The organism is Candidatus Pedobacter colombiensis (assembly GCA_029202485.1).
Classification (GTDB): domain Bacteria; phylum Bacteroidota; class Bacteroidia; order Sphingobacteriales; family Sphingobacteriaceae; genus Pedobacter; species Pedobacter colombiensis.
Genome location: CP119313.1, coordinates 3,806,317 through 3,921,659, shown reverse-complemented (window position 1 = coordinate 3,921,659; position 115,343 = coordinate 3,806,317). Strand labels below are relative to the sequence as shown.

The window sequence follows — 115,343 nt, the reverse complement described above, 5'->3', positions numbered from 1 at the left end:
CACCTTAGGAATAGGCGTAGATGCTTTACCTAAAGGAGTGCGAAACTCGAAAGTGCTTACGGGAAATGACCTTGGAATGCTTGGTAATATCGAACAGCTACCCACTGATGAGGAAATTGATGCGATAAAAAACAATGCTGAAGTAAAGGATATATTAGATGCAACTATTGGAGATGCAACTAATCGGGAACGCGAGCTGCATGAGCTGGCTAAACAATGGTTAAGTAAAGGGAATGTAAATGATGCTTTAAGGCTGGTATTGTTATAAGATGCTAACCACCTTTAGAAAACGTTTTTTGTAAAAGCCTTCATCTAAACTGGAAATGGTAACACCTTTAGCGTTTCCGGAAGAGGAATGGATGAATTTAACCTCGTCGCCCTTTATAGAATAAATAATTCCAACATGCCCCGGAGTTCGGGATCTGCTGTTTGTTCCGGTAAACAAGATCACATCTCCGATTTTGGCATCCTCTAACTTTTTGGACTCCCCGCTTGTAGCAAATTCTCTGGACGAGCGGGGTACCTTAAATCCGAAATTACTAAACACATAGTTTACAAAACCTGAGCAATCAAACCCCCTGTTGGGATTGCTGGAGGCAGACCGGTAACGGATGCCAAGCATCGATTTTGCAAAATCAAGCAAACGGTTTGGTGACTCTGTTTTTTTGATCTCAGTTTCAGGATTCTGTACAGCTAATTTGTTGACCAGTTGTTGATATTGCACAGGGACCGTGGTTTGCGATTTAGCTGCAAACACAGTAATAAATAGAAAATAGAAAACAATAGGAAGTCTCTTCATATCAATGGGGATAAAGATATTAAAATTATACTTTAGCCCCAGATTTGTTGATAACTTGTTGGTTATGGCGTTGTTACTGCCACAGGAAGGATTTTTCCGTTGAAAAACTTATGACCGGTACGTGCAAAATCAGCGACATACTTACCCATTTCGAAGGCCAGAACAGGAGATTGATAACCCGGAAATGCTTGTTCCAGCATTTCTGTTTGTGCCGAACCAAGAGCCAGACAATTGATCTTAATTCCTGTTTCCTGCAATTCGAAAGCCAGGCATTCTGTTAAGGTATGTAAGGCCGCTTTACTGGCCGAATAGGCCGATAGTCCGGGGAATTTTATACTGCCCTGAAAGCCACCCATACTGCCAATGTTTACAATATGGCTGCCACTGCCCATTAATGGAAGTAAATTCTGGATCATGTTAAAATGTCCAAGAACATTGCTTTCAAACATATTCGCCATATCCGCAGCACTGGTTTCGGAAAATGGCTTGTTGATCAATGCCCCTGCATTGTTGATCAGGATATCTATATTACCCAATTTTTCTTTAAGAAAGGGAACTAATGCTGCATAATCATCATTTACAATATCAAATTCTACCGGAAGTAAAGTGCAGTCGGGGGTAATGCCTTTAGCAATTTCAAGCAACTTTCGTAGTTTGTCTGCCGATCTGGCAATACAAACTACTTTATTATCTTTATTAAGGGTAAATTCCAGAGCGGTTTCAAAGCCAATTCCACTGCTGGCGCCAGTCAATACAATATTCATTTAGTACTTATTCTTTGTTGATCAATTGGGTAACCGGATTTTCGATAACATGTAAGCCATCGTTAATTAATTTGGTATGATCCGCTTCATTTGCTGATTTAAGTTCCAGGTAATTGCGGACTTCTTTTTCCAGTTCAGGGTAAAGTTGTTTATGGTACAAGATTTCCAGAATTTCCATAGCCGAAAGCCAGTCATGACGGTGTTCCGTTTTCAGTTCTTCAAATAAAGCAGGTAATTGTTCCTGATTTTTCCCGTTTTCCCTGATCAGGCGTACCGCTCTGTAGATGGCATGCAGCTTCCGGGTTTTCTCATCGTAAACTACTTTATGCGTTTGTTTATCACTGATGTGTGTGATTTCTTCGTAAGCTTCTTTATCTGCCGCTCCATTAAATACAGAAATGATAGACTCACCTACAGCCATATCATAGATTCCCCATTCCGGCTGGAAAAGCACATTTCCATTACCTTCTTTAACTGTGCAATCCTCAAAGGTGATTAATATGATCTTTTCTCCATGATGTAGGATTTTTTTAACCAATCCAGTGATATGGATGCCACTTTCAAAAGTTAAATCTGCACGTTTACCGCTAACAATTCCAAGTTCTTTTAATTGCCCAAGGCTCAAATCTTCAAGGGCAGTAGTCTGATCTTTCAATCTTCCTACTGGTGAGGAGAAGCCATCTTTATGGTAAAACTTACCATGTCCGTCTAGCTGTTTGTTGTTGATGGCAATGGCCGATGGGCCTGTCGTTTTTATAAAAGTAAGGGCGTCGTTACCATCAATGCCCATATCTGTAAATACTCCGGTTACCTGTAGGCCAGAGCTATATACTGCTGTTGCCGGATTTTTACATTCAATGGCTTTGATGATACTTTCTGTTCCCCCTTTTCTAAAGGCCATTGTATCTGCAAATTGTTCTAAAACATTAATCAGGTTTTGGAAGTTCTCCGTTACAAATAACTGCGGCTGCGGTTTAGTAATGTCGTAACTGTAATTGAGGGTATCTATATTGTACCACAGTTTTTTTACATTTTCACTCATGCAACTGGCGCTTTCGCCAATTGAAGAGAGTAATCCGGCACCATAAATTTTAGGGTCTTCCAGTGTGCCTATTAAACCGTATTCTACCGTCCACCAATGCAATCTGCTCAACAAAGCCATTTCGGATGGCTCGCCCATGTTTTCAGAAATATGTTGCAGCTGTTTTTCAGCCCTTGCAATGTCTTCAGGAGGGGCATCAACGGCCTCTTTTAAAATAGAAAGGTTGCGGATGCACTCATACAATTCAAAATCTTTTGAAGAGAACATAGCTTTAGCACCTATAGAACCAAAATAGCTGAGGTAGTGGTTATAGTCTATATCTGCAATGATTGGTGCATGACCGGCCGACTCATGAATAATATCGGGTGCTGGTGTGTATTCAATATGATTGATCTGACGAATATCCGCAGCAATCACCAGCACACGGTAAGCCTGGTATTCCATAAATGCAGCAGGAGGGATGAAACCATCCACAGTAACTGCACCCCAACCTATTTTGCCGAGGTTGTCGTTCATGGTTTGCAGATCAGGAATATGCTCGATGCTTAAACCTGCACGTTGCAGACCTTTGATATAAGGATAAAATGCGACGTGTTTTAAATAACTATAATTCTGGCGCATTACATAACGCCAAACCGCCTGATCTACCGGCGTATATTTTTCGTAGTGCTGCTCAACAATAAACTGCCTTAAATGCCTTGGTAGTTTAGCTACCTGCGAATTATTGAAGTCATTAAAATCACTCATCTTAAACCTTTGTTTTAATTTGATAAAGATAGGGCTATCGGGAACGTTAAACAAATAAAAAGCATTGCAATGACCCTGATATGAAATTTGCTAGGGATGTTTTTTTACGCTGAAGGTGAAATGTTTTTGCAGAAAATAACTACACAGTGATAAGGTAAAGGTAATGAAGGCTTGTGATAAGGATGGATAGAAATGCAATCCTTCGACCATATATTTTAGCATAGCAAGATTAAGTCCAAAATTGACAGCCAACACAGCAGCATATCTAAACATCTGTATTCTTCCTTTTAAGTTGGACTTGGTGAAGACCAGGTATTTATTTAAGGTAAAACCAATTAAAAAACTGATGAAAGTACTAATGATTAGGGCCGCAGAGTGCGCAGTAACCAGTTTCGGTAGAAATGGAAAATCAACATGAATATTCTCCTGATGCAAAACCCAGTTGTACGCAATATAATAGCTCACAATTCCGGAGGCAGCAGTAGTACCTCCTGATACCAGATACCTGAATGTATGTAAAGGCAGCCAGGTAGAAAAAGGAGGGTAAAAGAAGTCAATAATTTTTAACAGAAATTTACGCATGTAACTATTTTGCTGTTAGTTTATTTTCAATCATCCTGTTGTTGTATTGCTGTATAAAAGCTTTCAGGTATTTCTCCATCTTTTGGGCAACTAAAGGTTCTTTTTCCAGTATGTTGTTTTTAGTGAGCCTGTCGGTTTTTAAATTATATAATGAAAGGTTCACCTTTCCATCATTGATCAGGAGATAATCTCCCTGATAAAAGCTAAAAGTGCCATCATTGTTGTTTACCGCAAAGTTATCCGGGTTCTTATCGAAAGCATCAAAACCCAGGGCAAAATAAGGTTTATTATAATTCAGATAATTTAAAACAGTAGGCATAATGTCGATTTGCTGCACTATTTTGTCTGCTTTTCCTTTTAAATTTCCACCAGGATAATATAGGAGGATGGGAATAGAGAAATAGCCAGGCGTGGTTTGATACTCCGGAAAATAAGATACAGTGGCATGGTCTGCACACAATACAAATAAAGTGTTTTTATACCATGGCATGGTCGACGCCGTTTTAAAGAAATTGCGTAGGGCCATATCTGTATAACCTAATACTTCTTGTACTGGAAGCGGTCCTTTAGGGAATTTACCCACATATTTTTCCGGTACCTTGAAAGGGTGGTGGGAGGATACAGAGAAAAAAGCCGAGAAGAAAGGCTGTTTAAACGTATTCATTGTATGCGCCATATATTGCATGAATGGATCGTCCCAAATTCCCCAGGTACCATCAAAGTCCCCACGATTTTTGTACTCATTTAGTCCGAAATAATGCTTAATTCCGGCTAAGTGCGTGTAAGATGAAAAGCCCATCGAGCCATTAGGTGCACCATGGAAAAAAGCAGTCTCATATCCTTCATCGCCCAAAAGCTTGGCAATACTCGTTGTTTTATTTCCCGAGTAGACCGAAAGGACAAAAGGCTCGCGTATAGACGGTATTCCTGAAATTACTGATGGCAAGGCATCAATAGATTTTCGCCCATTAGCATAAGTATGGGTAAAGGTAAAACTCTGGGTAACCAGCGAATCAATAAAAGGGGTGTATCCTTTATATTTTCCGTCCATTAAATCTTTATTTAAACCACCAATATGCTCTTTTCCCAAACTTTCGATGATGAGAAAAACAACATTTAGCTTTTTAAAAGCAGCTGTATCAGCGGGCTGATGAATTGGATTGTAAATGGAGTTTAAAGTCTTTTCGTCGTAATAATCTACGGGCTTCAGTTTTGATGATTTAAGGGTTCTGAATATGCAAAACGGTGTGTTCAGGACCAGGCTCATTTGATCCGGTGTTTCTACAAATTCGCCGGCATTACTTAAGGTAATTGGCCTGGTTTCAGATCCCCAGCCACCGCGTACACCCACAATACAGAACACCGCAACGACTGCCATAATAACGGTTTGTAAAAGGTAAGCTGGCCATTTAAAACGACTTTCTTTTTTAACGCTAACCATATCGTAAAGCCTGATGAAGAACCAGATAAAGGCAGCATACAGTATGATCAGATACCAGTAATCACTTAAAAAATCTACCAATAGTTTAAACTTATTTTGCTCATTGCTAAACTGGGTAAAAACGGTAGCTGTAGTTCTTTTTAGGGTATATTTATAATAAGCAAAGTCGGCAAAGTTGGCCATAATGCCAATGCTGTTGCTAATGATGAAAAGCCATTTGCAAAACCGTTGATAACCATTGTTATATTTATAAGGAATGGGAAGCAGATGTAAAAAAATAAATATGGCATTGATATAGATCAGTGCCGCTACATCAAACTTTAGTCCGCCCCATAATATATACAGGTATTTGGACAGCGTGATGTGCTGGAACAGTGTATGGTTAAAGGCGTAAAATGCGATGCGACACAGGGTATAGAGCTCCATGATGATCAGGAAGCGATAGGCCAGAGCCATGTACAGGTTTACTGCAATAGGATTCTTTCTTTTCAAACGATTGTAAGTTGAGGCCGCCAATTTAAGAATTTTGCAGCTATAAATTACTTTATCGCTTGCATTACATAGTTAACTACAGCATCACAGCGGACAAGGTTGAATTCGTACAGCTGATGATAATTGTTTAGCTCGGAGCGGAGCATCTCTTTGGCCCTCGTTAAGCGGATTTTTACATTGGATTCGCCAAGCTCAAGTGCTTCCATGGTTTCATTGGTGCTCATTCCCTGTACTTCACGCATGACAAATACCAGCCTGTACTTCTCAGGAAGCGTAGCAACTGCTTTTTCCAGGATTGTTTTTAATTCCTTGTTCACGAGGTTTTTTAGTGGGGTTTCATTGTTCAGGTCATTATACTTGTTTTCCATTAGTCTTTTTTCCTGTTTCAATTTCCTTTTTTTATGCAATAAGCTTTCATTGATCAATATCCTGGTGATCCATGTGCCAAAACTCGATTGGTGCTTAAAATTTACCAATTGGCGGTATGCATTCACATAGGTAATCTGCATGATGTCTTCAGCTTCCTTATCATCATTAATGATAGACATACTGATCCTATATAATTGCGGGTTAAATTTTCGCATCAATAGTTCATATAAGTTCTTTTCTCCATCTAACACCCTTTGCACTATGGTTTCATCGGTTAAAGTTTCGATCATGGCTACTTCAGATTCGTAAATAATGGTAAACAAATTATACTAAGATAGCCCTATTAAAACTTAGGCTTATCTATATCCTTTTTATCCGTTAAATAAGTTATGTCACTCTGTTTTTTAATAGACTTCATTAAATCCAACTTGTTTAAGTTTTTTAATTGCTCTTGAGCCATTTTTCGTAAAATATTTAGCCTATTTTGTTTATCAACTCCTTGCTGAATTAGCATTGAATGGATGCTTTCTAAGCTTGACAATACGGCTAACTCATTTATACTTGCGTAGTCTCTAGGATTTGCATTAGTTAATGCTAAAGATGGATTGGCTTCTTTCCATGCCTTTGCAGTATAACTTTGTTCTTTCAATCCATTGTGTAGGAGAGATAATAAATCTTTCTGACATAGTATCTAATCTAACATGGTGTAAACCCACCATGTTAAAATCTGGATTATTTATAGCTTCCCATGTTCCTAAAAATTCTATAGTTTGTCGAGTTCTTATCCAGTTTTTAATTTGATCATTGCCTCCAAAATTTTTAGCCATTTCAGTTAAGCTGAAATAATCTTCCTCATTAATTTTAGTTATTGTAATCTTATGGCCTTGAAATTCTAACACTTTATTTTTACTCATGCTATTAAGTCTTTATATTTTAGTCTACACTCCATACGGTCTAAGATAACGCCTATTTTAGAATGGATGTCTAAACTCATCCAGATATTTTTGCAAATGTTTTTACTTACCTGAATATAAATACCGTGTAAAGCTCTTTTAGGGTGCATATTGATCTTTTCCATGATTACAGATCACATGCTAATCCTATCGGAAAATACATAATAGTCATGATGATTAAAATGAGGACATTTAATTTCTCCATCTTTCCAACGCCAAGCAGCTAAGTATTGATTGGCATCTTTCTCATTTTCGAACTTCTCATGAATGTTTGATCTTAAATTCAGACACAGCAATAATATTTTGTAACCCTTTTTTAATAGCCTGTCTCTAATCTATAAAAACCAAAATCATGGAAGCTGAAATAAAAGAAATCAAAAACATTCAAACACTCTTAAAATTCACCTACGGTTTAATACCAATAGTTGCCGGTGCTGATAAGTTTACGAATCTTTTAACCGATTGGACGAAGTATCTTAACCCAGGCTTAAATTCCATGCTGCCTTTTAGTGATCATGTATTTATGATGATTGTTGGCGTAATTGAAATTGCAGCTGGTATATGGGTATTCCTAAATCCTCAAAAGGGAGCTTACCTGGTTAGTGCCTGGTTGGTGTTGATTGCTTTAACTTTATTAGCAAGTGGTAGCTATCTGGATGTAGCAGTCCGCGATCTGGCTATGGCTATTGGTGCTTATACGCTGGCGAAAATTTCCGGATTGATCATCACTAAATCTTAGCAATTGTAAAATGCATGTCGTTAAAATATTAAGTGTTGAAGATGTAACACACAATGTCAGACGTTTTGTAATAGAAAAGCCCCTCGGGTTTACTTTTATACCGGGACAAGCTACTGATGTATCGATTAACAAAGCTGAACTAAGGGATGAGCTGAGACCATTTACCTTCACTTCGCTCAATGAATGGGGTTACCTGGAATTTACAATCAAAATTTATAAAGGTCATCATGGAATAACGGAACAACTTGCCAAATTAAAGACCGGGGATGAATTGATCATTCATGAGGTTTTTGGAACAATCCATTATAAAGGATCGGGTGTATTTATTGCTGGTGGGGCAGGTATAACGCCTTTTATTGCCATCCTCCGCCAGCTTAGACACGATGGTTTATTGGAAGGAAATACCTTACTGTTTGCCAATTATAACGAAAGTGATATTATACTCAAAACAGAGTTGAAATATATACTTGGTGATAAGGATATCAATGTTTTGAAAGACCCGCTAGATAAAGCGCTAACTGGAAAAACGATAGATCGTGAATTGCTTAAGGCTTATATAGGGAAGAAGGGAACTTATTATTATGTATGTGGTCCCGATGCTTTTACTGCCGCAATGGTTGGCTTTTTGGAAGAGCTTGGTGTAGAGAAAAGGTATGTTGTGATCGAAGAATGAAAAAATACCGTTCTCTTCAAAGACTGGAACCTTTTGCCTGAAGAAGGCAAAATTTCCGAGGTCTTTTCTGAGAAGGAATTTTTTCTCTAAACTGGGTGGCTCAACTGAGCGACTAAACTGGGTGGCTAAGTAGGGGTAAGGTGTAATTGCAAGATTTTGTAAACAAAACGGATGAAACTTTGTTTTATCAGTAGTACAAACGACCGCAAATTAACTATTCTATGAAACAGCTCTTATCCTGCATGAAGAAAATCTATCTGCAGGTTTTTTTGTTGTGCTTTCCCTTTTTTTTAAATGCTCAAGGTGTTGATATAGCTGTAACAGCTAAAAGCAAGATCAATTTTTCCGGAATGCTGCAAACCCAGTTCAATTATTCTCTTGATGAGGATGTAGATATTACGGGTAAGCACCACTCGGGCCCAGAGCGGTTTTCTCATAACTCTTTTTCCGTAAAACGGGCACGGATACAGGTTAATGCGGCCATTACCGACCGTATCAATGCGGTGATGCTGGTTAATTTTGGAGATTTTACCGGTAATCCGCAAAATAAGGTGCTGGAAAATGCTTATATCAAATACAGTGTTAATGATTATGTGAATTTTCAGTTTGGGCAGTTCAGGCCGCAGTTTGGTCAGGAAGACAATTACCCGGTCGACTTTGTACGTTCTATAGATTACTCTAATCAATATTACCTTTTTGGGGCCAACAGCTGGCAAAGTTTCCAGATCGGAGCGAGTTACTTTGGCGAAATAAAGGACAGCAGCGTTCCAATAAAATATTATATCGGTGTTTTTAATGGCAATAATCGTAATCAGTTAACGGATAATGATGATGGCAAGATCTTTCCTGCCAGGTTGGTTTTTGGATTGGGAAAAAGTACCCTTTTTGGCGTAAGTGCAGGAGCAGGTAGCAACATGGGACAAAAGCTATGGGCTTATGGAGCTGATATTGATTATAATAAGCAGCTGAATGAAAAGTGGAATATAGAGTTTGTTTCGGAGTATAAACAGGGGATCAATAGTGTAGCTTATTTTGCACAGGCAGATCCGGTTATTCCAATAAGCAGCTTTGTCATGCGCGGGATTTATATACAACCAAATATTGGTTATAGCTTTAAAAATGTGAGGCTTAAAAATCTGGAATTTGCTTTCCGATACGAATATCTGGACTCCGATTTTAAGCTGGAAGGAAATTCAAGACAAAGCTATATACCGATGGTGAGCGCATCATTTGCAGAAGCTTATGCGGTTAGGGTGCAATTGGGTTTTCTGATGGACAGATATGAACGCAATATTCCAAATACAACGCAATACGACACCAATCGAATCATTTGCCAGGTTCAGGCCCGGTTTTAACTCATAAGATGATGCAGGAAATTAATTACAAGATGATTTTAGTGACCCTGGCCTTTGGCTTGTTAATTTGGTTTTTGCCCATTCCGGGAGGGGTAAAACCCGAAGCTTGGCATTTACTGGCTATTTTTTTAGCAACCATTTTAGGAATTATCCTCAAAGCTGCCTCGATGGGTACCATGTCGATGATTGCAATTGCGCTCGTTGCTTTAACAGGAGTTTTGGCGCCTGGCAATCCGGGGAAGTCAATTTCCCTGGCTTTAAGCAGCTTTGGCGATAAGGTAATCTGGTTGATTGGGATTTCTTTTTTCATTGCCCGGGGCTTTATAAAAACAGGTTTGGGCAGCAGAATAGCTTATCTTTTTATCAGGGTTTTTGGGAGAAGTTCATTGGGCTTGGGCTACGGACTTGGTTTAGCCGACCTGGTATTGGCACCGGCTATTCCCAGCAATACGGCTCGGGGTGGTGGGATCATTTATCCGATTATGAAATCAATGGCTCTCAATTTTGATTCAGTACCCGAAAAGCCGGAAACGCATCGTAAACTGGGTGCTTACCTAAGTTTAAACTGCTATAATGTTAACCTGATTACCTCTTCCATGTTTTTAACAGGTACTGCCAGTAACCCTATGTGTCAGAAATTTGCTGCAGATCTTGGGATAAACATTACATGGATGTCGTGGATGTGGGCAGCTCTGATACCCGGAATTATTTCCTTGATCGCTATACCCTATATTTTATATAAGATCTATCCACCAGAACTTAAAAGGACTCATGGTGCTACTAAAATGGCTGCAGAGAAATTAAAGGAAATGGGAGCCGTAACACTTAATGAATGGCTAATGCTGATCGCCTTTTTTGTGTTGTTGTTTCTATGGATAACAGGCGACATCTTTAAAATTGATGCAACTACTACGGCATTTATAGGTTTGGTGTTTTTGTTATTGTCGAGGGTACTTACCTGGGAGGATGTTAAAAGTGAAAAAGGGGCATGGGACACAATAGTTTGGTTTTCGGCATTGGTAATGATGGGCAGCGCACTGAACCAGTTGGGATTAATACCATGGTTTAGTGAGCAGGTAAGAGGCAAAATAGGAAGCTTAGACTGGACGATGGCTTTTCCAATCATCATTCTGGTTTATTTTTATAGTCATTATATGTTTGCCAGCGCTACTGCGCATGTAGCCTCTATGTATGCCGCTTTGCTAGGGGTAGGAATCTCAGTAGGGATCCCGCCAATGTTACTTGCGCTTTCACTAGGTTTTTGTGGTGGCATTTACGGAACGCTTACCCATTATGGTCATGGCCCCGCACCGGTATTTTTTGGAAGCACCTATGTAGAAGTGAAAGAGTGGTGGTCGCGGGGATTTATTTTAAGCATCATATTTCTGGTGATATGGATGGGCATAGGCGGTATATGGTGGAAAGCAATTGGAATTTATTAATCAAGTACTATGGATCATAACAACACAACATCAACCTTGATGCGAAAAATACTGATGGCGCTGACAGGATTGTTTCTCTGTTTTTTTCTGGTCATCCACCTGTTGGGGAACCTTCAACTGTTCTTACCCGCAGAACAAGCCCGGGAAAGGTTTAATAGCTATTCGGAGCTCTTATCAGGAAATGTTTTTATCAAAATCATTTCTTATGTGCTGTATGCATCCATCATTATTCACTGTCTGGATGCACTTGTGATCACGCTTAAAAATAAGAAAACAGCAGGTAAATATGTGTACGACCAGAGAGCGACATCCAGTAAATGGTATTCGCGAAGTATGGGGATATTAGGCACCATCATTCTTGTTTTTCTGGTATTTCATTTTAAGGACTTCTGGTATCGATATAAGTTTGGCACTTTGCCGGTGGATAAGGCCGGATATAAAGATCTTTATACCATTGTTGTTGGTGTTTATGGGGATTTGTGGTATGTGCTGTTTTATGTGCTTTGCATGTTTGCATTAGGTTTTCACTTGTTACATGGTTTTTTCAGTGCCGCTAGAAGTTTAGGTGTTTATCACCCAAAATATGTGGTATGGATAAGGACTTTTGGGATCTGGTACAGCTATGTCATTACTATAGGTTTTGCGGTAATACCTGTTTATATCTACTTAACTCAACATGTTCTATGAAACTGAATGCTAAAATACCACCGGGACCATTAAAGGATAAATGGACCTATTATAAAGATCATGCAAAATTGGTTAATCCAGCCAATAGGAAAAAACTGGATGTTATTGTTGTGGGTACGGGGCTGGCAGGAAGTTCAATTGCTGCATCTTTAGCAGAAATGGGATACCATGTTACCTCATTCTGTTTTCAGGATTCGGCACGACGCGCACATTCTGTAGCAGCTCAGGGAGGTGTAAATGCTGCGAAGAACTATAAGAATGATGGCGATAGTACTTATCGGATGTTTTACGATACCATTAAAGGCGGTGATTTCCGTTCGCGGGAAGCGAATGTATATCGGTTGGCCGAATGTTCTGCTCAATTGATAGATCAGGCAGTTGCGCAAGGGGTGCCTTTTGGAAGGGAATACGGGGGGTATTTAAATAACCGATCATTTGGTGGGGTACAGGTAAGCCGGACTTTTTATGCACGCGGACAAACCGGACAACAATTGCTATTGGGTGCTTATCAGGCTTTAATGCGACAGGTAGCAGCTAAGACGGTATCACTTTTTACACGTCATGAAATGCTGGATGTGGTGCTGGTTGATGGAAAAGCCCGGGGAATAATTGTACGAAATCTGGATACCGGCGAAATAGAACGGCACACTGCACATGCGGTGATCCTGGCTTCGGGAGGCTTCGGAAAGATTTATTATTTGTCTACACTGGCTATGGGCTGTAATGCCTCAGCGATTTGGCGTGCCCATAAAAAAGGTGCGTTTATGGCTTGCCCAAGCTGGACGCAGGTGCATCCAACATCTTTGCCGCAGTCCGGAAGTTATCAAAGCAAGCTTACACTAATGTCGGAATCTTTAAGAAATGATGGACGGATATGGGTACCGTTAAAGGCTAATGAAAGTAGGAAGCCGAATGATATTCCGGAAGAGGAGCGCGATTATTATCTGGAAAGACGCTATCCGGCTTTCGGAAACCTTGCCCCCCGCGATATTTCTTCACGTGCAGCGAAAGAACGGATAGATGCAGGATTTGGCGTTGGGCCACAGCAAAATGCAGTGTACCTCGACTTCTCGAAAGCCATTCAGGAACAAGGAAAGCAAAAGATTAAAGAAAAGTATGGGAACCTGTTTGATATGTACCATAAGATTACGGCAACTGATGCCTATACAGAACCCATGATGATCTCGCCGGCTGCACATTTTTCAATGGGTGGTTTATGGGTAGATTATGAATTAATGACGACTATCCCGGGCTTGTTTGCATTGGGTGAAGCAAATTTTGCAGATCATGGCGCAAATCGACTCGGAGCTAATTCTTTGCTGCAAGCCTGTGTAGATGGTTATTTTGTGGCTCCTTATACGGTGTCGAACTATCTTTCAGGAGAAATTAAAGAACCCCGGCTGAGTGTTGAAAGACAGGAATTTGTAGATGCTGAAGTGGTTGTTCGTGCGCATCTTTCTAAATTGGTTTCTATTAAGGGGAGTAAAACGGCTGATCATTACCATAAAACACTAGGTAAATTGTTATATGATTATTGTGGCTTGTCGAGAAGTAAAGAGGGGCTGTTAAAGGCCATAAAGGGAATCAGGGAATTGCGCTCAGATTTTTATCAAAATCTTAAAGTGAGTGGAGATGAGGACGAGATGAATGGAGAGCTGGAAAAAGCAGGTCGGGTGAGCGATTATCTGGAAGTTGCAGAGTTGATGTGTCAGGACGCACTGACCCGAGAAGAGTCTTGCGGGGCACATTTCAGGGAAGAATATCAAACGCCGGAAGGAGAAGCGTTAAGAAACGATGAAAAGTTTTGTTTTGTATCGGTCTGGCAATATCAAGGTGAGGGCAAGGACGAAATCCTAATTCCGGAGCCCTTGAAGTTTGAAAACGTAGAGCTGGCAGTAAGAAGTTATAAATAAGAGGAGTGACTTATGAAGATTTATCTGAAAATTTGGAGGCAAAATGATGCTGGTAGTCCCGGTAAAATGGTGGATTATACCCTGGATAATGTAATTCTTAACATGTCTTTTTTAGAGATGATGGATACCTTAAATGAACAATTGGTGCTTGCAGGTGACAGGCCGGTAGAATTTGATCACGATTGCAGAGAAGGGATTTGTGGGCAGTGCGGAATGATGATCAATGGCAGGGCGCATGGACCTGTTGCTCATTTAACGACCTGCCAGTTGCACATGCGTGAGTTTAAAGATGGAGATACGATTTATATAGAACCGTTTAGGGGGAAGGGCTTTCCGATAAAACGAGATTTGAGGGTAGATCGGTCGGCATTCGACAGAATCATTATGGCTGGTGGTTTTGTGTCCGTAAATACCGGTCAGGCTCCTGAAGCCAATGGGATTCCCATTAGTCATGAAGATGCCGAATCGGCTTTTGATTCTGCTGCTTGTATTGGCTGCGGGGCTTGTGTAGCTACCTGCAAAAATTCGAGTGCGGCATTGTTTACTTCCGCTAAAATAGCGCATTTGGCTAAATTACCGCAAGGAGAAATAGAATCGAGGAAGCGGGCACTAGCTATGGTTCAGCAAATGGATGATGAGCAGTTTGGGCATTGTACCAATACAGAAGCCTGCGAAGTAGAATGCCCTCAAAGCATTTCGGTGCTAAATATTGCCAGAATGAACTGGGAATACACGCTTAGTAAAGTGTTGAGAAACACATAAGATACTCCATTTTTTAATCTTTACGAAGCAATGTCTTCCAGCTTGTCTTACTTGCAATCAATTCATCCAGATGCTTAATCTCAATGCGTTGTTGCTCCATAGTATCACGGTGACGGATAGTTACGGTATCATCCTCTAATGTCTGGTGATCTATTGTTACACAGAAAGGAGTACCAATGGCATCCTGGCGACGATAACGTTTACCAATCGCATCTTTCTCTTCATAAATACAGTTGAAGTCAAGCTTCAGATTATTCATAATCTCTCTTGCTTTTTCAGGCAGACCATCTTTCTTGGTTAAAGGGAAGATCGCTACTTTGTAAGGTGCTAAACAAGGGTGTAAACGCAACAATGTTCTGCTGTCTTGTTTTTCGCCATCACTAAGATCTTGCTCTTCATATGCATTGATCATGGTTAAAAGGAACATACGGTCTAAACCAATTGAAGTCTCAATTACATAAGGAATATAGTTTCCATAAGGCTTACCTTCCTCATTTAAATCATTATCAAAGTACTGCATTTTCTTGCCGGAGAATTCCTGATGCTGCTTTAAATCGAAATCTGTACGACTATGGATACCTTCTACTTCTTTAAATCCAAATGGGAATTCGAACTCAATGTCTGTAGCCGCATTGGCATAATGCGCTAACTTAACATGGTCGTGGTAACGGTATTTTTCGGCTGGAGTGCCCAATGCGGTATGCCATCTTAGACGAGCTTCTTTCCAGTAGGCAAACCATTTCTGGTCTTCACCCGGACGAACGAAGAATTGCATTTCCATTTGTTCAAATTCACGCATACGCATGATGAACTGTCTGGCAATTACCTCATTTCTAAATGCTTTGCCGATTTGTGCAATTCCAAAAGGGATTTTCATACGTCCTGATTTTTGTACATTCAGGAAGTTTACGAAGATACCCTGAGCTGTTTCCGGACGTAGGTAAACCTCTTCAGAACCCTCTGCCATTGCACCAAACTGCGTACTGAACATCAAATTGAACTGACGAACTTCTGTCCAGTTTTTTGTACCACTTACAGGACAGGCGATCTCATGTTGCTCAATTAATGCTTTTAATTCTTGCAGGTTTTCGCTTTTTAAAGCTTCATCCATATCAGCTTGTAACTTAGCTGCTTTATCTGTTTTTCCGTCTTTTTCATAACGGGCAATTTTATCTTCTAAAAGCTGATCGGCACGGTAACGTTTTTTTGAATCCTTATTGTCAATCATAGGATCATTAAAGCCATCAACGTGTCCACTTGCTTTCCATACTTTAGGATGCATAAATATAGCAGAGTCAATCCCTACGATATTTTCATGCATTTGCACCATGGCTTTCCACCAATAAGTTTTGATGTTATTTTTTAATTCGGCACCCAGTTGTCCGTAATCATATACGGCACTCAGGCCATCATAAATTTCGCTGCTTTGAAATACAAAACCATATTCCTTCGCGTGTGATATTACATTTTTAAATTGCTCGTCGTTAGTATTCTTTGCCATAATGATGCAAACTTAGATAAAATTGTAAACAATTATTCATACCTCAATTCATTTGTTCTTTTTTCCTACTTTTGAAGTTGATCAGACTGTTGGAAACAAAAAAATAAAATAATACAAATTGAGCATTAAGGTAACGACGCTATCCAAGCATTTCGATAAACAAAAAGCAGTAGATGGGATTAGTTTTGAAGCTAAGCCGGGTAGGATATTAGGATTTTTAGGGCCAAATGGTGCAGGAAAATCAACCACAATGCGTATGCTTACCGGTTATTTAAAGCCTACATCGGGATCCGCAAGTTTGTGTGGCTATGACAGTCAGACTCAAAATCTCGAGATGAGGAAAATCATGGGTTACCTTCCTGAAAATACACCATTATATATGGATATGTATGTGAAGGAGTTTCTGTTGTTTGTAGCGAATACTTATAAATTGCAGAATGCTGCGCTAAGGGTAGAAGAAACCATTAAGAAGGTTGGACTAACTGCAGAGCAACATAAAAAGATTGCTATGCTATCAAAAGGATACAAGCAACGGGTAGGATTGGCACAGGCGATAATTCATAATCCCGAAGTGTTGATCCTGGATGAGCCAACGTCAGGACTTGATCCAAATCAGCTGTCCGAAATCCGGGATCTTATAAAAGGTCTGGGAAAGGATAAGACAGTTATTCTTTCTACGCATATTATGCAGGAGGTTGAAGCCATTTGTGATGATGTAATTATCATCAGTATGGGAAATATTGTAGCAAATGCTCCGATAGCTGATCTTAAAAAGCAATATGGTGTTTCTTTAGAGGAGATATTCAAGAAGCTGACCAAATAATAATTTTAAGTTTTTCTTTCTAACCAATAAATTGCTGTTAGGAAAGTGCCTGCCGGTTTGGTAGGCGCTTTTTTTGTTTTTAGCAAGTCGATTTTGTTGATTTCGCCGTAACTATGGCAAAGTTTTTGTTTCTAAGGTGTAATCAAATTAAATTTAAACAAGTAAAAAAATGAAAAAATTATTACTACTAACAGCAGTTGCAGGTTTATTCGCATTTACTAGTGTTAATGCACAAACTAAAACACCAACATTAGGTATAGGTGCTGAGTTTGGATTCCCGGTGGGAACTTTTGGTGATGCTTTTAATTTAGGTTATGGAGGTGCATTGATGTATCAACATCCTGTTGCTCCAAGTTTAAACTTAACAGGTAGCGCAGGTTACACAGTTTTTAAATTAAAAAGTGATTTTGGTGGCGGTACTACTGGAGCTATTCCAGTTAAAGCTGGTGCAAGGTATTTCTTTGGTGAAAACTTTTTTGTCGGTGCTGAGTTAGGTGCTGCATTCTCTACTGAGACTGGTGGATCTACTGCTTTTGTTTATTCTCCAGGTATTGGTGTGAACTTCCCTGTGTCTGACAAAAGTTCTATTGAACTGGGTGGTCGTTATGAAGGATGGTCAGCTAATTCAACCACTAGTGGTTTTATCGGTTTAAGATTAGCTTATAACTTCGGCTTATAATCGAAAAACAAATTTCTTTTAATAGAATTTGGGCTGTTTGAGATGATCAAACAGCCCTTTTTTATTGCCTTGGGCTTGTCAGTACAATAATTGAGAATTTGTTTTTTTGTTGGGTTATTTTTTTTTCTACTATTTACTAGTTTATGAAGCTATTAATAGATGAAAATATAAGTCTATTTTGAAATTACATAACTTCTATTTTGAAATTACATAAGATTTATTTTGAAATTACATAGATTTTGCCCCCTTTTGACTAGTTACGCCTGAAGGTAAGTTGTTCACAAGGTTAAGGTTTCTTCACGCCTGGTTCACACATCCTTCACACCAAACCCACAAGCAGATACTTTTTTGTGAAGGATGTGTGTCGAATGTGTGGATCATGTGAGGACTATTCCTTATGCGTAACTAGTTTTCGAATTCGACTGATGTAGGGTTTATTTCTCTCCATAGAGGATGCTGGTGGCCATAATCATGGGGTGAAGATGCTCGTAGAAAGCGATTAAATTAGCTCGTTCTACGTTATTTAAAAATTCTTTTTTTGTGTAAAAACTTTGTTTGATCATTTGACGAAGGTAATCAAGGCTATCGTCAAGAGGATAATCAGCAAAAAAAGATTTTAAGACTTCGTTAGCAACTGCTTGTTGCTCTGCTTTGGTGCCGGATGGTCTTTTGTGAAGATACTGTTCGTGATTCATATGCTCATTTTTAATTTTAAAAAAAATGAGTCTCTGGGGATTTAGGAGCTGTTTGTGCTAACCTTCGTTTAAATGAAACGAAGGTGCACCATAGCAGGCTCAATGTAAAACCGCAATACTTCGGGCATCTGACAGCCTTCCCCCTACGGATTACAATAGAGCCCGTAACGCTATAGTGCACCTTTTCAAAAGTACAACAATATTTGTTACGGGCATTAATCTATTGTCTCGGGGTTCAGTTGTCAGATTTTAGAAGTATGAGACTCTAATTAATACCTCATTCAAGAAGTAAGGATATGTTGTGCTGTTTCTTTATTTCATTGGCTCGGGTTTTTAGTTGTCCTTATTTATGGTATGTTTTTGTTTGTTTAAAGATAAATATAATAATTTTAATAAACATAATTTTCTAATAAATTAACCAATGGTATATTTATAGTGATGTGAAATAGTGCTTATCGAAATATCTCTTTAGTATCATTTTTATAATTGGAGAGGTAGTAAAACGCGTTTTCGTGCTTATATTGCTTTTAATTAAATAATTAACAATCTAAATTAACTTAAAATGGCTCGAATTAAAAAAGGAATACTCGGTGGATTTTCAGGGAAAGTGGGCACTGTGATAGGCGCAAGTTGGAAAGGTGTGGATTATATGCGGGCTGTACCTAAGCCAAGTAATAAGCCCGCTACAACCAAGCAATTGGCTCAACAAAACAAAATGGCATTATTGAGAGGTTTTTTACTTGGCTTAAGCGATATTATTGAACTCTGTTTTCAAAATATTTCGAAGCATACTGCGATGAATGATGCTTTATCGTATAACTTGCTGAATACTATTGAAGAAATTTATCCAGAGCAAAGTGTGAATTTTAAGCAGTTGATATTCAGTAAAGGAGAATTATTAGGATCCTGGTCACCAAAAATTGTTTCAACAAAAAGTAATTCAGTTGATTTCAGTTGGAAAAATGGAAATTTTACGCCTTTGTGTGCTGCTGATGATCAGGTGACTTTGGTTGTTTATGATCAGGTAGAGAAAGAGTTTTGTATATTGGAAAAGGCGGCGCTAAGGGAAGATAAGGCTGCAAGGTTACTTCTTCCTGAAAATTTCAGAGGGCATACCTTGCATTGTTACATCAGTTTTTATTCTGAAAATAGAAAACTGGCCTCTACTAATGAGTACCTGGGTGAAGTATAAGCGGTTTTAAATTTGAGATCACGGTCATATTTTATAATATTTCGTGATCTTAAACAATAACTACGTGAAGAAAATAATATTAGCGAAAAGCAGGTTACGGTATGGATGAAGGCTGCATCTGGATGTCAATGGTAGGTTTATAGTGGTAGATTTATCTTATAATAGTAATGTTTCCAGATATTGGCTTGCCATATTCTTTTAAATCTAATATATAATAATACACCCCAACTGGGAGCGGACTTCCTTTATATGTTCCATCCCAATCCAGGTCTCTTGCATTTGCTTCAAATAATTTTGTTCCATATCTATTAAAAACTTTGATGATGGCACCTCGATAATTATCAATGTTTTTAATAGACCAGGTGTCGTTTATACCATCTCCATTTGGCGAAAAAGCATTCGGAATTTGTATGGGTTTTAATACCTTCACAAAGAATTCATCAACTGCTATACATCCCGTGGTACCTGTAACTGTCAACGTGTATTTGGTATCTTTAGTGCCTGTAAATAGGGGGCTTTTCAGTGTATTGTCATTCAATCCTATATTCGGCGTCCATAAATACTTAAGATTATCACCTGTAACATTCAGAGGATCTAATACTTTACTTTCTCCTTGAAACACATATACATCTGGACCCAATTCGACTGTTGGTGGTGGTATTATCTTTACATTTATCTTATCACTTACCAGAATGCAATTTGAATTCTCGGCGCTGCTAAGGGTTATATCTACACTTCCTATTGTTTTATCATTATTGCTAGGTACATAGGTGACATTCAAGGAAGAATTGTTGGGTAGGAATATACCTGTTCCTGTGCTTGTCCACTTAACAGCGGGACTTGTTGACTGACCTCTTAAAACTAAACGTTCATACCTGCATATTGCCTTGTTGCCACCCGCCGAAACTATTGGTACTGGTGTAATTGTTAGATGGAATGAGGATGTAGCGGGTATGCATGAATTGGTATTGGTAGCAGTTAACGTTAAAACCACATCTCCGGCAGCTTTATCTGCATCAGATGGAACATAAGTTCCTGTCAATGAGTTGACACCGGAAGGAAAAATACCGCTGCCACTCGTAGTCCAGATTCCTGTAGTACTCCCGCCACTAACTGTGCCATAAATTTCTATGACTGAATTGTTTGCACATACTGTTTGATCATTTTTAGATGTAACAATCGCCGGTTTATTCACGATCACAGTGGTGGTTGCTGGAGCCGAACATTGTCCAACTGTTATTTTGACTGAGTAGACTCCCTCATTATTTAGTGTAACGTTATTAATTATAGGATTTTGTAGATTAGAAGTAAAACCATCTGGACCAGTCCAGGCATAAGTAGCCCCATTAACATTTTGTGCAGATAGTATTAATGAGTTTCCAACGCAAATTGGACTGTTATTGGTAACAAGTGGTGTTACAGGTACTTGATTGAGTACAGTCATGACATAGTTAACCGCGACCCCATTACAACCAGCAAAGGAAGGTTTGATGGTATAAGTGATTGTTCCGTTGCTTGGTAAAGAATTATATAAGGTTTGCGCGGGGATGTCCCCTGTACCAGAAGCAAGGAAGCCAGTAATACCAGTTGAGGCTGTAGCTGTCCAGGTGAAGGTTGTTCCAGTCACATTTGATTGCAGTAAAACTGCGCTGGAACTTGACGTAGAACATATAGTTTGACTTAAAGGGGTATTGATTACTCTGGAAGTAGGATTAACTGTAACGGTATACCTAAATATTGGTCCGTTACACCCGTTTATAGTAGGTGTAATATCATACGATACTAATATTGGAAGGTCGGTCGTATTAACTAAAGATTCTGTAATAGCATTTCCATTCTGTGCAATTACTGCGGCATTATTTATGCCTACAACTGTGGCCCTGCTCCACGTGTAAGTCATACCGCTAACATTGCTTGTGATTAAATAATTTTGAGCAGTATTATTACAGATAGTAGAAGTGGTTGCACTGGTAATATTTGAAGTTGGATAAACGACTAAAGTGTAAGTAAAAGCTTCGCCATTACAACCATAGGCTGAAGGAATAATTTTGTACGTTACTGAAATAGGCACCAAAGTAGTATTAATTAATGCTTCTGTGATAGGGCTTTCAGTCTGGTCGCTTACTGTTAAATTGCTGATGCCGGCAACAGCCGCTCTACTCCAGGTAAAGGTAACATTGGCCACATTACTGGTAATGGTATAATTTTGAGTTGTATTGTTGCAAATATTTGCAGTTGCAGGACTGGTAACAGTTGGTGTCGGATTTACTTTTACGGTATAAGTGAAAGAAGGTCCGCTGCAGCCATTTATAGATGGCACAATATTATAAATTACATTTATGGGTAGGTTGGTTGTATTTACTAGCGTCTCTGTAATTGTGCTGCCATTTTGTGCATTTACGGCAGTATTGCTGATGCCTGTAATTGCTGCCCTGCTCCATGTAAAAGTTGCTCCGCTGGCATCACTGCTGATAGTATAGTTTTGAGCTGTATTGTTGCAAATATTTGCAGTCGCAGGACTTGTAACAGTAGGTGTTGGGTTTACCGTTAGTGTATATGTAAACATTGGCCCGTTACATCCGTTAGCAGATGGGGTAATTTCATATGCTACAACTATTGGAGCCGAAGTTGTATTCACCAGTGTCTCTGTAATTGTGTTGCCATTTTGTGCATTTACGGCAGTATTGCTGATACCTATAACTGTTGCTCTGCTCCATGTAAAAGTTGTTCCACTTACATCACTTGTAATAGTGTAGTTTTGAGCTGTATTGTTGCAAATATTTGCAATTGCCGCACTGGTAACAGTTGGAGTTGGATTCACTGTTACTGTATAATTAAAAGTTGTTCCACTACAGCCATTAGCAGCTGGGATAATCTCATATGTTACAACTATTGGAGCTGAAGTTGTATTCATCAGCGTCTCTGTAATTGTGTTGCTATTTTGTGCATTTACGGCGGTATTGCTGATGCCTGTAATTGTTGCTCTGCTCCATGTAAAAGTGGTTCCACTTACATCACTTGTGATGGTATAATTTTGAGCTGTATTGTTGCAAATAGCTGTCGAAGCGGGGCTTATTACAGTTGGAGTTGGGTTTACTGTTAGCATATAAGTAAACATTGGTCCGTTACATCCATTTAATGAAGGGATGATTTCATACACAACATTTATCGAAGCCGCAGTTGAATTCACCAAAGTTTCTGTGATTGAATTCCCTAGCTTAGCAGTAATCATCGGATTGCTAATACCTGTAATTGCGGCTCTACTCCATGTAAAAGTTGCTCCGCTGGCATCACTGGTGATGGTATAGTTTTGAGCTGTATTGTTGCAAATATTTGCAGTCGCAGGACTTGTAACAGTAGGTGTTGGGTTTACCGTTAGCGTATAAGTAAACATTGGCCCGTTACATCCGTTAGCAGATGGGGTAATTTCATATGCTACAACTATTGGAGCCGAAGTCGTATTCACCAACGTCTCTGTAATTGTACTGCCATTTTGTGCATTTACGGCAGTATTGCTAATGCCTGTAACTGTTGCTCTGCTCCATGTAAAAGTTGTTCCACTTACATCACTTGTAATAGTGTAGTTTTGAGCTGTATTGTTGCAGATAGTTGACGAAGCTAGGCTGGTTACAGTTGGTGTTGGGTTTACCGTTAGCGTATAAGTAAACATTGGCCCGTTACATCCGTTAGCAGAGGGAGTAATTTCATACACTACATTTATTGGAGTTGAAGTTGTATTCACCAACGTCTCTGTAATTGTGCTGCCATTTTGTGCATTTACGGCTGTATTGCTAATGCCTGTAACTGTTGCTCTGCTCCAAGTAAAAGTGGTTCCACTTACATCACTTGTGATGGTATAATTTTGAGTTGTATTATTACAAATATTTGCAGTTGCAGGACTGGTAACAGTTGGAGTTGGGTTAACTGCTAGCGTATAAGTAAACATTGGCCCGTTACATCCGTTAGCAGATGGGGTAATCTCATACACTACATTTATTGGAGCTGAAGTTGTATTCATCAGCGTCTCTGTAATTATGTTGCTATTTTGTGCATTTACGGCAGTATTGCTGATACCTGTAACTGTAGCTCTGCTCCATGTAAAAGTGGTTTCACTTACATCACTTGCGATGGTATAATTTTGAGCTGTATTGTTGCAAATATTTGCAGTAGAAGGACTAGTTACAGTTGGTGTTGGATTAACTGTTACCGTATAATTAAAAGTTGGTCCACTACAGCCATTAGCAGATGGGGTAATCTCATACACAACATTTATTGGAGCTGAAGTTGTATTCACCAACGTTTCTGTAATGTTATCCCCGGTTTGTGCGGTAACGAGCGTATTATCAATGCCTGGAACGACTGCTCTGCTCCAAGTATAGGTACTGCCATTTACGCTTCCGGTAATCTGATAGTTTTGGGCTGTATTGTTGCAAATAGTTGCCGAGGTTAGGCTGGTAACATTTGGTGTTGGGTTTACTGTTAGTGTATAGGTAACCATTGGCCCATTACATCCATTTAATGAAGGGGTGATCTCATATACAACAGAAATTGGTGCAGAGGTTGTATTCATCAAGGTCTCTGTAATTGAATTCCCTAACTGAGCAGTAATCATCGGATTGTCAATTCCAATAATGGCTGCTCTGCTCCATGTAAAAGTTGTTCCGCTGACATCACTTGTGATGGTGTAGTTTTGAGCTGTATTGTTGCAAATATTTGCAGTCGCAGGACTTGTAACAGTAGGTGTTGGGTTTACCGTTAGTGTATAAGTAAACATTGGCCCGTTACATCCGTTAGCAGATGGGGTAATTTCATATGTTACAACTATTGGGACCGAAGTTGTATTCACCAACGTTTCTGTAATGTTATCCGTGGTTTGTGCATTAGCCAGTGGATTATCAATGCCAATAACAGCCGCTCTGCTCCAGGTATAGGTGCCGCCATTTACGCTTCCGGTAATTTGATAGTTTTGAGCTGTATTGTTGCAAATATTTGCAGTCGCAGGACTTGTAACAGTAGGTGTTGGGTTTACCGTTAGTGTATAAGTAAACATTGGCCCGTTACATCCGTTAGCAGATGGGGTAATTTCATATACTACAACTATTGGAGCCGAAGTCGTATTCACCAACGTCTCTGTAATTGTGCTGCCATTTTGTGCATTTACGGCAGTATTGCTGATGCCTGTAACTGTTGGTCTGCTCCATGTAAAAGTGGTTCCACTGACATCACTTGTGATGGTATAATTTTGAGCTGTATTGTTACAAATATTAGCACTTGTCGCACTGGTAACAGTTGAAGTTGGGTTAACTGTTAGCGTATAAGTAAATATTGGCCCGCTACATCCGTTAGCAGATGGGGTAATCTCATACACTACATTTATTGGAGCTGAAGTTGTATTCATCAGCGTCTCTGTAATCATGTCGCCATTTTGTGCATTTACGGCAGTATTGCTGATGCCTGTAACTGTTGCTCTGCTCCATATAAAAGTTGTTCCATTTACATCACTTGTGATGGTATAATTTTGAGCTGTATTGTTACAAATATCAGCACTTGCCGCACTGGTAACAGTTGGAGTTGGGTTAACTGTTACTGTATAAATAAAAGTTGGTCCACTGCAGTTGTTCGCAGATGGGATAATTTCATATGTTACAACTATTGGAGCTGAAGTTGTATTCATCAGCGTCTCTGTAATCGAGTTACCATTTTGTGTATTTACGGCAGTATTGCTGATACCTGTAATTGTTGCTCTGCTCCATGTAAAAGTAGTTCCACTTACATCACTTGTGATGGTATAATTTTGCGCAGTGTTGTTGCAAAGTGTAATACTTGGATCACTGGTAATTGTTGGTGTTGGGTTTACCGTTAGCGTATAAGTAAATATTGGTCCGTTACATCCATTTAATGAAGGGATGATTTCATACACAACATTTATCGGAGCAGCAGTTGAGTTCAGCAGCGTCTCTGTAATGCTATTTCCCGATTGTGGCACTGCTGCTAAATTATCAATTCCAGCAACAGCTGCTCTGCTCCATGTAAAAGTGGTTCCGCTGACATCACTTGTGATGGTGTAGTTTTGAGCTGTATTGTTGCAAATATTTGCAGTCGCAGGACTTGTAACAGTCGGAGTTGGGTTTACCGTTAGTGTATAAGTAAACATTGGCCCGTTACATCCGTTAGCAGAGGGAGTAATCTCATACACAACATTTATTGGAGCTGAAGTTGTATTCACCAACGTTTCTGTAATGTTATCTCCGGTTTGTGCATTTACGGCAGCATTGCTAATTCCTGTAACTGTTGCTCTGCTCCATGTAAAAGTTGTCCCGCTGACATCACTTGTGATGGTGTAGTTTTGAGCGGTATTGTTGCAAATAGTTGTCGAAATTGGGCTGGTTATGGTTGGTGTTGGGTTTACCGTTAGTGTATAGGTAAACATTGGCCCATTACATCCATTTAATGAAGGGGTGATCTCATATACAACATTTATTGGAGCTGAGGTTGTATTCACCAATATTTCTGTAATGTTATCCCCGGTTTGTGCATTTACGGCAATATTGCTAATGCCTGTAACGGCTGCTCTGCTCCATGTAAAAGTGGTTCCACTGACATCACTTGTGATGGTGTAGTTTTGAGCTGTATTGTTGCAAATATCAGTACTTGCTGCACTGCTAACGATGGGAGTTGGATTAACTGTGACTTCATAAGTAAACATTGGTCCGTTACATCCGTCAAAAGATGGGATAATCTCATATATTACAACAATTGGAGCTGAAGTCGTATTCATAAGAGACTCTGTAATCGTGTTGTCGTTTTGGTCATTCACGGCAGTATTACTGATTCCAGCAACAGCTGCTCTGCTCCAGGTAAAAGCTGTTCCATTGACATCCCCGGTTATGGTATAGTTTTGCAGAGTGTTGTTACAGATTGTCGAGGTTGCTTCGTTCGTAACTCTTGGTGTAGGGTTTACAGTTACCCGATATGTGAACAACGGTCCATCGCATTGATTGGCTGTTGGTAAAATTTCATAAACTACTTCTATCGGAGCTGAAGTAGTATTCTCCAGTGTTTCTGTAATCGTGCTACTGTTTTGTGCAGTTACTGCTAAGTTGCTGATACCTGTAACTGCCGCTCTGCTCCATTTAAAGGTGGAGTTGCTTACATTGCTGGTAATAGGATAATTTTGGGCGATGTTATTGCAAATGATAGCATCAGAAGCACTGGTTACAATCGGAGTTGGATTAACGGTTAATTTATAGGTGAAAACTGGTCCGTCACAGCCGTTTAATGAAGCTGAAATTTTGTATAGTACATCAATCGGAGCTGAGGTATTATTTACCAGTGCCTCGGTAATTGAATTGCTGGCTTGTGCAACAACAGCAGGGTTATTGATTCCGGCAACTGCAGCCCGGCTCCAGGTAAATGTTGATTCTGAAACATTACTGGTGATGGTGTAATTCTGAGTAGTGTTGTTGCATATTTCTGCCATAGGAGCACTGGTAATCTCAGCTGTAGGAATTACAGTTACCTTATATGTAAATACAGGACCGGTACAACCATTAGCAGAAGGAGTAATTTCATAAATGACTTCTACAGGAGCTGGCGTTGTATTTACTAATGTTTCTGTAATGTTATCTCCGGTTTGTGCAGTAACCAGCGGATTATCAATGCCCGGAACAACTGCTCTGCTCCAGGTGTAGGTACTGCCACTTACATTTCCGGTAATCTGATAGTCCTGGGCTGTATTGTTGCAGATAGTTGCCGAAGCGGGGCTGGTTACGGTTGGAGTTGGGTTTACTGTTAGCGTATAAGTAAACTTTGGTCCGTTACACCCATTTAATGAAGGGATGATTTCATACACAACATTTATCGGAGCTGCAGTTGAATTGACCAGTGTCTCTGTAATGATATTTCCCGATTGTGCTGTTGTTGCTAAATTATCAATCCCGGCAACTGCAGTTCTGCCCCATGTAAAAGCTGTTCCGTCTACATCACTTGTAATGATGTAATTTTGAGCGGTATTGTTGCAAATCGTTGCAGCAGCAGGGCTGGTTACCTTTGGAGTTGGGTTTACGGTTACAGTATAAGTAAATGCAGGGCCATTACAGCCGTTGGCTGATGGATAAATGGTATATTTAACGTCGACAGGGGCATTTGTCGTATTGGTTAATGTTTCCGAAATAGATCCGGTTTGGTTGTTTACGGCTATATTACTGATGCCTGCAACAGTTGCTCTGCTCCAGATAAAAGTTGTTCCATTGACATCCCCGCTTATGGTATAGTTTTGCGGAGAGCTGTTACAGCTTGTTGAGCTTGGTTCGCTCGTAACTCTTGGTGTAGGGTTTACAGTTACCCGATAGGTGAATAACGGTCCATCGCATTGATTGGCTATTGGTAAAATTTCATAAACTACTTCTATCGGAGCTGAAGTAGTATTCTCCAGTGTTTCTGTAATCGTGCTACTGTTTTGTGCAGTTACTGCTAAGTTGCTGATACCTGTAACTGCCGCTCTGCTCCATTTAAAGGTGGAGTTGCTTACATTGCTGGTAATAGGATAATTTTGGGCGATGTTATTGCAAATGATAGCATCAGAAGCACTGGTTACAATCGGAGTTGGATTAACGGTTAATTTATAGGTGAAAACTGGTTCGTCACAGCCGTTTAATGAAGCTGAAATTTTGTATAGTACATCAATCGGAGCTGAGGTATTATTTACCAGTGCCTCGGTAATTGAATTGCTGGTTTGTGCAACAACAGCAGGGTTATTGATTCCGGCAACTGCAGCCCGGCTCCAGGTAAATGTTGATTCTGAAACATTACTGGTGATGGTGTAATTCTGAGTAGTGTTGTTGCATATTTCTGCCATAGGAGCACTGGTAATCTCAGCTGTAGGAATTACAGTTACCTTATATGTAAATACAGGACCGGTACAACCATTAGCAGAAGGAGTAATTTCATAAATGACTTCTACAGGAGCTGGCGTTGTATTTACTAATGTTTCTGTAATGTTATCTCCGGTTTGTGCAGTAACCAGCGGATTATCAATGCCCGGAACAACTGCTCTGCTCCAGGTGTAGGTACTGCCACTTACGTTTCCGGTAATCTGATAGTCCTGGGCTGTATTGTTGCAGATAGTTGCCGAAGCGGGGCTGGTTACGGTTGGAGTTGGGTTTACTGTTAGCGTATAAGTAAACTTTGGTCCGTTACACCCATTTAATGAAGGGATGATTTCATACACAACATTTATCGGAGCTGCAGTTGAATTGACCAGTGTCTCTGTAATGATATTTCTCGATTGTGCTGTTGTTGCTAAATTATCAATCCCGGCAACTGCAGTTCTGCCCCATGTAAAAGCTGTTCCGTCTACATCACTTGTAATGATGTAATTTTGAGCGGTATTGTTGCAAATCGTTGCAGCAGCAGGGCTGGTTACCTTTGGCGTCGGATTTATTGTTAAGGAGAAAGAAGCAGATGCCGCAGGGCAACTACCAAAAGGGGCAATTGTATTTGTAATCAGATAGGTTCCGGGAGTACTCAGTTGAAGATCAATTTCACCAGTAGTTGGGTTCGAAAATACCAATCCGGCAGTTGAACTAAAGATTCCTGCACTACTACCTACAGGGAAGTCAGGAAGTGCCTGACCAGTTTGATTCTGGCAATAAGGGCTTGTATAGGTAAATGATGCATCTGGAGCCTCTGTAATAGTTATTTCAGAACTGCTGGTATAAATACAAGTTGTATTTGTTGAAAAGGTAATGGTATAGGTACCAGCTGCGCTGGTGCTTAGGTTAATTTTACCGGTTGAAGAATCCATTGTGAGTCCCGCTGGAGCACTGGAAAAAGTTCCTCCCGCAGGATTTACAACTGTTGGCGTTGGATTGGAGCCCGTTTTACAGAAAGTACCGGATGCATAATGAAAACCTGCATCTTCTTCAGGGGTAACGGTTACTCTAACAGACGTATATGGGCCTGGACATCCTTCAGGAGATATTGCTTGAACACGATAAGTCGTGGTTGCAGTTAAGACTGGCGTGGTGTAAGATGGTGTAGAAGTCAGTAACACTCCAGCCATTGTATACCATCGGTATAAACCTCCGGGGGCTGTCGCCGTTAAAGTTGTAGCCTTGCCACTGCATATTGTTGCTTCTGAAACAGTTGGTGCAGCTGGAAGGGGCGGTACTGTTACTGTTACAGCTGTGCGGGCGCTTGTACAATTATTAATGGTTGTTTCAACATAGTAGGTGGTAGTTGTGGTTAATATAGGCGTGGTATAATTTGCATTCGATGCAAGGAGACTTCCTGCGACTGGAGCATCATACCATTTGTAATTTCCTCCGGGGGGCGTTGCGGTTAAAGTAGTTGATGTACCACTGCAGATTGTTGGATTTATAGCGGTTGGAGCAACGGGGGTAGGATTTACCGTAACGGTGACAGGGTTGCGGGGACTAATACAGCCATTTACAGTGGTCTGAACGTAATAAGTCGTTGTAGCTAATAATGCAGGTGTTGTAAAAGTATCATTGCTACTTAAAAGTGTTCCGCCGGATATGGCAGTATACCATTCGTAATTTCCGCCCGGGGCCGTTGCAGTCAGCACTCCGGCATTACCGCTACATATCGTAATACCTGTCGCAGTTGGCGCTGCCGGTATAGGGTTAACCACAACATTAACAGCTGTTCTGGTACTTGTGCACCCGTTAACTGTAGTCTGTACATAATAAGTTGTGCTTCCGGTTAATGTTGGTGTGGTATAGGTGGGGCCTGTTCCCAGAAATGTTCCGCCTATAGAGGCACTATACCATTGGTAAGTTCCCCCTGGGGCAGTTGCAGTTAGGGTGGTGGAGGTACCACTACAGATGGCCGCTCCTAATACAGATGGAGGAACCGGAATTGCATTTACGGTCACAGTAACTGGTGTACGTGCGCTGGGACAACCATTAACTGTAGTTTGGACATAATAGATAGTTGTTGCTGTTAAGGCAGGAGTGGTAAATGTACTGCTGCTGATTAAGGGAATTCCACCCGATGCAACATCAAACCACTCATAGTTTCCGCCTGGTGCTGTTGCAGTTAATGTGGTAGATGTACCATTGCAAATTATTGCATTTGATGCTGTTGGAGCAACTGGGGTAGGATTAACCGTTACGGTTATAGCTGTTCGGGCACTGGTACAGCCATTTACAGTAGTCTGAACGTAATAGGTTGTTGTAGTTGTTAATGCTGGTGTAGTAAAGGTGCTGTTGCTACCTAAAAGTGTTCCGCCAGATGGGGCATTATACCATTCGTAATTTCCACCAGGAGCTGTTGCAGTGAGTACTCCGGCATTACCACTACATATCGTAATACCTGTTGCAGTTGGTGCAGGCGGTATAGGGTTAACCTGAACGGTAACTGCTGTCCGTTGGCTTGTGCAGCCATTCATAATGGTTTGCACATAATATGTTTTATTTGAAGTCAGCGTAGGGGTAGTGTAGTTCGCATTATTACTTAATAAGTTGCCGTTAGTTGCCGCGTCATACCATTGATAAGTACCGCCAGGAGCTGTAGCACTGAGAATTGCCGAACTGCCGCTGCAAATTGTGCTGCTGGTTGCTGTAGGTGCGGCAGGAGTTGCTGCTGCTGATACGACGATAGATTGAGGTATTGATGCACAATTGGTATTGTCAGAAACAGTCACAACATAAGTTCCAACATTTGTTGCGCTTATAGAAGAAGTGGTATTAGGTAAAGGGGCTCCATCTCTGGTCCATGAATAGTTGTATGGGGGATTACCGCCTGTTACGGAGGTTGATAGCGTTGTGGCTGTTCCGCTACATATTACCGTGTTTCCGGGATTGAAAGAAACCTGCATGCCGGGTACAACGTAAACCCTTACAATAGCCGATCGTTGGTTTGGACATGTAGATACTGTTCCGCTAACCTTGTAATCTATATAGGGAGGTGCTGTTGAGCCTGCAGTAAATGCTGTGGTTGCACAACCAGATTGGCAACTTAAGAAGGAATTGTATGCGCCTGGTGCGCCAGGATACACCGATGTCCAGACGGTTGAGGAAGGATCTATACCAATAACACTTAGCGGCATGGAACATCCAGTTCTAACTGTCATATCGCCTGATGTTGATACTGCGGTTGAAGCGGTTATCGTATAATCTATGACATCATTTCCATTTTTACAAAAGGATAAACGGACTTGTGTTTTCCCACTGATGCAGGCCGGAGTACCAATAGGGATTTGAGGACCACAATCAATTGTATAAAAAGCTGATGCAAGTTTACTGGAACTAAAACTGACCAGATCGGTAGCCGGATTCAGTGTGATGTTAAAAACGATACAACTACTACCGCCACAATCAGTTCCTGATCTACGGTATCCATTATAGGTTTTAGTGATGTTAGGAGAAGCTGTTAAATCAACATCAATTGTGTTTGTGGTTTGTGCAGATCCAGATGTGTTAAATAGGAAAATAAATAGGAATAAAGGGAGCCACCTTAAAATAATTGACATGATAAAAGGGTGATATAGAGGTAACATGATTAACTTTATTCCCTGTTTAATATAGGACCAAGTTAATATTTTTCTTGAGGTGAACAATGAAATTTTTTTTAACTAAAAAACATAAATATGAATCCGAAAAAGATATGGTCAAATTTAACAATCTGGAACGAACAACGAAGTTTTATACTGCTCTGGGATTTAAATTCAAAGGGAGGTCTGAAGACCTGACAAGCTTTTTGGTAGGCGAGAATAGCGGTTTAGATTTGTGATCACAGCTATATTTTATAATATTGTGGTTCTTAAATAAGGACTAGTGAAAAAAATAATATTAATTGCCGCTGCAAGTTTTTTAATGCTCCATCATGCTAACGCACAAACGAAAAGAAATGAATCCAAGATCGGTTTGGGTATTGATTTTGCTTTTCCTGTTGGAAATTATAAAAATATAGCTGACTACGGAGCTGGTGCTTCCTTGCTTTATCAGAAGCCTGTTGCAGAAAATTTAAACATCACCGGGAATATCGGTTATTTAAGATTTCATGGCCCGGCAATTTTATCAAATATTAAATATAAAGAAGGTTTTGTACCTATAAAAGCAGGAGCAAGATATTTTATTCTACCATATATTTATGGTGCAGGTGAACTTGGTGTGGTTTTATCGACGGCCACAGGAGCCGGGGCCGGAACAGCATTCGCTTATGCTCCAAGATTGGGTACAGAATTTCCGGTAGGTACAACCGGAACTGTAGACATAGGGGTAAGTTATGAAAGCTGGTCGAGAAGTAGTGGTACACTTTCATCTGTTGGACTAAGGGCGGGATATAATTTTTAGAAACGTTGTTAGCTTGGGTAAGGCAAACAATCAAGATGATAGATCTGTCAAATAATCTGTATATTTCCTGCGTAAATCTTTCGTTTATAGGATGAAGTGTCGTGTTTTTCTATTTTTTTATTTCGCTTTTTGCATTACGGTTTCGGGGCAGATCAATATCAATGGAAGTAGTTCTAATGCAATTACTACTGCTGTTCCATTTTTAACGGTTATCCCGGATGCCCGATCAGGTGCGCTTGGTGATGCAGGGGTGGCAATTTCGGCAGATGCCAATGCTGTTTATGCTAATCCTGCAAAACTTGCATTTTCAGAGTTGAATACCGCTTTTTCTTTATCCTATAGTCCATGGCTGCGTAATTTTGGTAAGGATATGAACCTGGCTTATGCCAGTTTTACACATAAAATAAATGATAGAAATGCTTTCGGAGTAGCGTTAAACTATTTTAATATGGGAAGTGTTGATTTGTTTGATGCCAACGCAAATGCATTGGGAAAATATACACCAAGTGATTTTTCTTTTGAAACGGCCTTCTCCAGAAGACTGGGCGAAAAATTTGCATTGGGTATATCCTTAAAATATATTCATTCCGGACTTGCACCTTCCTTTGTTGACGGACAGCAACTACAATCTGTAAATGCTATTGCTACAGGTGTCTCTTTATATCACACGAGTAAGGTGACTCAGTTTGGGAAGGATGCGATCTTTTCATTTGGTGCGAATTTATCAAATATAGGAACTAAAATTAGCTATTCGGAAACCGGTAAAACCAGTTTTATGCCAACAAATCTTAAAGTTGGTGCAGCCAATAGTTGGCTTTTAGATGATAAAAGCATGCTTACTTTAACCTTAGACCTGAACAAACTTTTGGTTCCCACTCCGCCCTTAAGGGATGTAGATGGTACAATTATTTCGGGTAAGGATGATGATGTTTCAATGGTTTCAGGAATGTTTCGATCGTTTAATGATGCTCCTGGTGGGTTTAAAGAAGAATTGAAAGAGATCAGTTATTCGACAGGTTTGGAATTTTGGTACGACAAGCAATTTGCCTTAAGAGCAGGTTATTTTTATGAAAGCCCGGACAAGGGAAATCGTCAGTACGCTACCTTGGGTGCCGGTTTTAAGTACAGTATGGTCGAATTTAACTTTGCTTACATTGCTGCAAACCAAAATAAAAGTCCTTTAGCGAACACACTTCGTTTTTCCCTTTTGTTTAATCTGGACGTGAGTAAAAATTAAGTGACATCCTGGTTGACAAAAATTCCTCCTAATTTTCTAACTTCGGCGTCATTAATCTGAATGCATGTACGCAGTTTTTAAACGGGAATTATTTAGTTTGTTAAATTCACTGATGGCTTATATCACCATCGGCGTTTTTCTATTGGCTTCGGGCTTATTGCTTTGGTTTTTTCCTGATACCTCTATACTGGATTATGGTTATGCCGAACTAACTGGTTTTTTTAGTTTAGCACCCTTTTTATTTATGTTTTTAATTCCCGCGATTACCATGCGCTCTTTTGCTGAGGAGCGAAGAGAAGGGACTTATATTTTATTGGCCACAAGGCCACTTACCGATTGGCAAATTATATTGGCCAAATATTTAGCCTGTTTAGTGCTGGTGCTTTTTGCGCTAATTCCTACATTGATCTACTATTATTCCATATCACAATTGGGCTTGCCCAAGGGGAATATAGACACAGGCGCTGTAATTGGTTCTTACATAGGTTTGTTGTTATTGGGCTCGGCATTTACAGCTGTGGGTATTTTTGCATCTTCAATTACAAAAAATCAGGTTATTGCTTTTGCTGTTGCCGTGTTCATTTGCTTTATTGTTTATAATGGTTTTGATGCCATGAGCCGGATATTTGCTTTACAATATTTTGAATCATTGTTGATTGGTTTAAGTGTAAATGAGCATTACCAGTCTATAAGTCGCGGGGTGCTGGATACGAGAGACCTCGTTTATTTTATCAGTTTTGTCATGCTGTTTTTAGGGTTCACCAAGTTTGTGATCGGGGGTAGAAAATGGTAAAGAACAAATATTTTAAGGCGGCTATTTTTGTATTGGCAATTGTATTGATAAATATTGCTGCTCAATATTTTTATACAAGAATAGATTTTACAAAAGAGCGGCGTTTTACGCTTAATGATAAGTCTAAAGAGATTTTAAAAGCTGCAAAGCATCCTATAAGCATTACCGTTTTTTTAGATGGAGATTTGCCTGCGGCATTTAAAAGACTTAAAAATGCTACGAATGATTTGCTGACCGACTATAAGGCTTATGCAGGGACAGATATTAAAGTGATATTTGCTGATCCTATTGCCGGTTTATCCGCTGCCGAACAGGATACCGCGATTAACAACTTGTACCATGCCGGCATTGAAGCTACTACATTGAACATTAAAAATGATAATGGCTTTGCACAAAAGACCATTTTTCCGATGGCTATGATTGTAGCTGATGGTAAAAGATATCCTGTAAAGCTCTTGCAAAATCTGGATGTAACTGGTAATTACGAAGAGAATATCAACAACTCGATCCAAAACCTTGAATATGTGTTTACTTCAGGGATACAAAAAGTGCTGACCGGGCAACATCCACGTATTGGCTTTACTGAAGGAAATGGAGAGTTGTCTGATCACTTTTTAAGTGATGCGATTAAAAGTCTTTCCGAAAGTTATGAGGTAGGGCGAGTAGACCTGAATCTAATTGATAAAAGTGGATTGGATAAATTGAAATTATTGGTAGTTGCCAAGCCACAAAAAGAGTATACCGAGGCAGAGAAATTCAAAATTAATTATTTTGTAATGAATGGGGGGCGGGTGCTTTGGTGTATTGATCAGGTAAGTGCAGATTTAGATAGCTTAAAGGGGAGGCCGGAAGAATTGGCTTTTAACAAAAAGCTAAATTTAGACGATATGTTGTTCATGTATGGTGCACGGGTAAATTACAATCTGCTTGCCGATGCCAACTGTGCCGAGATACCTTTAACAATGGGTGGTCCGCAGGGACAGATCCAGATGGCTCCCTGGGTGTTTTATCCACTGTTGATGCCTGATACCGCTAGTTATCTTGTGAAAAACATTGATAACATTAAAGGTGAATTTGTAAATACCGTAGATACGATAGGTGTAAAGGGCGTAAGCAAGAAGGTTATTTTGCACAGTTCGGCGTTTAACAAGGTTTTTAATACACCTAAGATGCTTTCTTTACAGATGGTGGCCGAGCAGCCTGATCCGAGGGATTATGCCAGTGTGCCGCAGTCGGTAGGGGTATTACTGGAAGGTACCTTCTCTTCCGTGTTTTTGAATAGATCTGTTCCTGCTAGAATTGAAGAACAGTATACTGTGCCAGCATTGAGTAAACCGACTAAAATGATTGTCATAGGCGACGGGGATATTTTTAAAAATCAGGTAAGCAGTAAGGATGGATCGGTCTTCCCATTGGGATTTGACCGCTATACACAAAGAAATTTTGGGAATAAGGCCTTATTGTTAAACATTGCCGATTATTTAGCAAATGATGATAATTTAATCGTCTTGCGCAATAAGGAAGTTAAAATAAGGTTATTAGATAAGGCAAAGTTGCGTACTGAAAAGTTGCAATGGCAGCTGATAAATGTGCTTGCGCCTTTATTATTGTTAATATCATTTGCAATTTTTCAACATTATTACCGTAAACACAAGTATGCGAGGTAATTTTTATATTTTTGAGAACTGACTAGATCATAACTATGAGATTTATTGTATCCACATCAACGCTTTTAAAACATTTGCAAACAGTTAACGGTGCATCAAGCAGCAGCACTGTGTTGCCTATATTGGAAAATTTCCTGTTTGAGATTAAGGACGGAAATTTAACAATATCTGCTACGGATTTGCAAACCAGCATGACGACTTCTTTACCTGTAGAATCTAAAGAGGGTGGGAAGGTTGCTGTGCCGGCAAGAATATTATTAGACACTTTAAAAACACTACCTGATCAACCGATCTCTTTTAATATTGATGATAGTACTTTCTCAATTGAGATTAGTGCAGGTGATGGTAAGTATAAATTAAGTGGTGAAAACGGTGACGATTTCCCGAAAATACCGGTTGTTGAAAATGCTTCTTCGGTAAATTTACCGGCTTCTGTTTTAACTGAAGCGATTACGAAAACTATTTTTGCAGTAAGTAACGACGAACTTCGTCCGGCTATGACGGGTGTTTTTTGTCAGCTTTCTGATCAACACATTACTTTTGTAGCTACCGATGCTCACAAATTGGTAAGATACAGGCGTATGGATAGCAAAGCAGATAAGAGCTCTTCATTTATCTTACCTAAAAAGGCATTGACTTTATTAAAAGCAGCGTTGCCATCTACAGATATCAATGTATCGGTTGATTACAATGCAACGAGTGCCTTTTTTAAATTTGAAAATATTAACCTGGTTTGTCGTTTAATCGATGAGCGTTATCCTGATTATGAAGCGGTAATTCCTGCTAATAATCCTAATAAATTGGTTATAGACAGAGCTTTGTTTTTAAATACTTTGCGCAGGGTGGTTATTTTCGCAAATAAAACCACGCACCAGGTAAGATTAAAAATCAATGGTAGTGAGTTAAATATCTCTTCCGAGGATCTTGATTTTGCAAATGAAGCACATGAGCGCTTAAGCTGCCAGTATGAAGGTGAAGATCTGGAAATTGGTTTTAATGCTCGTTTCTTAATTGAGATGTTGAATAATTTAAGTGGCGAAGAAGTAACATTAGAACTTTCTACTCCGAACAGAGCGGGTTTATTGATCCCTCAAACTAACGATGAGAACGAAGATGTATTGATGTTGGTGATGCCGGTTATGCTAAATAATTACAATTAACATATGAAAAGACTTTTTTTATTGTCATCAAAGACCAGGATGGCCTTTATGATTGCTTGCTCGAGCATTATGCTGTTAGCTTCATGTGGTAAAAAAACTGAATATGAACCTGAACCAGTTGGGGAGTTAGATATTAAAGCTGTAAATACAGTTTTTGGTGGTCCAAATCAGGATTTTCTGGTAAACGGTGCCGTAAAAGTGACTGGCTTAGCATATGGTGATGCTTCTGCCTATGTTAAAATTACCTCAGGAGTAAGTACGCTTGGTTTTTATGATAGCGGGAATACGACTAAAATGAATGCCGGGGGATCAATCCAACTTTCGATAGGTAACAAGGTAAGCGTTTGGTATTTTAAAACTCAGTCAGGTGAATTAGCTGCAATTCCGTATAACGATGCGGTAACCATTCCTACAGTTGGAAAGGCAAAGGTGAGATTTATTAATTTCAACAATATGTCGAGTAGCAGTAACTCCATTTCTGTGGCGGTTGTGGGCGGTTCGGGTACACTTGTACCGGCTATTGCATTCACCGAAGGGTCTGCTTTTTTTGAAGTAGATCCGGGAGCTAAATTTAATTTTACAGGTACGGGCGGTGTTGCCGGACCTGCTTTTGATGGTGCTCTGGCTGCCAATAAGATTTATACCATTTGGATTGATGGCACTTCTGCTACAAACCTTACAGGTCATATTGTTGCAAATAACTAATTCTTCCGGAAGGCACTTCCTGAAGAATTATTATGACAATTCTATTCTTAAAAATATCATGGTTATTGCCATGATATTTTTATTTTTGGGCTTAATTTATAGGATTTGGAATTTTTCACTTTTTTAATAGACTTCCTGCTGCATATTGATAAGCACCTGGAAGAGATCATCAGAGACTACAGTACCTGGACGTACGCAATTCTTTTTCTTATCATTTTTGCTGAAACCGGCTTTGTTGTTACCCCTTTTTTACCGGGAGATTCACTGCTATTCGCAATGGGAGCCTTAATTGCAGGTGAAAATACAGGCTTAAGCATTTGGATAATGATGGTCTTGCTAATGGCAGCCGCAATTCTGGGGAATTCTTTAAATTATAAATTAGGAAGCTTCTTTGGTGTAAAGGTATTTAAACCGGAGAATAAGATTCTTAAACTCGATTATTATAACCAGTCGCATGAATTTTTTGAAAAACATGGCGGTAAGGCAATTATATTCAGTAGGTTCTTACCTATTTTTAGAACAATTGCGCCTTTTGTGGCCGGTGTTGCAAAAATGCCTTTCGGTAGGTTTACCTTTTTCAATATCATTGGCGGAGTGGCCTGGATTACAAGTTTACTGATGGCCGGATATTTACTGGGACAAATTCCTGTAGTGAAAAAGAACTTCGACGTAGTAATTATTGTTATTGCCGTAGTAACTTTCTTCCCTGCTATATTTGCTGCCATTAAATCAAAATTTAAGAAAAAAGAGCCGGTAGCTTAATCTTCCAAATCTATAATTGGTTGCCCGGCATCAATCCATGCCGAGTACCAATAAGAACCTATATATAATATTGACGAACGCATTTGGCGCTCGACCATGTTTTCCATTCCATCATGATAGGCTTTTGAATAGGCAAAGGAATATTGTTTAGTAACCTGGTCTTTCCTTTTCGAATAACTGTATTTTTTATAAGCCGGAAAACGGGCACTAAGTTTTGCTTCGAAACTTAGTACGGTATCTACCATGGTATGTGTATTTTTTACAATTTTCCAGGCTGTTCTTAAGGGGCTTTCAATGTATTGCGCAGTACCTACCACATAATTGTAACGTTTAGCAAATAATTCTGGTAATCTGCTTTCCCAAAAAGCGTGGATGCCTGGTTGATTTGTCAGCTGGCCATTGTGGTTTTGTGTAGTATGAAGCGGTACATGGGCATCAGCAATATAATGTCCGATATAAGCCGAATAGATCTGTATCTTGTGCGAATCTTTGTCTTTAAAGGCATTTACCAATTGGCCGTAGGTTTTTTGGATTTGCCAGGGGAGTATGCCGTTTTGATTTAATTTAACCAATCCGTATTTTTTTACGGCATCCTCCCATTTGTATGGAATGCTGTCAATATGATCCTCATACAATTCTACATCCAGATAATGTCTTGGAGCTTCCGCTGTGTCTGCATACCTCCGTTTATCCGGATCTACAGCATGATCTGTAATGTATTTGATATGCTGCTTGTAAAATGGATTAATGTCGGCAGGAAGGGTAAAAACAGCCAATTTATTGATTTGCATATGGGCATAGAAGCCCCATGAGCTGCATAGGATAAAAACAAAAAAAAGGCTTACAGTAATAAATGCATGTTTCATTACTGTAAACCTATATCAACAAGGCTATTGCCTGGTTATTTATTCGATACTTTTTCCCTTCATAGCCGAAGAAACGGCTACATCCATTACTCTTTCTGCAAATGGCCGGGTAAACTCATTTAATTCATCAGCCTTTTTAAGGATCTCGTCTTTCTCTGCTTTAGTTAAGGCAGTTTTTAAGGCTTCTATATATGTTTTTGTATTTGTAATCTCGGTTTCAGTAAGGTATACCGCGTGCTTTTCAATAAAGCGTTCGGCAGTATATACGAGTTGCTCCCCCTCACTACGGGCTTCAATCAGCATTCGCTGTTCAACATCACTTTTGGCATGGGTAATGCTGTCGACTAGCATTTTCTCAACTGTATCATCGGTTAAACCGTAACTTGGTTTGATGTCTATTTCTTGCTTTACGCCTGAGCGTAGTTCGATGGCCTGAACGGTAAGTATACCATCAGCATTGAGGATAAAGTTGATGTCGACCTTTGGTAATCCTGCAGGCATAGCAGGGATTCCTTTCAGGTCAAACTCTGCCAGTTTCCTGTTTTCCTTCACCAGGTCGCGCTCTCCCTGAAAAACAGAGATTTTCATGTTTACCTGCCCATCTAATGAGGTAGTATATTGACGACCTGCTTTGGTTGGTACCTTGGCATTTCTGGGAATGATCACATCCATTAATCCACCCATGGTTTCGATACCCAGCGAAAGGGGAGTTACATCTAATAATAAGATGTCGGAACGATTTCCTGCAAGGATATCAGCTTGTATTGCTGCACCAAGCGCTACCACCTCATCCGGATTGATCTGGTCATGAGGTTGACGGCCAAAGAAATCTGCTACCTGTTTTTTAACATAAGGGGTACGCGTAGATCCGCCAACCAATACCACCTCGTCAATTTCCGCTATAGTTAATTTTGCATCACTCAATGCCTGTTTGCAGGAGTTGATGGTTTCATTAACCTTAGCAGCAATCAATTGCTCAAATGTTTGTTTGTCAATCGTACACCAGATATCGCCCATTTTTTCGTTAAATAGGTTTTGGGTAGTCAATGCTTTTTTCGCAGCTTCTGCTTTTAATCTTAATGTTTGCATTAAAGCTGGATTTTCGGCCAGTTGAGCGGTATTTATGTTGTTTTTTTCTATCCAGTAATGTACAATGGCGCGGTCAAAATCATCGCCACCTAAAAAGGTATTTCCATTGGTTGACAGGACTTCGAATATGCCGTTTTGAATGGATAAAATGGATACGTCAAATGTTCCACCACCTAAATCGTATACCGCTATGGTTTTTTGCTGGGTAGGATCGAGGCCTAAGCCATAAGCCAGACTAGCAGCAGTAGGTTCGTTAACGATCCTTAAAACATCTAATCCGGCCAGGCGACCCGCATCACGGGTAGCTTGACGCTGACTATCGTTAAAATATGCAGGAACAGTAATCACAGCACGATTTACAGGTGTTTTTAAAGCATGCTCGGCTCGCGCTTTTAATTCTTTTAAAATCTCGGCCGACAATTCAATCGGGGTATAGAATTTATCTGCGGCCTTGATTTTTACCAGAGAATCGTTTTCGTCATCTATGATTTTATATGAAAATGTATCCTGATGACCGGCTACATCTTTATAAGAACGGCCCAATAACCGTTTTACAGAAAATATGGTGTTCTCCGGATCTGTTGTCAAAAATTCTTTGGCTTCATTGCCTACAAGTGTATCGCCCAGTTTGTTAAAATGAACCACCGAAGGCACTAATAAGCCTTTTCCGGTATCATTAATTACCTGGGGGTTTTTATCAGGATTGATGAAAGCGACTAAGCTATTGGTCGTTCCTAAATCAATTCCAACGATGATCTCTTCTTTTTGTAGTGAACCTGTTGCCAGGTTAATGGATATCTTTGCCATAGTTTGGCAAATTTAGGAATGTTTCGGGTTTATTTTGTTTTAAGGTTGTAATGTTTTGCCCTTCTGTCTAATTTCTAATCTGCTTTAATAATGTCTCTCATTGAAAAGTAAACGGGATTATATTTTAGATTGTGGTATTCCTTGATAAAGGAACCGTGTTTTATTTCGTTATTATTAGCTGAAACTGCTAATTGCGCTGAATTTCATTTGAATAGGGTTTATATATGATGATCATGGTACTTTTGGTCGTGGCCTTAATCAGCAATAGATGTCCGAAGAAACAAGTGCGTTTGTACAGCGAAAACCAAAACAAAAAGCCAAACGAAAACCCGCCAGGAGGGATGATGAACTCTGGAAGGGGATTTTAGCTGACGTTTTTGAAGATTTTCTTCGGTTTTTTTTCCTGGATGCAGATGAGCTATTTGATTTTAAAAAGAAATTCGTTTTTCTTGACAAAGAATTCAATAGACTATTTCCACCAGAAGAAAATGCCGTTGGAGTACGATTTGTAGATAAGTTGGTAAAAGTTCATTTAAAAGATGGAGGTTCTAATTTTATATTGATACATGTAGAAATACAGGGCAGTAAAGGACACGAAGAGCTAAGTTCGAGGATGTTCCGCTACTTTTATAGAGCCAAGGATAAACATAATGTCTCCGTTACAGCATTCGCTATTTTAATAGATGATATCAAAAGTTATCATCCCCAAATATATAAAGAGGAGTATTTGGGTACCAAGCTAAGCTACGAGTTCAATACCTATAAACTTTTACATCAGGATGAAGCAAAACTAAGGGCAGACCCTAACCCTTTTGCTATAGTGGCGCTCACAGTTTTAATGGCATTAAAAAACAAGAAAATTAGTGACGAAGGTTTAAAGTACATCAAGATTGATTTGGCGCATGAATTAATTAAAAGAAAGCTGAATAAAGTAAAACATGAAAAAATTATGGCTTTCCTTGCTTATTACGTGAATTTTGAAAACCCCGAAATGATGATTAAATTTGAAGAAGAAGTTCAAAAACTAACTGGAGAGACTACACCTATGGGAGTCAAAGAGATATTATTGGAAAGACGTTTAAGAGAAGGAATTGAAAAAGGTCGTCAGGTAGAGCGAGCCAAAGCGTTAGAGGAAAAGAAGGCCATAGCCCATAATCTCAAGAATAAAGCTGTCGATCTTAAGATTATCGCTGAAGCCACTGGTCTATCTATAAAAGAAATCAAATCCCTTTAGACAGCTATATTAGTTATTGAGTTCTTTTTTGTGGATATTATACAGCCATAATACAATATCCTGATAGCTTTCGGTCCCTTTGGGTTGATTATTAAGCTTTAAAAACCTGTCGAAAGCTACATCCATGTATGCAAACATATCGCTGTTGTACTTTTGCCAGAAATTTCTGTCGGCTTTTAAGTCATTTATAGTTATAGGGTTAATTGTTGTATAAAGCCTTTCATAGTCCTCTGGTGATTTAATCCTGATTTCAAATAGGATATTCTTCAGCATTTCATAAGTTGCAGAATATCGAAAATAAGGTTCCTTGCTATTACTAGCTACCAGGTAGCCAACAAGGTTAGCTTCATCTTCTCTTGCAACACCCAGCTGATGGGCAATTTCGTGACAGGTTACAAATGGTAGGGAGGTGCCAGGTAAGCACATATTAACATTCGCTTCGCCAGATAGGGGACTGTAATAGCCTTCAATACCTATCTTTGTAATGATCCAACTGTTTAATACCGGTTTTACCGCTTGTGATTTGTAAGTGAAGAAAGCATTTTTTTGCTGCATACCATTATATGCTTCTTTGGCTTTTTCCCGTAGCTGTTGAATGTTATAACTTTCTTTTTTAATTTGTTGAAGGCTGTTTAACCGATTGATGAAATATTCGCCCAAGGAGACTAGTTGTGGAGTGGTGTATTTTTCATCGCTAATATCCAGTTGCCTGGCAATGGGTAACCGTGAATAATTAAGTCCCCATAATATTTTAAAGACCAGATAAAGAATCATTAAAAAATTAAGTGCCTGCAAGGTGATATTGCGCCAATCTATTTTCTTTAATCTATTTTGCGCTAGTTTTTTATAAAAGAGATACAGACTTCTGATGACGTAAAGAATCAGAAGGAGATAAAGGAAATCGCCCAATGCAAAAGGCAAAAAACTGCTGATATAGCGTTGTATAACCGATGTAACCGGGTATGTTCCTTGAGCATATAAATGTTCTACCCATTGGTATTTGAAGCCAAAAGCATATACCATCGCCGAAAGGATAAGCAGCAATATAAATTGCTTCAATTTTGGCGGATATGCAGTGTTCATCAGCGGTTAAAGGCCAGACGTTTTCCGGTTTCCTGTGTGGTGAATCTACCTTTTTGATAAGCCAGATTTCCTGATACAAAAGTATGTGAGATTTCGGCCTGGAAAGTTTGACCTTCAAAAGGCGACCAACCACATTTGTACAGTACATTTGTTCTGGTTACTTTAAAAGGATCGTTTAGGTTTACCAGTACCAAATCGGCCCAGTAGCCTTCCCTAATAAAACCTCTTTTATCAATATTAAAGCAGGTAGCTACGTTATGCGCAGTTTTTTCGGCTATTTGTGTTAAGGATATTTTATTTTGGTGATACATCTCGAAAAGTGCAGGCAGAGCATGTTGAACCAGTGGTCCACCTGAAGGAGCCTGTAGATAAGGTTGTTCCTTCTCTGCTATCGTATGTGGGGCGTGGTCGGTAGCGATAACATCGATATACCCATCCAATAAACCCTTTAGGATACCTGCTTTATCTGTTGCGGTTTTAACTGCAGGATTCCATTTTATCCAGTTGCCTTTGGTTGCATAATCCTGATCGTCAAACCACAGATGATGTATACAAGCTTCAGCAGTTATTTTTTTATCGGCAAGTGGTGTCTTATTGTCGAACAAGGCCACTTCTCTTGCAGTAGAAATGTGTAGGATATGCAGACGTGTCTGGTATTTTTTTGCCAGTTCTACAGCTAATGAGGATGATTTGTAACAAGCCTCGGCACTGCGGATCAACGGATGCATATCTATAGTGATATTTTCTCCGTATTTCTCCTTGTATTCGGCAAGGTTACGTTGTATGGTGTGTTCATCTTCGCAATGCGTAGCCACCAGCATTGGTGCTTCTTTAAAGATGTTTTCTAATACTTTCTCATTGTCGACCAACATATTCCCAGTAGATGAGCCCATGAATACCTTGATGCCGCAGACATTTTTAGGGTCTGTTTTGAGTACTTCATCGAGGTTGTTGTTGGAGGCACCCATAAAAAATGAGTAGTTGGCCAGCGACATTTCTGATGCGATGGCATATTTATCGGCCAGTAAATCTTGAGTTAGTGTGTTAGGTACAGTGTTGGGCATCTCCATAAAAGAGGTGATCCCTCCGGCCACTGCAGCCATACTTTCCGAAAAAATATCAGCCTTGTGGGTTAACCCCGGTTCTCTGAAGTGTACCTGATCATCAATCATTCCCGGAAAAAGGTGTAATCCTTCCGCATTGATCTCCTGATCGGCAGGAGTATCAATATTTGGAGCGATCTTTTCAATAAAACCGTTTTTGATGAGGAGGTCGGCGACAACAATTTGCCCTTCATTTACAATTGAAGCTGCTTTTATCAGAATGGTGTTCATACTTCAAAGTTATGTTTTTATGGAATAAGGAGCAAGGATAAAAGATAAAGGAGTTTAAAGGAATTACTTACCTTTGCGGGATATGGCGAAAAGCTTCGAAGATTTTAATTTAAACAGGCAGATATTAAATGCTGTAGCGGATGCTGGGTTTACTACTGCTACTCCAATACAGGAAAAAGCAATTGCTCCGGTTTTGTCCGGACAGGATATTTTTGGGATTGCGGAAACAGGTACCGGTAAAACTGCTGCTTATGTTTTGCCGATTTTAATGCAGTTAAAATATGCTCAGGGTGATTCGGCCCGGGCATTGATACTAGCCCCAACAAGAGAACTGGCAATGCAGATTGCTGAGCATGTAAAAATGTTTTCTACTTATACAGATTTACGTTCGGTTGTGGTGTTTGGTGGTATTGGCCCTAAAAACCAAATTGAACAGATTAAAGCGGGGGTAGATATCATCATTGCTACGCCTGGACGGTTCCTCGATATTTATTTAGCCGGACACATCAACACGCAATACTTAAAATTCTTAGTATTGGATGAAGCCGATAAGATGATGGATATGGGCTTTATTGGCTCTATTCATCGAATTTTGGAAGTTGTTCCGCGTAAACGGCAAAACTTGCTTTTTTCGGCTACGATGAGCGATCTGGTACAGAAAATAGCTGGAGACTTCTTGAAAAATCCAACTATTATTGAGGTTGCTGCCCAAGCTACACCTGCCGCAACGGTTACACAGGTTTTATTTGAGGTGCCAAATTTTAAAACAAAGATCAATTTACTACAACACTTATTGAAAAATGATGAGGAGTTTAAAAGACTGATCATTTTCTGTAAGACTAAAACTGTTGCAGATAATATACATAGCTTTATTAGCCGTCGTTTTGGTGAAGATGCTGTAAGGGTGATTCATGCGAACAAAGGACAAAATACAAGGATCAATTCTATCAATGCTTTTAAAGAAGGCAATTTGAGGGTGCTGGTTGCAACGGATGTGGCTTCGAGAGGTATTGATGTTAGTGAGGTAAGTCATGTGATCAACTTTGATGTACCCATCATTATTGAAGATTATGTGCACAGGATTGGTAGAACAGGCAGGGCTTATGCTAAGGGTGATGCGTTAACTTTCTGCACTCCGGCGGAAAAATATTACATTGAGAAAATAGAGAAATTGATCAGACAACAGATTCCTGTTGTACCTTTGCCTGCCGAAGTTTTTGTGGAGGAAACTCCTTACGAAGAGAAACAGGCTATTGCGCGTGCTATTGATGATCAGAAAAGAAGGGAAGATCCTGATTTTAAAGGAGCTTTCCACGAGAAAAAGCACGCAGCGGCAATAGCTGCTGCTGCAAGGAATAAGACCAACAAGCAGCCGGCATGGAAGACAAAGAAGTTCAAAAATAAGAAGTAAAGAAGATTGAAAGTCAAACTTACCCCGCTTAATATCGTTTCGGCTTTATGCCTGGTCATAGCTGTGATGGTGCTGTTGAGTAAAAAAGACAGTCGCCCACAGCACATAGATGTTACCGGCTTACTTTCGGGGTTTTGTTTTTTGACAGCTATTATTGCTTTTGTATCTGATCAGATTTTCAGAAAAATTATTCCCAGTCTTAAAAAGCTTTGGATAATTGAAGGCGTATTAATCGTTTTCATCGTCACTTTAATATTTATAATAAAAGTTAGTATAATTTAATGGACCCAAAATGATTAAAATTAATCATCAAAGGCTTCATCTTATAATAGAAAAAACAATAAATAAATGAAACAAGCAGAAATTAAAATCACAGTTCAACTGGATGACAATAATGTGCCGGACAATATCCTTTGGGAATCTACAGATGCCGAAACTAAAGAACAAGTGCCTGTAAAATCAATGATGCTGGCCCTTTGGGATCACAACTATAAAAACTCAATGCGTATTGATCTGTGGACTAAAGATATGCCTGTTGATGAGATGAAGCGTTTTTTTTATGAGACCTTACAAACTATGGGTGATAGCTTTTTAAAGGCTACCGGCGAGAACCTGATTGTGGAAGATTTGCGTGATTATTGTGCGCATTTTGCTGATAAAATGGGAATCAACACAAGAGGGTAATGGTAAAAAGTCAAGGAATTGCAGGTGCTGTGGTTATGGCTATTGGTGGCATGTGCCCATTGGTACGTGTGCCTATTTTAGGAAACTGGAATTATTTTCAGGTTGACCTAACACTGGCCATTACTTTTTATGTATTGGTGGTAATTGGTTTGATAGGTGCATTTACCGAAAAAGCAGGTTTAGTTAAATTTGCGGGTTGGGCAGTTATTGCATTGGTGGTGCTTTCGCTTGCAGGTATTCAATTTAAAACGCAGGCGTCATTTGGTTTCCTTCATTTTAAAAAGTTGGTCAACCTTGCCTCAGGTTTAGTGAAATTTAAATGGGGATGGTTTGTGATACTTGCCGGAGCATTGGTTATGATTACTGTTAGAAAACCAAAAATGATTAGTTTAGATCGCTAAGGGATTTATGTCTTCTTTTTCGTTTATACTGAGTTTGTTTTAAGCTCCCGTCTCCGCTAATGATGCTGATGTTTCCATCGGCTTCCATGATAGCGAGCTTAACATCCTTATATTTTTCAATACCATGCTCCCTTATTGCTTCCTGAAGTTCTTCATTGGTGATACCAAGTTTACTGAGTTTTGCAAAATCGAGGTTGCCATTGTGAATCAGGATTTCGGGTTTTTCAGTGATCATATTCCTGAATTTTTCATTCTTAAACATCAGCTTTTTTAGCAGATAATTAAGCGCAAATAATACTGCAGCGGCAACCAGTCCACCTAAAAGGCTGGTGTCGCTGCCTACCATAGCATTCTGTACCGCATTACTGATCAGCAAGATTAAAACTACATCGGTAGTATTTAGCTGCGAAAGTTCTTTTTTACCCGTTAAGCGGATTGCTACAAGCATAAAAACATATACCGAAAGACTTCTAAATATAATATCGAGGTATCCGTTCATTTGTTCTGAAAATTTATCTATTAAAATCTTAAAGTCATTTGCCCTTGCTTACTGATCTCACGTTCATGATCGAGCAGCCATTGTTTGCGCCATAGTTCGCCGGCATAGCCAACAAGTTTACCATTACTACCTATTACACGGTGGCAGGGGATGACTATTGCCAGCTCATTTTTTCCATTTGCTGCAGCTATAGCCCGTATGGCGAGTGGATTGTTTAGCTGGGTGGAAAACTGTAGGTAGGAAATCGTTGTTCCATATTTTATGGTGGTAAGCTCCTTCCATACATTTTGTTGAAAATCTGTTCCGCTTTGGCTCATGGGTAGGTCGAACGATTGGAGTTTTCCTTCGAAATAATCGCTCAATTGCGAAGCAGCAAGTTTTGAAATTTTGTTTTCAGTTAAATGCGAGGTATCTGTCTTTTTAAAAGTAATCTTGTTTACAAAGTCATCATCCGCAAAAATGCTCAGTTCACCTATGGGGCTATCTACGATTGTACAATATTGATTTGCCATTTTGATACAATAATATGAATATTTAGCTTACTATATGTAAACAAAGAAAACCTAACTTGATCACCTTATTGGAAAGACCAAATTATGATATTAACCATTACAAATCAACTGAAAAAGCAGGTTTTAGGGGCTTGTGCCTTTCTGCTAATTTTAATGCTTGCTCATCCTGCAGCCAGTTTTGCAAAGACGATTACTGTTGCTTCGTTACCTGAATTACAAAAGGCAATTGATAATGCAGTGGCCGGAGATGTGATTTTGCTGAAGAATGGGGTTTATACAACTACAGATAATATTGTGGTGAAGAGTAAAGGAACCGCTGCTAAACCAATTACGATTGCTGCCGAAACGATTGGTGGAGCAGAAATAAATGGAACAGGTGGATTGAGTATTCAAAGTCCTGCTACTTATGTGATTATTCGTGGTTTTAAGTTCGCTAATGCATCAAATAAAAATGAAATAGCAGCTGGAAGCAGTTTTTGCCAGTGGACAAGAAATATTTTTGAAGGGTTTGGTGAGGGGAATTATTTATCTATAATTGGAAATGATCATCAGGTGGATTACAATACTTTTCAGAATAAAAATGCTTTAGGCAAGTTTATTGGGGTTAGGGGAGTAGGCAAGCAAATTGCTGAACGTTTGTGGATACACCATAATTATTTTCACAATTTTGCTCAACAAAGTGGAAATGGAGCAGAGTCCGTACAGTTTGGTTTAAGTGGTTTTAGCCTTTCTTCGAGCAACAGTATTTTTGAATACAACTTGTTTGAAAACTGCGAGGGAGAGAATGAATTGCTCTCCGTTAAATCTTCGGCAGTAACGATCCGATACAATACGGTTCGCGATTGCAAAGCGCAGATGACTTTAAGACATGGTAATTTTAATAAGGTGTATGGTAACTATTTTACCAAAACACCTGGATTAAGGATTTTTGGTGATGACCATATCATTTACAGCAATTATTTTGAGAATTGTGATGTTGCCATTAACATTGGTAATGGTGGTGCTGAAGTGGCTGATGGTGCTCCGCTGACTTCTCATGATCGTCCGGATAGGGTGTTAATTGCTTTCAATACATTGGTAAATAACAAAAAGAATATCACTTTAAACCCAAGAACACCAATAGGTTTGGGCGCAACTGATATTACTATCATTAACAATTTAATTCAGGGTGGTGAAGAGGCTGCGGTTATCAATGGTCCGTTTGTTAATCCTAAGTGGGAAGGTAATATTATTTATAAGGTGAAAGGCCCTGGAAGTATTCCCGAAGGTGCATATAAAATTTTAGATCCTAAATTGGTACGTGATGCTAATGGAACATTCCATCTTCAGGAGGCTGATCCTGCTTTAAATGTTGCAGGTACATACCCATTAATTACTGTTGATATGGATGGACAGGCTCGTAAACAGCCGCTTCAGGTTGGTGCTGATCAAATTTCTTCAGCTCCTGTTGTTGCAAGGATTTTGACCCCGGAGTTAGTTGGATATAAAGCGAAATAGTATCTTTGCGGCTGAATGAATTTAGTAAGCCAGGTAAAACACTTAATTAAAAAAGAATTGCTACTGGAGTGGCGCTCAAAGTACACTTTAAACGGTGTGCTTCTGTATGTCGTTTCTACTGTGTTTGTATGTTTTTTGTCCTTTGTAAGTGTCGATAAGATTACTTGGAATGCGTTATTCTGGATCATTATGCTTTTTGCATCTATAAATGCAGTTTCTAAAAGTTTTTTGCAGGAAAGTAAGGGTAGGCAGCTTTATATTTATACCATTGCAAGTCCAGCAGCTTTGATCATTTCGAAGACTGTTTATAATGTCTTGTTAATGTTGTTGCTGACTGTTATCGCGCTTGGCTTTTATATGATGGTTTTTGGCTATGTGCCGGAGGATTTACCAATGTATCTTTTGGCTACAGTTCTAGGTAGTCTGAGTTTTTCAACCATATTTACCATGGTATCTGCTATTGCATCTAAAGCTGGCAACGGTGGGATGCTGATGGCTATTCTTAGTTTTCCAATTATAATTCCTGTGCTGGTCGTGCTGATCAGGTTAACAAAAAATGCAATTGACGGGCTGGATCGAAGCGTAAGCTGGGACGAGGTGGGGGTACTGCTGGTGATCAATGTATTGGTTATGGCTGTGTCTTTATTGCTGTTTCCGTACTTGTGGAGGGATTAAATGTTGATCTCTTTGTTAATTTCATTAATTAGTTGCTGTTCTGTAGGTAAATACAATTGATATTTACTTGCAACGATGGTTTGGTTGTTTTCTGGTAACGTAAATTTCACCACAGCATCATTTTTATCTGCGCAAAGTAATATACCTATTGTTGGATTTTCTGTCGGCAGTTTTTCGATACGGTCGTAATAATTCACATACATCTGCATTTGGCCGATATCACCATGGGTCAGCTTATTTCTCTTGATTTCCAGGATCACAAAGCAGGAGAGAAGACGATTGTATAACACTAAATCGCAAAAGAAATCGTCGCCACCGATATGGATGCGCTTTTGTCTTGCAACAAAAGAAAATCCATTTCCCAATTCCAGGAGGAACTCCTGTAGGTGTGTAATAATAGCAGCCTCTAAGTCTCGCTCGTAATAAGAGGATTCTCTTTTAAGACCAAGAAACTCAAGGTACATTGGATCTTTGATAATCTGTTTTGCATCGGTAGGGTGTTGTACCTTACTGGCAACTGCTAAAACAGTATCCTTATCATTGCTCGTTAAGAGCCGCTGGAATAGGTTGCTGTTAATTTGGCGCTCTAATTGGCGAGAAGACCAGTTGTTTTTAACTGTTTCAGCGATGTAGAAATCTATAATGTTTTGATTATCAAGCTTAATTAGGATTCGATAATGGGTCCAACTCAATTGTGAACGCAGTGCGTTCACAATTGGGAAAACGCGATAAAATTGACGATACCAATTCAAATGTCGGGAAGAGAATCCGGTACCATATTCGGGCTCAAGCTTTTCAGAAATCGTATTTATCAGGAATTTCCCGTATTCGGCTCTGTCTTTCCCTTCTTGTTCTTCGAGGAAGATTCTTTGACCAATATGCCAATACATAAGTACCCTTTCTGTATCTACTGCTCGGATCGCCTTATTTCTTGCGGTATGAATAATACTTTTGATATCAGTTATTACAGTTGGGTTTAAAATCATAAGAATGGTTAATTATGTTGCAATGCCTATTAGCTAGCAATCATATTTTTTTGATATGTTAGCTTTTGAAATATTTTGAGCAAACGTAATCAGACCATTAATAAAATGGATAGAATTTGGCTAATTCAGCGGAAACCGCAGGTAAATTGAATTTCGGATCTATAAGGTTTGGTGAGATCCTGCTTAATTAATGTTTTGCAGAATATTATACATTTGTATCTCAAGAGTAACCGGTCAAATAAAGTAGTTGATATTCAGGAGGATGTTGACACCACTCGCAGTGTGCCATGAGAGGAATCTACAGTTCATAACTTTAGTTGAGGCTAATGTTCAATTTCACATAAGGTTTTCCCACCATCTTTTGCTTTAGCTATAGTAGTTGGGACAATTTCGCTTTTACAGTTATTCAAACCATGACATTTAGCGTTTAGATGATATTTTTTTGCAACCTTACTGGTGCAGATGTAGGCTGTGGTCGTACGTTCAATACTGGCGTTTCGCATAGATAAGCCGATTCCACCAATAATAGTTATAAGCAAAATTATGATGTCAATTCCATACTTGGCTAGAATTTTAGATTCTTCTTTCTCGGGTCTTTCTGGTTTAGGTTGTTCCGGTTCAAAGACTTCTTTTATATCCTTTATTTCTTCAGCTGGTAGTTCTTTTGTTGTAGCATAGATTACTCCGTATTGGTATGGTCTGGGTTCAAAATCTATAAGCCAGGCCAAAAGTTCGATATTCCTTGGCTCAGTAGATACTGTCTTTCCTTTTAAATAGTTATCCAAGGGTTTGAGTTTTTCAGGATCAAATCTTTCAATGCTGCTACTATAGTCATTGGAAATAGCACCTAAATTGAAAAAGTCTCTGATAATTTTCTCATCCTTTATTTGCGGCCTTGTGTTTAAAACCAGAAGACATTCGTGCCTCAATTTGGCGGGTGTAGGATGTGATAAATTTAAAGAAAGTAATCTCTTCACCTTCTTTTGGTGGTAATCAAAAATCACCGCTTTTTTATAATCATCGAGCATTATCCTATGAATTGATAAGTAAATGTAACTGGAATTTTCGGAATCTTTTATGGTTTTCCGGAATTCCGCCGGATTTATCGGAATGATCGGAACCGTATGGTGATCAGGGTTTTTGACCGCCATACATTTGCTTTCGAAATCGGTTGGAGCCTTGATTAGCTATTGCGGCTCATGTACAGACAGATTTTAAATGAGAGGAAGTTGCGGTAGGTAATGACCGGTTTGGGAAGCAGTTACTGTCTCCCGTAATGGAATCTCAATTCTTCCCAAAAATTTCAGAAGCGCTTCTGAAATGCCAATGTAGCAACCGCCGCGATCGGATTCGCGGAGGCCTACCAAGTATTTCAATTCTAAATTTTTGAATCATGTATAGTATTATTTTTTATCTTTTAATGGGGTTTATTTGCCCTTCGCACTCAACTACAGCATCAACTAATAACAGTCAGGTTGTAACCACCAATGATATCCCAGATATTCCTGATGGCCCAGGTGGCGAAATGGGCAACAACCCACCTAGGTAATAAATATAAAATACGGGCATTTTTTGCCCGTATTTTTTTATTTTAGGGAAATAATAAAAATCTTGAAAAGATATATAACGCCTCTTATTTTATTACTTTTATTTTCTTGTCATCAGGATGAGATTAAACAGGAGGTTTCTAAGGACAATCCATATTATGATCGGGCCTGGTATTTTTCTGATCACAATCTTCCGGATAGCAGTTTCCTATACTTTAATAAAGCTAAGGAGAAAGCCTTAAAAGACGGCGATAGTGTTAAAGTCGCAAAATCGCTGATCAATATGGCTATCATTAGTGGCGACCGTGGTGATTTTTTTGGAAGTCAGGAAATTTCGCTCTCGGCAATCAAATATCTGAATCCTGCGGTTGAACCTCAAAGAGAAATCTTATCGACCAATTATAATAACTTGGGGAAAATGGCCAGTCGGTTAAAACATAACCGGGAGTCTGCTCAGTTTCTGCTCAAGGCTATCGAACTTTCCAATAAGGAAGCTTCTAGAAATATCTATCTAAATAATCTGGCTGTTAATTTAACCGATCAGCATAAGTATGATCAAGCACTTCGATATTTTAACAAGCTGATTACTACCAAGAGTATAAAGGAGAATCCGATTACATTTTCGAGGATATTATCCAATACTTCGAAAACGAAATGGTTACAAAATCCTCAATATAATCCGGTACCCGATTTCTTAAAAGCTTTGCATATTCGTCAGAAAGTGAATGACCTATTTGGGCAGAATGCAAGTTTAGCTCACCTTGCGGATTTTTACATGCTTAAAAAGCCAGATTCTGCAATTTTCTATGCTCGCACTATGTACCTTTTGGCACAGCAGATAAAAAGTGCAGACGATCAATTGTATGCACTGGAAAGGCTGATTAAACTGAGCCCGCATCAGCAAGCAAAGCAATATTTTGACACGTACAAAAAATTAGAAGACAGTTTAGAGACCGACCGGAATGCTGCTAAGAACCAGTTTGCCGTTATTCGGTATGAAACGGAGAAAAATAAAGCGGATAACCTCAATTTGCAGAAAGACAATGCAGAAAAGAAGTATCAGATTACTAAACAAAAATTTTTGCTGGCTGGGACGGTTTTGATTTTCATAGCCGGTGCGGTCATTTCTGTACTGTGGTACAAGAAAAGAAAGGAAAAGTTAGCGTTGGAAGCGGAGGCGGCCATTCGTGACAACAAGCTGAAGATCCATAAAAGGGTGCACGATGTTGTTGCAAACGGACTGTACAGAATGATGTCGGAAATTGAAAATAGGGAAGACATGGATAAGGAAAGAGTTTTGGATGGCATAGAAGTACTTTATGAGAAGTCGCGCGACATTACTTATGAAGAGAATCATGTAGCTGAGCCTAATTTTCAAGAGAAAATTAATGGCTTGATGGCGTCATTTGGCGCTAGTAACAGGAGAATCTCTCTCGTGGGCAATGAAGAAGCATTGTGGAACCGGGTGAGTTCAAAAGCAAAACATGAAATTGAGCATATTCTTCAGGAGCTGATGGTGAATATGAAAAAGCATAGCAGCGCAAGTAATGTGGTAGTGAAGTTTGAGCAAATCGGTAATCAAGTGAATATTCATTATACAGATGATGGGATTGGAATCAAAGGAAAGCCAAATTTTAAAAATGGCTTGAGCAATACGGGAAACCGTATTGGCAGTATTGGTGGGGCAATTACTTTTGATACAAAAAATGATAGGGGATTGAGAATTCACATTTCCTTTACAGCTACCTAAAGATATATGATGTTCGAACGCGTACTAATTGCAGAGGATCAGGAAAGTACTAGTATTTCTGTGCGCAAAACCATAGGGGATTTAAAAATTGTAGATCCTGATTATGTGTTTTATTGCGACGATGCTTTTGCCAGAATCCAAAAGGGCCTCAAAACAGGTCAGCCGTATGATTTGCTGATCACCGATCTTTCATTTGAGGAAGATCATAACATCCAGAAAATTGTTGATGGCGCAGCGCTGATTAAGGCTATTAAAGACGAACAACCGGGACTTAAGGTTCTGGTATTTTCGGCAGAGGGTAAGCCTGCTGTGATAGATATGCTGATCAAAGATCTGGGAATTGATGGGTACGTGCGTAAAGCCCGGCATGATGCGAAGGAACTTAGGTCGGCTCTGGAAGCAATTGCGCAAGGGAATAAGTATTTCCCCGCTCAAATGAAAGTTCTGGTGAAAGAAAGAAATACTTATGATTTTACAAGCTACGATACCACTATTATTGCTTTGCTTGCGGGTGGGGTAAAACAAAAAGATATTCCTGAATACCTTCAGAGCAAAAATATCAAACCTTCTGGTTTGAGCAGTATTGAAAAGCGCCTCAATTTGATCAAAGATGTTTTGGGTTTTTCGACCAATGAGCAGCTTATTGCCTATTGTAAAGATTTCAAAATTATATAATACTTTAATTTCTCGCTTTACGGTTTCCCGTAAGGGAAACTTTGTTCAGCTGTCTACTTTCGAATCATAATTAAGAACTAAAATTTTTAAATTATGAAAAAGAAATATTACGTAAACAGGCATGTTCAGTCTAATGGTGACCATGAAGTTCATGACGAAACTTGCCTTTATCTTTCAAGGATTGTAAGTAAGTTGGATTTAGGAGAATTTTATTCATGTGAAGGCGCAGTTATGGCGGCAAAAAGACACTACCTACAAGTCGATGGTTGTTATTACTGTTCACCAACTTGTCATAACAGTTAATTATTGTCTGATATGGAATATACAGTAATACCATTCACCGCTACACTAGATCAAAAAAAGGAAACTGCAGCGGTTGTAGCCCAGCAATTGTGCAGACTGATTGAACAATATAGCAACCAAGGCTGGAAATATGTCAGATTAGAAGGCGTTTCCACTTATGTACAGCCACACTCGGGATGCTTTGGGATTGGGGCGAAGCCCGGTTATATGGCTTCTTATCAGATGGTTGTTTTTAGCAAAGAAACCCGTCATGAAAGCGCTGTTTCTTCTGGCCATTAAGATCTATTGGGCCTTAATTCCGAAAGAGAAAAGACGACCATGTATTTTTAGAATCACTTGCTCTCAATACGTATACCATAAGACTACACAAGATGGTTTTTGTGAGGGCCTTCGGGCCCTCAGGTATCGATTTTCCAATTGCAGGGCTGGTTTTCATGTGTTTGAGCATCCTACAGATGCTACAACGATGATGATTCTTCGTGATGGCCGGATTATCCCGGAAAATGAGATTTCAGAGCGATTTATTAGAAAAGTGAAAAAATAGGGTGACAGATATCGCTGGGACATAGAACTTAATTATAATAAGGTATTTAATATGGATTTTAAAGACGAAGTAAAGCAGTTGGGCACAAGAACTGCCAAGATGATTCCTCAGATACAAACAGAAGAAGCAACTAAAAATGCGCTGATCATGCCATTTATCAGATTATTAGGATTTGATGTATTTGATCCTTTTGAAGTTAATCCGGAATTTATAGCAGATATTGGCATTAAAAAGGGTGAGAAAGTTGATTATGCAATCATGAAGGATGGAGACCCAATCATCATCATTGAATGCAAGCATCACCTGGAAAAGTTGGATCCGCACAATTCACAGCTTTTTAGATATTTCCATGTTACTAAGGCTAAATTCAGTTTATTAACTAATGGGTTGAATTATAGGTTTTATACAGATCTTAATGAGCCCAATAAGATGGATGATAAGCCATTCTTTGAATTCAATATTGCTGAAATCAAGGATATGCAGATAGAGGAATTAAAGAAATTCCATAAGTCATATTTTGATATAGAGAATATTTCAAATACGGCATCCGATCTGAAGTTTACAAATGAACTCAAAGCCCTAATTACATCTGAGCTTAGAGACCCTTCGATAGTATTTGTAAAGCATTTCGCTAGTCAGGTATATCAGGGGAAGTTGACTGAGAAAATTCTTGCTCAATTTACTGAATTGGTTAAACGGTCTTCTAATCAGGTTCTGAATGATGCAATTACCGATAGGCTGAAAACGGCTTTAGGTAAGGAAGAAGCCAACAGCAATGAAACTGAAGTAAAAAGTACAGCCGAACCAGTCATGGCAACTGAAACCGGAATTGTAACTACTGAGGAGGAAATTGAAGGGTACTTTATTGTGAAGTCAATCTTACGAGAAATTATTGATCCAAAACGAATAGTACATCGTGATGCACTCTCATACTTTGCAATATTGCTTGACGACAACAATCGTAAAACAATATGCAGACTGTATTTAGGTAATAAGAAGTATTTAGCGGTGCTAGATGAGAATAAGAAGGAAATTAAACACGAGTTAGTGGTGGTGGATGACATATATAACCATGCGGATTTGTTAAGAGCAGCAGTAGAAAAATTAGGAAAAAAATAGTATGGTTGAAGTAACGGTATTTTAGATCAGAAGGTATTCTAATCCCATCAAAATCTGATTTACATCTTTATGATAAAAATACAGGGTCCAGTTATTACCTTTGTCCGAATTAAACGTATATAATGTATAAGAACTGGTGGAAAATATTAGGTGCATTGTTGGTCACTTACTCAACAATTGCGGGATTTTTATCAAGCGTACCCGAGTTACCTATTTTGCATGAAAGTATAAGAAACCTTTATTTCCACGTACCGATGTGGTTTGGAATGATCGTATTATTTAGCGTATCTGTTTACCACAGTATCAAATTTTTAAGTAATAATAATGCTGAGCATGACCTTAAAGCTGTCGAAAGCGTTAATGCGGGTATCATTTTCGGTGTTCTCGGAATTATAACCGGTGCGATATGGGCCAAGTTTACCTGGGGGCAGGCCTGGAGTTTTGATGTAAAACAAAATTTTGCTGCTATCGCCCTGTTGTTGTACTTCGCTTACCTGGTGTTGCGTAATGCAATTGATGAAGAACAAAAGCGAGCTAAAATAGCTGCTATTTATAACATATTTGCCTTCCCGATGATGGTGGTGTTACTTTTTGTATTGCCACGTTTATCTGATTCTTTACATCCGGGAAATGGAGGTAATCCGGGTTTCAATTCTTACGATTTAGATAGCCGTATGCGGGCTGTATTTTATCCTGCCTGTATAGGTTGGATACTTATCGGGTATTGGATATATACCATTTTATACAGAGTCCGTTCATTAGAAAAAAAGAATACCTTATAGTCATGAAGAAAATTTCAGTTACCTTTTTAATGTTGATGTTTGCAATGCAGTTATTTGCACAAAATGGAAATTCATCAATTACTGAAAGCGTATATGCTTCAGGTAAAATATATGTTGTTGTTGCTTGCGTTCTATTAATTTTGTTCGGCTTGATTTTTTTTCTATTCTCGATCGAAAAAAGATTAAAAAAATTAGAGCAAAAATCTGCTGCTAAAAACTAATTTTAAACTGTTTAAACGCCGTTTTTTTCTGTAATTTGATGTAGTGTTTCGCGTACACTAAGCTATTATTCATTTGTATTAATCGTTTTTTTTAGTGCAATTTTGTATTCATAACTGAGAACTTATTTCAAATTCATAAAAAACAAATAATGGCTAATACAGCAAATGAGACAAATTTCTTTGCAGATGTCTGCAAGAATTTTGACAGTGCCGCACAATTTACCGCCCATCCGGAAGGTTTATTAACTCAAATTAAAGCTTGTAACAGTGTGTACCGTTTCCAGTTCCCTATTCGTAGAGGTAATGGATTCGAGGTAATTGATGCATGGCGAGTAGAACACTCCCAGCACATGAACCCAACAAAAGGTGGTATCCGTTACAGCGACATGGTAAATGAGGATGAGGTAATGGCACTTGCAGCACTGATGACTTACAAATGTGCTATTGTAAACGTACCATTTGGGGGTGCAAAAGGGGGGATATGTATAAATCCTAAGAATTATACAATTGGTGAGTTGGAGAACATTACCCGCCGTTATACGACAGAATTAATTAAAAAGAATTTCATTGGTCCTGGTATCGATGTTCCTGCTCCTGATTATGGAACCGGCGAACGTGAGATGAGCTGGATTGCGGATACTTATATGACCATGAACCCTGGTAACCTTGATGCCCTGGGTTGCGTTACAGGTAAGCCAATTGCATTACACGGTATTCGTGGACGTAAGGAAGCTACCGGTCGTGGTGTAGCTTATGCAGTAAGAGAATGCGTAAATGTTGCAGAAGATATGGCGAAAATAGGTCTTAAGGCTGGTTTGGGCGATAAACGTGTAATTGTTCAAGGTTTAGGTAATGTGGGTTACCACGCTGCTAAATTCCTGGCCGAGTTTGGTGCAACTATCGTTGGTCTTTGCGAGTTTGAAGGTGCTATTTACAATGCAAATGGTTTAAATATCGATGAGGTATTTGCTCACCGTAAACTTACAGGCTCAATTTTAGGTTTTCCTGGTGCAACTGAGTTTAAAAACTCTATGGAAGGTTTAGAGCAGCCATGTGATATTTTAGTGCCTGCTGCACTTGAAAACCAAATCACTGTACAGAATATCAGAAACATCAAAGCAAAAATTATTGCGGAAGGTGCTAACGGACCAACTACTCCTGAAGCGGAAGAGATCTTTACGGAAATGGGTGGTATCATTATTCCTGATATGTATTGCAACGCCGGTGGTGTTACAGTTTCTTATTTTGAGTGGTTGAAAAACCTTTCACACGTAGCTTTTGGCCGTATGGAAAATCGCTATGCTGAAAATTCTAACGCTAACCTGATCAATACTTTGGAAAGCCTTACTGGTAAAAGTATTCCTGCAGAACACCGTTTAATGATCGTTAAAGGTGCTTCAGAAATGGAATTGGTGAATTCGGGTCTGGAAGATACCATGATTCATTCTTATCATGAAATCAGAGAGACTTTCTTGAGTAAACCTGGAATTACAACATTGAGAACTGCAGCTTTTGTAGGCTCAATTGATAAGATTGCTATTTCTTATATGAACCTTGGTGTTTGGCCATAAGGTTAGTTGATAATCGATTTGATCCGCGATGCTTTTTAATGCATCGCGGATTTTTTTTGCGCATTTGTCAGAGAACTATCAATAAATAGTCATCAAAGCGTTTTGAATACCTGCGTCGGTCTTTAGGTACTTATATTTTTTATCTTTGTGAAGTTTCTTTTAAAATTTTATTACATCCATGAGAAAAAGTGCAATTATTGGTTTAATAACTATAGCATTGTGTGTAGGTTTCTTGGTAAGCCTTAATGCAGATACGAATACCTATTCAACCTTTAGTGAAGCTGCAAAAGATCCAAAAGAATTCCATGTAATGGGCTATTGGGAGAAAGCAAAAGGCATGCACTATGATGCAATGAAAGATGCAAATCGCTTTGAGTTTTTTATGAAAGACGAAAAGGGAAAAGTGAATAAAGTAGTATACGCAGGGACTAAACCTCAGGATTTTGAACGCTCAGAGAAATTAGTACTGATCGGAAAAATGAACGACGATACTTTTTACGCCTCCAAGATACTGATGAAGTGTCCATCTAAATATAACAACGACCTTGTAGAGGTCAAGCAGGACGGTAAAGTAGAAAAATACAAATAATTTTAATGGATATACAATTTATTGGAGAGAACCTCCTTCCCGGTAAGATCGGCCAATTTTTTATTGTTTTGGCGTTTGCCGCTTCTTTACTCTCAACTATAGCTTATTTCTTTGCTACACGAAATAAAGAAATCGGAGATCATTCATGGACGCGTATAGGTCGTATATCATTCTTAATTAATTGGGCCAGTGTAATAGGGATAGGGGCAACCTTGTTTTTCCTTATTTTAAACCACTACAACGAATATTATTACGTTTACTCTCATTCTTCAAAAGAACTTCCGGTATATTACATTGTATCTGCTTTTTGGGAAGGGCAGGAAGGAAGCTTCTGGCTTTGGGCGTTCTGGCAGTCTTTGCTGGGAGCAATACTGATCTGGAAAGCCAAGTCATGGGAAAATGGAGTGATGACAGTAGTAGCCTTCTCACAGGTATTTTTAACTTCTATGCTGCTTGGCGTACAGATTTTCGGCGAGCGTATAGGTAGTTCTCCGTTTATCTTGCTTAGGGATGCGGTAAATTTAAAAGAAATGGCACCGGTAGTCTTTGCTGACCCTGAGAACTTTAAAAACTATCTTAAATTCATTACTGATGGGAAGGGATTAAACCCACTTCTACAGAACTACTGGATGGTGATACATCCGCCAACCTTGTTCCTGGGTTTTGCCAGTATGGTTGTTCCTTTTGCGTATGCAGTTACGGGGTTATGGCAAAAACGCTATAAGGAATGGGTTAAACCTGCTATGCCTTGGGCATTATTTGGCGTAATGATATTGGGTACAGGGATTATCATGGGCTCTTTCTGGGCGTATGAAGCCTTAAACTTTGGTGGTTTCTGGGCATGGGATCCGGTAGAAAATGCTTCGATCATTCCATGGTTAACCCTAATTGCCGGCGTGCATGTCATGATCGCTTTTAAGCATACAGGTCATGCCTTTTTTACTGCAATTGTATTGATCCTCATAAGTTTTGTATTGGTACTTTACGCATCTTTCTTAACAAGAAGCGGTGTATTGGGCGAAACATCAGTGCATTCATTTACTGATCTGGGGATGTTCTGGCACCTTATTTTATATAATGTAGTATTCCTGGCTATACCTACCGGACTGCTGATCAGTAGATGGAAAGAATTGCCAATCACCAATAAAGACGAAGAGACCTATTCAAGAGAATTTTGGATGTTTATTGGTGCGCTGGTCATCACCGTGGCTTGTATTCAGGTGATATTTTCTACTTCCGTTCCAGTATTTAACCAGGCTTTTGGAACCAAGTTTGCGCCTCCAATTGATGCTATAAAATATTATAACCAGTGGCAGGCTCCTTTTGCTATTCTGGTTACCATTATATCGGGTTTTGCGCAGTTCATGAAGTATAAAAGAACTGATCCACGGAAATTCTATAGTAGCCTGATTGCTTCTGTGGTATTTTCTGTTGTAATTACAGCAGGTTTTGTATACGTCACCAGTGTTTATCATAATCTGATGTATATCCTGTTAACCTTTAGTTGCATATTCGCCATTTTATCTAATGCTAAAATATTGGGACAAGCTTTTGGTGGGAAACGTAAATTGGTTGGTGCTGCTGTAGCCCATATTGGTTTTGCCTTATTGCTTTTAGGAGCGCTTGTGGCTGCGGCTACCAATAAGCCAATTTCTCTTAATGCTACTAATTTTATTCCGGTAAAGGATTTTGAAAAAGTAGAAAAACCGGGTGAAAATATTGTGCTGTATAGAAATGAACCTAAAAAGATGGGTCGTTATACAGTAACCTATATCAGTGATACTACCATTGCACCGAATACATTCTATAAACTGAATTTTAAAGTTGTTGATGAGAAAACAGGCAAAGTAAAAGAAGACTTTGAACTGAATCCACATGTGCAGGTAAATGAGAAGATGGGATTAATTGCATCGCCTGATACCAAGCATTACCTTACCTATGACATTTACACCCACATTACCAGTGCACCTGAAAAAAAGGATTCGCATGCTGATCATGAGGGACATCGTGAGGAAGAAAACTATAAAGCACCCAGGATCGTAAATGTAGCTGAGGGTGATACACTACATACCAGTAGTGGTGTGTTAACAGTTAAAGCTTTAAACAACCAGCCTAAAGCAAAAAGTCTTGTACTTGCTCCTGGTGATTTAGCAGTAGGATTACCATTGGAAATTGACGTAAACGGTAAAATATATAAAACAGAGCCTATATTTCTGATCAAAGGAAACAATACATTTGATTTTGCACGTAACATTGATGAACTGGGTTTAAGAGTTCGATTCACTAAAGTGTTGCCTGAACAAAAGAAAGTAGAATTGCAGGTTTACGAAAAACCACAACAGGCAAAAGACTGGGTTGTATTTAAATCAATTGAATTCCCTTACATTAATCTTTATTGGGTAGGTACTATTGTAATGGTTATTGGATTTCTTATTTCTATATTTAGAAGACAAAAAGAAGCTAAGGCGGTATAGTAAAGTTATAATAAGCTTAGAAATAGCTATACTAAGACTTGCTTTGTAACCTTTAACGATTAATGTTATCCCTATGAAGATAGTTTGTATTGGATCCGGTAATGTAGCTACGCACATGGCTGGCGCTTTTAAAGAGAATGGTGCTGATATTGTTCAGGTATGGAGCAGGGACTTGGTAAATGCACAGTTTCTGGCTAATGAAACAGGTGCTCAGGCCATTTCTGATTTGAAGCTTGTTGATAAGCATGCAGACTTATATCTTATCGCAGTGAAGGATGATGCGATTGCCAAAGTAGCCAAAGAATTAAAAGAAATAAATGGCATTGTAGTTCATACTTCAGGGGCAACTGAAATAGAGGTGCTGGCCGGTTTTAAGAACTATGGCGTCTTTTATCCATTACAAACTTTTTCTAAGCAGCAGCCCTTGGATTTTATTCATGTTCCTTTGTGCCTGGAAGCAAACAGCGAAGAAAGTCTGAGCCAATTGAGGTTGATGGCAGTTAAGCTTACTCCGTTAATTTATGAAGTAGATAGCAAAAAACGGGAGATATTGCATGTTGCAGGAGTTTTTGCCTGTAATTTTGTAAATCACCTTTATCAGTTGAGCCATCAGATCATTAAAAAACATGATCTTGATTTCGAAATGCTGAGGCCTTTGATTATGGAAACAGCAGTAAAAGTGCAGGAGGCGCTGCCCGAAGCGGTGCAGACCGGACCAGCAATACGTAATGATAAAAAAACGATATTAAAACACGAAGAGCTCCTGAAAAGATCGCCACACTTGCAGGAAATCTATAAAAATTTAAGCAATAGCATTAAAAAATCACATTAATCATGTAATTGCGATTTTTGGTGCTTATTTTTGAACCAGATTATGAGTATTTTTAAGTTAAAGATAAATTTTGAAGAACAGGGAAAAGAAACAGTTGAACTACCTATTGCCGGCGGAGAGTCTGTTTTGGATGTCTGCCTTGATCATGGAATAGAATTACAGCATAACTGTGGCGGTGTATGCGGCTGCAGTACTTGTCATGTTTATGTGAATAAAGGAATGGATAACATCCAGGAAATTTCAGATAAAGAAGAAGACTTTATCGATAGGGCCGTTCGTCCAAGAATCACTTCCCGTTTAGGCTGCCAGTGTGTGGTGATTGATGGTGATATTGAAGTTACCATCCCGGATCAGTCGGAATTTTTAGGCCATTAATTATAAAATATAAATAGAAAAACATGCAAGATAAGTTTGCCCTCCCAATATATTGGAACGACCATGAAGATATTGCTCAGGAATTATATGAGAAATTTGGTGATGATTTTAATGAAGCCAAAATATATCGTATCCGTTTCACGGAGCTATTAGAATGGATATTGTCGTTGCCTAATTTTAAAGGAACAAAAGAAGAAAGTAATGAAGGACATCTGGAGCAAATCCAGTCGGCCTGGGTTTACGAATGGAGAGATAACCAGAAATAAACGGATGTTTCTTGAGCAACTAAAGCACATTACAACCCTCATCTTTGATATTGATGGTGTATTAACTAACGGTGATATCATCGCGTCTGACTCGGGCGAGTTTTTACGAACATTTAATATCAAAGATGGCTATGCACTTCAGCTTGCTGTGAAAAGAGGTTATCATGTTTGTATTATATCCGGTGGCAAAGGCGAGGCTATGCAGAAACGATTTGAAGGCCTTGGTATAAACAATATTTTTTTAGGTGTTTCTGATAAGGTTGCGGTCTACAACAGTTTATGTGCCCAATACAATATCAATGCTTCCGAAGTGCTTTACATGGGGGATGATATTCCCGATCTTAAAATTATGCAGCTGGTAGGTATTGCAACCTGTCCGGCTGATGCCGTTCCTGAAATTAAAGCGATCTCACAATATATTTCTCCTTATACCGGTGGTAAAACTGCTGTAAGAGACATCATAGAAAAGGTACTTAAAGTACAACAAAAGTGGTTTGACGAGAATCCATCCGCTGCCGATTCGGGCAAATAATCAATATTTTTCATTGCAACAATTATGTTACATAAATAGGTTAAACCTATTTGGGCTTTGCCGTCTCTAATAGCTGAGCTTACAATAGCTCATAACCTTTAAACAAAATATAAACTGATGAAAAAAGTACTGATTATCTGCGGACTGTTATTTAGTGTAATGACATTTGCAAAAGCACAAGATGGCGAACGTAAAATGCCAACTCCTGAAGAAAGAGCCGAAAAGGGCGCTGCTCAACTGACTAAAAAGTTAAACCTTAGCGATGACCAAACTTCAAAAGTTAAAGCTATCCTTTTAGATCAAGCAAAATCTATGAATAAAGTGCGTGAAGAAAGTAAAGGCGATAGGGAAGGAATGATGGCTAAAGTGAAAACTATTAACGAAGAAAACGATGTTAAAATCAATGCTTTATTAAATGATGATCAGAAAAAAGCTTATGTAGCCTATAAAGAGGAGCGGATGAAAAATATGAGAGCAGGCGGTGCAGGTGGTGGTAGAGGTCAAGGTGGCGGCGGCGGTGGCCAGTAATCTTTAAAATATTATAAATAATGAAGGCGACTTAAGGTCGCTTTTATTATTTTCGCCCCAAATGTAATGGACCTTACCATTACCAAATAAAAATAAGCATCATGTTTCAGCAAAAACTCCCTATTATTCTTGCCTCAAAATCACCACGTCGTCAGGAACTACTTAAGGCCATGGGATTAGATTTTAAAGTGGTATTGAAGGATGTGGATGAAAGTTATCCGGAAGGCTTAACTCCGGCAGAAATAGCTGTTTACATTGCTGAAAAAAAGGCTGCTGCTTTTACTGATGTAAGTGCTGATAGCATTGTGATCACTGCTGATACGATTGTGGCTTATGGCGGTGAGATTTTGGGTAAACCGGCTGACAAAGCTGAAGCTATTGCAGTGCTTACTAAACTTTCAGGATCCGTACATCAGGTGTACACAGGTGTGAGTTTAAGTTATGCCGGTAAAATGCATTCTTTTTATGATTTAACTGAAGTAGTTTTCAATACGCTTTCTGCTGATCAGATTGAATATTATGTAAGTAATCACAATCCCTATGATAAGGCAGGTTCTTATGGGATACAGGAATGGATTGGATTAGTTGCAGTAGAAAAGATCATTGGTTCTTATACCAATGTAATGGGGCTGCCTACTGAAAAACTATACAAAGCCTTATCTGAGCTTTGATGGCTTGATTTTATCTGGTTTTTCTAATTTTCAAAAGAACAAAACAAAAGGTCAGCTGCTATGTTTTGAGATTGAAATAGTTATATGGTATACTATGGATTTCAAAAACTAATTAAAATCAGATGAAAAAGTTATTGATTGTTTGCGTATTGTTATTTAGTATGATAACACTCGCACAGGCACAAAGTGGTGGCCATAAAAAAATGGCTAGTCCCGAAGCAAGGGCCAAAATGAGTGCTGAAAGGTTATCCAAAAGGCTTGATTTGAACAAAGATCAAAGAACCAGGATCGAGGATATTTATTTGAATGAGGAGATGGCGATGGCTACTGCACGTAAGGAAAATATGAATGATAATACAGCTAAAATGGCTGAAATGAAGAGAATTCATGGTGAAGCTGAAGAGAAAATCACTAACGAGTTAACCGAGCCTCAAAAACAAAAATATGAAGCCTGGAAAATGGAGAACAAAGGACACATGAAAAAACATATGAAAAAAGGCATGAAAGAAAAAAAGCCAGCGACTACGACTCCGGCTATGTAATGGCAGTAAAAGCGACTCAATAGTCGCTTTTACTGTTTATTTATCTTTCTGTATGAGATGATACAAGTTCATACAAAACACCCATCTTTAAATCGTAAGTAGAAAGGCTTATGGTTTTGATCCCACAATTAGCGATTACATAATTAGTGATTAAAGCTGCGATAACAATCATATCTACCCGTAGGGCAATCAGATTAGGCATGATTTCCCGATCTGCATGAGTCGAAGCAATTAATGAAGCTGCAAGCTTGTGGTAACTATTAAGATCAATAGGGGCTGATTTAACAGTGTTTAAATCAATACTGGGATCAATCATGCCTGTAAAGCTTTCGAAGGCGCCAGCAGATCCTACAAGGTGTTGAGGTTTATAGATAGCACAAGCTGCTTCCAGCTCTTGTAGCGTATCTTTTAAATGATCTAGAATAGCCGATTGATCTGCCTGACTAATTGGATCGGAATGGAAATAAGCCTGAGTTAAACGGGCTGCACCAATGTTGTAACTCGCTTTCCAAAGTATCCCATCGGCATTCGCTATTATAAACTCAGTACTTCCACCACCAATGTCCATAATCAATGAGGTGGTCTGTATTGCACCAGTAGCTTTCACCCCCTTAAAAATATAGCTAGCTTCCTGATCTCCACTGATTACTTTGATGTCAATTCCGGCATCCGTTTTTGCAACATTGACAAAGTCGACTCCATTGGCCGCGCTGCGGACCGCTGATGTTGCAGTAGCTTTAACTACATCAACCTGATGTTTTATGATTTCCTGCTTAAAATCCTTAAGCGTTGCGATACCTCTTTCGAAAGCTTCAGGAACAATAATATTTTCATTAATGCGTCCTTGGCCTAACCTAACCGGTTCATTTGTCTTGAATAATACATTTACCCCAGTGGCCGATATTTCGGCAATGATAAGGTGAAAAGTATTTGTGCCAAGATCAATAATAGCAGCAATCATATTTAAATTTTAGGGTGTAAAAAAGGCCGCAATTAAGCGGCCTTTTATTATTCGAAATATTCTTTCATTTTCTCAAAGAAACTCTTGTCATTCTTACCTGGTTGAGGTTTGAAGTTTGGAGAGTCTCTCAGTCTCTCTAAAATGCTCCTTTCCTCTGAACTTAAAATTTTAGGTGTCCATATATTTACGTGGATGATTTCATCACCACGATGATAAGAGTTGATTTCAGGAATACCTTTTCCTTTTAAGCGTAATAGCTTCCCGCTTTGAGTACCCGGTTCAATTTTGATTTTGGCTTTGCCATCAATAGTCGGTACTTCAGCACTATAACCTAAAGCCGCATCAACAATAGAAACATGTAAGTCATAAACAACATTGTTTCCTTCGCGTTTCAGACTTTCGTGAGGGATTTCTTCAATCAGTATAATCAGATCGCCTGGAATACCGCCACTAGGAGCTGCATTTCCTTTTCCGCTCATGCTCAATTGCATGCCATCACTTACCCCTGCAGGGATATTAATAGTAATGGTTTCTTCGCCTCTCACAATACCTTCACCATGACATGAACCACATTTTGCTGTGATCTGAGATCCGCTTCCATTACAGGTAGGGCAGGTAGATGTCGTTTGCATTTGTCCCAAAATGGTATTGGTTACTCTGCGTACAGCGCCACTACCACCACAGGTTTTACAAGTACTTACCGACGAGCGGTCTTTAGCACCGGTACCATCACAGGTTTTGCAGACAATCTGTTTGTTTACTTTTATCTTTTTCTCAGTGCCATTGGCAATTTCTTCGAGCGTAAGTTTTACTTTAATGCGCAGATTGGTGCCTTTTACAACACGTCGGCCACTGCGTGACTGCTGGCCACCGCCAAAGAAGCTTTCAAAAGGACTGCCACCGCCTCCAGAACCGAATATATCTCCAAACTGGCTAAAGATATCTTCCATGTTCATTCCGCCACCACCATATCCGCCTCCAGAAGCACCGCCAACACCAGCATGGCCATAATGGTCATAACGCTGTTTTTTTTCAGGATTACTTAAAATCTCATAAGCTTCAGCCGCCTCTTTAAATTTATCTTCGGCTGATTTATCATCCGGGTTTTTGTCCGGGTGATACTTAATGGCTAGTTTACGGTAAGCCTTTTTAATCTCGTCAGCAGATGTGTTTCTGGATACACCAAGCACATCATAATAATCTCTCTTGCTCATAAATATTAACTACCTACTACAACTTTAGCAAAGCGTATAACTTTGTCATTTAAGGTATATCCTTTTTCCAATTCGTCTATTACTTTTCCCTTCATTTCTTCAGTTGGAGCAGGGATTTTAGTAATGGCCTCATGGTAATCCGTATCAAATGGAGTATCGATACTTTCTATTTCTTTAAGACCTTTTTGGGCCAATGTACTTTTTAATTTGGTATGCACCAGATTTACACCTTCACGGATCGAAGCGATATCTGTAGCATTTTCCATTGCTTTATTCGCCCTGTCAAAATCATCCAACAAAGGCAATAAAGAAACAATCACATCTTTACCTGCTGTTTGTAACAGCTCTACACGTTCTTTTTGTGTACGACGTTTATAATTGTCAAACTCTGCAAACAGACGCAGATATTTGTCATTTAAAGCAGCATTTTCTTGTTGCAGTTTTTCTTCTGCTGTTGGTTCAGGTGCGGTTTCTGCAGCTGCTTCTTGTTCAATAGGAGCTTCAGTATTCGCTTCTTTAGCATTTTCTATCAATTGTTCTTCAGCATGACTTTCTGCTGCAGCATCTTGATTTTGCATATTTGTCTCTTTATTATCGTGTTTTTTCTTCTTGCTAAACATAGTATAGTAGAATTTTTGGTTATAAACTCAAAAGGTTTGCCAATAGGAAATATCCGTCATGCTGTCAGTTTTAATCGGGAAACTTGGAACAGAATGGCCGAATCAGAAAATTTTGTCAGAAATTGTACTAAACAATCTGCGCGTCTTCATGAATTATACCGCTCTCACATTTTATAATCCGTGATGGGAATGTTCTGATGATGTGATAATCGTGTGTAGCCATTAAAACAGCAGTTCCACTCTGACTAATCTGCTTCAGTAGCATTACAATTTCTTCAGAAGTATCAGGATCTAAATTTCCCGTTGGTTCATCAGCCAGAATAATTTCAGGATTGTTTAATAGTGCACGTGCAATAACTACACGTTGTTGTTCACCACCTGAAAGTTCATGAGGCATTTTTTTAATTTTAGAGCGCAGGCCAACTTTTTCAAGCACGTCTTTAATTCGCTCACTAATTAGGTTCTTGTCTGTCCAACCTGTAGCTTTAAGTACAAACTCAAGGTTCTTATCAATAGTCCTGTCTGTTAGCAGCTGGAAGTCTTGAAATACAATACCCAATTTTCTGCGTAAAAAGGGCACCTCCTTATTACTCAGTTTTTTTAAATCAAAACCAGCTATTTGTCCATCACCATTACCAATGTGAAGATCGCCATAAATGATTTTTAGCAAACTACTCTTTCCAGAACCCGTCTGACCAATTAAAAAAACGAATTCACCTTTATCGATATTTAGATTTACGTTCGACAAAACCAGATGCTTTTGCTGAAATACATCTACATTTTTTAAATTTATAACTGTGCTCTCTGTCATGTTTAGATATCTAATTTAGCAATTTGTCCAAAAGGCAAATCATTTACAAAATTCATAATGTATGGTAACTTATCGCTTAAGCCAAGCTTGTCTAGCGATTTATCTGGTCTGTCGACTCTAAAATAAGCCAGTAGGGTAAATTTATCGTCCCTTAACTGCACATAATCCGGAATCTTGGCAATGCCTTTTACTTTAATAACATACATCGCTCAAAAATAGTGTTTCAAAATGAGAAACAAGGCATGTACGTTATAGTGAGTTTAGAAAATCTATTGTATTTACATTATCTGCATAGTCCCACAGCTTTGGCCTCTGGCTTTGCCCAAAAGCCAATATTGCTGTATCCAGTTTTAATGGAGCATTACTAACTATACATTGAATATCCTCAGCTTTATTTCTGAGCAGTTCCTCCAGTTGTTCAAGATTTGTATATGTTTCATAATATAAAACAGCTAGCGGTGAGGAAAGACTTTCGTCTTCGGTTAACAATAAAAAGCCATTGTCGTAATGATGCTTTAGGTTTACCAGATAAATAGATTTGTTATAATCGTAGTTGTTGTTGTATTTAAAATGATTAATGATGTCTTTGAAATTCCCTATAGGTTCAAAAAAGTTTTTGATATCATAATCTTCAGGAATATACAATTTAGAGACATTTCTGCAGCCTAAACCAAAGTAATCAAATATATCATGTCCTAAAAGCGCTAACTCTTCCTTACGCTCATTTCCGGTAATTACAGCAACACTATTTCTGTTTTTTCTGATAATATTTGGTCCTTTACCAAAATAATAATCAAAATATCTTGATGTATTGTTACTTCCCGTTGCAATCACAGCATCAAAATCCTTCAATCGGTCAACATACACAATGTGGTCTGCCAGCAAAGGTTCAATCTTAATTAACTCAGTAAGTAAGGCAGGTAGCAATTTGTCATCGGCAGAGGATAGTTTAATTAAAGCGATATTTCCAGTGGCGAGCACAGAAATCACATCGTGAAAGCCAACCAGTGGTATATTACCAGCCAGGATTAAACCGACTTTTTTTGGCGTATCACTTACCCTAATGCTTTTAAACCAGGTTTCAAGATCTTGTTGATTGAGCATCTGATGCAATGCATGTAAAGCTTTTTGTACCTCAGCCACAGTAAACCATGCATTGTTATTTGATGCAGATAAGATTAGATTTTTAAATGCTTCGCCAGGTTCAACGATGAAGTCGCTTAGCTTTTTAAATGCAATAATTAATTTTTCGCTATTAAGGATTGGCATAATTCCAATGATTTTAAAGTTTATGTGTTATATTTGCTGTTGCAAAGTTAAACTTAGCAATAGATATAGACGAAGACATGGCTATTAAAATAACAGACGAATGCATTAACTGCGGAGCATGTGAGCCTGAATGCCCAAATAATGCAATTTATGATGCAGGCACAGCCTGGAGATTTTCAGATGGTACCAACTTAAATGGTATTATTGATTTTGGAGGTAAAGAAATGGACGCGGAAAGTGCACAGGATGCATTGTCTGACGAAATTTATTATATTGTTTCCGATAAATGTACGGAATGTAAAGGCTTTCATGATGAGCCTCAGTGTGCAGCGGTATGCCCTGTAGACTGTTGCGTTGATGATGAAGATGTACGTGAAACTGAAGAAGAACTTTTGGCTAAAAAAGCCTGGTTACATCAGGAAAACTAATTCTACAAGACTATAATAAAAAGCCAACTCTTATAAGGGGTTGGCTTTTTTTATGTTTTGCTGCGTTGGTGGTAAGGCTTTGGTAGGGCAATGGCCCCGACAAGGCCCCAGCAACACCCCGGTAATGCCCCGGCAAGGCCCCAGTAATTATGGCCGCTTATTTTGTTAAGCCTTTTCTTCGTATTTATTCGGAATGATCAGTACTGGACAAGCAGATTTTCTGGCAACATGTTCTGCCACGCTTCCCATCAAAAAATGGTAGATGCCAGTACGGCCGTAAGTTCCAATCACAATCAGATCCGAACCCCACTCGTCAGACTGCTTAATAATTCCATGCGCAGCACTGTCAACTACACTAAAATAGGAGGTTGCTATTCCCAGGCCAAATTTCGTTTCTATTTCTTTTAATAGCACGTGACTATTTTCTTCACTGTTGTCGTAGGCTTCTAAAAAAACGGGAGCGAGGGTCAGATCCGGATTAATGTTGGCCGGGATAGGTTCGATAATGTTAACCAGTGCAACCTCCGCACCAAAGGTTTTTGCCAATTCATAGCCCGTTTTGGCTGCTTTTTCTGAACAGGTGCTATTATCTACGGCAATTAAAATCTTTTTGAGGTTCATGGTGTTTATCTTAAAAGGTTAATATTATGTCATCATTTGAATCAATCGTTGCAATTAAAAATAAATGATGCCCATGAAAGTAACAAATTAACACCATAAAAGTTTATTTTTATAGCATTGATTTTATCATTATGGAACAACAGTTTGGTATTTGCAGGGTAGCTGTAGCGCCTTTAAGAGCAGGGCAGTCGGATAAAGCCGAGATTGTATCTCAGCTTCTGTTTGGTGATCATGTAGTAATACTTGAAAAAACGGAGAAATGGTGGCTGATACGCAATGGTTATGATGGTTACGATGGTTGGATGGATTATAAGCAGCTAGGTAGCTTAAATCATGAACAGTTTATGAAAAACCAACACTGTGATCACCTGGCTCCAGCGCAGGTTGCAAATACTATTATTGCTGCTGATGGTAGTAAATATTACCTTTCTGCAGGTAGCAATTTACCGGCTTATGCCGATGGGTGTTGTTATCTTGGGGACGAGAAATATGAAATTGCTTTTTCGCCAAAGGTGATAGAATCGAATACATCGGCGGAGGAACTTGTAACTACAGCTAAATTTTTTCAAAATGCGCCTTATTTATGGGGTGGCCGAACCATATTTGGTATAGATTGCTCTGGCTTTGTTCAAAATGTATTTAAATTAAATGGTATAAAGTTGTTGCGGGATGCGTGGCAACAAGCAGAGCAGGGTACTGTGGTGGATTTTTTACCAGAAGTAAAGACTGGTGATTTAGCTTTTTTCGATAATAGCGAAGGACGTATTACCCATGTAGGGATAATGTTGAATTCGGGAGAAATCATCCATGCTTCAGGAAAAGTAAGAATAGATCCGATGGATAACCAGGGGATTTATAACGCTGAACTGGGTAGGTATACCCACAATCTAAGAATTGTAAAGCGCCTTATTTAGGGCTGTTTTTAACTTAGTTTAACTTTCGTGACGTTGAGTTGCTGATTTAATTGTATTAGTTTGATGGAATTAACGATTTGTTGCCCTATCCCGGCAGGTTGTTCTTATGAGAATAAAATGCAAAGCTTTTGGGGAGTGGAAACACATAGGGAGTACTTTAAACACAAAACATCAATTTTCTGTACCAGGTTAAAAAAGGGAAGTTATACTTTCACAGTGCAATTGATGCCAAGGTATTCTGGTAATTATGTCCTAAATCCGGCCAAAGCCGAAATGATGTATTTTCCGGTATTTTATGGTAGGGAGGATATGAAAGGGTAGCTATAAAGTAAACTCCCATATCATTACTTGTCTGTCATCACCTGTCGAAATCAGATATTTGCCATCAGCACTCCAGATCATTTTATTGATAGAATGAAAATGACCTGGAGTGTTTTTTTCTAAACTGAGTATTTTGTAGAGTTTAAAACTTTTGCTATCCCATAGTTTAATACTTTTATCCTGACTGCAGGTTGCAAAATAGGGTAGTGTAGGGTGAAACACAATACCGTAGATACTAAACATGTGGGCGGGTACACTATTGCTCAATATGTAATCTGGCAAGCTCCATACTTTTAGTTGTGCATCTCTGCTACCCGAAATCAAGTAAGTGCCATTAGGCGCGTATTGTAAAGCTGTAACCGCAAATTTGTGTCCTTCAAGCTCTTTAATCAGGGTGTAATCATCAGAGTTGTATATCCTGATGATGCCATCCTTACAGCCTAATGCTACTTCTTTTTCATCATTGCTCAGAGCAATTGTCCGCACTGTATTTTGTAGTACCTGGAAATTATATAGTAGTGTAAAGTCTTCTAAAGACCATACTGCCACAGTACCATCTTCTCCGGTACTTATGATTTCATGCTTATGAGCAATAGTCTTTACATCAAAAACACCTTTTTGGTGATAGCTTAATGTCGCTTTTACTTTCTGCTCCAATAAATCAAAGACCAGGATTAACCCGCTTCTTTGTGCCACAAAAAGTAAGTCTTGATAAGTATGTAAAGCATAAACGGAGCTTTGCACAGGTAAAATTACCTTTACAAAAGACATGGTATTCAACGACCATTCTACCACACCTTTATCATTACCGGCACTAAAGAAGGCATCTTTTTGATTAGAGTTGGCCAAAGCATAAATTGGGTTCTGGTGTCCGCTAAGGGTATGGAGATGTGTAATCATAAGAGAATGAGAATTGCTTTAGGCAAAGATGCTGAATAATTTAATGCCTACATGTAAGGTGTTTTGTAAAATTATTTTAAAATAAAATTGGAAAAGAGAAATACTTCAATAGATTTGTGGTGTATTAAGTAACTAATACACTAAAACGCTTTAACATGATAGAATTATCTAATTTAACATTTGGCTACAGTAAAAAATCATTGCTGTTTAAGAACCTGAATTTGAAATTGGAGGCTGGCCATATTTATGGTTTGCTAGGGAAGAATGGGGCAGGAAAGTCAACATTGTTAAAAAATCTGGTCGGACTTGTTTATCCCAATGAAGGGAGCTGTTTGGTGAATGGCTATAATGCTTCCGATCGGCTACCCTCTTTTTTACAAGAGTTGTTTTTTATTCCTGAAGAATTGTATTTGCCGGATGCAACGGTGATCAAGTACATGGAAAACACAGCCCATTTTTATCCCAGGTTTAACCGGGATCAGTTTTTTAAAATACTGAACGAATTTGAGGTGCCAGATAATAGCATGTTTAAAAGCTTATCACTGGGGCAACAGAAGAAGGCAATGATTGCTTTTGGTCTGGCTACAAATACGACATTGGTTATTATGGATGAGCCGACCAATGGCTTGGACATCCCCTCTAAAGCTCAGTTCCGTAAAATTATAGCTTCTGCTTTAACCGATGAAAGATGTATTATTATCTCTACCCATCAGGTAAGGGATTTGGAGAATTTAATCGATAGTTTAATTGTCTTACATGAGCAGGAGGTTCTACTCAACCTTTCTTTGGATCAGATTTCTGAAAAGATTCGATTTAGTACAGCAGCACAGGCGGAACCTGATTGGATTTTGTATCAGGCTGATGGTATAGGGGTAAATACAATCAGTGCTTATCCAGATCTAGAATCAGGGAAGGTAGATATTGAATTACTTTTTAATGGACTAATATTATCCAATCACGCTTTAATTGAAGCTTTAAAATAACGACACATGAACAATATTTTTAATTTGCAGCGTTTTATATGGCTGTTTAACAAGCATAGTAAGGAGACTTATAAAATCTATTTAGCTAATGTCGTGCTATTGATCGGTTTTTTGGTAGGTGTTATGAGTTATTCCGCTTGTTTTGAGGATTTTGGTGTCCGTACTCAGGAGCATATCTTTTGGTCTTTTTTAATTAGTGGTGGTGCTATCTTCTGCAACGTGTCTGCATTTGTTAATCTTAGAGATAAAAATAAGGCCATTTCTACGCTCACGCTTCCTGTGTCGAGTTTTGAACGGTTTTTAGTTAACTGGATTTATACTTTTTTGATATTTCAGTTGGTGCTTATTGTTTGTTTTTATGCAGTAGATATGACCGTTCTTAGTGTGATTAACAGAAATTCGGTGTTTGCTACACCAATGATTGATTTGACTTCCAGCTATATACCTCCTTACGATGTGTTTTTATGCTTCAGTTTTCTTCATGCACTATATTTTCTAAGTGCAGCAACTTATTATAATTATGATATTGTGAAGGGGCTGTTGTTGTTGTTAGGTTTCGTGATCGCACTGGTACTTTTTAATCTGGGTTTAGCTCATTTGCTGATAGGTGGAAATGCGACGACGCACTTACCATTTACACAAATTTCTATCCGGGAAGGACTTTCTGATTATGATCTGGAAGACGGAACCTTGAGGCGGATATTGGCGACGTCAATAGGATGGATCAGTACTTTCTTACTCTGGGCTGCAGCTTATTTTAAACTTAAAGAAAAACAAATATAAAATGGATTTCAGGGAGAATGAGGCGATCTATCTACAAATTGCAGATTATGCAGGGGAGAATATTCTGCTGGGTAAGTGGGCGCTAAATGAAAAGATTTCCTCAGTTCGCGATCTTGCAGTAGAACTCCAAGTCAATCCAAACACCGTGATGCGTGCCTATGAATTTTTACAGAGCAAGGAAATTATTCAGAACAAGCGGGGTATTGGTTTTTTTGTCGATGGCCAGGCGAAACTAAAAATTAAAGCTTATCGCAAAGAACGTTTTCTGGGGCAGGAATTGAATACGTTTTTTAAAAATCTATGCTTATTGGGGATTAGTATGGAAGAAATAGAATCCCGTTTTAAAACTTTTACGTTACTTAACGATAATCCAATAAATGATGAAAACAAGCAATAAAATAATCCTGTTAACTGTATCGATTATTTTTGGGTCCTTAATACTTTATAATTTTAAACTGAAGGCACTTTATGAAAGTAAGAGTTACAGAGGGCGGTTCTACGATATGGACTATGTAGCTATTGCAGGTATTAGAGCAATAGATCTGCAATCCGCAAATCATATCAGTATCCAGATTGAATATGGGACTAAGGAAGGTTTATGGGTGGCAAAAGCATTGAAGGATAAGATTAAGCTTATTGCTGTTGGGGATAGCCTTAAGCTAGGTTTTGCAGATGAAACCAAAGCACCAAATAATAAAGATGTCTTTTTAATCCTGATTACCAAAGACATGAAGCGAATTGTTGCTACACATACAGATCCGAAAAGAGATGCTGCTGTGAGTGCGAGCAAAATGAGACTTAAAGGCTTTAATTTATCAAAATTAGCGTTAAAGGTAGCTGCTGATACTGAATTCTATTTTGAGAATGTCCGGGTAGGTACGCTAAATGCGATTGTAGGTGGAGATAAATATGCAGGTAAGGCAGAGTTGATATTGCCTTTTAACAGTACAATTAACGAAGCCAATTTTAATATTGGAATTAATGGCTCAGTTAATTTGCGGGGGGCTAAAGTTCTAAAAATGCAAAGTACAGTTGCGAATACTAAGGTTGTAACTTCCAATTAAGGTTTTTTAGTAAACACAATGGCCCATGAATCAAAGGCCATTGTGTTTACTGAAATTATTTCTTGTGTCTACCTTCTAAATTCAAACCAATATCTGCAAGGGTTTTTCCTTTTTCCCTTAACAATACCAGCAAGTGAAATATCAAGTCAGAGCTTTCATTTACAAAATCAACATCAGTCTCATTCAGCGCAGCAATAACTGTTTCCACACCTTCTTCACCAACTTTTTGCGCTATTTTGTTTAGCCCTTTGCTACGCAGTTTATTTACATACGATTCCTGGGAAGGGTTTTCGTACCTGTCTTTAATGATTTGTTCCAGTTCAAAAATAAAGTTCTGGTTGTAGTCAGTTTTAAAGCAGCTGCGGGAACCGGTATGACAAGTAGGGCCGACCGGTGTTGCCTTAATCAATATCGTATCATTATCACAATCAATGTGCATTTCCTTTACAAAAAGGAAGTTGCCACTCTCTTCACCTTTAGTCCACAAGCGGTTTTTGCTGCGCGAAAAGAAGGTTACCTTACCTTCGGCCTGTGTTTTATCCCATGCCTCCTGGTTCATATAACCCAGCATTAAAACCTCCAGGGTTTGCTCATCCTGTATAATTACAGGTACCAAACCCTGTGTTTTTTCGAAATCTATCTTCATAACCTTACCGGTATGTTGTGTTTTTTTAATTCTTCTTTTAAAAGCGGAATAGGGATTTCACCGAAATGAAAAACTGAAGCCGCCAATGCTGCATCTACTCCGGTTTGTAAAAATACCTCTGTAAAATGCTCAACCTTTCCTGCACCACCAGATGCGATAACAGGGATATTGATAGATCGGGCTATCTTATCCAGTAGCAGGCAATCAAACCCATTCTTTGTACCATCATGATCCATTGAGGTCAATAATATCTCTCCGGCACCTAAGCTTTCAGCTTTAAGGATCCAGTCTTCCGTTTCCAGTTCGGTAATTAAACGGCCGCCATTTAAATGTACCATATTCCTACCATCAACCAGTTTAGTGTCAACTGCAAGTACTACAAATTGCACTCCAAAAGCTTTTGCCAAATCCTCAATCAACTGCGGGTTTCTTACTGCAGCGGAGTTGATGCTGATTTTATCGGCACCTGAGTTTAATAGCGCTTCAGCATCCGCAACAGAGGTAATCCCACCACCAATAGTAAAAGGGATGTTCAATTGTCTGGCAACAGATTTTACCATCTCAATGGTTGTTCCTCTGCGTTCGTGGGTCGCTGTAATGTCCAGAAAAACCAGTTCGTCAGCACCTTGTTGTGCATATTGCCAGGCCAGTTCTACCGGGTCGCCGGCATCCTTCAGGTCAACAAAGTTTACTCCTTTAACCGTTCGCCCGTCTTTTACATCCAGACACGGAATAATACGTTTACTCAGCATCGGGCTATAAAGAGGTCATTTGCTTTAAATTCCATTTTTTGATATCATCAATGGAAATTCTGTTTTCATAAATAGCTTTACCAACTACTACAGAACGGATATCAAGAGTAGCCAATTCTTCAATGTCAGCCATAGAACTTACGCCGCCAGATGCGATCAGTTTAATAAATGGAGAATGCTCCAACAGTTTTCTGTATAAGTCCATCGCTGCACCGCCCAGTTTACCGTCTTTGTTGATGTCGGTACATAGGAACCTGAAAAAGCCCAATTGCAGACATTTATCAACGTAATCCATCAGTTTTATAGGCGAGCTTTCCATCCATCCTGAATATTTGATCACCTCATCAAGTACATCAATCGCAATAACAATGCGGTTTGCATAATCGTATTTCTTACCAACCTCGGTACTTAGTTCTTGTAAGAAATCAGGATTGGTAATGGCCTGCGTGCCTACAATTACGCGGTGAATACCGGCATCTAATAAATCGGTAACTTGCTTAATGGTACGGATACCGCCACCATATTGTACGCGCATATCCGTTTTTTTAATCACCTCAAATAAAGCAGCCTGGTTACTAAAATCACCTTTGGCGCCGTTCAAATCAATGATATGTATAAATTCTGTGCCATTAGACCGGTAGGTCTCTATCATTTCAGCGATGGAAACATCGTATACTGTTTTCTGATTATAGTCACCTTCTGTTAGTCGGACAACCTTTCCATCTAAAATATCAATTGCAGGAATAATGTACATTTTATTGTTTTAAGTTTGAAAAATTCTTTAATAAACGCTCTCCGGCGCTACCAGATTTCTCTGGGTGGAACTGTACGCCATAGAAATTATTTTTTTGTACTGCTGCCGAAAATGGCATTCCATAGTTCGCAGTCGCGATGTCAAAAGTAGCGTTATATTCAATAAAGTACGAATGCACGAAATAAAATTGTGTACCACTTTTAACACCTTCAAATAACAAATTGTTTTTATGGCTGATGTTATTCCAGCCCATATGCGGGATTTTAATTCCCTGATTTTTATCAAATAACCTCGTCTGTATAGGTATAATACCCATCAAATCGGCATTTCCTTCTTCCGAATGTTCAGTTAGCAGTTGCATACCTACACATATACCCAATACGGGTTTTTTTAGTGCTTTAATGGGGGCAACCAATCCGGTTTGTTCCAGTTTTTTCATGGCTGCACCGGCATGTCCTACACCGGGAATGATGATGTGTGTATAGAGTGCCAAATCAGCTTCTGTGTTCACCATTCCATAGGGGATGCTCAATCTATCCAATGCCGATGTCAGTGAAAAGATATTGCCGGCCCCATAATTTACAATTCCAATCATTTTTTTAAATTTTTAGAGTAGGGAGCCAGGAGAAAGTTCTTTTATCCTTGTTCCTTAATCTTTGCTCTTATAAAACTCCTTTTGTACTTGGTAAGACTAACTTATCCGGGTCACGTTTAACTGCTACCTTTATTGCTTTTGCAAAGGCCTTAAATATAGCTTCAATTTTATGATGTTCGTTATCACCTTCAGCTTTAATGTTCAGGTTGCATTTGGCCGCATCACTAAATGATTTAAAAAAGTGGTAGAACATTTCTGTTGGCATATCACCTACTTTTTCACGTTTAAAATCAGCATCCCAAACTAACCAGGCGCGACCGCCAAAATCGATGGCTGCCTGTGCCAGACAATCGTCCATAGGGAGGCAGAAACCATAACGCTCCAGGCCCAGTTTATTACCAATGGCTTTTGCAAAGGCCTCGCCTAAAGCAATTCCGGTATCTTCAATGGTGTGGTGCTCGTCAATATGCAAATCGCCCACCGTTTTAATTTTTAAATCAATACTACCGTGACGGGCAATCTGATCCAGCATATGGTCGAAGAAGTTTAATCCCGTATGGATATCAGCTTTACCTGTCCCATCCAGATCAATGTTGATGCTGATTTTGGTCTCATTGGTATTGCGTTCATGTGCTACCACACGACTTCCAGCTCTTAAAAAGGTGTAAATGTCTACCCAGTCCTGCGTTTGTAAAGCGATGACATCGCCCAGTGTATCTGCTTTTTCCAATACCTCACTGGCGCCTAACAGATCATTGTTGCGAATCCAAATCGCCTTAGCACCTAAATTCTTGGCAAGAATCAAATCATTGATGCGGTCACCAATTACGAAAGAGTTTTTAAGGTCGTAACCTTCAGCTAAAAAATGTTGCAGTAAACCCGTATTAGGCTTACGGGTAGGTGCGTTTTGATGTGCAAAAGTCTTGTCAATGATCACCTCACTAAATTCAGCACCTTCACTCGCAAAAGTCTTTAGCACGAAGTTATGAACAGGCCAGAAGTTTTCTTCCGGATGTGAATCTGTTCCAAGACCATCCTGATTGGTAACCATCACCAGGTCATAATCCAGTTCCTTCGCAATTTTTGCAAGGTAATGAAGTGCTTTAGGATAAAACTCCAATTTGGCAAAGGAGTCCACCTGTTCATCCTCCGGTTCGGTAATCAGAGTTCCGTCTCTATCTATAAATAATACTTTCTTCATGATTTAGGTTTGGTTGGTTTATTGAATGTTTTTAAGCGCTTTTAAGAGTGTTTTGTTCTCTTCTTGGGTTCCGATAGTGATACGTAGACATCCTTCGCACAGCGTCACCTTAGAGCGGTCTCTGATGATGATACCTTCATCTACCAAAGCGTTATAAGTTTTTAACGCATTATCTACCTCGATTAGTATAAAATTGGCATCGGAAGGGTATACCTTTTTAACAATAGGAAGGGCGGCTAGCTCATTACTTAGGTTTTCTCTTTCAGCAACCGTGATTTTTATCCATTCATTTACCTGCTCAATGTTCTCCAAGGCTTTTAAAGCAATGTCTTGCGTAGCTTGATTGATGTTGTATGGAGGTTTTACCTTGTTCAAAACGTCAATTACCGGTCGGGCAGCAAAGGCCATTCCTAAGCGAAGTGCAGCTAGTCCCCAGGCTTTTGAAAAAGTTTGTAAAACAACCAGGTTAGGATATTCGGTTAGCTCTTTAATAAAAGTCCGTTGTTTAGCGTAATTGATGTAAGCCTCGTCGATCACCACAAGCCCTTTAAAGTTGGCCAGTACGGTTTCAATATCAGTGCGTATAATCGAATTTCCGGTAGGGTTATTTGGCGAGCAGATGAAGATCAGTTTGGTATTTTCATCAATGGCTTCGGCAATGCCGTCCAGATCTAACTGAAAGTTTGGAAGCAGGTTTACCTTGCGTGTTTCGACATTGTTAATGCTTGCCGAAACTTCGTACATACCATAGGTTGGCGGAAGGATAACGACATTGTCTTGTTTGGGTTCACAAAATGCCCTGAACAAAAGATCGATGGCCTCATCGCTGCCATTTCCAAGGAAAGTATTTTCAATAGGTACACCCTTTATTTTGCTAATGGCATCTTTCAAATCCAGTTGTAGCGGATCGGGATAACGGTTGTAATTTTCAGAAAGTGGCGAGCCGTAACTGTTCTCGTTGGCATCCAAAAATATACTGGCTTGCCCTTTATATTCATCCCTCGCAGTAGAGTAGGGGCGAAGGTTTTTGATGTTTTCTCTTTGCAATTTATTGATATCCATTTTAAATCGATTTTAAACGAATGCTTACCGCATTCTTGTGTGCAATTAGTTCTTCTGCTTTAGCAAGAACTTCCACGGTGTTTCCAATGTTTCTTAAACCTCTTGGTGTAATGTGCTGAAAGGTGATCTTTTTCACAAAAGAATCCAACGATACACCTGAATAGGCTTTTGCAAAGCCACTTGTAGGTAAGGTGTGATTGGTCCCGGAAGCATAATCTCCCGCGCTTTCAGGGGTTAGATTTCCAAGGAAAACTGAACCTGCGTTGCTGATTAGTGGGATAAGTTGTTCAAAACGATCGGTAGACAGGATCAAGTGCTCAGGTGCATAAATATTGCTAAATACCATGCCCTGTGCCAGGTCATCAACCAGTACTGCGTACGAATTTTTTATGGCCTGGGCAGCTATATCCTGTCTAGGTAGCTCTTTCAATTGCGCTTCAATTTGCGCAAGCGTATCCGTTATGATTTTACTTGAAGTGGCTACTAAAATAGCTTGACTATCAGCTCCATGTTCTGCCTGAGCAAGTAGGTCTGAAGCAATGTATGACGAATTGGCAGTCTCATCTGCGAGTACTAAAACTTCTGATGGGCCTGCCGGCATATCGATCGCTGTACCTGCTGCAGATTGCACCAATTGCTTAGCTTGAGTTACATAGCGGTTACCCGGTCCAAAGATTTTGTAGACCTGCGGTATGCTTTCCGTTCCATAAGCCATGGCAGCAACTGCCTGTGCTCCGCCCACAAGGTATATCTTTTCAATACCCAGCAGTACGGCTACATAAGCCAGATAGCAATTGGTTTTACCATCTTTTTGTGGTGGAGAACAAACCACTATTTCTTTGCAGCCAGCAAGGATTGCAGGGATACCGAGCATTAAAAAAGTGCTTGGTAAAACGGCCGTCCCTCCGGGGATATAAAGACCCACGCGCTCTATGGCTCTGGTTTCGCGCCAGCAGGTGACACCCGGCATAGTCTCTATTTTGTCCTCTCTGTACGCTTGTGAAGCATGGAAGGCTTTGATATTTCTGTAGGCTGTATCTATCGCCGCTTTAGCTTCGGTCGGTATAGTAGTGGCTATGTTCTTGATTTCTTCCTTTTCTATAAAAAGCTGCTGAAGCTGCACCTTATCGAAAGCAAGTGCATAGTCAAGCAAGGCCTGATCTCCCTCCGTTTTAACCCGGTCAACGATGCTTTTAACCCTTTCATGGATGGTTACATCGTCTTCCAACTGTCGTAAACAGATGGATTCAACTTCCTGTTTAGTTAAATCCTTATAGCTGTAGATTTTCATCGCGTTCTTATATTTTTAGTTGTGATGAAGCTCAAATAAATTTGGGTTTCAGTATTTTATGTTTTTAGTTTAACTATTGGTTAATGCTGGTTTTGGTCTTTTTCGATCAAAAAGTGCTAATTCTTTATTAAAATAAGCATGCTTAAGCAATGATTTTTTCAATAGGCATCACTACAATTCCCTGGGCGCCGGCAGCTTTCAGGCTGTTGATTTTTTCCCAGAAATCGTGTTCTGCAATTACCGAATGTACAGCAACCCAGTCCTCATCAAACAAGGGAACAACAGTCGGACTTTTTACACCCGGTAATAAATCCACTACTTTTTTGAGGTTGGTTTTTGCAACGTTAAGCACTACATATTTGGTCTCTTTTGCACGTAGTACTGATCGTATCCTTTGTAACAATTCCTGAACTTCTGGTAGCAGATCTGATCCTTCTTTTCCAATCAGAATAGCTTCGGATTTCATCACTTCGGCGAAAGGTTTTAGTCCGTTGCTTTTTAAAGTTCCACCGGTAGAAACGATGTCGCAAATGGCATCACTTAGTCCAAGTCCCGGGCCAATTTCAACTGATCCGGAAATGGTCCGAACCTCTGCATTTACATGATTTTCTTTCAGGTATTTTTCAAGGATTACCGGGTAAGAGGTAGCGATGGCTTTGCCACTTAGTTGTGCAATTTCAGTAATCTGACTCTCGTTAGGAATGGCAATTTTTAAAGTACATTTACCAAAGCCTAGTTTTTGTAGATAGGTTACTTCGGCACCGGCTTCAACAATTACGTTTTCACCAACAATACCCAAATCTGCAATTCCATCCTGTACATATTCAGGAATGTCATCATCTCTTAGAAAGAGGATTTCTAAAGGGAAATTTGTAACGGTTGATATTAATGAACTCTTGTAGTTCTCGAAAGATAAACCACAATTTTTAAGAATTTCTACTGACTTTTCGTTTAACCTACCCGATTTCTGGATAGCTATTTTAAGTGTTTTCAATTATGCTTTTTTTGAATTGTTGATTGAACAAGAAAATATTTCGGAAACAAGTTTTGAAGTACAAAACATTACATATACATCGCCAACTGGCGATGGTGCAAATGTAAATGATGGTTCAAAAGGTGTTTCATATATTATCTTAAGTTCCTTATCAACAATGACTAGCATCTCGAGGAAGTGCAAATATAGGGATTGAAATGGCAAATGCAAATAAAATACGTTTTTTAGATAGTTTATTAGAAATGTTGTATTTTGCATTGAATTTATGTCTTTCAAAATGATCAATAAAATAAAATTAGCCGCTCTGGGCTTTTCCTTGTCTCTTGGTGTAATCAAAGTAAACGCACAGGAGAACCCTGTTAAGATCTCGACCAAAGTAAATACCGATAAAAGTGTTGAATTGTCTTATGAAAAACCGGATCCGGGTACTTATACGGTTCTTGTTAAATTTAGAGACCTGACCAATACCGATGGTTCAAATGAACAGGATTTTACTGTTAAGGGGTACTCCGGGAATATGCTTACCCTGAAGCCTAGAGATGCAGGGCAGAGCATTGGCTATGGCTACAGTTATACTTACTTAAGAGGAAAGTTTGAACCTAAGTATGATGCTGATTTTATTTATGTATTGCCTTATAAGGTGGGATCAAAGGTGATGGTTGCTGAGTCTGGATTTGTGGGAGCTAAATATTTTGGAAATACTGCCCCTGATGATTGGAAGGTTTATCGTTTCTACAGTAAGCTTCAGGATACGGTGACAGCGGTAAGAAAAGGGGTTGTGGTAGAAATCAGGGATCTCCATGAGAATGACATTTCTAATGATGTGGCTTACACCAACAAGAGCAATGATTTGGTTATTGAGCATGCCGACGGTACAATTGCAACCTATAAAGGTTTTAAGAAAGGTAGTTTCGCTGTTGTAGTTGGTGAGACCGTTTTTCCGGGCACTGTACTTGGGGTAAATAGTAAGAGCAATGCAAATAGTGGATTCAATATTGGGTTGATGTTGACCTATCTAAAATCAAAAGACATCGACCGTTCAAGAACGCTTCAAAATTCTAAAAGTCTATATGGTTTTATAACGCCACGCTTTGCTACGGCAGAAAATGCAAATGTAATTCTGGAAGCTAAAAAAGAATATAATGCTTCACTACCTGCAGAAGTTCTTAAAAAGGAGCTCACTAAAAAGGAAATGAAAAAACAGGGTGTTAAGTAGTTAAATTTGATTAATGGCATTGTAATTGTAAATAAACACTATTTTTGCAGTCAATATTGCCATTTTGAAGAAAGTCCTATTTTTACTGATCCCCCTTTGTTTATTGTTGAATGCCTGTAACTGGTTTAAGGAGACACCGGAAGTCGGTTTGGTTCTGGCTAAACATTTTGATAATAAACTCTATAAAAAATTTGATACTGCCGAATACAACGTCATTTTTAAAAGACATTTAGATTCGCTGAAAGCCAATTTTTCTAATCCAAATACCCTCAAAACGTATTACGAACACCATAATAGCGAACCTACGTTGGTGACCAAGTATTTTGTTAACGGCGGATTGGATTCTCTTGAAGCTTACATTGGCCGGAGTAAATTGCATGGTTTTAATCCCGAATTATTTGGGTATAAGAAATTAAAAGTACTACTTGAAGCACTAGCCGATAATAAATTTAAATCTATTGCTGAGGTTTATCCTGTAGTTGCCGATTTAGAACTGAATGCGGCAGAGAGCCTGATTAAGTACAATAATTTTGTTTACTATGGCAGTGTAAATCCGCGTAAGTTATTGTCCAGATATTATGTGACTGTGCAAAGGCCTGATACGGCAAGTATGTTGGCGGTGTTGGCTACTAACGACCTGCAGAAGCTGCTTGTTTCCATTCAACCTACTTCAACGCAATATCGTGAATTGCAGAAAGCTATGCTAGAGCTAGAAAAAAAACGAAACGGGGACGATCAGGCTCTAAAAACGATACAAGTGAATATGGAAAGATTGAGGTGGAAATTACCCGATCTTGGGGAAGAGTACGTTGAAGTAAATATTCCTGATTTTTCTTTGACCTGGTTTAACAAGCAAGACACACTAAGCCATATGAAAGTATGTGTTGGTGCAGCACGTGAAAAGGATTATGCCGAAAAAATAAAAGCGTATACTAAATCCGGCAACCTTGACGATAAGCCAAAAAATCATGAAACGCCAATATTGTGCAGTAAGTTGAATTCTATTCAGGTAAACCCGATATGGAATATCCCTGTAAGTATTGCCAGAAGTGAGATTTATTGGCAGGTGATTAAAGACCGGTATTATCTTTCAAATAACAACATTAAAGTTTATTACAAAGGAACACTGGTTACTGATCCGGACACGATACAATGGAGTAAGTACCCAAGAGAAAAGTTGCCATTTCAGTTTAAACAAGGTTCGGGAGAGGGGAATGCCCTTGGTAAATTTAAGTTTATATTCGACAATGGGTCGAGCATTTACCTGCATGATACCAATAATAAAAATGGATTTTCTCGTGGCAACAGGGCTATTAGTCACGGGTGTGTGCGGGTCGAAAAACCTTTAGAATTTGCCGAAATGCTGGTTAAAGATAAATACGAGTATGATCAGCTGCGCATGGAGGTGAACCTGCCACCAATTGATACCACAAAAATGGAGGTGTACAATAAAATACTGGCAAAGAAAGCAGATACACTAAACATATTCAAGTTAAAACCTAAATGGTTTGGAACTAAGAAGCCAGTGCCATTGATCATCAATTATGTGACCGCATGGTCACAAAATGGGGCAATACAATTTAGGGATGATGTTTATGGCTTAGACGAAACTTTATATGCAGCTATGAAGAAATTCATGTAAAAGTGCTAACTTTGGTTTTTAATGAATTTCCTATACCCAGGTTTTCTTTTAGCACTACTGGCAATAGCCATCCCTATTGTAATTCACCTGTTCAATTTTCGGAAATTCAAAAAGATTTACTTTAGTAATGTTCAGTTTCTTACGGCTGTTCAGGAGCAAAATTCATCAAAAGAAAAGCTAAAAAAATTGCTGGTATTGCTATGCAGAATATTGGCTGTTGTTTTCCTGGTATTAGCTTTCGCCAGACCTTTTATATCCTCATCAAATCAAAATCATAAAAATGTGACCGGCAATATGGTTAGCATTTATATTGATAATTCTTACAGTATGGAAAGCCTGAATAAGGAGGGGAACCTACTGGAGGAAGCGAAGCGTAAAGCGAAAGAAATTGTAAAGGCTTATGCTATGACCGATAAGTTTAAGCTGGTGACCAATGATTTTGAGGGCAAGCATCAGCGGGCGGTAAATAAAGAAGAATTTATGAGCTTGCTGGATGACATAAAAATTTCGGCAGCGAGCAGGTCCTTACCACAGGTGATTAATCGTTTGGAAACGAATAGTGCCGCAAATAAAAATGAGGAGGTTTACCTGTTGTCTGATTTTCAGAAAACCTTTGTGGGTACACAGCCACTTAAAACCAATAAAGACATCAGCTATTCATTTATAAAGTTAAATGCAAATAGCTTACCTAATATATCAGCAGATAGCATTTGGAGCATCTCGCCGGTTCATCTGCCCAATCAAACAGAACAGTTTGTGGTGCAGCTACGCAATTATGGTGAAGAGGAAGCTACTGATGTCCCTTTAAAATTAACCATTAATAAGCAGCAAAAAGCGATTGGTAATGTGAATATTCCGGCAGGGCAAATTTTAAAAGACACCCTGTCATTTAGCGGACTTAAGGGGGGATGGCAGGAAGGAACGTTGAGCATAAAAGATTTTCCCTTGACTTTTGATGATGAATTGAATTTTACTTTTAAAGTCGCACAGGATTTGAAAGTACTGAGCATTAGTGGTAATCCTACAGATAGATATATACGTTCGCTTTTTTCAGCTGATGCTTATTTTAAACTTACAGAAATGCCGGAGTCAAACATCAGGTATTCGTCCTTTCCGGAGTATAGCCTGATTGTATTGGATGGATTGAAAGAGCCTTCTTCCGGATTGGCCCAACAGCTGAAATTGTATGTAGAAAATGGGGGTTCGGTAGTTGTCTTTCCAGACCTGGATGCAAATTCGGCAGCATATACTCCATTTTTGAATGGCTTGTCACTGCCTGCTGTACAGCAGTTAAACGTTGGCCCTGCAATTGCCAGTACCATCGATCTCAAGAATTCTGTATTTAAAGATGTATTTGAACAGGTCCCGGAAAATATTGATTTACCAGTAGTGAACAGGTATTTTAGTTACGCGGAACAAAATACGAGCAACAAAGAGAATATCCTTAAACTTCCGCTTAATCGATTCCTTTTTGCCAGGTATAATCTGGGGGGCGGTAAAGTGTACTTGTCTGCAAGTTCCCTAGATGCTAAGGATGGTAATATAGCACGACATCCGGTTTTTGTACCGCTGATGTTTAAAATAGCTTTTGCCAGCAGCAGGGAGCAACCATTTTACTATGTTACCGGAAAAAACAATGTGCTGGAAAGTGAAAAGATCAATTTAACAGGTAATCAATCTTTAAAATTGGTGTCGGCAGGTTTTGAGGTTATTCCAGAAGTCAGACAAACGCCGGGCAAGACACTTTTATATGTGGCCGACCAGGTGAAGAAATCAGGTTTCTATGAGCTGAAAAAGGCAGATTCTGTTTTGTCGGTTGTTGCCTTTAATGATGACAGAATGGAGTCGGACATGCACTATGCCAGTGAAAATGAAATTAAAGCCTTGTTTAACAAGCAAAATATAGCATTTTACAATTCTAAGAAAGACGCATTATCTATGAATATGGAGTTGAAAAATAACAGCAGTGAGTTATGGAAACTTTGCCTAATTTTGGCTGTTGTTTTCTTAGCCATTGAAATCCTATTGATCAGATTTTTTAATCCTACAAAAAATATACAAACAACATGAATCTTCTCATCACAGGCGTAACGATTGCCGATCCCAACAGTAAGTTTAACCAGCAGAAATGTGATGTACGTGTAGAACATGGCAAAATAACTGCTGTAGAAAGCAAATTGGGCAGTTTGACTGCAGCTAAGGGTGAAACCGTTTTTGATGGTTCGGGCTCAGTACTTTCGCCGGGCTTCTTTGATTTGAATTGTTCTATCGGAGATCCTGGTTTTGAAACCAAGGAAGACATCTATACTGCAACAGCTGTGGCTGCTGCCGGAGGGTTTACAGGATTGGCCGTTCTACCACATACCAAACCGGTGGTTCATTCTAAAGGCGAAGTTGCTTATATCATTAATAAAGCAAAAGGTAACTTAGTAGATGTGTTACCTGTAGGCGCTGTAAGTCAGGATTTGGAAGGTAAGGAGTTGGCCGAGCTATACGACATGAAGCTGGCCGGTGCAGTTGCATTTTCGGATGGAACAAAAGCAATCACGGATGATGGCTTTATGAGTCGTGCCTTGCAATATGCAAAAGGGCTGAACGGTTTGTTGATGGTTTATCCTGAAAATAAATCTATAGCAGGCAAATCGCAAATTAACGAAAGCAAGAATAGTGTACTGTTGGGCATGAAAGGTTTGCCGGCTTTGGCAGAAGAAATGCACATCAGCAGAGATATATTTTTGGCAACTTACCACGATGCACCAGTGCATATCAGTAATATTTCTACAGCGGGCTCGGTAGCACTGATTAAAAAGGCTAAAAAAGACGGGGTTAAAATTACCTGCGATGTGGCAGCACATCACCTGGTATTTACAGAAGAGCTTTTGAGTGATTTTGACAGCAATTATAAGGTGAAACCTCCTTTGCGTGGTAAAGCTGATGTTAAGGCCTTAATAAATGGTTTAAAAGACGGAACTATTGATGCAATAAGCTCACAGCACCGCCCACATGAAATAGAGTTTAAAGATGTGGAGTTTGAAATAGCAGCTTACGGTATTATTGCTTTGCAAACCGTATTGCCATTATTGCTTAAGGCAGGGTTAGATGCAGGTCAGATCGCTGAGAAGCTTTCAGTAAGTCCACGCAGGTTATTGGGGTTGACTGTTCCGGTAATTGAAAAAGATTCCGAAGCCAATTTTACCGTTTATAATGCTACGGAGGAATGGTTGTATAATGCAGAAAGTAATCTTTCTAAGTCGGCAAATTCGCCGTTACTAAATAAAAAATTAACCGGTAAAGTAAAGCTGGTATACAATAACAAACAATTACAGTCTTATGGATAATCATGTAAAAGCTGCGCTGACCGCATCACTGGATAAGTTTTCGGCAGCATCGGGAAAAGATTCAGTTAAACTTAAAGAAAATTTAATTGAAGTATTTAGTAAGGATCTTGGATTTTTGGAGAAGGTAGATGAGTTTGATGCTGCATTTGATGAGCATCCGGCTTTTGACGAATTGAGGGAAGTTTTCTTTGACTTGCTGATGATTAATTTCTTTGCCAATGATGTGAAAAAATTAGAAGAAGATTACCTGGATTCGGAAGAATGGGCGGATATTGAAGAAGAAACAATTGATAGGGGTACAGAGTTGCTGAACCTATTGTTGTATATCAATGAGTGTCACGATGAAAAGATCAAGCCTGAGTTAGATGATTTTCTGAAGGAGTTTTTGCTGGTAGAAGAGGATGAATTTCAGGACGAATTTCATATTTATGAAGACCTGATCAGTAATCAGCAATTGGTAGAGAGCAGTGTGGAAGATATTTGTAGTCATGCCGGCATGATCGAGCTGGGTGAAGAAATGGAAGAGTTGTTTGTGCCATTTATGACTTTCTTCCATCAGCCAAGGGCTAATGAAGAGGTAATTAAAGACCTGGGAGCTTATAGTGCCAATAAAGAATTTGATATTGCAGTTTATTCATTAATTGCTGCATTTAACAACTAATATTTTTGAACTTGAAATTATGGTAGAGAATACGAAAACTTTAGATAGTTTAAAACCGGAAGCGGTAAAAAATGGAATAGGATTAGGTTTGATAGCTTTAGTATTAGGCATACTATCTGCTTATCTTTTAGTGGGAGCTAAATCTATGATGGCTATTTTCCTTATCCCGATAGGAGTTGGCTTAATCGTTCCTCTTGTTGTAGCAGTGCTTTTTTGTTTTGATCTTAGGAAAAAGATTGGAGGATTCTGGAATTTAAGGCAGGCAACATCGGGTATTTTTATTATGTTTTTAGTTACATATGCCGTATCCAATATTGGGAATGTAATTTTTAATAAATTTATTGAAAAGGATATGACTGAAAGGATTCAGAATACTGTAGTTGGAGCTACATCTTCAATGATGAAGAGTCAAGGTGTTGATGAAGATGTGATTGATAAAAAGGTAGCAGAAATGAATAGTGATTTCGAACGAAAAAATCAAGGAACAATTATGCAAACCATACAAGGACATGTTATTGGGGTGATTATTGTATTTGTGATTGCATTGCTTTTCGCTGCGATTTTTAAAAAAGAACCGCCTTTGTATCTCAGTGATAATTAAGTGAAAAACTGAGTAATAAGACTTATTAACCTTCTTTCTGTTCCATAGAAAGAAGGTTTTTTATTAAACTAAGCCTTCTGATAAGGAATAAAGAAGCTAAATGTGGTGCCTACACCAATGGCACTTTTAACACTGATCTTGCCTTTCTGCATTTCTACCAACTGTTTACAGATATATAAGCCCAAACCGGTACCTACCTGTCCTTTTGCAGAGTTGGTTTGATAATATTGAGAGAATAGGTTGGCCTGTTGATCTGGACTGATCCCCATTCCTGTGTCTATAATATCTACCTGTAATCGGGTATCTTCAGGTAGCAGCTCTGCATTGATGGTGATCGTTCCCTCTTTGGTATACTTTATCGCATTGCTTAAAAGGTTAACCATAACTTGCTTTAACCTGAAGTTGTCACCCAGTACCTGTGTTTCTTTATCCTCTTTAAAGTTATAATTAACCTCCAGTTTCTTTTTGGTTGCACTATAGCTCATGCTTTCGATCACCTGGTTTATGGTAGAGTAGGGATTGAATGGATCACTTTCTATTTTTAGTTCGCTGGTTTCCATTTTTGCCGCGTCAAGAGTATCGTTTAAGGTACGTAGCAACATATCAGAAGATCCCTTTATAGATTCAAGCATATCCGTCTGACGTTGCGTAAGTGGAGTTTTTGTGAATATATAAAGGAAGCCCTTTATGGCTGTCAATGGATTTCTGATTTCATGGGTCATGTGGGTGAGCAGTTCCATTTTTTGTCGCGCAATATTTACCGATCTTTTATTTTCCTTGAGCAATTGCAGCTCCGATTTGTTCAGTTGAAAGATAAAAATGATCAACAGTGCTGCAAACAGAAGTACCAGGAATAAGGCAGCCAGGTAAAATTTATTCAGCAATGATGTAGTCTCCTGGTAGTTTTTAAAAGCCATCCCTTTCAACTCATCTGCCATTTTGTAGTTGATGTCTTTTAAATCATTTACGATACGTTCCAGTTCATTGCTGATGCTAGTATTGAGGGAGATCAGTTCCCTCTGCATATTTAGCATTTTAACATTATGCTGCTGCAGCTCCTGTAGCTTTTTTGCGTTGTTAGTTCTATCACGGGCAATGATTTTTTGTGTCCTTAGCTCCGCAGTGTTTGTACTATTGTTATGGTTAATCTCTATCACTCCGCCAGAAACGCCTTGTTTATTAGAAATAGCATCTTTTAATCTTCCAAAAAGACCCTTTTTCTCCACTTGTACAGCTTTTCTTATGGTATCCGTTTTGCTGTTGATCCTCTTTTTTCGCGTTTTAAAGTTTGTGTTGATTTTCGGTAATTGATTGTTCGCCTGACCATTAAACTGGGCGTAAACAGTTAGGAGGGAATCGAAATTGTGTTTAAGCCCAAAAAGCCTGTTCGAGAGCTCCAGTTTTTTATTATACCATCCTCTTACTCGGTTGCCTTGTGCAGTGGTTAGTTGAGCCGTGTCGGTATGTGCATTTAATAAAGTATCTATTTTATTAAAGGCCAGGGTCAACTTAACTTTATAGTCGTTGCTTTTAGGCCCATTAATATCTAATAAAGATTCCTGGAAATCATCTTCTGCCTGATGCAATAATAAAAGCGCCTGCTCTGGCTTAAGTCGATGCTCAATGTTACTGGCTAATTTAGAGATATCCTCTAGTTTTTTGGTAATTGCATTACGTACAAAAAGAGCTGCTACAGCAAGAATAATAATAAATACAAGAAATGTTAATAGCGTTTTTCGGGCGAGTATTCGGGTATAAGTTACTTTCATTCAGGGTACAAAAATAAGGATAAAAATAAATATTCTCCCAGGCTTCCTCAGAAACTGATCTTATTTCAGTTAAGAATATGAATGGCCAGGAGCTAAAAAAATAAAACTTTATGATTGCTCCTCGAATTGACTAATTTTAGCCGGAAGATTTATGATTGCTTATACAGAGCTAAAAGATAGTGAGCTGGCTGCCATGTTAAAAGATGGAGAGGATGGCGTGTATAAGGAAATTTACAACAGGTATTGGGATAAGCTATATTACATTGCGCATAGAATCTTAAAATCTCAGGAGGCTACAGAAGAGGTTGTGCAAGATGTTTTTGTGCTGCTGTGGAAGAAGCGAAAGACACTTGATATTCAGTCTCTGCCAGTTTACCTGGCTGCAATGGTTAGGTATGAGGTTTATCGCTACGTTGCCAGAGATAAGAAAGATAAGGTGAATGAATTGGCTTATCAGACAACGTTGACAGATTATGCCTCTTTTGATACTGATTTGGAAAATAAACTCTTACTTGAGATTATTGAAAGTCTCTCTAATCAGCTTCCGGAGAAATGCCGGCTGGTATTTCAGTATGTAAAACTGCAGGACAGAGCGCTGTCTGATGTTGCAGATGAATTGAATATTTCACAGAAAACAGCCGAAGCACATCTAACAAAAGCCTTGAAAACGATTAGGGGAAATATAGGTGATGCTATGCATTTGCTTTTTTAAGTATTTTAAAAATATTTTCATTTTGCACTAAGGGTAAATCGCCTGGTTCATACTCTATACATTCAAACGCCCATGGTTATGAATAAAGAGGAAGCAAAAGGTTTAGCAAAAAAGTTTTTAGCAGGAGAAGCAACTGCCGAAGAGAAGAGAAAGTTGCATGACTGGTCTGCATTAAATGCTGATAATGAACCTGAAGTTATATTTACATCTAAGCCCGAAAATGCTGAGGATGTTAAGTCAAGATTGTTTGATGGTATTCAGTCTAAAATTACTACAGGAAATTTACCAGAATATCATAGCCATATAAATACTAAGTCATGGTACCGTATGGTGGCCGCTGCTGCAATACTTTTGATTGTTGGAGCTTCGGTGTTATTTAAAGCAGGTACAGGTAGTCTTTTTACGGGTGATCTTGCTGATGCTAAAAACATCGCCGTAGGTAAAAATACCGCAACCCTAACGTTATCGAATGGTAAGCAGATTAATTTATCAGATGCTTTGAATGGCCAGTTGGCAGATGAACATGGGATTAGTATTCACAAAACTTCAGACGGACAACTGGTTTATGAAGTGAAAGGTGAATCAGTGGCAGGGGGTAATGAAAATCGTTTAAATATGATAAGCACACCAAAAGGTGGACAATATCAGGTCGTATTACCCGACGGAAGTAAGGTATGGTTAAATGCTGCCTCAAGCATCAAATTTTCATCTGATTTTGCGGGCCTTAATCAACGTAAGGTTCAGTTAATAGGCGAGGCATATTTTGAAGTAACAAAAGATAGGTCACATCCATTTATAGTTCAAACAAATAAACAGGACGTTGAAGTACTTGGTACGCATTTTAATATTAATGCTTATGGTGATGAAGACAAAACTAAAACGACCTTGTTGGAAGGTAGCGTGCGCGTTAGCCTGGCCGATTACAGCAATGCAAGTCATGCTTTTGCGATCTTAAAACCCGGTCAGCAGGCTGTTTTAGCTGATGGATCAATAAAAATCAATCAGGCAGATATAGAAGAGGCTGTGGCCTGGAAGAATGGATATTTTAAGTTTAATAGCGAGTCACTTTCCTCTATTATGCGCAAGTTATCGCGATGGTATGATGTTGAAGTGATATACAAAGGGGAAATAAGTAAAGACCGTTTTGGCGGCACCATTAGTCGGTATAAAAACGTAGCTGATGTACTTGAAATGCTGGAATCAACAAAATTAGTGAAATTTAAAGTTGAAGGGAGGAAGATCATAGTGATATAAAATTTACTTGAATGGGCGAGAGCCAAAAAATGAAGAACAAAAACCAGAGGCGGTGAGAGGCCCCTGGCTTAGTGTTCGGGAAGCGGTTAACAGAATTGCGACTAAACAATAATTATCAACACAACCCAAACTAAACAAATTTATGAATTTTTATGATCTAACCCGACATAGGTTTAAAACCTATGGGTCGGGCCAATTAATACGTGTTATGAGATTAACCATCATCATAATGACAGCCTTATTTATACAAGTGAGCGCTAAAAGTGTTGCGCAGAAGGTTACAATATCGGCAAAGAATGCTTCATTGTTACAGTTATTTGATGAATTGCGATTACAGACCGGCTATGATTTTCTTTATTCAGATGAAATGCTGAAAATGGCAAAACCGGTGACGATCTATGCAAAACAGCAACAATTGGAAACAGTTTTGAACCAAATGTTTCGTAACCAGCATCTGGTTTATACCTTAAAATATAAGGCTGTGATTATTGCAAGGAAGGAAGAAACCTTATTGGATATGGTGAATTCCTATTTTGCCAGAATTGACGTTCGCGGAAAAGTAAGTGATGAACAGGGACGGCCCTTACCTGGTGCTACGGTAAAAGCTAAAAACCTGGACCGGTTGGTGATTACTGATGCGAACGGTGGTTTTGCATTCACAGGAATTGATGAAAAAGCGGTACTGGTAGTCTCTTATTTGGGTTATAAAACTAAAGAAGTTCCAGTAAAAGCCGTAATGAATATTAGTATTGAGCTTGCAAATGCAGATTTAGAAGAGGTAGGTGTAATCAGTACGGGGTACCAGAAAGTTAAAAAGGATCAGCTAACAGGTGCAGCCAGTACAATAGGGGAGAAGGATTATAATCAGCGTACAGCTGTAACAGGTAATTTTTTGGAAAACCTGGAAGGAAAAATACCCGGTCTTGTTTACAATAGTATTTCAGGGGAGATTTCTATTCGCGGGGTAAGTACTTTTGATGCAGTTAAAAGACCATTGATTGTGGTGGATGGATTCCCTACAGAGATAGACCTGAGTACCATCAATCCAAATGATGTAGTCTCCGTATCGGTGCTTAGAGATGCCGCTGCTGCTTCAATATATGGTGTCCAGGCCTCTAATGGGGTAATCGTGGTCGAAACACGCCGTGGGAAAATAGGTAAGCCTGTTTTTAATTTCCGTAGTACTTTTGGTTTTGAGGCCAAGCCTGATTTTAGCAATCTGAATTATATTGGTTCGGAAGAAATGATTCAGATTCATAAAGATTATGTGAAATCAGGTAATGATGCTCGATATTACTATCAGGATCATAGTGCTATCGATCCAGTAAAAATGGTATTGTTTGATCTGGGTGATAAACTGATAACTCAGCAGCAGGCTGATGCGAAACTTGCTGCAATCGGCTCATATAACAATCTTAAAGATTATACCAATCTCTTTTATCAAAAAAGACTAACGAAGCAGGTTAATTTTGATGTGAGTGGTGGTAATGATAAAAGCACCTATTTGCTGGGCCTGAATTATATTACAGAAAAACCGAAAGAAAGAGCCTCCCAAAATGATAGGATTATCTTAAATGCGGCCAATACTTATCAGTTGACTAATTTGTTCTCTTTGGATTTTAGGGCAAGTTATACAAATAATCAGAAGAAAAATGGTAAGATAGCTCCCTATGAAGACCTTTTACCTTATGAGCGTTTGGTGGATGACTATGGTAATGCTTTGCCTGCAACTTATGGAGAAGGTAAAGAGACTTCTTATGCGGTTAGTAAAGCATATAATGAGGCTGCAAAAGCAAAAGGACTTTACGACATGCTGTATTATCCTTATGCCGAGCTAAATGCAAATTCTAATAAAACTACACTCAATTCATTCAGAACTCAGGGACGTTTAAATACTAAAATTACCAATTGGTTGAATTTGGATCTGGGAGGTGCTTATGAGAATGAGCAGGGTATCAATGACTACCTGCAAACAGACAAGACTTACAGAGTTCGTTATATGGTTAATATAAAGGCAAAGAAAGATCCGGTAAAAGGAACACCTATGTTTACGGACTTGCCACAGGGCGATTTTTTAAGCAAGCAGACAATAAAAAACTTAGCTTATACCTTACGCGGGCAATTTAATGCGAATTATTATTCGAAAGACAGGAAGCATAACATTTCGGGAATTTTGGGTGTTGAACAGCGAAAAACACAATCTGAATCTTATAAAACGACTTTCTTTGGCTATGATGGGCAGTCACTTATCAATAAGCCGGTAAATTTGCAGGTATTGAATACAAATACTCCGCCAGTTTTCTCCGAGTTGGGTACGTACGATGGTACAAGATTTAAAAGCACAAATTATTTTTCTGAATTGTCTAATGATAGACGGTTTCGTTCTTTCTATGGACAAGGAACCTATGTTTACGATCGTCGTTATGTAGCAACCGGAAGTTTGCGTATAGATCAGTCAAACCTTTTCGGAATAGATCCTAAGTATAAAAATACACCACTATGGTCTGCGGGACTTAGCTGGGTTCTGGCAGAAGAAGAATTTATCAAACCACTTACCTGGATCAGCACTTTACAGCTTAGAGCGGCTACTGGTTTCAATGGAAATGTGCCAAGTAGTGTCAATGGGCCCTTTCTGTTACTCAATTCAGGTTTAAATACCGTATTTAATACTTCCCAATTGTATTATGACGTAGCCTCGCCAGAGAACCAGTCTATTCGTTGGGAAACCACACAGAATTATAATCTTGGTTTAGACTTCGGATTATTAGAGGGAAAAATTTCTGGCTCTGTTGACGCTTATTATAAAAAAACAAGGGATGTATTTGGAATGATGTCTGCCGATCCAACATTAGGTTTCAATCAATACAATGCCAATACTGCCGCTATCGAAAATAAAGGTCTTGAGTTAATGATCAACAGTTCGAATTTCAGCTCAAGGAGCTTCAGCTGGCGCACAGGCATAACTGCATCTTTTAATAAAAATAAAGTGCTGGCTGTTCAAACAAAAGATAAAACGTCTTCCGTAAATATGGTTGATGGTACAGACCTTCAGAAAGGTTATCCAATGAATGCCCTGTTTAGTTATAAATACGCAGGTTTAAATGATAAAGGTCAGCCTGGAGTATATGATAGAAATGGTGATGTCAAAATTATGAATACTTATGGCGATGCCATTGTAGATGTTGATTTTGAAGACCTGAAATATAGTGGAACAACTACGCCAAAGTACGTGGTAGGTTTAAATAACCAGTTTTCTGTAGGAGCATTTGACTTCTCTTTTCTATTTATGTATTATGGCGGGCATGTGATGCGTGTACAACAGCCTAATCCTGATGATGTAAATTATGGTTATGCATTAAAGGGATCAGCTAATTACTGGAAACAAAAGGGAGATGAGCTGTATACTTCTATACCTGGATTTCCAGAATATGGTACTCCGGGATATTATGGCTTTGCTGCAAAATATGGTTACACGTATGGCGACCGTTTTGTTAGAAAAGCAGATTACATTAGGTTAAGAGATATCATTTTGACTTACAACCTAAAAAGTGAGACCTTAAAAAAGGCTGGTATCAGTAATACGCAAATCCGCTTCCAGGCACAAAACCCTTTCAAATATACATTTAGTGGAAACAGTATAGATTCAGAGTCAATCGACAAACGAACTGGAATCAGATCAATGCCTCAACAGGCTTTTTATAGTTTAACACTGTCTACTAATTTCTAATAACCTAATTGATATGAAAAAGATATTATTCTACATATTTAATGCATTAATGTTGATGGGCATAGCTTCCTGTAAAGACTTTTTAGAGGTTAAGCCTAAAGGGGTGATACTTCCCGAAAAACTCTCAGATTACGAAAATATGTTAAACTCGCCAACGATGACACAAACATTTCCTTCGGCATTGATGTATTGCACGGATGATTATTATGGTGAATATTCACCGGTAGCACCTAGTATTGATGCGAATATGTTCCTTTGGCGAAGAGAAATAGATCTGAATGATCAGGTAAGTCCTGCAATATGGGGACTGTTATACCGTGTTATTTATGATGCGAATGTGATTGTTAAAAATGCAATGCAGACCAAAGATGCGCCCGAACAGAGGAAGAAGGAAGTATTGGGGGAGGCATTATTGGTACGCTCAGATGCTTATTTTACATTGCTCACTGTTTTTGCCAAAGCTTATGATCCTGCTACAGCAGGGGCAGATCCAGGCCTGCCATTGGTAACTTCCAGCGATGTCACCGGATCTACACCACCGCGCTCCGGGCTTCGTGCAACTTTAGATACTATTGTTAATAATACGATGATGGCTTCCGAATACCTGCCGCTAAGTAATCTTAACAGATATCGCGGTACTAAGGCTGCAGCTTATGGTTTGCTGTCCAGGATTTACCTTTATATGGCTGATTACCCAAATGCTGCTAAATATGCCGAGCTAGGCCTTAAAGCCAATCACCAGTTGCTGGATTACAATACATACACAAATAAAAACGGGATGCCGGTTACCGATTTAAATCCTGAAATTCTATGGCAACGTGCAAGCGAGTATTATGGTGTTCCTGCTTTTTTATTGTACTCTGATGATTTGAAGACGTATTTTAATGCGACTGATCTTCGCTACTCTTTGCTTACGAGTACCAATGCTAAAGGGCTAAACAGAGCTGTGCCTCCGGGAAGGGCTAATTTTGGAATCACGTTCCAGGAACTTTATCTGAATGTAGCTGAAGCGGCAGCCCGGGGTAATGATGTGCCTAAAGCCATGGAAACGGTTAACAAAATCAGAAAGAAAAGGATTAAAACTGTCAATTACCAGGATTTAACAGCCGGCAATTCAGAAGCTGCGCTTGCCATTGTACTTGCCGAACGCAGACGTGAGCTTGCATACAGTGGACAAAGGTGGATGGATATGAAACGACTGGATAGAGAAGGACGCATGTCTGAAGTCATTCGTGTGAATAAAAAAAGCGGAGTTATATTGACAACTTTAAAGCCACATAGTAAGGAATATACGTTTCAAATACCTACAAGGGTAAGACGTTTTAATCCTCAAATGGAAATCAATTAAAATCATTTTATAAATATTGTTATGAAATCAATTATTATTACCACCATATTAAGTATATCTGCGCTTTCAGGTTTTACGCAAAGTAAAAATGGACTAACGGATGATCTGTTAAAAGATAAAGAGCAGGTTTTAGCCAGATATATACCAATGGCGAATGGCGATTATCTGCATAAATTGTATGTGACGCCATCTACAGAAGTGCTCGGGAAGCTGGAGGAGTTTAAAGCGGCTATGAAGGTTAAGGCAGATGCGGAAACGGATATTGCTGTTAAATCACTGATGCTAAAAGATGTTGATTTTTATGCCCGTCAGGTTCTTAGCAGATATGTCGGAGTATATGGTATGGACTCTGTTGGGATGGAGAATCTGATGAAGCTCCTGACAGAAAAAAAAGGTGCTCCGGATTTTCATAAATTAATAGATTCTGCCCAGAAAAAAGCTTTTGTGAAGCGTATGGAACCGGAAGAAAGAAGTAAGTTAAAGAAAATGATTGATGATGGGGCCAATTTGAATGACGAAGCCTTGTTTAAGAGATCTGCTGCTTATAGAACCTGGTTGGATAGCAGGATTACGGATTTGAGAAATACCAAATACAAAGCAGATACTACATTGGGCTATGAAGGCAATAATGTAGTAAAGCTCAAAGTGATAGAGAATGAACTTTCTGCAGGTTTTGTAAAGGATTATCTGACCTATCAGACAACGGGTACTATCATTAAAATGGTAAGAAATGTTTCAGCTAAAGAAGATGCTTACCGGAATTTCATGGCCAAAGCTACTAATCCTGTGTATAAAAAGGAGATAGAAGAAGTATACGCAAATTATAAAATGATGGTTGGAAATTCACTTTCACCGGATTTTAATTATACTGATGTAAATGGAAAGCAGATTGCTTTAAAATCATTACGTGGTAAGTACGTTTACATTGATGTGTGGGCTACCTGGTGTGGACCTTGCAAAGCCGAGATACCCTTCTTAACTAAAGTAGAAGATGATTATCATGGTAAAAATATCCATTTTGTAAGTCTTTCTGTTGACCGTATTGCCGACAAAGCCAAATGGATTAGTTATGTAAAGGACAATAAGCTGCAAGGAATTCAGCTAATGGCCGATAAGGATTTTAGTTCTGATTTTGTGAAAAAGTTTAACATTAATTCTATTCCAAGGTTTATTTTGATCGATCCGGCGGGAAAAATCGTTTCTGGCGACGCAAAGAGACCTTCCGATCCTGAGCTACGAAAACAGCTTGATAGGCTATTGAAATAGAATGTGTATTAGTTTTACAACGTAAAAACAGATGCCGGCTTTCAATTTGGGGCCGGCATCTGTATATAATATAAAATTTTCTTCGGATTTAACGGAAGGACATTTTATTTCTCTAAGTTTGCATTTGGTTTTTTAGCGTTTATAAGCACACATGGATATTTCTGTTGTAATCCCATTATATAATGAAGATGAGTCTCTTCCCGAATTAACCACCTGGATAGCGAAGGTGATGCGGGAAAATAACTTTTCTTATGAAATTCTTTTTGTTGATGATGGAAGTACAGATTCATCCTGGTCAGTAATTGAAGAATTGAAAAAGGAGTACAATGCTGTAAAAGCTATTAAATTCAGAAGAAATTATGGTAAATCAGCAGCTTTAAATGTAGCTTTTGCTGCAGCTGAAGGAAACGTTATCATTACTATGGATGCTGATTTGCAGGACAGCCCGGATGAAATACCGGAACTGTATCGCAGAATCAATGAGGAAAAGCTGGATATCATTTCTGGCTGGAAAAAGAAACGTTATGATCCGATTTCAAAAACTATACCGACTAAATTGTTTAATGCCGCAACACGTCGCATGTCCGGCATACAACTCAACGATTTCAACTGCGGACTAAAAGCATACCGGAAAGATGTGGTTAAAACCATTGAGGTTTATGGTGAAATGCACCGTTACATTCCAGTAATCGCGAAATGGGCAGGCTTTAAGAAGATAGGAGAGCAGGTTGTGGAGCATAGAGCCCGTAAATACGGGGTAACTAAATTTGGTCTCAGCCGTTTTATCAATGGTTTTCTGGATTTGCTGTCGATATTTTTTGTTGGCAAGTTTGGGAAAAGACCCATGCACTTTTTTGGTTCACTGGGCGTTTTGAGTTTTTTGATAGGTACGTTTATGGCTTTGTGGCTAATAGGTGAGAAGCTGTATCATATCTCAATGAGTATTCCTTATAAGAGAGATGTGACTGCTCAGCCTTTGTTTTATATAGCCCTTGTCGCTATAATAGTTGGCTCGCAGCTATTCCTGACGGGATTTGTGGCAGAGCTCGTTACCAGAAATGCTCCCGAACGCAACCATTACCTGATTGAAAAGGAAATCATTTAATCCATGTTTTTTTCTATCATTATTCCGCTATATAACCGTCCGCAGGAAATAGACGAATTATTAAATACCCTCACCAAGCAAACCTATACACAGTTTGAGGTTCTGGTTATCGAAGATGGATCTGTAAATGATGCGAAGGCTATTGTAGAAAAATATACCAATAAACTGGATGTAAAGTATTTTTTTAAACCTAACGAGGGACAAGGCTTTGCACGGAATTATGGTTTCGAACGTGCCAAAGGAGATTTCTTTGTGATCTTTGATTCCGATTGTCTGATTCCTGAAGATTACCTGGAAATTGTAAAGAACTATCTTTTTGAGCATAAACTGGATGCCTATGGTGGCCCTGATGCTGCACATAAGAGTTTTACACCGGTCCAGAAGGCAATCAGTTACGCCATGACTTCCCCTTTTACTACTGGAGGCATCAGGGGTAATAAAAAACACTTGGGGCAGTTTCATCCCCGGAGTTTTAATATGGGGGTATCGCGTGAGGTTTGGCAAAAAGTTGGCGGCTTCATTTTAACCAGACTAGGGGAGGATATTGAATATAGTATTCGCATTCATTCGAATGGATTTAAGATCGGATTGATTCCGGGCGCTGTTGTTTATCATAAAAGACGTACAAGTTTTGTTCAGTTTTATAAACAACTGCACTTTTTTGGAAGGGCAAGGATAAATATTTATAAACATTTTCCGGCGGAGCTAAAACTGGTTCATTTTTTTCCTGCAGTTTTTACCTGTGGCATAATATTTACAGTGCTGATGAATATATTTTATTGTCCTTTAGCGTATTTGTGTAACTTTATACTGTTGTTATACCTAATGTTGATATTTTTTCATTCATGGTGGGTTAATAAATCGTTAAAGGTTGCATTTTTGAGTATTATTGCTGCGTTTATTCAACTGACAGCCTATGGCTTAGGTTTTATGCAGGATTTTTTTAAAAGAATAGTATTAAAACAACAATGATAGAGTTTCTAAAAGAAAGCACATTTACGGTAAATGAGGTGATTGGCAAGGCTTGGACAGTAACCAAGAAGAATTACTTTTCCATCGCCACACTTTGCTTTTTAATGTTCATAACGTCCAATGCCTCGGGCTTAATGGCATTTTTTTTAAAAGATGTAAACATGGGGTTGAGCATATTGATGGCGTTTTTCTTCGTCATGTTTTATTTTACCATCAACCTTTCGCTCTTTAAATACATCTTTCACCTATTGGATGATGATTTAAATGTGAGTATCGTAAGTACGATTCCTACCCGCAAGCAGATCATCAGATTTCTTGTGGCTATGTTATATTTTATGCTTTGTATCGTTGGTGTTTATTCGATCGTGATATTAATTGCATTCCCTTTTATTTACACGGGTATAAATATTGACATTATTACCAATATTGCCATTTCGGTAGGAATCATAGCTATATTTATTACCTGGATACGAATTTCTTTCTTCCCTTTCTTTATTTTGGATAAGAATCTACCGCCTTTTTCGTCTATCAAATTTAGTCTGGCTATTACGAAAGGTAACTTTACCAAAATCTTATTGCTGCTTTTGGTATTGGGAGGTTTTCATTTGCTGTACTTGTTTGTTAGTTATTTGAAATGGCCTGTCATTGCTTTCTTTATCAATGTTTTAAGCTCATTTATTATTGTTCCCTTATCAAGTGTGGCTTTAACAATTGCCTATAGAAAAATGATGAGCGAATACAAAGGTGAAGGCGAACCTGATATTATTCATAATATAGTTTAATCAGTATTTATGGGATTAAAAGCGGCATTAAGTAAGCCATTTGCTGCCTTTATAGTAAAGGGCATTGACAAATGGAAAAAAAATGCAGTAAAGGCTCAGCAGGATACGCTTAAGCATCTGGTTGCTGCGGCAAAGCATACTTCTTTTGGTAAAGACCATCATTTTGCATCGATAAAAACTTACGAGGACTTTAAAAAGCAGGTTCCTATACGGGATTATGAAGATTTAAGACCTTATATAGATAGGGTAGTTGCTGGAGAAAAGAATGTAATGTGGAAGGGCAAACCCCAGTATTTTGCAAAAACATCAGGCACAACATCAGGCGTAAAGTATATACCGATTTCTGCAGCATCTATGCCCGAACATATTAAAGCTGCGCGTAATGCCTTACTTACATATATTCATGAAACAGGGAATGTGCGGTTTATTGATGGCAAGATGATTTTTTTGCAGGGTAGTCCGGTGATGAGTAAAAAAAATGGTATTCATGTAGGTCGTTTATCAGGTATAGTGGCCAACCTGGTTCCTGCTTATTTGCAAAAGAATCGTTTGCCTTCCTACCAGACAAATTGTATTGAGGATTGGGAAGAAAAGGTGGACGCCATTGTTGAAGAAACAATGGATCAAAATATGACCCTGATTTCGGGGATACCACCTTGGGTACAAATGTATTTCGATAGGCTGACTGAAAAATCGGGTGGAAAGAAGATCAAGGACATCTTTCCTAATTTCGAATTGTTTGTATACGGTGGAGTAAATTACGAGCCCTACCGGTCAAAAATTGAGGCTAGTATTGGCCGAAAGATAGATTCTATAGAGACTTATCCTGCATCCGAAGGCTTTATTGCATACCAGGATAGTCAACAAGATAAAGGTTTGTTACTATTGGCAGATGCAGGGATGTTTTATGAATTTATCCCTACGGATGAGTTTTATAATGATCATCCTACACGTTTGAGTTTGGGTGAGGTGGAACTGGATACCAATTATGCACTGGTTTTAAATACCAATGCCGGACTTTGGGGATATGTAATTGGTGATACCATTAAATTTGTATCTAAAGATCCCTATAAAATTATGGTAACGGGTAGAATTAAACATTTTATATCGGCCTTTGGCGAGCATGTGATCGGTGAGGAGGTGGAATATGCCTTGTTGTCTGTTGCTAATGAAGAAGGGGTGGGGATTACCGAATTTACGGTTGCTCCACAGGTGAGGACACCGGCTGGGGAGTTGCCTTATCACGAGTGGTTTGTAGAGTTTTCTAATCCACCGGCAGATATGGTCTCTTTTAGCAAAAAGGTAGATGAAGCATTGCAAAAGAAGAATATTTACTATTTTGACCTGATTGAGGGCAAAATATTGCAACCTTTGATCATTCGTTCTTTACAAAAGGATGCGTTTGTAAGCTATATGAGGACACAGGGTAAGTTGGGCGGACAAAACAAAGTTCCACGTCTTGCCAACGACAGGAAGATAGCGGATGATTTAAGTGGTTTTATAACTCGTCATAGTGGCGAAGAACAGAGGAGAATATAATTGAAAAATATATCCATTTTAGGTGCTACAGGGTCTATAGGTACCCAGGCTTTAAATGTTATTGAAGGGAATCCTGATTTATATCGGGTTGTTGCGTTAACGGGAAACGGAAATGCTGCGCTATTGATTGAGCAGGCTTTGAAGTTTGCACCGGAGCTGGTTGTAATTACAGATGAAAGTAAATATCAAATAGTAAAGTCGGCCTTAGCTGGGACAAGTATTAAGGTTCTGGCCGGAGAGGAGGCTCTATGTGAAGCTGCGGGTTTAGATGGGGTAGATATTGTGCTTACTGCAATTGTTGGGTCGGTAGGATTAAAACCTACTATTGCAGCCATAAAGGCGGGTAAAGATATTGCTCTGGCTAATAAGGAAACACTTGTTGTTGCTGGTGACCTGATTACGGAATTGGCTAAGGAAAAGGGGGTAAAGATTATTCCGGTAGATTCTGAGCATTCAGCGATTTTTCAATGTTTGGTCGGTGAGTCGGCTGATTCCATTGAAAAGATTTATCTTACTGCTTCGGGGGGACCTTTTAGAGGTAAGGACTGTTCTTTTCTTAAGGGGGTTACGAAGGCTGAAGCATTGAGGCATCCGAATTGGGTAATGGGTGCAAAGATTACCATTGACTCGGCTTCATTAATGAATAAAGGGCTTGAAGTGATTGAGGCCAAATGGCTTTTTGATTTGCAGGCTGATCAGATCGATGTAATTGTACATCCTCAATCTATTGTACATTCGCTTGTGCAATTTAATGATGGATCAATGAAAGCTCAAATGGGCTTGCCGGATATGAATTTGCCTATTCATTATGCTTTGGCCTATCCAAATAGAATAAGTAGTGATTTTAAACGTTTCAATTTTATGGACTACCCGGAGCTTAATTTTTATAAAGCAGACCCGGAAACGTTTAGAAATCTTGACCTGGCTTATACTGCTTTACATAAAGGGGGAAATATGCCTTGCATTATCAATGCAGCTAATGAAGTGGTAGTAGAAGCCTTTTTGCAGGACAAGATTGGATTTTTACAAATGAGTGATGTGATTGAGGCTTGTATGGAGGGGATAGACTTTATTGAGAAGCCCAGCCTGAGCAATTATTTAGAAACAGACCAGTATACACGTATATTTGCGGGTCAACTGGTAACAAAATAGAATTTTTAAGATCAAAATAGAATATTAAAAGAAAAATATGAGTGGATTGATTATGGCAACCCAGTTATTGCTGGGATTATCGATATTGGTAATTTTACATGAGTTAGGACATTTTTTGGCGGCGCGTGCCTTTGGAATTAAAATAGAAAAGTTCTACCTGTTTTTTGATGCCTGGGGTTTTAAACTGTTTAGCATTAAAAAGGGGGACTGCGAATACGGAATAGGTTGGCTGCCTCTTGGTGGTTATGTTAAAATTGCCGGTATGATAGATGAGTCTATGGATACTGCGCAAATGGCACAACCGGTACAACCATGGGAATTTAGATCTAAACCAGCCTGGCAGCGTTTAATCGTTATGCTTGGTGGTGTAATTGTGAACATCATCGTTGGTATTTTTATTTTCTGGGTCATGACCTTTACTTATGGGGAAACCTATATTGCTAATAGTTCAGTCCTTAGCGGTGTTAATCCGGGAGCTGTAGGTAAGGAGCTCGGCTTGCAAAAAGGGGATAGAATTATTGCTGTGAATGGGAATAAGGTAATTCGTTTTGATGAATTGACCAGTTCTGAAGTGTTGATGGGTAATAGTAATTTAACTATTGTCCGTGGCGATAAAACCATTGATATTAAAGTTCCTGACAATATCTTAAATAAGATTTCTGATTTTGGAGTAGAGTCGTTTATCAGTAGAATTCCACTTTTAACGTCGACAATTGACAGTGTTATAGAGGGGAAAGCTGCGTCTAAAGCCGGACTTAAGAAAGGGGATCGGATTATTGCTGTAAACTCTGTTCCCGTTAAATATGATGCAGATGTAAGGGAATTGATCCCTAACTTTAAAGGTAAAACTTTAGCTATTGAGGTAACCAGGGGTGCAGAACACTTAACTTATAATGTTCCTGTAGATCCTGCTGGTACAATTGGTATTGGCTTTAATTTTAAAGAGGTTAAGGAAGAAACGATTAAATATAGTTTGTTGGCCGCACTACCAATTGGTATAAAACAAGCTTGGACAACTTTTAGCGATAATGCTAAAGGAATATGGAAAGTCTTAAAAGGCGAAGTTAAAGCGAATAAGGCTTTTTCTGGCCCTGTTGAGATCGCGCGTAAGGTTTATGGTGGCGAGTGGATCTGGACTAAGTTCTGGCTTTCTACAGGCTTTATATCAATTGCCTTAGCCTTTATGAACTTATTGCCAATTCCTGCATTGGACGGTGGACATGTTGTTTTCCTGGTTATTGAAATGATTAAAGGAAAACCACTTGGTGATAAATTTATGGAACGTGCTCAGATTGTCGGTTTTGTAATGTTGTTATCGCTGATGGTATTTGTACTGGGGAACGACATTTTTAAAGCTTTCTTTAAGCATTAAAGCGGATGACTGATTATTTTGGTTTTTATGGTCTGCCGATTAGTTTTAATCCTGATGCTGCAGCCGTAAAACAGCAATTTTATGCTTTGAGTAAAAAGTATCACCCTGATTTTTATATCAACGAAAGTGAAGAAAAACAGGCTGAGGTGCTGGAATTGAGTACGCTGAATAATAAGGCTTATCAGGTGTTAAGTGATCCGCAAAAGCGCTTGCATTATATTTTAGAACTAAAGGGCCTGCTAACGGAGGGAGAAAATTATGTGCTTCCACAAGCCTTTTTAATGGAAATGATGGATGTGAACGAGGCATTAATGGATTTGCAGTTCGATCCTGATGCCGTTCGTCTGGCGGCGCTTCAAGATGAGGTTGTCTTGATTGAAAAGGGCATAGCTGATGAAATCTTAAAATTAACGGCTTCTTTTGATGATCTGGATGAAACTGAACAGGGAGAGTCTCTTGTCAGAATTAAAGATTTATATTATCGTAATAAGTATTTATTGCGCATACGCGCAAGCATAAATAAGGCAACAAGTAGTCTGTAGCTGTTGTTAAGACAGTGTAAAAAAGCAGTTAAGCGCTTTTTTACACTGTTTATTTGAGGTAATTTCGGCCTCAAATCAATTGTATGAATACATTATCAATTTTTAGAAAAGTAGCCATAGCTGAAGGTATTTCTTACATTCTGCTATTGTTTATCGCTATGCCCTTAAAGTATTGGGCGGAGATGCCTTTAGCTGTTAAGTACACAGGATGGGCGCATGGTCTGTTGTTTGTGCTTTATATTGCATTCTTAATCATGGCATGGACAGAATATAAGTGGAGTTTTAAGAAATCTGCCTTAATTGGAGTGGCTTCTTTGTTGCCTTTTGCCCCTTTTTTGGTGGATAAACGGTTAAAAGAAGAAAATTAAAATAAATTTGGCAAATATTAAATCTATTTATACATTTGCAACCCGCTGAAGAAGCAAATGCCCAGCTGGCGGAATTGGTAGACGCGCTGGTCTCAAACACCTGTGGGAAACCGTGCCGGTTCGACTCCGGCGCTGGGTACAACTAACCACCTTTAATTAATTTTAAAGGTGGTTTTTTGATTTATACATACAGTTTTACATACGAAATTTTTGCCACGATCGTGCTTACATCGGATCAACAATGCTTTTAATCATAAAAAATGTTTAGGATTGTTTATAGGTAGCACTAAACAGAATAAATTCTTTATTGCTATTTTACAACCGCAAGTGATGATCGACACAAAGTCATTGAGTGATGATGCGGAAATAGTAACAGTTGGCCTTTCCTTAGATTTTATTACAGCCTTTCCAATTTTACGTGAGTTTATTATGAACAATCAAATTAGATGGCAGCCAGTTATCAGACTTCAACCTGAAGAAATAAAATTACAAAATGAGTTGTTGACACTTATACAAAACTTCTACCATAAAAAAACTAGCCCTAATAAAACAGAAATGCTTCGACATCTTGTGATGGTTCTCATTAGTATGATTTCTGAAGTATATTCTAATTTACCTAATAACAAAAGCTTAGTGAAGAACCGTACACATGAGATTATAGACAATTTTTATCTACTAATTTCAAAGTATGCTTATCAACAAAGAAACGTTGGGTTTTATGCTGAAAAACTTCATTTAACGCCGCAATATCTTTCTACTTTCCTGAAACAGAAAACTGGAAAATCTGTATTACTGAAGTACTCCCGGTTTGCTGGACAGCTATAGGTCAAACTTAAGATTATTTAGGACACTTTTTTATTATTTTGATAGAATACCTCATTTGGCGTAAGATCGTCCATTGACCGATGCCTTCGTTCATTGTTATAAAATTCCACATACCGTTTTATACCCTGGAATAATTCCATACCACCGTTAGGTGGGTTAAGATAAATATACTCCTGTTTCAAAGATCTCCAGAATCGCTCAATGAACACATTATCCAAGGCTCTTCCCTTGCCATCCATAGATATACTTACATTACTGTCTTTAAGTGCTTTAGTGAAGATCGGACTGGTGAACTGTGAGCCTTGATCCGTATTAAATATACCAGGTGTACCATGTTCTTCAATGGTTTCAAGCAGTACATCTCTGCACCATTCTACGGTCATGGTATTTGAAATGCTCCATCCGACAATCTTTCGGCTGTACACATCAATAATGGCAAACATATACATGAAGCCTCTGAACATGGGAATATAAGTGATATCAGCCTGCCAAACCTGGCCCGGCCGATCTATTTTCAAGCCTTTCAGCAAATATGGATATTTATGGTGTGCCGCATTAGCCTTGCTCAGGTTCTTTTTAGGATAAATTGTCCGCAGGTTCATCACACGATAAAGACGACGTATACGCTTGTTATTCACATGACATCCCAAATCTTTGTTAAGATACGCAGTCATCCGGTCCACGCCGTAAAACGGGCAGTCAAGAAACTTACGGTCAATCAAATTCATTATCGACTGGTTGAACAGCGACTCGCCTTTAGGCTTGAAATAATAGCAGCTGCGCTGCAAGTTCAGTAGCTTGCACTGACTGGCAATACTCAGCGCCTGGTGCTCCGGGGAAATAAGGCTACGCCTTTCAATTATACTCATTTCCCCAAGACTTTTTTTAGGAAATCAACCTGGATCTGAAGTTCGCCAATCTTGGAGTACAGTTCCTTCTCTTTAGATTCTTCCTTTTCATCTGGTTTCTCTGAACCAAACACCGTATCGGCTTTCTCAAGAAATTCACGCTTCCACGCGGTGATCTGTGTGGGATGGAGACTGTATTTGGACGCAAGTTCTTGCATGGTACTACTTTCCTTAATTGCTTCAAGCACCACTTTGGTCTTGAAAACAGAACTGAATTTTCTACGCTCTTTTTTCATTTTCAACTGTTAAATTTATGAATTTAATCAGCTGTCCAATATTTGGGGAGTATTATATACAATGGATTGATCACATCACAATTTTGCATGCTAAAACATTACTCAAATCTTCTAATTTATCAATTAAAGAAATTAGCAATGAACTTCATTTTGAGGAATCAAGTGTCTTTTGCAGATACTTTAAAAGAATAGCAGGAGTATCGCCAAAAACGTACAGGAATGAATAATAAATGATATTTTATCCCCACTTATTACAGATTTCTGAACAATAATTGCTTTCAGATTGTATGTAAAGACCAGTAAATTGTCAATACTGACCTTTTGTCTCTGTTTACTTTTACAGCATGAAAAAAACAGATAAAAAAGCAGCTATTGGATTTATATTTATCACGTTGTTGATTGATATTACAGGTTGGGGAATCATCCTTCCCGTGGTTCCTAAACTCATAGGGGAACTTATCCATAGTGACCTTAGTGAAGCAGCAAAATATGGCGGCTGGCTCGGCTTTGCTTATGCAATTACACAATTTGTGTTTGCGCCTATAGTTGGTAATCTTAGTGATAAATATGGAAGACGCCCCATCATTTTAATTTCTCTTTTTGGATTTGCAGTTGATTATATGCTATTAGCACTTGCGCCTTCTATTGGTTGGTTATTTTTGGGAAGAATCATTGCCGGGCTCACTGGGGCTAGTATTTCAACAGCTAGTGCATACATAGCCGACATATCCACTGATGATGATAGAACCAAAAACTTCGGTTTAATCGGAGCTGCTTTTGGACTAGGATTTATTATAGGGCCAGTGATAGGTGGTTTACTTGGACATTATGGCGCTCGAGTTCCTTTTTATGCAGCAGCTATATTATGTATGCTGAATTTCCTTTATGGGTTTCTTATACTTCCAGAAAGTCTAGAAAAAAATAAACGTCGATCATTTGACTGGAAACGTGCCAATCCCATTGGGACTTTTAATTTTTTGAGAAAGCAGCGAAAAATATCAAATCTCGTCGTTGCTTTAATTTTGGTCTATGTCGCCTTGCATGCTGTACAGAGCAATTGGCATTTCTTTACCATGTATAAATTTAATTGGACAGAAAGAACTGTAGGCCTATCACTTGGTTTACTGGGCTTATTGATTGGCGTAGTACAGGGAATTCTAATAAGGTGGACAACCCCGAGATTGGGAGAACAGAAAAGTGTATATTTTGGTTTGCTATTCTATGCTTTGGGTTTAATGCTGTTTGCATTTACCAACCAAGGGTGGATGATGTTTGTTTTCCTCATACCTTACTCCTTAGGGGGAATATGCGGGCCGGCACTACAATCAATAATCAGTAAAAATGTTCCTTCAAATGAGCAGGGTGAACTTCAGGGAGCATTGGCAAGTTTAGTGAGTGCCACCTCTATTATCGGCCCTCCAATTATGACAAACTTATTCTTCTATTTTACCCATGATAAAGCGCCATTTCAATTTTCAGGAGCCCCGTTTTTTCTAGCATCCATTTTAACGTCTATTAGTGTGATTATTATATATTTTGCTTTTCGACCATTAAAAAATGCCAATAATCCAAATAAATAGGTGGAAAGATTGGGTGTTTTGGCTTTGGCTGATCAGGAGCAGGAAAGATATGATAAGAAAATGGAAATTTTTTTTGGGAAGATAAGATTTTAGTTATTGTAATAGGATGAGTATAAATAATTTACTGACTGTTTAAATGAGTTCTTGCTTGCGTGCATAAGACAACAACTCAGTAATGGAATTTACATTTGCCTTGGTCATCATTTTACGTCTATGTGCCACAATGGTATGCTTGCTAAGGTATGTCCGTTCTGCAGTTTGGGCAATTGACAACCCATGTGCAAAATGCTGTAAAACCTCCAATTCCCTAGCTGAAAATGAAATCATACTTGTTAAAGCGTTTGAATTAATTTCATCTATTACCGGGCTGATGTATTGGTGACCGCTTTCTATGGTATTCAGGCATTCAAGTATCGCATCAAATCCAGATGATTTACTAACAAAACCATGAGGACTATAACTAAGAATATTTGATATTGCTGCAGGACTGATTACAGAACTCATGACAATGATAATGACATTTTTATTTAATCGTTTGGCATCATTGATGAG

Annotated in this window: 108 protein-coding genes and 1 tRNA gene (2 of these 109 only partly in view); 71 read left to right on the top strand and 38 right to left on the bottom strand. The window is 38.9% G+C overall.

Features of this window, described 5'->3' with window-relative positions:
• Positions 1-268, top strand: partial view of a flavin reductase family protein gene (locus tag P0Y49_16455; protein WEK18382.1) — the final stretch only. 620 nt of this gene lie to the left of the window's left edge; only the last 268 of its 888 coding nucleotides appear in the window; the start codon falls outside the window, past its left edge; the stop codon is at positions 266-268.
• Here the strand turns inward: P0Y49_16455 and P0Y49_16450 are convergent.
• The 7 genes from P0Y49_16450 to P0Y49_16420 all read right to left on the bottom strand — a co-directional run bounded on the left by P0Y49_16450 (position 263) and on the right by P0Y49_16420 (position 7,150).
• Entirely contained in the window at positions 263-799 is a 537-nt protein-coding gene (locus P0Y49_16450; protein ID WEK18381.1) for a C40 family peptidase, read from the bottom strand. The genes P0Y49_16455 and P0Y49_16450 overlap by 6 nt on opposite strands.
• A gap of 62 nt (positions 800-861) precedes the next feature.
• A complete protein-coding gene (locus P0Y49_16445) occupies positions 862-1,563 on the bottom strand; it encodes an SDR family NAD(P)-dependent oxidoreductase (protein ID WEK18380.1) in 702 nt (233 codons plus the stop codon).
• A gap of 7 nt (positions 1,564-1,570) precedes the next feature.
• The gene (locus P0Y49_16440; GenBank protein WEK18379.1) at positions 1,571-3,352 is read right to left on the bottom strand and encodes an aromatic amino acid hydroxylase; all 1,782 of its coding nucleotides are present in this window, start codon (positions 3,350-3,352) and stop codon (positions 1,571-1,573) included.
• Positions 3,353-3,442: 90 nt separating this feature from the next.
• Positions 3,443-3,934 carry a GtrA family protein gene (locus P0Y49_16435; protein WEK18378.1) on the bottom strand — a complete coding sequence of 164 codons (492 nt, stop codon included), beginning with the start codon at positions 3,932-3,934 and terminating at the stop codon, positions 3,443-3,445.
• A gap of 4 nt (positions 3,935-3,938) precedes the next feature.
• The gene (locus tag P0Y49_16430; GenBank protein ID WEK21805.1) at positions 3,939-5,831 is read right to left on the bottom strand and encodes a sulfatase-like hydrolase/transferase; all 1,893 of its coding nucleotides are present in this window, start codon (positions 5,829-5,831) and stop codon (positions 3,939-3,941) included.
• An 83-nt stretch (positions 5,832-5,914) separates the two neighbouring features.
• Positions 5,915-6,526, bottom strand: coding sequence for a sigma-70 family RNA polymerase sigma factor (locus P0Y49_16425; GenBank protein ID WEK18377.1), 612 nt, complete (start codon positions 6,524-6,526; stop codon positions 5,915-5,917).
• A 294-nt stretch (positions 6,527-6,820) separates the two neighbouring features.
• Positions 6,821-7,150 (bottom strand): KilA-N domain-containing protein, encoded by a 330-nt coding sequence (locus P0Y49_16420; GenBank protein WEK18376.1) that lies wholly within the window; start codon positions 7,148-7,150, stop codon positions 6,821-6,823.
• Between the two features lie 391 nt (positions 7,151-7,541).
• On the opposite strand from P0Y49_16420, the gene P0Y49_16415 reads away from it, so the two are divergent.
• The 7 genes from P0Y49_16415 to P0Y49_16385 all read left to right on the top strand — a co-directional run bounded on the left by P0Y49_16415 (position 7,542) and on the right by P0Y49_16385 (position 14,760).
• Positions 7,542-7,928 (top strand): hypothetical protein, encoded by a 387-nt coding sequence (locus P0Y49_16415; GenBank protein ID WEK18375.1) that lies wholly within the window; start codon positions 7,542-7,544, stop codon positions 7,926-7,928.
• Between the two features lie 10 nt (positions 7,929-7,938).
• The gene (locus P0Y49_16410) at positions 7,939-8,601 is read left to right on the top strand and encodes an FAD-binding oxidoreductase (GenBank protein ID WEK18374.1); all 663 of its coding nucleotides are present in this window, start codon (positions 7,939-7,941) and stop codon (positions 8,599-8,601) included.
• Between the two features lie 221 nt (positions 8,602-8,822).
• The gene (locus P0Y49_16405; GenBank protein ID WEK18373.1) at positions 8,823-9,956 is read left to right on the top strand and encodes a porin; all 1,134 of its coding nucleotides are present in this window, start codon (positions 8,823-8,825) and stop codon (positions 9,954-9,956) included.
• A gap of 8 nt (positions 9,957-9,964) precedes the next feature.
• Positions 9,965-11,398, top strand: a complete 1,434-nt coding sequence (locus P0Y49_16400) for an anion permease (GenBank protein ID WEK18372.1) — start codon at positions 9,965-9,967, stop codon at positions 11,396-11,398.
• A gap of 9 nt (positions 11,399-11,407) precedes the next feature.
• A complete protein-coding gene (locus P0Y49_16395; protein ID WEK18371.1) occupies positions 11,408-12,085 on the top strand; it encodes a succinate dehydrogenase cytochrome b subunit in 678 nt (225 codons plus the stop codon).
• A complete protein-coding gene (locus P0Y49_16390) occupies positions 12,082-13,998 on the top strand; it encodes a fumarate reductase/succinate dehydrogenase flavoprotein subunit (GenBank protein ID WEK18370.1) in 1,917 nt (638 codons plus the stop codon). The genes P0Y49_16395 and P0Y49_16390 overlap by 4 nt, the downstream gene beginning before the upstream one ends.
• Positions 13,999-14,010: 12 nt before the next feature.
• Positions 14,011-14,760 (top strand): succinate dehydrogenase/fumarate reductase iron-sulfur subunit, encoded by a 750-nt coding sequence (locus P0Y49_16385; GenBank protein WEK18369.1) that lies wholly within the window; start codon positions 14,011-14,013, stop codon positions 14,758-14,760.
• Between the two features lie 13 nt (positions 14,761-14,773).
• On the opposite strand, the gene P0Y49_16380 is transcribed toward P0Y49_16385, so the two are convergent.
• The gene (locus tag P0Y49_16380; protein WEK18368.1) at positions 14,774-16,261 is read right to left on the bottom strand and encodes a glycine--tRNA ligase; all 1,488 of its coding nucleotides are present in this window, start codon (positions 16,259-16,261) and stop codon (positions 14,774-14,776) included.
• Between the two features lie 118 nt (positions 16,262-16,379).
• Between P0Y49_16380 and P0Y49_16375 the strand changes: the two genes are divergently transcribed.
• Entirely contained in the window at positions 16,380-17,084 is a 705-nt protein-coding gene (locus P0Y49_16375; GenBank protein ID WEK18367.1) for an ATP-binding cassette domain-containing protein, read from the top strand.
• 169 nt (positions 17,085-17,253) lie between these two features.
• Positions 17,254-17,763 carry a hypothetical protein gene (locus P0Y49_16370; protein WEK18366.1) on the top strand — a complete coding sequence of 170 codons (510 nt, stop codon included), beginning with the start codon at positions 17,254-17,256 and terminating at the stop codon, positions 17,761-17,763.
• Between the two features lie 434 nt (positions 17,764-18,197).
• Here P0Y49_16370 and P0Y49_16365 read toward each other — a convergent pair whose 3' ends face one another.
• On the bottom strand, positions 18,198-18,458 hold the full coding sequence (locus P0Y49_16365) for a hypothetical protein (protein WEK18365.1): 261 nt from the start codon (positions 18,456-18,458) through the stop codon (positions 18,198-18,200).
• Positions 18,459-19,020: 562 nt separating this feature from the next.
• Between P0Y49_16365 and P0Y49_16360 the strand changes: the two genes are divergently transcribed.
• Entirely contained in the window at positions 19,021-19,650 is a 630-nt protein-coding gene (locus P0Y49_16360) for a DUF6266 family protein (GenBank protein WEK18364.1), read from the top strand.
• Positions 19,651-19,801: 151 nt separating this feature from the next.
• Here the strand turns inward: P0Y49_16360 and P0Y49_16355 are convergent, their stop codons facing one another.
• Positions 19,802-32,146, bottom strand: coding sequence for a gliding motility-associated C-terminal domain-containing protein (locus P0Y49_16355; protein WEK18363.1), 12,345 nt, complete (start codon positions 32,144-32,146; stop codon positions 19,802-19,804).
• Between the two features lie 304 nt (positions 32,147-32,450).
• Here P0Y49_16355 and P0Y49_16350 point away from each other — a divergent pair, with 304 nt between their 5' ends.
• From P0Y49_16350 to P0Y49_16320, 7 genes are all read left to right on the top strand, one after another.
• Positions 32,451-32,969, top strand: a complete 519-nt coding sequence (locus P0Y49_16350; GenBank protein ID WEK18362.1) for a hypothetical protein — start codon at positions 32,451-32,453, stop codon at positions 32,967-32,969.
• A gap of 91 nt (positions 32,970-33,060) precedes the next feature.
• Complete coding sequence (porV, locus tag P0Y49_16345; GenBank protein ID WEK18361.1) at positions 33,061-34,206, top strand: type IX secretion system outer membrane channel protein PorV; 1,146 nt, start codon at positions 33,061-33,063, stop codon at positions 34,204-34,206.
• A gap of 64 nt (positions 34,207-34,270) precedes the next feature.
• On the top strand, positions 34,271-34,999 hold the full coding sequence (gene gldF / locus P0Y49_16340) for a gliding motility-associated ABC transporter permease subunit GldF (protein WEK18360.1): 729 nt from the start codon (positions 34,271-34,273) through the stop codon (positions 34,997-34,999).
• Positions 34,993-36,666: a gliding motility-associated ABC transporter substrate-binding protein GldG gene (gene gldG, locus P0Y49_16335; GenBank protein ID WEK18359.1), complete on the top strand. Its 1,674-nt coding sequence runs from the start codon at positions 34,993-34,995 to the stop codon at positions 36,664-36,666. Before gldF ends, gldG begins: the two co-directional genes overlap by 7 nt.
• Positions 36,667-36,701: 35 nt before the next feature.
• Entirely contained in the window at positions 36,702-37,826 is a 1,125-nt protein-coding gene (gene dnaN / locus P0Y49_16330) for a DNA polymerase III subunit beta (protein ID WEK18358.1), read from the top strand.
• A 3-nt stretch (positions 37,827-37,829) separates the two neighbouring features.
• Positions 37,830-38,531, top strand: a complete 702-nt coding sequence (locus P0Y49_16325) for a DUF4397 domain-containing protein (protein ID WEK18357.1) — start codon at positions 37,830-37,832, stop codon at positions 38,529-38,531.
• A gap of 105 nt (positions 38,532-38,636) precedes the next feature.
• Positions 38,637-39,293 (top strand): DedA family protein, encoded by a 657-nt coding sequence (locus P0Y49_16320; GenBank protein ID WEK18356.1) that lies wholly within the window; start codon positions 38,637-38,639, stop codon positions 39,291-39,293.
• Here P0Y49_16320 and P0Y49_16315 read toward each other — a convergent pair.
• Together P0Y49_16315 and hscA are read right to left on the bottom strand one after the other, a co-directional pair.
• Positions 39,290-40,159, bottom strand: coding sequence for a zinc dependent phospholipase C family protein (locus P0Y49_16315; GenBank protein WEK18355.1), 870 nt, complete (start codon positions 40,157-40,159; stop codon positions 39,290-39,292). The two genes, P0Y49_16320 and P0Y49_16315, sit on opposite strands and share 4 nt — an antisense overlap.
• Before the next feature lie 39 nt (positions 40,160-40,198).
• Positions 40,199-42,055, bottom strand: coding sequence for a Fe-S protein assembly chaperone HscA (hscA, locus tag P0Y49_16310; protein WEK18354.1), 1,857 nt, complete (start codon positions 42,053-42,055; stop codon positions 40,199-40,201).
• 268 nt (positions 42,056-42,323) lie between these two features.
• Here hscA and P0Y49_16305 point away from each other — a divergent pair, with 268 nt between their 5' ends.
• On the top strand, positions 42,324-43,289 hold the full coding sequence (locus P0Y49_16305) for a hypothetical protein (GenBank protein ID WEK18353.1): 966 nt from the start codon (positions 42,324-42,326) through the stop codon (positions 43,287-43,289).
• Between the two features lie 9 nt (positions 43,290-43,298).
• Here the strand turns inward: P0Y49_16305 and P0Y49_16300 are convergent, their stop codons facing one another.
• The gene (locus P0Y49_16300) at positions 43,299-44,372 is read right to left on the bottom strand and encodes a DUF3810 domain-containing protein (GenBank protein WEK18352.1); all 1,074 of its coding nucleotides are present in this window, start codon (positions 44,370-44,372) and stop codon (positions 43,299-43,301) included.
• On the bottom strand, positions 44,372-45,706 hold the full coding sequence (locus tag P0Y49_16295) for a dihydroorotase (protein ID WEK18351.1): 1,335 nt from the start codon (positions 45,704-45,706) through the stop codon (positions 44,372-44,374). The genes P0Y49_16300 and P0Y49_16295 overlap by 1 nt, the downstream gene beginning before the upstream one ends.
• An 82-nt stretch (positions 45,707-45,788) precedes the next feature.
• Between P0Y49_16295 and P0Y49_16290 the strand changes: the two genes are divergently transcribed.
• The 3 genes from P0Y49_16290 (at position 45,789) to P0Y49_16280 (ending at position 48,202) form a co-directional block, all read left to right on the top strand.
• Positions 45,789-47,117 carry a DEAD/DEAH box helicase gene (locus tag P0Y49_16290; protein ID WEK18350.1) on the top strand — a complete coding sequence of 443 codons (1,329 nt, stop codon included), beginning with the start codon at positions 45,789-45,791 and terminating at the stop codon, positions 47,115-47,117.
• Between the two features lie 348 nt (positions 47,118-47,465).
• Positions 47,466-47,801 carry a gliding motility protein GldC gene (gene gldC, locus P0Y49_16285; protein ID WEK18349.1) on the top strand — a complete coding sequence of 112 codons (336 nt, stop codon included), beginning with the start codon at positions 47,466-47,468 and terminating at the stop codon, positions 47,799-47,801.
• The gene (locus P0Y49_16280; protein ID WEK18348.1) at positions 47,801-48,202 is read left to right on the top strand and encodes a hypothetical protein; all 402 of its coding nucleotides are present in this window, start codon (positions 47,801-47,803) and stop codon (positions 48,200-48,202) included. Before gldC ends, P0Y49_16280 begins: the two co-directional genes overlap by 1 nt.
• Here the strand turns inward: P0Y49_16280 and P0Y49_16275 are convergent.
• On the bottom strand, positions 48,186-48,701 hold the full coding sequence (locus P0Y49_16275; GenBank protein WEK18347.1) for a DUF421 domain-containing protein: 516 nt from the start codon (positions 48,699-48,701) through the stop codon (positions 48,186-48,188). The genes P0Y49_16280 and P0Y49_16275 overlap by 17 nt on opposite strands.
• Before the next feature lie 20 nt (positions 48,702-48,721).
• Complete coding sequence (locus tag P0Y49_16270) at positions 48,722-49,213, bottom strand: methylated-DNA--[protein]-cysteine S-methyltransferase (protein ID WEK18346.1); 492 nt, start codon at positions 49,211-49,213, stop codon at positions 48,722-48,724.
• 84 nt (positions 49,214-49,297) lie between these two features.
• On the opposite strand from P0Y49_16270, the gene P0Y49_16265 reads away from it, so the two are divergent.
• Together P0Y49_16265 and P0Y49_16260 are read left to right on the top strand one after the other, a co-directional pair.
• Entirely contained in the window at positions 49,298-50,710 is a 1,413-nt protein-coding gene (locus P0Y49_16265) for a polysaccharide lyase 6 family protein (GenBank protein WEK18345.1), read from the top strand.
• A gap of 15 nt (positions 50,711-50,725) precedes the next feature.
• Positions 50,726-51,385 carry a heme exporter protein CcmB gene (locus P0Y49_16260; protein ID WEK18344.1) on the top strand — a complete coding sequence of 220 codons (660 nt, stop codon included), beginning with the start codon at positions 50,726-50,728 and terminating at the stop codon, positions 51,383-51,385.
• On the opposite strand, the gene P0Y49_16255 is transcribed toward P0Y49_16260, so the two are convergent.
• Both P0Y49_16255 and P0Y49_16250 read right to left on the bottom strand, forming a co-directional pair.
• Positions 51,382-52,371 carry a PDDEXK nuclease domain-containing protein gene (locus P0Y49_16255; GenBank protein ID WEK18343.1) on the bottom strand — a complete coding sequence of 330 codons (990 nt, stop codon included), beginning with the start codon at positions 52,369-52,371 and terminating at the stop codon, positions 51,382-51,384. The genes P0Y49_16260 and P0Y49_16255 overlap by 4 nt on opposite strands.
• A gap of 323 nt (positions 52,372-52,694) precedes the next feature.
• The gene (locus P0Y49_16250; protein WEK18342.1) at positions 52,695-53,399 is read right to left on the bottom strand and encodes a hypothetical protein; all 705 of its coding nucleotides are present in this window, start codon (positions 53,397-53,399) and stop codon (positions 52,695-52,697) included.
• 365 nt (positions 53,400-53,764) lie between these two features.
• Between P0Y49_16250 and P0Y49_16245 the strand changes: the two genes are divergently transcribed.
• The 17 genes from P0Y49_16245 (at position 53,765) to P0Y49_16165 (ending at position 67,692) form a co-directional block, all read left to right on the top strand.
• Positions 53,765-53,920, top strand: coding sequence for a hypothetical protein (locus P0Y49_16245; protein WEK18341.1), 156 nt, complete (start codon positions 53,765-53,767; stop codon positions 53,918-53,920).
• Between the two features lie 62 nt (positions 53,921-53,982).
• The gene (locus P0Y49_16240; protein WEK18340.1) at positions 53,983-55,668 is read left to right on the top strand and encodes an ATP-binding protein; all 1,686 of its coding nucleotides are present in this window, start codon (positions 53,983-53,985) and stop codon (positions 55,666-55,668) included.
• A 9-nt stretch (positions 55,669-55,677) separates the two neighbouring features.
• Positions 55,678-56,343 (top strand): response regulator, encoded by a 666-nt coding sequence (locus tag P0Y49_16235; protein ID WEK21804.1) that lies wholly within the window; start codon positions 55,678-55,680, stop codon positions 56,341-56,343.
• A 315-nt stretch (positions 56,344-56,658) separates the two neighbouring features.
• Complete coding sequence (locus P0Y49_16230; protein ID WEK18339.1) at positions 56,659-56,925, top strand: hypothetical protein; 267 nt, start codon at positions 56,659-56,661, stop codon at positions 56,923-56,925.
• Between the two features lie 316 nt (positions 56,926-57,241).
• Positions 57,242-58,309 (top strand): type I restriction endonuclease, encoded by a 1,068-nt coding sequence (locus P0Y49_16225; GenBank protein ID WEK18338.1) that lies wholly within the window; start codon positions 57,242-57,244, stop codon positions 58,307-58,309.
• Positions 58,310-58,431: 122 nt separating this feature from the next.
• The gene (ccsA, locus tag P0Y49_16220; GenBank protein ID WEK18337.1) at positions 58,432-59,091 is read left to right on the top strand and encodes a cytochrome c biogenesis protein CcsA; all 660 of its coding nucleotides are present in this window, start codon (positions 58,432-58,434) and stop codon (positions 59,089-59,091) included.
• Positions 59,092-59,093: 2 nt separating this feature from the next.
• A complete protein-coding gene (locus P0Y49_16215) occupies positions 59,094-59,312 on the top strand; it encodes a CcmD family protein (protein ID WEK18336.1) in 219 nt (72 codons plus the stop codon).
• Between the two features lie 149 nt (positions 59,313-59,461).
• Positions 59,462-60,883, top strand: coding sequence for a Glu/Leu/Phe/Val dehydrogenase (locus tag P0Y49_16210; protein WEK18335.1), 1,422 nt, complete (start codon positions 59,462-59,464; stop codon positions 60,881-60,883).
• Between the two features lie 178 nt (positions 60,884-61,061).
• Entirely contained in the window at positions 61,062-61,472 is a 411-nt protein-coding gene (locus P0Y49_16205) for a cytochrome c maturation protein CcmE (GenBank protein WEK18334.1), read from the top strand.
• Positions 61,473-61,477: 5 nt separating this feature from the next.
• Positions 61,478-63,946: a cytochrome c biogenesis protein CcsA gene (ccsA, locus tag P0Y49_16200; protein WEK18333.1), complete on the top strand. Its 2,469-nt coding sequence runs from the start codon at positions 61,478-61,480 to the stop codon at positions 63,944-63,946.
• A gap of 73 nt (positions 63,947-64,019) precedes the next feature.
• Positions 64,020-64,778 carry a DUF2520 domain-containing protein gene (locus P0Y49_16195; protein WEK18332.1) on the top strand — a complete coding sequence of 253 codons (759 nt, stop codon included), beginning with the start codon at positions 64,020-64,022 and terminating at the stop codon, positions 64,776-64,778.
• 42 nt (positions 64,779-64,820) lie between these two features.
• The gene (locus P0Y49_16190) at positions 64,821-65,153 is read left to right on the top strand and encodes a 2Fe-2S iron-sulfur cluster-binding protein (protein WEK18331.1); all 333 of its coding nucleotides are present in this window, start codon (positions 64,821-64,823) and stop codon (positions 65,151-65,153) included.
• 23 nt (positions 65,154-65,176) lie between these two features.
• The gene (gene iscX / locus P0Y49_16185; protein WEK18330.1) at positions 65,177-65,419 is read left to right on the top strand and encodes a Fe-S cluster assembly protein IscX; all 243 of its coding nucleotides are present in this window, start codon (positions 65,177-65,179) and stop codon (positions 65,417-65,419) included.
• 4 nt (positions 65,420-65,423) lie between these two features.
• Positions 65,424-65,951 (top strand): HAD-IIIA family hydrolase, encoded by a 528-nt coding sequence (locus tag P0Y49_16180; GenBank protein ID WEK21803.1) that lies wholly within the window; start codon positions 65,424-65,426, stop codon positions 65,949-65,951.
• Positions 65,952-66,068: 117 nt separating this feature from the next.
• Complete coding sequence (locus P0Y49_16175) at positions 66,069-66,479, top strand: hypothetical protein (GenBank protein WEK18329.1); 411 nt, start codon at positions 66,069-66,071, stop codon at positions 66,477-66,479.
• Positions 66,480-66,580: 101 nt separating this feature from the next.
• On the top strand, positions 66,581-67,150 hold the full coding sequence (locus P0Y49_16170; GenBank protein WEK18328.1) for a Maf family nucleotide pyrophosphatase: 570 nt from the start codon (positions 66,581-66,583) through the stop codon (positions 67,148-67,150).
• 122 nt (positions 67,151-67,272) lie between these two features.
• Positions 67,273-67,692 carry a hypothetical protein gene (locus P0Y49_16165; GenBank protein WEK18327.1) on the top strand — a complete coding sequence of 140 codons (420 nt, stop codon included), beginning with the start codon at positions 67,273-67,275 and terminating at the stop codon, positions 67,690-67,692.
• 40 nt (positions 67,693-67,732) lie between these two features.
• Here the strand turns inward: P0Y49_16165 and P0Y49_16160 are convergent, their stop codons facing one another.
• From P0Y49_16160 to P0Y49_16135, 6 genes are all read right to left on the bottom strand, one after another.
• On the bottom strand, positions 67,733-68,653 hold the full coding sequence (locus P0Y49_16160; GenBank protein WEK18326.1) for an exopolyphosphatase: 921 nt from the start codon (positions 68,651-68,653) through the stop codon (positions 67,733-67,735).
• A gap of 47 nt (positions 68,654-68,700) precedes the next feature.
• Entirely contained in the window at positions 68,701-69,867 is a 1,167-nt protein-coding gene (gene dnaJ, locus P0Y49_16155; protein ID WEK18325.1) for a molecular chaperone DnaJ, read from the bottom strand.
• Between the two features lie 5 nt (positions 69,868-69,872).
• The gene (locus tag P0Y49_16150; GenBank protein WEK18324.1) at positions 69,873-70,487 is read right to left on the bottom strand and encodes a nucleotide exchange factor GrpE; all 615 of its coding nucleotides are present in this window, start codon (positions 70,485-70,487) and stop codon (positions 69,873-69,875) included.
• A gap of 127 nt (positions 70,488-70,614) precedes the next feature.
• Positions 70,615-71,298, bottom strand: coding sequence for an ATP-binding cassette domain-containing protein (locus tag P0Y49_16145; GenBank protein WEK18323.1), 684 nt, complete (start codon positions 71,296-71,298; stop codon positions 70,615-70,617).
• A 2-nt stretch (positions 71,299-71,300) separates the two neighbouring features.
• A complete protein-coding gene (locus tag P0Y49_16140) occupies positions 71,301-71,504 on the bottom strand; it encodes a fructose-6-phosphate aldolase (GenBank protein ID WEK18322.1) in 204 nt (67 codons plus the stop codon).
• A 43-nt stretch (positions 71,505-71,547) separates the two neighbouring features.
• Positions 71,548-72,567, bottom strand: a complete 1,020-nt coding sequence (locus P0Y49_16135) for an acyl-CoA reductase (protein WEK18321.1) — start codon at positions 72,565-72,567, stop codon at positions 71,548-71,550.
• Between the two features lie 77 nt (positions 72,568-72,644).
• Between P0Y49_16135 and P0Y49_16130 the strand changes: the two genes are divergently transcribed.
• Positions 72,645-72,995 (top strand): 4Fe-4S dicluster domain-containing protein, encoded by a 351-nt coding sequence (locus P0Y49_16130; GenBank protein WEK18320.1) that lies wholly within the window; start codon positions 72,645-72,647, stop codon positions 72,993-72,995.
• Between the two features lie 165 nt (positions 72,996-73,160).
• Here the strand turns inward: P0Y49_16130 and P0Y49_16125 are convergent, their stop codons facing one another.
• Entirely contained in the window at positions 73,161-73,616 is a 456-nt protein-coding gene (locus P0Y49_16125) for a universal stress protein (GenBank protein WEK18319.1), read from the bottom strand.
• Positions 73,617-73,747: 131 nt separating this feature from the next.
• On the opposite strand from P0Y49_16125, the gene P0Y49_16120 reads away from it, so the two are divergent.
• Positions 73,748-74,530 (top strand): C40 family peptidase, encoded by a 783-nt coding sequence (locus P0Y49_16120; GenBank protein ID WEK18318.1) that lies wholly within the window; start codon positions 73,748-73,750, stop codon positions 74,528-74,530.
• Positions 74,531-74,593: 63 nt separating this feature from the next.
• Positions 74,594-74,851 carry a hypothetical protein gene (locus P0Y49_16115; GenBank protein WEK18317.1) on the top strand — a complete coding sequence of 86 codons (258 nt, stop codon included), beginning with the start codon at positions 74,594-74,596 and terminating at the stop codon, positions 74,849-74,851.
• On the opposite strand, the gene P0Y49_16110 is transcribed toward P0Y49_16115, so the two are convergent.
• Positions 74,852-75,751: a WD40 repeat domain-containing protein gene (locus P0Y49_16110; GenBank protein WEK18316.1), complete on the bottom strand. Its 900-nt coding sequence runs from the start codon at positions 75,749-75,751 to the stop codon at positions 74,852-74,854. It abuts the gene before it with no gap.
• 155 nt (positions 75,752-75,906) lie between these two features.
• Between P0Y49_16110 and P0Y49_16105 the strand changes: the two genes are divergently transcribed.
• From P0Y49_16105 to P0Y49_16090, 4 genes are read left to right on the top strand one after another with little or no spacing between them, the layout of a single operon-like run.
• Positions 75,907-76,734: an ABC transporter ATP-binding protein gene (locus tag P0Y49_16105; protein ID WEK18315.1), complete on the top strand. Its 828-nt coding sequence runs from the start codon at positions 75,907-75,909 to the stop codon at positions 76,732-76,734.
• Positions 76,735-76,740: 6 nt separating this feature from the next.
• Positions 76,741-77,517, top strand: a complete 777-nt coding sequence (locus P0Y49_16100) for a hypothetical protein (GenBank protein ID WEK18314.1) — start codon at positions 76,741-76,743, stop codon at positions 77,515-77,517.
• Between the two features lies 1 nt (position 77,518).
• Positions 77,519-77,914, top strand: a complete 396-nt coding sequence (locus P0Y49_16095) for a GntR family transcriptional regulator (protein WEK18313.1) — start codon at positions 77,519-77,521, stop codon at positions 77,912-77,914.
• Complete coding sequence (locus P0Y49_16090; protein WEK18312.1) at positions 77,895-78,581, top strand: hypothetical protein; 687 nt, start codon at positions 77,895-77,897, stop codon at positions 78,579-78,581. The genes P0Y49_16095 and P0Y49_16090 overlap by 20 nt, the downstream gene beginning before the upstream one ends.
• Positions 78,582-78,636: 55 nt before the next feature.
• Here P0Y49_16090 and hisIE read toward each other — a convergent pair whose 3' ends face one another.
• The 8 genes from hisIE to hisG form a co-directional block, all read right to left on the bottom strand.
• Positions 78,637-79,227, bottom strand: a complete 591-nt coding sequence (gene hisIE, locus P0Y49_16085; protein ID WEK18311.1) for a bifunctional phosphoribosyl-AMP cyclohydrolase/phosphoribosyl-ATP diphosphatase HisIE — start codon at positions 79,225-79,227, stop codon at positions 78,637-78,639.
• Entirely contained in the window at positions 79,224-79,979 is a 756-nt protein-coding gene (gene hisF, locus P0Y49_16080) for an imidazole glycerol phosphate synthase subunit HisF (GenBank protein WEK18310.1), read from the bottom strand. The genes hisIE and hisF overlap by 4 nt, the downstream gene beginning before the upstream one ends.
• A gap of 4 nt (positions 79,980-79,983) precedes the next feature.
• Positions 79,984-80,733 carry a 1-(5-phosphoribosyl)-5-[(5-phosphoribosylamino)methylideneamino]imidazole-4-carboxamide isomerase gene (gene hisA / locus P0Y49_16075; GenBank protein ID WEK18309.1) on the bottom strand — a complete coding sequence of 250 codons (750 nt, stop codon included), beginning with the start codon at positions 80,731-80,733 and terminating at the stop codon, positions 79,984-79,986.
• 1 nt (position 80,734) lies between these two features.
• Positions 80,735-81,328: an imidazole glycerol phosphate synthase subunit HisH gene (gene hisH / locus P0Y49_16070; protein WEK18308.1), complete on the bottom strand. Its 594-nt coding sequence runs from the start codon at positions 81,326-81,328 to the stop codon at positions 80,735-80,737.
• A 67-nt stretch (positions 81,329-81,395) separates the two neighbouring features.
• Complete coding sequence (gene hisB / locus P0Y49_16065; GenBank protein WEK18307.1) at positions 81,396-82,529, bottom strand: bifunctional histidinol-phosphatase/imidazoleglycerol-phosphate dehydratase HisB; 1,134 nt, start codon at positions 82,527-82,529, stop codon at positions 81,396-81,398.
• A gap of 18 nt (positions 82,530-82,547) precedes the next feature.
• On the bottom strand, positions 82,548-83,591 hold the full coding sequence (hisC, locus tag P0Y49_16060; GenBank protein WEK18306.1) for a histidinol-phosphate transaminase: 1,044 nt from the start codon (positions 83,589-83,591) through the stop codon (positions 82,548-82,550).
• 1 nt (position 83,592) lies between these two features.
• Positions 83,593-84,882, bottom strand: coding sequence for a histidinol dehydrogenase (hisD, locus tag P0Y49_16055; GenBank protein WEK18305.1), 1,290 nt, complete (start codon positions 84,880-84,882; stop codon positions 83,593-83,595).
• Between the two features lie 142 nt (positions 84,883-85,024).
• The gene (hisG, locus tag P0Y49_16050; GenBank protein WEK18304.1) at positions 85,025-85,876 is read right to left on the bottom strand and encodes an ATP phosphoribosyltransferase; all 852 of its coding nucleotides are present in this window, start codon (positions 85,874-85,876) and stop codon (positions 85,025-85,027) included.
• Between the two features lie 277 nt (positions 85,877-86,153).
• Here hisG and P0Y49_16045 point away from each other — a divergent pair, with 277 nt between their 5' ends.
• The 6 genes from P0Y49_16045 (at position 86,154) to P0Y49_16020 (ending at position 93,334) form a co-directional block, all read left to right on the top strand.
• Positions 86,154-87,092, top strand: coding sequence for a hypothetical protein (locus P0Y49_16045; protein ID WEK18303.1), 939 nt, complete (start codon positions 86,154-86,156; stop codon positions 87,090-87,092).
• A gap of 64 nt (positions 87,093-87,156) precedes the next feature.
• Positions 87,157-88,734, top strand: coding sequence for a L,D-transpeptidase family protein (locus tag P0Y49_16040; GenBank protein ID WEK18302.1), 1,578 nt, complete (start codon positions 87,157-87,159; stop codon positions 88,732-88,734).
• Between the two features lie 21 nt (positions 88,735-88,755).
• Positions 88,756-90,804: a BatA domain-containing protein gene (locus P0Y49_16035; protein WEK18301.1), complete on the top strand. Its 2,049-nt coding sequence runs from the start codon at positions 88,756-88,758 to the stop codon at positions 90,802-90,804.
• A complete protein-coding gene (locus P0Y49_16030; protein ID WEK18300.1) occupies positions 90,801-92,072 on the top strand; it encodes a dihydroorotase in 1,272 nt (423 codons plus the stop codon). The genes P0Y49_16035 and P0Y49_16030 overlap by 4 nt, the downstream gene beginning before the upstream one ends.
• Positions 92,065-92,733, top strand: coding sequence for a hypothetical protein (locus tag P0Y49_16025; protein ID WEK18299.1), 669 nt, complete (start codon positions 92,065-92,067; stop codon positions 92,731-92,733). Before P0Y49_16030 ends, P0Y49_16025 begins: the two co-directional genes overlap by 8 nt.
• A 19-nt stretch (positions 92,734-92,752) precedes the next feature.
• Positions 92,753-93,334 (top strand): DUF4199 domain-containing protein, encoded by a 582-nt coding sequence (locus P0Y49_16020; protein ID WEK18298.1) that lies wholly within the window; start codon positions 92,753-92,755, stop codon positions 93,332-93,334.
• A gap of 68 nt (positions 93,335-93,402) precedes the next feature.
• Here the strand turns inward: P0Y49_16020 and P0Y49_16015 are convergent, their stop codons facing one another.
• Positions 93,403-95,103, bottom strand: coding sequence for a HAMP domain-containing sensor histidine kinase (locus P0Y49_16015; GenBank protein ID WEK18297.1), 1,701 nt, complete (start codon positions 95,101-95,103; stop codon positions 93,403-93,405).
• Positions 95,104-95,254: 151 nt separating this feature from the next.
• Between P0Y49_16015 and P0Y49_16010 the strand changes: the two genes are divergently transcribed.
• The 15 genes from P0Y49_16010 (at position 95,255) to P0Y49_15940 (ending at position 112,067) form a co-directional block, all read left to right on the top strand.
• Positions 95,255-95,815 (top strand): sigma-70 family RNA polymerase sigma factor, encoded by a 561-nt coding sequence (locus tag P0Y49_16010; protein WEK18296.1) that lies wholly within the window; start codon positions 95,255-95,257, stop codon positions 95,813-95,815.
• A gap of 78 nt (positions 95,816-95,893) precedes the next feature.
• The gene (locus P0Y49_16005; GenBank protein ID WEK18295.1) at positions 95,894-97,069 is read left to right on the top strand and encodes a DUF4974 domain-containing protein; all 1,176 of its coding nucleotides are present in this window, start codon (positions 95,894-95,896) and stop codon (positions 97,067-97,069) included.
• 229 nt (positions 97,070-97,298) lie between these two features.
• Positions 97,299-100,796, top strand: a complete 3,498-nt coding sequence (locus P0Y49_16000; protein WEK18294.1) for a SusC/RagA family TonB-linked outer membrane protein — start codon at positions 97,299-97,301, stop codon at positions 100,794-100,796.
• 13 nt (positions 100,797-100,809) lie between these two features.
• Complete coding sequence (locus tag P0Y49_15995; GenBank protein WEK18293.1) at positions 100,810-102,144, top strand: RagB/SusD family nutrient uptake outer membrane protein; 1,335 nt, start codon at positions 100,810-100,812, stop codon at positions 102,142-102,144.
• 21 nt (positions 102,145-102,165) lie between these two features.
• Positions 102,166-103,410 carry a TlpA disulfide reductase family protein gene (locus P0Y49_15990; protein ID WEK18292.1) on the top strand — a complete coding sequence of 415 codons (1,245 nt, stop codon included), beginning with the start codon at positions 102,166-102,168 and terminating at the stop codon, positions 103,408-103,410.
• A 151-nt stretch (positions 103,411-103,561) separates the two neighbouring features.
• Positions 103,562-104,515: a glycosyltransferase family 2 protein gene (locus tag P0Y49_15985; GenBank protein WEK18291.1), complete on the top strand. Its 954-nt coding sequence runs from the start codon at positions 103,562-103,564 to the stop codon at positions 104,513-104,515.
• Positions 104,516-104,518: 3 nt separating this feature from the next.
• Positions 104,519-105,487 (top strand): glycosyltransferase, encoded by a 969-nt coding sequence (locus tag P0Y49_15980; protein ID WEK18290.1) that lies wholly within the window; start codon positions 104,519-104,521, stop codon positions 105,485-105,487.
• Positions 105,484-106,269: a hypothetical protein gene (locus P0Y49_15975; GenBank protein ID WEK18289.1), complete on the top strand. Its 786-nt coding sequence runs from the start codon at positions 105,484-105,486 to the stop codon at positions 106,267-106,269. Before P0Y49_15980 ends, P0Y49_15975 begins: the two co-directional genes overlap by 4 nt.
• A gap of 9 nt (positions 106,270-106,278) precedes the next feature.
• Complete coding sequence (locus P0Y49_15970) at positions 106,279-107,808, top strand: GH3 auxin-responsive promoter family protein (protein ID WEK18288.1); 1,530 nt, start codon at positions 106,279-106,281, stop codon at positions 107,806-107,808.
• Positions 107,809-108,960: a 1-deoxy-D-xylulose-5-phosphate reductoisomerase gene (locus P0Y49_15965; protein WEK18287.1), complete on the top strand. Its 1,152-nt coding sequence runs from the start codon at positions 107,809-107,811 to the stop codon at positions 108,958-108,960.
• A 37-nt stretch (positions 108,961-108,997) separates the two neighbouring features.
• Positions 108,998-110,332, top strand: coding sequence for an RIP metalloprotease RseP (rseP, locus tag P0Y49_15960; GenBank protein ID WEK18286.1), 1,335 nt, complete (start codon positions 108,998-109,000; stop codon positions 110,330-110,332).
• 5 nt (positions 110,333-110,337) lie between these two features.
• The gene (hscB, locus tag P0Y49_15955; GenBank protein ID WEK18285.1) at positions 110,338-110,874 is read left to right on the top strand and encodes a Fe-S protein assembly co-chaperone HscB; all 537 of its coding nucleotides are present in this window, start codon (positions 110,338-110,340) and stop codon (positions 110,872-110,874) included.
• An 83-nt stretch (positions 110,875-110,957) separates the two neighbouring features.
• A complete protein-coding gene (locus tag P0Y49_15950; protein ID WEK18284.1) occupies positions 110,958-111,242 on the top strand; it encodes a DUF3817 domain-containing protein in 285 nt (94 codons plus the stop codon).
• 59 nt (positions 111,243-111,301) lie between these two features.
• Positions 111,302-111,381: transfer RNA gene (locus tag P0Y49_15945), tRNA-Leu, on the top strand.
• Between the two features lie 191 nt (positions 111,382-111,572).
• Entirely contained in the window at positions 111,573-112,067 is a 495-nt protein-coding gene (locus P0Y49_15940) for a hypothetical protein (protein WEK18283.1), read from the top strand.
• A 17-nt stretch (positions 112,068-112,084) separates the two neighbouring features.
• Here the strand turns inward: P0Y49_15940 and P0Y49_15935 are convergent, their stop codons facing one another.
• Both P0Y49_15935 and P0Y49_15930 read right to left on the bottom strand, forming a co-directional pair.
• Complete coding sequence (locus P0Y49_15935) at positions 112,085-112,936, bottom strand: IS3 family transposase (GenBank protein ID WEK18282.1); 852 nt, start codon at positions 112,934-112,936, stop codon at positions 112,085-112,087.
• The gene (locus P0Y49_15930; GenBank protein WEK18281.1) at positions 112,933-113,211 is read right to left on the bottom strand and encodes a transposase; all 279 of its coding nucleotides are present in this window, start codon (positions 113,209-113,211) and stop codon (positions 112,933-112,935) included. Before P0Y49_15930 ends, P0Y49_15935 begins: the two co-directional genes overlap by 4 nt.
• Before the next feature lie 17 nt (positions 113,212-113,228).
• On the opposite strand from P0Y49_15930, the gene P0Y49_15925 reads away from it, so the two are divergent.
• Entirely contained in the window at positions 113,229-113,438 is a 210-nt protein-coding gene (locus tag P0Y49_15925) for a helix-turn-helix domain-containing protein (protein ID WEK18280.1), read from the top strand.
• 117 nt (positions 113,439-113,555) lie between these two features.
• Positions 113,556-114,791 carry a TCR/Tet family MFS transporter gene (locus P0Y49_15920; protein WEK18279.1) on the top strand — a complete coding sequence of 412 codons (1,236 nt, stop codon included), beginning with the start codon at positions 113,556-113,558 and terminating at the stop codon, positions 114,789-114,791.
• Positions 114,792-114,923: 132 nt separating this feature from the next.
• Here P0Y49_15920 and P0Y49_15915 read toward each other — a convergent pair whose 3' ends face one another.
• On the bottom strand, positions 114,924-115,343 hold the 3' portion of the coding sequence (locus tag P0Y49_15915) for a response regulator transcription factor (protein WEK18278.1). 210 nt of this gene lie beyond the right edge of the window; the window shows 420 of its 630 coding nt (coding positions 211-630); its start codon lies beyond the right edge, outside the window — the gene reads right to left on this strand; the stop codon is at positions 114,924-114,926.

What these genes read in the sequence shown, in the direction of transcription:
- P0Y49_16450 (WEK18381.1), bottom strand. Translation starts at nt 799, where the DNA reads ATGAAGAGACTTCCTATTGTTTTCTATTTTCTATTTATTACTGTGTTT.
- P0Y49_16445 (WEK18380.1), bottom strand. Translation starts at nt 1,563, where the DNA reads ATGAATATTGTATTGACTGGCGCCAGCAGTGGAATTGGCTTTGAAACC.
- P0Y49_16440 (WEK18379.1), bottom strand. Translation starts at nt 3,352, where the DNA reads ATGAGTGATTTTAATGACTTCAATAATTCGCAGGTAGCTAAACTACCA.
- P0Y49_16435 (WEK18378.1), bottom strand. Translation starts at nt 3,934, where the DNA reads ATGCGTAAATTTCTGTTAAAAATTATTGACTTCTTTTACCCTCCTTTT.
- P0Y49_16430 (WEK21805.1), bottom strand. Translation starts at nt 5,831, where the DNA reads ATGGCTCTGGCCTATCGCTTCCTGATCATCATGGAGCTCTATACCCTG.
- P0Y49_16425 (WEK18377.1), bottom strand. Translation starts at nt 6,526, where the DNA reads ATGATCGAAACTTTAACCGATGAAACCATAGTGCAAAGGGTGTTAGAT.
- P0Y49_16420 (WEK18376.1), bottom strand. Translation starts at nt 7,150, where the DNA reads ATGAGTAAAAATAAAGTGTTAGAATTTCAAGGCCATAAGATTACAATA.
- P0Y49_16415 (WEK18375.1), top strand. Translation starts at nt 7,542, where the DNA reads ATGGAAGCTGAAATAAAAGAAATCAAAAACATTCAAACACTCTTAAAA.
- P0Y49_16410 (WEK18374.1), top strand. Translation starts at nt 7,939, where the DNA reads ATGCATGTCGTTAAAATATTAAGTGTTGAAGATGTAACACACAATGTC.
- P0Y49_16405 (WEK18373.1), top strand. Translation starts at nt 8,823, where the DNA reads ATGAAACAGCTCTTATCCTGCATGAAGAAAATCTATCTGCAGGTTTTT.
- P0Y49_16400 (WEK18372.1), top strand. Translation starts at nt 9,965, where the DNA reads ATGATGCAGGAAATTAATTACAAGATGATTTTAGTGACCCTGGCCTTT.
- P0Y49_16395 (WEK18371.1), top strand. Translation starts at nt 11,408, where the DNA reads ATGGATCATAACAACACAACATCAACCTTGATGCGAAAAATACTGATG.
- P0Y49_16390 (WEK18370.1), top strand. Translation starts at nt 12,082, where the DNA reads ATGAAACTGAATGCTAAAATACCACCGGGACCATTAAAGGATAAATGG.
- P0Y49_16385 (WEK18369.1), top strand. Translation starts at nt 14,011, where the DNA reads ATGAAGATTTATCTGAAAATTTGGAGGCAAAATGATGCTGGTAGTCCC.
- P0Y49_16380 (WEK18368.1), bottom strand. Translation starts at nt 16,261, where the DNA reads ATGGCAAAGAATACTAACGACGAGCAATTTAAAAATGTAATATCACAC.
- P0Y49_16370 (WEK18366.1), top strand. Translation starts at nt 17,254, where the DNA reads ATGAAAAAATTATTACTACTAACAGCAGTTGCAGGTTTATTCGCATTT.
- P0Y49_16365 (WEK18365.1), bottom strand. Translation starts at nt 18,458, where the DNA reads ATGAATCACGAACAGTATCTTCACAAAAGACCATCCGGCACCAAAGCA.
- P0Y49_16360 (WEK18364.1), top strand. Translation starts at nt 19,021, where the DNA reads ATGGCTCGAATTAAAAAAGGAATACTCGGTGGATTTTCAGGGAAAGTG.
- P0Y49_16355 (WEK18363.1), bottom strand. Translation starts at nt 32,146, where the DNA reads ATGTCAATTATTTTAAGGTGGCTCCCTTTATTCCTATTTATTTTCCTA.
- porV (WEK18361.1), top strand. Translation starts at nt 33,061, where the DNA reads ATGAAGTGTCGTGTTTTTCTATTTTTTTATTTCGCTTTTTGCATTACG.
- gldF (WEK18360.1), top strand. Translation starts at nt 34,271, where the DNA reads ATGTACGCAGTTTTTAAACGGGAATTATTTAGTTTGTTAAATTCACTG.
- gldG (WEK18359.1), top strand. Translation starts at nt 34,993, where the DNA reads ATGGTAAAGAACAAATATTTTAAGGCGGCTATTTTTGTATTGGCAATT.
- dnaN (WEK18358.1), top strand. Translation starts at nt 36,702, where the DNA reads ATGAGATTTATTGTATCCACATCAACGCTTTTAAAACATTTGCAAACA.
- P0Y49_16325 (WEK18357.1), top strand. Translation starts at nt 37,830, where the DNA reads ATGAAAAGACTTTTTTTATTGTCATCAAAGACCAGGATGGCCTTTATG.
- P0Y49_16315 (WEK18355.1), bottom strand. Translation starts at nt 40,159, where the DNA reads ATGAAACATGCATTTATTACTGTAAGCCTTTTTTTTGTTTTTATCCTA.
- hscA (WEK18354.1), bottom strand. Translation starts at nt 42,055, where the DNA reads ATGGCAAAGATATCCATTAACCTGGCAACAGGTTCACTACAAAAAGAA.
- P0Y49_16305 (WEK18353.1), top strand. Translation starts at nt 42,324, where the DNA reads ATGTCCGAAGAAACAAGTGCGTTTGTACAGCGAAAACCAAAACAAAAA.
- P0Y49_16300 (WEK18352.1), bottom strand. Translation starts at nt 44,372, where the DNA reads ATGAACACTGCATATCCGCCAAAATTGAAGCAATTTATATTGCTGCTT.
- P0Y49_16295 (WEK18351.1), bottom strand. Translation starts at nt 45,706, where the DNA reads ATGAACACCATTCTGATAAAAGCAGCTTCAATTGTAAATGAAGGGCAA.
- P0Y49_16290 (WEK18350.1), top strand. Translation starts at nt 45,789, where the DNA reads ATGGCGAAAAGCTTCGAAGATTTTAATTTAAACAGGCAGATATTAAAT.
- gldC (WEK18349.1), top strand. Translation starts at nt 47,466, where the DNA reads ATGAAACAAGCAGAAATTAAAATCACAGTTCAACTGGATGACAATAAT.
- P0Y49_16280 (WEK18348.1), top strand. Translation starts at nt 47,801, where the DNA reads ATGGTAAAAAGTCAAGGAATTGCAGGTGCTGTGGTTATGGCTATTGGT.
- P0Y49_16275 (WEK18347.1), bottom strand. Translation starts at nt 48,701, where the DNA reads ATGAACGGATACCTCGATATTATATTTAGAAGTCTTTCGGTATATGTT.
- P0Y49_16270 (WEK18346.1), bottom strand. Translation starts at nt 49,213, where the DNA reads ATGGCAAATCAATATTGTACAATCGTAGATAGCCCCATAGGTGAACTG.
- P0Y49_16265 (WEK18345.1), top strand. Translation starts at nt 49,298, where the DNA reads ATGATATTAACCATTACAAATCAACTGAAAAAGCAGGTTTTAGGGGCT.
- P0Y49_16260 (WEK18344.1), top strand. Translation starts at nt 50,726, where the DNA reads ATGAATTTAGTAAGCCAGGTAAAACACTTAATTAAAAAAGAATTGCTA.
- P0Y49_16255 (WEK18343.1), bottom strand. Translation starts at nt 52,371, where the DNA reads ATGATTTTAAACCCAACTGTAATAACTGATATCAAAAGTATTATTCAT.
- P0Y49_16250 (WEK18342.1), bottom strand. Translation starts at nt 53,399, where the DNA reads ATGCTCGATGATTATAAAAAAGCGGTGATTTTTGATTACCACCAAAAG.
- P0Y49_16245 (WEK18341.1), top strand. Translation starts at nt 53,765, where the DNA reads ATGTATAGTATTATTTTTTATCTTTTAATGGGGTTTATTTGCCCTTCG.
- P0Y49_16235 (WEK21804.1), top strand. Translation starts at nt 55,678, where the DNA reads ATGTTCGAACGCGTACTAATTGCAGAGGATCAGGAAAGTACTAGTATT.
- P0Y49_16230 (WEK18339.1), top strand. Translation starts at nt 56,659, where the DNA reads ATGGAATATACAGTAATACCATTCACCGCTACACTAGATCAAAAAAAG.
- P0Y49_16225 (WEK18338.1), top strand. Translation starts at nt 57,242, where the DNA reads ATGGATTTTAAAGACGAAGTAAAGCAGTTGGGCACAAGAACTGCCAAG.
- ccsA (WEK18337.1), top strand. Translation starts at nt 58,432, where the DNA reads ATGTATAAGAACTGGTGGAAAATATTAGGTGCATTGTTGGTCACTTAC.
- P0Y49_16215 (WEK18336.1), top strand. Translation starts at nt 59,094, where the DNA reads ATGAAGAAAATTTCAGTTACCTTTTTAATGTTGATGTTTGCAATGCAG.
- P0Y49_16210 (WEK18335.1), top strand. Translation starts at nt 59,462, where the DNA reads ATGGCTAATACAGCAAATGAGACAAATTTCTTTGCAGATGTCTGCAAG.
- P0Y49_16205 (WEK18334.1), top strand. Translation starts at nt 61,062, where the DNA reads ATGAGAAAAAGTGCAATTATTGGTTTAATAACTATAGCATTGTGTGTA.
- ccsA (WEK18333.1), top strand. Translation starts at nt 61,478, where the DNA reads ATGGATATACAATTTATTGGAGAGAACCTCCTTCCCGGTAAGATCGGC.
- P0Y49_16195 (WEK18332.1), top strand. Translation starts at nt 64,020, where the DNA reads ATGAAGATAGTTTGTATTGGATCCGGTAATGTAGCTACGCACATGGCT.
- P0Y49_16190 (WEK18331.1), top strand. Translation starts at nt 64,821, where the DNA reads ATGAGTATTTTTAAGTTAAAGATAAATTTTGAAGAACAGGGAAAAGAA.
- iscX (WEK18330.1), top strand. Translation starts at nt 65,177, where the DNA reads ATGCAAGATAAGTTTGCCCTCCCAATATATTGGAACGACCATGAAGAT.
- P0Y49_16180 (WEK21803.1), top strand. Translation starts at nt 65,424, where the DNA reads ATGTTTCTTGAGCAACTAAAGCACATTACAACCCTCATCTTTGATATT.
- P0Y49_16175 (WEK18329.1), top strand. Translation starts at nt 66,069, where the DNA reads ATGAAAAAAGTACTGATTATCTGCGGACTGTTATTTAGTGTAATGACA.
- P0Y49_16170 (WEK18328.1), top strand. Translation starts at nt 66,581, where the DNA reads ATGTTTCAGCAAAAACTCCCTATTATTCTTGCCTCAAAATCACCACGT.
- P0Y49_16165 (WEK18327.1), top strand. Translation starts at nt 67,273, where the DNA reads ATGAAAAAGTTATTGATTGTTTGCGTATTGTTATTTAGTATGATAACA.
- P0Y49_16160 (WEK18326.1), bottom strand. Translation starts at nt 68,653, where the DNA reads ATGATTGCTGCTATTATTGATCTTGGCACAAATACTTTTCACCTTATC.
- dnaJ (WEK18325.1), bottom strand. Translation starts at nt 69,867, where the DNA reads ATGAGCAAGAGAGATTATTATGATGTGCTTGGTGTATCCAGAAACACA.
- P0Y49_16150 (WEK18324.1), bottom strand. Translation starts at nt 70,487, where the DNA reads ATGTTTAGCAAGAAGAAAAAACACGATAATAAAGAGACAAATATGCAA.
- P0Y49_16145 (WEK18323.1), bottom strand. Translation starts at nt 71,298, where the DNA reads ATGACAGAGAGCACAGTTATAAATTTAAAAAATGTAGATGTATTTCAG.
- P0Y49_16140 (WEK18322.1), bottom strand. Translation starts at nt 71,504, where the DNA reads ATGTATGTTATTAAAGTAAAAGGCATTGCCAAGATTCCGGATTATGTG.
- P0Y49_16135 (WEK18321.1), bottom strand. Translation starts at nt 72,567, where the DNA reads ATGCCAATCCTTAATAGCGAAAAATTAATTATTGCATTTAAAAAGCTA.
- P0Y49_16130 (WEK18320.1), top strand. Translation starts at nt 72,645, where the DNA reads ATGGCTATTAAAATAACAGACGAATGCATTAACTGCGGAGCATGTGAG.
- P0Y49_16125 (WEK18319.1), bottom strand. Translation starts at nt 73,616, where the DNA reads ATGAACCTCAAAAAGATTTTAATTGCCGTAGATAATAGCACCTGTTCA.
- P0Y49_16120 (WEK18318.1), top strand. Translation starts at nt 73,748, where the DNA reads ATGGAACAACAGTTTGGTATTTGCAGGGTAGCTGTAGCGCCTTTAAGA.
- P0Y49_16115 (WEK18317.1), top strand. Translation starts at nt 74,594, where the DNA reads ATGGAATTAACGATTTGTTGCCCTATCCCGGCAGGTTGTTCTTATGAG.
- P0Y49_16110 (WEK18316.1), bottom strand. Translation starts at nt 75,751, where the DNA reads ATGATTACACATCTCCATACCCTTAGCGGACACCAGAACCCAATTTAT.
- P0Y49_16105 (WEK18315.1), top strand. Translation starts at nt 75,907, where the DNA reads ATGATAGAATTATCTAATTTAACATTTGGCTACAGTAAAAAATCATTG.
- P0Y49_16100 (WEK18314.1), top strand. Translation starts at nt 76,741, where the DNA reads ATGAACAATATTTTTAATTTGCAGCGTTTTATATGGCTGTTTAACAAG.
- P0Y49_16095 (WEK18313.1), top strand. Translation starts at nt 77,519, where the DNA reads ATGGATTTCAGGGAGAATGAGGCGATCTATCTACAAATTGCAGATTAT.
- P0Y49_16090 (WEK18312.1), top strand. Translation starts at nt 77,895, where the DNA reads ATGATGAAAACAAGCAATAAAATAATCCTGTTAACTGTATCGATTATT.
- hisIE (WEK18311.1), bottom strand. Translation starts at nt 79,227, where the DNA reads ATGAAGATAGATTTCGAAAAAACACAGGGTTTGGTACCTGTAATTATA.
- hisF (WEK18310.1), bottom strand. Translation starts at nt 79,979, where the DNA reads ATGCTGAGTAAACGTATTATTCCGTGTCTGGATGTAAAAGACGGGCGA.
- hisA (WEK18309.1), bottom strand. Translation starts at nt 80,733, where the DNA reads ATGTACATTATTCCTGCAATTGATATTTTAGATGGAAAGGTTGTCCGA.
- hisH (WEK18308.1), bottom strand. Translation starts at nt 81,328, where the DNA reads ATGATTGGAATTGTAAATTATGGGGCCGGCAATATCTTTTCACTGACA.
- hisB (WEK18307.1), bottom strand. Translation starts at nt 82,529, where the DNA reads ATGAAGAAAGTATTATTTATAGATAGAGACGGAACTCTGATTACCGAA.
- hisC (WEK18306.1), bottom strand. Translation starts at nt 83,591, where the DNA reads ATGGATATCAATAAATTGCAAAGAGAAAACATCAAAAACCTTCGCCCC.
- hisD (WEK18305.1), bottom strand. Translation starts at nt 84,882, where the DNA reads ATGAAAATCTACAGCTATAAGGATTTAACTAAACAGGAAGTTGAATCC.
- P0Y49_16045 (WEK18303.1), top strand. Translation starts at nt 86,154, where the DNA reads ATGATCAATAAAATAAAATTAGCCGCTCTGGGCTTTTCCTTGTCTCTT.
- P0Y49_16035 (WEK18301.1), top strand. Translation starts at nt 88,756, where the DNA reads ATGAATTTCCTATACCCAGGTTTTCTTTTAGCACTACTGGCAATAGCC.
- P0Y49_16030 (WEK18300.1), top strand. Translation starts at nt 90,801, where the DNA reads ATGAATCTTCTCATCACAGGCGTAACGATTGCCGATCCCAACAGTAAG.
- P0Y49_16025 (WEK18299.1), top strand. Translation starts at nt 92,065, where the DNA reads ATGGATAATCATGTAAAAGCTGCGCTGACCGCATCACTGGATAAGTTT.
- P0Y49_16020 (WEK18298.1), top strand. Translation starts at nt 92,753, where the DNA reads ATGGTAGAGAATACGAAAACTTTAGATAGTTTAAAACCGGAAGCGGTA.
- P0Y49_16015 (WEK18297.1), bottom strand. Translation starts at nt 95,103, where the DNA reads ATGAAAGTAACTTATACCCGAATACTCGCCCGAAAAACGCTATTAACA.
- P0Y49_16010 (WEK18296.1), top strand. Translation starts at nt 95,255, where the DNA reads ATGATTGCTTATACAGAGCTAAAAGATAGTGAGCTGGCTGCCATGTTA.
- P0Y49_16005 (WEK18295.1), top strand. Translation starts at nt 95,894, where the DNA reads ATGAATAAAGAGGAAGCAAAAGGTTTAGCAAAAAAGTTTTTAGCAGGA.
- P0Y49_16000 (WEK18294.1), top strand. Translation starts at nt 97,299, where the DNA reads ATGACAGCCTTATTTATACAAGTGAGCGCTAAAAGTGTTGCGCAGAAG.
- P0Y49_15995 (WEK18293.1), top strand. Translation starts at nt 100,810, where the DNA reads ATGAAAAAGATATTATTCTACATATTTAATGCATTAATGTTGATGGGC.
- P0Y49_15990 (WEK18292.1), top strand. Translation starts at nt 102,166, where the DNA reads ATGAAATCAATTATTATTACCACCATATTAAGTATATCTGCGCTTTCA.
- P0Y49_15985 (WEK18291.1), top strand. Translation starts at nt 103,562, where the DNA reads ATGGATATTTCTGTTGTAATCCCATTATATAATGAAGATGAGTCTCTT.
- P0Y49_15980 (WEK18290.1), top strand. Translation starts at nt 104,519, where the DNA reads ATGTTTTTTTCTATCATTATTCCGCTATATAACCGTCCGCAGGAAATA.
- P0Y49_15975 (WEK18289.1), top strand. Translation starts at nt 105,484, where the DNA reads ATGATAGAGTTTCTAAAAGAAAGCACATTTACGGTAAATGAGGTGATT.
- P0Y49_15970 (WEK18288.1), top strand. Translation starts at nt 106,279, where the DNA reads ATGGGATTAAAAGCGGCATTAAGTAAGCCATTTGCTGCCTTTATAGTA.
- rseP (WEK18286.1), top strand. Translation starts at nt 108,998, where the DNA reads ATGAGTGGATTGATTATGGCAACCCAGTTATTGCTGGGATTATCGATA.
- hscB (WEK18285.1), top strand. Translation starts at nt 110,338, where the DNA reads ATGACTGATTATTTTGGTTTTTATGGTCTGCCGATTAGTTTTAATCCT.
- P0Y49_15950 (WEK18284.1), top strand. Translation starts at nt 110,958, where the DNA reads ATGAATACATTATCAATTTTTAGAAAAGTAGCCATAGCTGAAGGTATT.
- P0Y49_15940 (WEK18283.1), top strand. Translation starts at nt 111,573, where the DNA reads ATGATCGACACAAAGTCATTGAGTGATGATGCGGAAATAGTAACAGTT.
- P0Y49_15935 (WEK18282.1), bottom strand. Translation starts at nt 112,936, where the DNA reads ATGAGTATAATTGAAAGGCGTAGCCTTATTTCCCCGGAGCACCAGGCG.
- P0Y49_15930 (WEK18281.1), bottom strand. Translation starts at nt 113,211, where the DNA reads ATGAAAAAAGAGCGTAGAAAATTCAGTTCTGTTTTCAAGACCAAAGTG.
- P0Y49_15925 (WEK18280.1), top strand. Translation starts at nt 113,229, where the DNA reads ATGAATTTAATCAGCTGTCCAATATTTGGGGAGTATTATATACAATGG.
- P0Y49_15920 (WEK18279.1), top strand. Translation starts at nt 113,556, where the DNA reads ATGAAAAAAACAGATAAAAAAGCAGCTATTGGATTTATATTTATCACG.